We start from the raw sequence: 114,307 nt of genomic DNA, 5'->3' as shown, positions 1-114,307 counted from the left end.
CCAGATCGGCGCGGGATAGTCTTTGCGAAACGCCGCAAGGCGCGGCAGGTCGGCAGGGTCGGTAAACAACGGTTTTTCAACAAGAACTGGCAAGGGCCGTGTGGCCTTGACCTGCTCCAACTGGTCCAGATGGCAATCATTGGGGCTGACAATGACCAGCGCATCCAACCGCGCATCGGCCAAAAGTTCGCCCAAATGCTCATAGAAAACAGCGGTCGGCGCCAGCACTCGCGCTTGCGCCCGCATCTCAGGGTCCGGTTCAAAGATCGCGGCAACGGTTGCATCGTCCAGCAATGCGATGTTGCGGATATGTTCGCGCCCCATCATCCCACAGCCGATCAACCCATATCTAATGCGTTCCATGCGCTGTTTTCCCTTTATCCGCTTCGCGAGACATATCTCGCCCGGTCTGGATTGAACCATGTATGTGATACTTCTGCGCGGGTGCCGTTTTGGGCTAAGCTGACGCGCTCAACCAATCCGCACGCAGCACTTTCCGCCAAACCGATTGCCACCGCCCAATCGGGTACTTCACCAACGCCGATCCGGTCTTCGACGCCAACGATCCACAACCCAAGATGTTCGCGATAGTAAAGATAAAGCGACTCCGACAGATCCTCAGGTGCCAAGTGTTCTGCATAGTCGCCATCAAGCCAAATCTCTTCTGCGGCGACGATCACATCATCCAGAAGCCGCAGACGCCGAATGCGAATGGCCTCGTCATGCGCGCCAAATGTGGGCAGCCCGTGGGGTTTTTTCATCCGTTCAGCGGTCAACACCCGCGCACGGGGCAGCCCACCGCCATCAATCCTCTCCAATCTAAAAAATGAATATATTCCCAATAATTGCCCGCTGTTTTTGATGTAATTTCCAGACCCGTGATGCCGCGCGATAACGCCCTTTTCGGTCAAACTTGCCAGCGCTTTGCGCAATGTTCCCACGGCCACACCCAGATCATCCGCCATCGCACGCTCTGGCGGCAAACGATCACCAACACGAAGCCGTCCCGCCGCGATTTCGCGCAGCAGAAGTTCGGCCAGCTGTTGGTACTTCGGCAGCGCGCTGCGATCAGTGTTCATCGGGTCCAAGTAAAATTGATTTATTATTGATGCACCATCACGAAGCTGCTACGCAAACAAAAAGAGGAGCGCTAACATGACCGTTGTCCCCGTCACATCCGCCGATCTAGATGCCGTGGAAGTGTCGTGGTTTTCGGCGCTGTGTTCTGATGACTATCAGTTTCTCGGTGTCCCGGACGGCGCGCTGAGATCAAGCTGGGATCACTGCTCGGCGATCGTGCGCGAGGCTGAAGCGCAGGGGTTTCGCAACATTCTATGCCCCTCGTCGTATCAGGTGGGCCAAGACGTGCTGAGCTTCGTCGCCGGGAATGCCCCGATCACCGACAAGATCAACTTTCTGGCTGCCGTCCGCTGCGGCGAGATGCAGCCAATCATGCTTGCCCGCACGTTGGCCACCCTTGATCACATGCTTAAGGGACGGTTGACGGTCAACATCATTTCCAGCGATTTCCCTGGTGAAGTCGCCGACAGCGCATTCCGTTACCAACGGTCGCGTGAAGTTGTCGAAATCCTCAAACAAGCGTGGACGCGGGACGAAATCAATTATTCCGGTCAAATCTATGACTTTAAGGGCGTCACGACAGACCCTTCACGGCCGTACCAAACAGGTGGTCCACTTCTGTATTTTGGTGGTTATTCTCCGGCTGCGGTCGATCTTTGCGGGCAGCATTGCGATGTCTATTTGATGTGGCCAGAGCCGAAAGACCAGATAGCAGAACGCATGAAGGCCGCCTCACAAGCCGCTGAAAAATATGGTCGCACACTGGACTTCGGACTTCGCGTGCACATGATTGTGCGTGACACCGAAGCAGAGGCACGGGAGTATGCGGACTACCTTGCCAGCAAACTTGACGATGAATACGGAAAGCTGATCCGCGACCGTGCCCATGACAGCATTTCATTGGGTGTATCGCATCAAGCCCGTGCGCGCGAGTTGGCCGATAAATACGGGTATGTGGAACCGCATTTGTGGACAGGCATTGGGCGAGCACGCTCTGGGTGCGGCGCCGCACTGGTCGGATCGACAGACCAGATTATGTCCGAGATCGAAGCTTATAAGGAAATGGGCATTCGCGCGTTCATCTTCTCGGGGTATCCACATCTTGATGAATGCCGCCATTTTGGTCAGCGCGTGATGCCGCATCTGAACACATGCGCCCTGCCCGAAGTTTATGGGCGCGTACCTGCAACAACACCGCCCACACCGTTGGGCACCGGAGTCCGCCGCTAATGCAACGTGCCATTCTCGCCCCTGATTTGTCTTTGTCGCGCATCGTTTACGGGATGTGGCGATTGGGCGATGACGAAAACACCAGCCCAGAACATGTGCAGGCCAAGATTGAGCTTTGCCTTGAGCAGGGAATTACGAGTTTCGATCAGGCCGACATTTACGGCGGTTATACGGCCGAAGCGATACTGGGCGAGGCCGTGCGCGCCGCGCCGCATTTGCGCGACAAGATGGAAATTGTGACCAAATGCGGGATCGTGGCACCGGTGGGTCGCCATTCCGGGGCACGCGTGAAGCATTACGATACCAGCGCGGCCCATATCACCGCGTCGGTTGACCAGTCGCTGACAGATATGGCAATCGAGCGGATTGATCTGCTGCTCATCCACCGGCCTGACCCGTTGATGAACCACACTGAAACCGGCGCCGCGCTGGATGGGCTGATCGCATCCGGTAAGGTACGCCATGTCGGCGTGTCGAATTTCCGCCCGCATGATTTCACGTTGCTGCAAACTGCCATGCGGGCGCCGTTGGTCACCAATCAGATTGAAATAAGCCTGCTTGAGACAAGCGCCTTTACAAACGGGGATCTGGCATTCTTGCAAGAGAGGGCCGTGGTGCCAATGGCGTGGTCCCCTCTGGGCGGTGGCGCTTTGTTCAAGAAACGCAACAAAAAGCTGCTCAAGCTGATGACGCGCATCGGCGCGCAGTATGAGGTTGATGCCGCTGCGGTTGCTGTGGCGTGGCTTTTGGCACATCCTGCTTGGATCGCGCCCGTGATGGGCACCAATTCCCTGTCGCGGATCGCCACATTGTCAGATGCATGTAAAGTAACGCTGAGCCGCCAAGACTGGTTTGAGCTTTACACCGAAGCGACCGGCGCAGAGGTGCCATGACATGGACGGTGCAAAGGACTTTCAAATGACGAGTTTTCTGCCCGGTCCGGGATCGGAACGTTTACTGCGAGATGCGCTTGGCCTGTTTGGAACGGGTGTGACCGTTGTCACCGCACAGGGGCCAGACGGGCCGGTGGCAATTACGGCCAACAGCTTTTCGTCCGTGTCGCTCAGCCCGGCGTTGGTTCTTTGGTCGGTTGATTTGAATTCCGACCGCTGCCCGATCTTCCGCGAAGCGAAATTCACCGCGATCCACGTCATGAGTCACGATCAAGCGAATTTGGCCTTGCGCTTTGCCAAAAACGGGAACGACTTTGACGCGGTGGACTGGACCCGATCAGACACGGGCGTTCCGCTGCTGAATGGCTGCCTCAGCCGTTTCGAATGTGAAACTTTTGCGGATCATCCCGGCGGCGACCATCGCATACTTGTCAGTCAGGTTCTGCGCGTGACAAGGTCTGACATGGACCCGCTGCTATTTGCGAAAGGTCGTTTCGGGCGCTTCGTCAAGAACGACTGAACCACTGCCGGGTCCGAAAGGGCCCGGTTTGCGCAGGACCCGCCACAAGGACGGGCCTGCAGGCCCAACGCGGCCACTTGGGAGGAGACACCGCCATGGCGGTACTGCTTTGGCTGATTGCGCCGTTGCAGGCGTTCAATACGGCCGTCGGTCATCTGGGCCGTTGGGTGACGATCATCGCGATGGCGTTGATGGTTGCCGTCATCCTGTTGCAAGTGTTCTTTCGCTATATCTTGAACAATGCTCTTCCATGGCCAGACGAAGCCGCACGCTTTCTGATGCTGTGGATGACGGGCCTGATCGCACCTGTGGCGTATCGCCGGGGCGGGTTCGTTGCCATTGATCTGGTCTCGCGCGCCCTGCCCGTGCGGGTCGCTGCGCTTCTGTCGCTTGGCCTGTTGACGCTGGCGTTTCTGGTTCTTTTGAAAGGTGTGCCGCTGGGCCATGCACACACCATGTCAGGATGCCTGTTCAAATCCTCGTCGCTCTGGCTTCCTTTTACGCTGGAGTTCGCTCTGCCACTGCCGGGCATGGACATGTCACTGACCCTGTGCACTCGCGCCGATGCGGCGTTTTCGATCACTCCGGGCTGGGTGAAGATGCCCTTGGCCTTGATGTACGCGTCGCTCTTTGTCGGGTTGATGTTACTCACGCTCGTCAATGTCGAATTGCTGTTACGCAGTCTCGTTACCTTTCTGGGGAATGGGGCCGCCTTGCGCCCGATCCCTCAAGACATCGTGGAGGCAGAATAGGTGCTGATATGGTTCCTCCCCCTTTTCTTGCTGTTTCTGCTGATCGGGTTGCCCGTGTTCTTTGCCATGTTGGCGGCGCCGGGACTGATGCTGTTCATCAACGGTCAGGAACGTGACATCGCACTGCTTTACCGAAATGTTTATAATGGGATGGACAGTTTTCCGCTGATGGCGATCCCGTTTTTCATGCTGGCGGGCGAGTTGATGAATCGCGGTGGTATCACGGCGCGGCTCGTGGAGTTCGCGCAAGCCTTGATGGGTCATCTTCGCGGCGGGCTGGCCCATGTGAACGTGCTGTCATCGATGCTTTTTGCTGGGCTGTCAGGGTCAGCAGTTGCAGATACGTCGGCGCTTGGATCAATGTTGATCCCGGCGATGGAGCGGCAGGGGTACACCCGGCGCTTCGCCGCCGCGATCACGGCGGCCAGTTCGGTGATCGGACCGATCATTCCCCCATCAGGCATCATGATCATCTATGCCTATGTGATGGGCGAAAGCGTCGCTGCCTTGTTTCTTGCCGGGATCGTACCGGGTATTCTGGTTGGGCTTGGCCTGATGGCCATGATCAAAGTGATGACGGACCGGTATGACTTTCCAATTGCGTCACGGCGCACCACGTGGGGCGAAACTGGGCAGGCAAGCCTGAAAGCGTTTTTCCCGCTCATGACCCCTGTCATCATCCTTGGCGGGATTTTGGGTGGTGTCTTTACCCCGACCGAAGCCGCCGCCGTCGCGGTCGCTTATGCGCTTGTGATCGGGCTGTTCGTTCTGCGCAGCCTGAACCCGAAAGACCTGCCCGATGTGCTTGTTCGGGCGGGCACAACATCGGCTGTTGTGCTCTTGCTGGTTGGGTCTGCAATGGCGTTCAAAACAGTTGTGTCACTCAGCCATGCCCCCGAAACTCTGGCCGCGATCATTCTGGGGCTGTCCGAAAATCCGCTGATCCTGCTGTTTCTGATCAACATCTTGCTCTTTGTCGTCGGCATGTTCTTGGATGCGGGGCCAGCCATCATCATTCTTGGGCCGATCCTTGGACCCATTTTCACCGATCTTGGTGTCGACAGCGTGCATTTCGCCATCATCATGTCGGTCAACCTGACCGTTGGTTTGGCGACGCCGCCCATGGGCTTGGTGCTGTTTGTCGCCTCGAGCGTTTCGGGCGAACGCGTTGAAACAATCGCTCGGGCAATCCTTCCGTTTCTGGCGGTTGAAATCGCGGTGATTTTCCTGATCACCTTTGTGCCCGCAATTTCCATGACCGTGCCCCGCCTTGCAGGGTTCGTGAACTAACGCATCAAAAATAGGGAGAACCAAAATGCTCAGAAATCTGACGACGCCGCTTCTGGCTGCAACTCTGCTCGCGGCACCGCTGGCGGTCACCGCTCAGGAATATACCCTGCGCGCAACGGCCAATTCCAACGAGAATGACGAAGACTATGACGGCCTCGTGGTGTTCAAGAACTACGTGGAAGCTGCGTCCAATGGCGCCATCGAGGTTGAACTGTTCATTGGCACCCAACTGTGCAGCAACGGCGCAGAATGTTTGCAGGGCGTCGCTGATGGTTCGATCGATATCTTCATTTCGACGTCGGGTGGCGCAGCGGGCATTTTTCCATACGTGCAGGTCCTCGATCTTCCGTATCTGATGGCAGGTGATCGCGTTGCGGAAACGGTTCTGCAGGGCGATTTTGTACGGACCATGCGCGATATGGCGTTGGAAGACAGCGCCGGCACGATCCGCTTGATGACCATCGGGAACACGGGCGGCTGGCGCAACTTCGCCAACACGCAGCGTCGGGTACAGTCCCCCTCTGACCTTGAAGGACTGAAGATGCGCACCGTGGTGGCCGACCTTCCCCAGGAGTTGGTCAAGGCGCTTGGCGCGTCGCCCACCCCGATCCCGTGGCCTGAACTCTTTACCTCGTTGCAAACTGGCGTTGTCGAAGGCACCAAGAACGGCATCACCGACATCATGGGCATGAAATTCCCCGATGCCGGCCTGCAATACGTCACATTGGATGGCCACGCCTATATGGGGGCGCTGTGGTGGATGAGCAATGATCGTTTCATGTCCATGCCAGAAGACCTGCGCCGCGTCGTAAATGACGGGTTCTATCAGCTTCAGCAGGCCACCTTTGCCAGCCCCAAACGCAAATCTATCGCGGCATACGAAGCCTTCGTGGAAGGTGGCGGTGACTTGTACGTCCCGACTCCAGAAGAAAAAGAGATGTTCCGCGATGCGGCGGCACCGGTATACGACTGGTTCAAAGCCAATGTTGATGGCGGGGAAGCAATTTTCACGGCGTTGACAGATGCCGTGGCGAGTGCCGAAGAAGAGATCGCTGCAGGGAATGCGCGCGATCTTAACTGACCCGAAAGCAACTGAGTGAATAAAGGGGCGTCGCATGTGCGGCGCCCTTTGTTTTTGGCGTCATGCACCCAATGCATATCGAAATTGACGCTCACGTCACTCCAACTCAACCATGCTGCTACCTATATATGGCGTAGACAGGAGGGCAGGATATGAAACACTTCATCGGTATTATTTTCGCGGCACTTATGGCCACAAGTGCAAGCGCGGCCACCATGTCCAGCGACGAGTCGTTCGCAGACAAGGGTGACTTCGGCGGCACCCCGCAGAAAGCCTCGGTGTTTGGGAGTGACATCGTTTCGGTCACTGGTGCGCAGAACAAACAGAACGACGTTGATTTTCTGACGTTCAGTGGGTTCGCCGACGGTACGCTAAGCCTTGATTTCGTGTTCACCCACGAAGACGGCAAAAGCGGCAAGTTGGATTTCGTCCTTCAACGTGAGGAGTTCAAGAACAAGTATTCTTGGCCCGACAGTTATCACAATCCAGGCTTCTACACAGAATCCATTAGCGGCTTGGACGATGATAGCGCGCACAAAGTATCCTATGTTCTGGACGGGTACACGGGCCCGCTTTATGTCGCACTGCGGTTCTATGACAGCGACGCGTTTTACGGAAAGAACAAGCGCGATGTGGGCATCATGTATACCGCATCGTCGATCAGCGGGTTTCCCGGTGGGCCGTCGCTTGCTCCCGCGCCCGTTCCATTGCCGACTGCCCTTCCTTTGGCACTGGCGGGCCTTGGTGCCTTGGCCGCGCTTCGCGCCCGGCGCAAAGTCGCCTGATCCTTCGGATCGCGCCCCAAAAGCGACCACATCGTCAACGAGTTTCGCCGCCTCCGCCAGAGGCGGCGTTCTTCGTTTTGCGCGGTCGCACGACGCTTTGTCCCGACAGGTCTGGCCCTTGTCCGTGTGATCGGCGATACCACCTTATAGCAACGTGATAGTGACCCGGATTTTCCGTGTGAAAGGATGCACATGACTGACAGCGCGCCCCTCAACATCGACCTGCTCAAGAGCCTTTGTGAAACGCCCGGCGTTCCTGGCAACGAAGGTCGCGTACGTGACCTGATCCTGCGTGAAATAGACGGCTTGTTCGATGAGGTCGAAGAAGATGCCATGGGCTCGCTTCTGTGTCGCCGCGCAGGCACCGGTGAGAACCCGCTGAAAGTCATGCTCCTGTGCCACATGGATGAAATCGGGTTTATGGTCAGCCACATCACCGAACAGGGCTACATCTATGTTCAACCCGTCGGCGGCTTTGATCCACGCAATCTGTTCTCGCGGCGGGTGCGTGTGTGCACTGAAAACGGTGACCTGCTTGGGGTAATGAACCCCGGCGGGCGTCCCGTGCACATTGCCAGCCCCGAAGACCGCAAGAAGATCCCGGAAGTCAGCGAATTCGTGATTGATCTTGGCCTTGGTGAGGCGACAGCAGACAAGGTCGAAATTGGTGACATGGTCGTGATGGAAGAGCCTTTCATCGAAATCGGCGAAAAGGTCGTCTCAAAAGCACTCGACAACAGGATTGCGTGCTGGCTCGGCATTGAAGCTCTGCGCGCTTTGGGCGATCTGCGAACGGATGCGGATATTCACGTTGCCTTTACCTGCCAAGAAGAGGTCGGCTTGCGCGGCGCGCGAACAGCAGCGTTTGCTATCAAGCCCGATATCGGCATCGGTATCGATACGACGCTGGCCTGTGACACACCGGGCGTGCCGGAACAGGACCGAACAACCCAACAAGGCAAAGGGTTCGGGTTACACGTGCGTGACAGTTCGTTCATTGCCGACAAGGGTTTGGTGGACACGTTCGCCAATCTTGCCGAAGCGGAAGAAATTCCCTTCCAACGAACTATGCTGCGCGCTGGTGGCCAAGATGGCGCAGCCGCGCAACAGGCTGCCGCGGGGGCCCGCGCGGTGGGAATCGTCGTTGGTACCCGGTACATCCATACCGTCACCGAGATGGTCCACAAAACCGACTTGGCCGCGGCCCGTGACATTCTCACTGCATATTTGCGGACGATGTGAGGTTACGCGCAACTGCCCGGATGCTCGCATCCGGGCCACCCCCAACGGGAGGCGCCCGCGCGTCAGCGCGGGCAACGACGGGCGGGAGTTGACCCGCCCCGCAGGGACAAACTCCTGATTGACGGGCTCAGAACGCGATGTCGAATTCGATCGCGTCTATGCCTGCCTGCGCACATTCGTCGTCAAGCGACGGTCCCGGTGCGCCAGACACTCCAATACCGGCAACGATCGATCCGCCCCCTTCCATCACCAGCAAACCTCCGCCAAGCGGCAAAGCCTTTTCGATGAAACGGATCCCAAAGGACTCCTTTCCGGGCGACGTTTCCTCGTGCAACGCGGCAGTCGGTGTTCTGAAACTCACCGCCGTCCAAGCTTTGCGGAAGGACGTGTCCTGAACATGTGCACCGGCAAACCGATCTCGCAAATAGACTTGCGCTTGGCCAAATCGGTCCACGACCGTTACCCCAACCTGATACCCCTCATCCCGGCAGTGCTCCATTGCCGTTTGCGCCAGCTTCAAGGCAATTTCAGGTTTGAGCACTTGGAATGTCACCAAAGCCCCGTCGTCATCCTGCGCGCCTGCTGTGCCGCAGGACAAACCCAGCGCCAAAACCCCTGCTGTCAGCCATTTCATTGTGTTATTTCCTCCCTGAAATCGGTGTGCTCGTTCAGCAGTTTACTCAGCCCCCACCAAAACAGTTCTTCCCCACCATACCCTTCCATACGGGCCAATTCTTGCCCGTCCTCCACGAGGATAAATGTCGGGGTAAAGACCGCTCGTCCGTCCAGTTCAAGATCGTCCGGTGTCTTCTGATGCAGATCGATCCGGCGCAGTGGCGCAAAGCGGCCCTCGTTGGTTTTGGGGTAGATTGGCCCAATATCGGCATTCCATTGCGCGCACCAATGGCACCCACGCTGCTCGACCATGATCAATTCAGCTGCGTTCACTCCGGTTGCCGTCAAAGCGCACCAAATGGCCAGCGCAATCGCCCGAAAATTCATGCGCATGTTTGACGCACCTCCCTGTGCACCGCATCTCTTGCAAATATAATAGTTTGAGAATGTAATCTGCGCAAGCTTCGGGGAGGGGCGCAGATGTTCGAGGTATCCGCCGTAAGCGCATTACTTGGCGGGGTGATTGTTTTCTTTTCGCCCTGTATTTTGCCAATCGTTCCTTTTTACTTATCCTACATGGCCGGCGCCAGCATGTCGGAAATTCAAGGGGATGGCACCCTGCCCCCTGGATTGCGACGTCGGGCTGTACTGGCGTCCATTATGTTTTCGATCGGGATTATCACGGTTTTCGTGCTGCTCGGCGCGGCCGCCTTTAGCCTAAGTCAGAGCTTCAGAAGCTATCAGGCTGAATTTCGGATCGGCGCGGCATTGATCGTGTTGGTTCTAGGGCTTCACTTTCTGGGTGTAATCCGGGTCGGGTTTCTAAACCGCAGCTTTAGCATGGACAGCGGGCAGACCGGCAAAATGTCGGTGCCCGGTGCTTTCCTCGTTGGGCTGGCATTCGCCGCTGGCTGGACCCCATGTGTGGGCGGCGTGCTCACCGCAGTCATGTTTCAGGCAAGCCAAGAAGCAACAGCGCAACAGGGGCTTGCTTTGATGCTCGTTTTTGGTGTGGGCATGACCTTGCCCTTTGTGATTGCCGCCGCCTTCATCGGTCCGTTTCTGCGTTTCGCAGCGCGTTTTCGGCAACACCTTGGAAAGGTTGAGAAGGCGATGGGAGTTTTCCTGATCCTGTTCGCAATCCTGATTGCCACCGACAGTGTCAACTACATCGCCGCCTGGATGCTCGACGTATTCCCGGCGTTTCAGTCGATCTGATCAAGGGAGATTACGTATGAAAAGAATCCTAATTCTCTGCGGCACACTGCTTGCCCTCGCGATTCCCGCTGGGGCGGCCAATGTTGGTGATGACGGGCTGCACAAGACGTCTTGGATGCGCGAGACCTTTTTGGACCTGCGCGAAGATTTGGCCGAAGCAAATGCCGAGGGCAAGCGTATGGCGATCATCTTTGAGCAACGGGGCTGCATCTATTGCGAAAAAATGCACAAGGAAGTGTTCCCGCGTCCCGAGATCGAAAGTTACATCAACGACAACTATTTCGTTGTCCAGCTTAACCTTCACGGTGCGCTGGAGGTTACTGATTTTGATGGCGAAGTGCTTAGTGAACGGCAAGCCGCGCGCAAGTGGGGAATGCTCTTCACGCCCACAATGATCTTTCTTCCGCAAGAGGTTCCCGATGACGTCGCTGCAGCGCAAGCGTCTGTCGCAATGATGCCCGGCGCCTTTGGCGCACAGACCACCCTCGATATGCTCACATGGGTCGTTGAGAAGCGGTACGAAATCGAAGACGGCGAAGACTTTCAAAGGTATCATGCGCGCCGGATCTCGGAACGCGAATCTGAAAAAAAACAATGATTTGGATCAATGTTCCGCTCAAACTGACGCAGGTGGACTTCTTTCCTTGCGCAGCGGGACTATAGTCGCATACCTTTGAATATAAGAAACTGTGCGCTTCAACTACGGGAGGAGATATGAAGCCATTCTCGATACTCGCGGCTTGTGCAGGCTTTGCCTGCGTATCCGCAATTGCAGCTTCGGCCGCAGAAACCGCACCAGACAACGTGACCCATGACGATTACGGCTCTGTTGCAGAGTCGTTGACCGGTACAGCCGGGGACGCGGCAAGCGGCGCAACCATCATGACCGATCGGGGGCTCGGCAACTGCATCGCCTGCCACGAAGTGTCCGCGCTTAAGGATGCGCCATGGCATGGCGAAGTCGGGCCGACGCTTGACGGTGCGGGTGACCGTTGGACCGAAGCGGATCTGCGTGGGATCGTTGTGAATTCCAAGATGGTTTTCGATGGAACGATCATGCCTGCGTATTACAAAAACAGCGGCTTTGTCCGCGCTGGTGATCTTTACACCGGCAAGGCAGCCCCTGCCGATTTGCCACCCATCCTGACAGCACAACAGGTCGAGGACGTCGTTGCCTTCCTGATGACGCTTCAGGATTGACCAGATAAACGAGAGGAGTTTTCAATGATATTCACGCGACGCGAGACACTCGTTCTCAGCGCCGGCGCGGCCACGGCAGCATTCCTGCCCATGCAGGTCAATGCGGCGGCTGATGACGCGATCGCAGCATTCACAGGCGGCGCCGAAGTAACAGATGGTGGGGTCGACCTGGTCGCACCCGAAATCGCCGAGAACGGTAACACGGTTCCGATCGAAGTGAGCGCCGAAGGCGCGGCATCGATCATGCTGATCGCAAGCGGCAACCCGACCCCAGGCGTTGCCACCTTCAACTTTGGCAAGTTGGCGGGTGCACACACAGCATCAACCCGCATCCGTCTTGCCGGCACTCAAGATGTTGTTGCAATCGCCAAGATGGCAGATGGCAGCTTCAAGCGTGCATCGGCAAACGTAAAAGTCACCATCGGCGGCTGCGGCGGCTAAGGCGAGGAAAGAGAAAAACAATGGCAGACAACGTCAAACCCCGCGTCAAAGTCCCACGGTCCGCATCCGCTGGCGAAAGCGTTCTTCTCAAGACGCTCATCAGCCACCCGATGGAAAGCGGCCAGCGCAAGGACAGCGACGGCAACCCCATCCCGCGGTCGATTATCAACCGCTTCACCTGCGACTTCAACGGCGAGAACGTCATTGATGCGACGCTGGAACCAGCTGTCTCGACCAATCCCTTCATCGAATTTGAAGCCGTCGTCCCCGAAGCGGGCGAGTTCGTCTTCACTTGGTACGATGATGATGGGTCGGTTTACACCGACACCAAGGCGATAGCGGTCAGCTGACCATTCAGAATCTAGGGAGGAATTCTATGGCAAAGCTGAACATCACAACTGCGGTGGCAACGCTGGCCCTACTGGGTGGAACTCTGGGCGCAAGCGCAGATGAGAACGCCAAGCTGGTCATTAATGGTGACATCGAAATGGTCACGCGCACAAAGGCGCCGGATCACGTCCCGTTCGACGAAATTCGTTCGGGCTGGACCTTCCGGACCGAGGAAACGCAAGTGCTCCAGATGGATGACTTCGACAATCCAGGCATGATCTTCGTCGACCAGGCAATCGACAACTGGAATACCGTCGAAGGCAGCGAGGGCAAATCCTGCGCAAGCTGTCACCAAGACGCTGAAAGCTCCATGCAAGGCGTGCGCGCTGTGTACCCGAAGTGGAACGAAACAGCGGGCGAAGTACGTACACTCGCGATGCAGGTCAACGACTGCCGCGAAAATCAGATGGGGGCAAAACCCTACAAGTACGACGGTGGCGACATGGCTGCGATGGAAGCACTGATCTCGGTGCAATCGCGCGGCATGCCGGTCAACGTAGCAATCGACGGGCCCGTCTCAGAGACTTGGGAACAAGGCAAAGAGATTTACTACACCCGGTATGGTCAGCTTGAGCTGTCCTGCGCAAATTGCCACGAAGACAACTACGACAACATGATTCGGGCAGACCATCTCAGCCAGGGTCAGATCAACGGTTTCCCGACCTATCGCCTGAAGAACGCCAAGCTGAATACGGCTCATGCGCGTTTCAAAGGCTGCGTGCGTGATACGCGGGCCGAAACCTTCAGCGCGGGCAGCCCCGAATTCGTGGCGCTTGAGCTTTATGTCGCCTCGCGCGGCAACGGACTGTCGGTCGAAGGCCCTTCGGTCCGCAACTGATCGTTTGAAACCTAACAGACCTTAATAACCCCTTCCGCTGTGGCGGAAGGGGAACACAGCCCCTTACCCATTCGGAGTGACACGCGCATGATTTCCCGCCGCGACTTTCTTCAGACCACCATGGCGGCCTCTGCCCTTGTCGGGGCATCCGGTTTCGGAAACTGGGCCCGGCTTGCGGCCCAGCAGAGCCTGACGCAAGACCAGTTGCTGGACTTTGACACGTTTGGAAACGTGACCCTGATTCACATCACAGACCTTCATGCGCAACTCAAACCGATTTACTTCCGCGAGCCAGAGATCAATCTTGGCGTTGGTGAAGTCGCAGGCAAGGTGCCGCACATCACCGGCGCGGATTTCCGCAAGCTCTATGGGATCGAGGATGGCAGCCCAAGCCATTACGCCCTGACCTACAACGATTTTACAGCTCTGGCCAAGACATATGGGCGAGTTGGCGGGTTGGACCGTTGTGCGACCGTCATCAATTCGATCCGTGCCGCGCGCCCGGATGCCTTGCTTCTCGACGGCGGCGACACGTGGCATGGCTCGTACACCTGCTATCACACCGAAGGGCAGGACGTGGTGGATGCCATGAGCCTGCTCAAGCCTGATGCGATGACGTTCCACTGGGAATTCACGCTCGGGTCGGACCGCGTCCGCGAATTGGTGGATGGGCTTGGCTTCCCTGCCCTTGGACAGAACATCTTTGATGCAGAATGGGACGAGCCATCCGAAGACTTCGCGCCCTACCAGATGTTCGAACGGGGCGGCACCAAAATCGCCGTCATCGGTCAGGCCTTCCCCTACATGCCGATTGCCAATCCCGGCTGGATGTTCCCGGAATACAGCTTTGGCATCCGCGATCAGCGCATGCAGGAAATGGTGGACGAAGTGCGCGCGCAAGGTGCAGAACTTGTCGTGTGCCTGTCTCACAATGGCTTTGACGTGGACCGAAAGATGGCGTCCCGCGTGTCAGGCATTGACGTCATTCTCGCCGGTCACACGCATGACGCCTTGCCCGAACCCGTCCTTGTGGGCGAGACCATCATCGTCGCCTCCGGGTCCAACGGCAAATTCATCAGCCGTGTCGATCTGGATGTTCGCGATGGGCGCATGATGGGCTTCCGCCACAAGCTGATCCCCATTTTCGCAGACGTGATCGAACCCGATGCTGAGGTCGCCGCGAACATCGACGCGTCGCGTGCACCTTTTGAGGCAGAACTGACCGAGGTCATCGGCAAAACCGATAGCCTTTTGTACCGACGTGGCAATTTTAACGGCACATGGGATGATTTGATCTGTGACGCGCTGATTTCGGAAAGAGACGCAGACATTGCAATGTCGCCCGGCGTGCGCTGGGGCCCCTCTGTTTTGCCGGGCCAAGACATCACACGTGAAGACATCTTCAACGTCACATCCATGACCTATGGCAAGGCCTATCGCAGCGAAATGACCGGTGAATTCATTCACACGATCATGGAAGACGTCGGCGACAACCTGTTCAATACCGACCCTTATTATCAGCAGGGCGGCGATATGGTTCGCATCGGCGGCATGGGCTATCGCATTGATGTCAGCAAACCGATGGGCAGCCGCATCAGCGAAATGACTCTTCTAAAAACTGGCGAGTTGATTGACCCTTCCAAGACCTATGTCGTCGCGGGTTGGGCCAGCGTCAACGAAGGCACCGAAGGTCCGCAAATCTGGGATGTGGTCGAAAACCATGTCCGCCGTCAGGGCACAATCAGTCTGACCCCCAATACCAGCGTCAAGGTGACCGGCGCCTGAGCGCGCCGCACCGGCAAAGGAGGCAACTTCAATGAATGATATTTTCAAAGGCATGAAACCGACGCGGCGGTCGTTTCTGCGCGGTGCAGCGGCGGCAAGCGTCGGTGCTGCGGCGGGCGGTGCGGCACGTGCATCCAGCGATCCGGCCTTTGCCGAGATTCAGCCTTGGATGCAGGAACTGGGCGACCCGGTCGATGCCGCCCCCTATGGCATGCCGTCCGAGTTTGAAGCACATGTTCAGCGCAAGACGGTCTATTGGCTGACGGCTGATCCGATCAGTTCGATCAACTTTACACCGCTGCACGAGCTTGACGGGATCATAACGCCGAACGGTTTGTGCTTTGAACGGCACCATTCCGGCGCGGCCCATGTGGACCCTGCCCTGCACCGGCTGATGATCAACGGCCTTGTGGATCGTGAACTTGTCTTCACCATGGAAGACCTGATGCGCTTTCCGCGCGAAAATCACGTCTATTTCCTGGAATGCGCCGCAAACTCTGGCATGGAATGGCGCGGCTCACAGCTTAACGGCTGTCAGTTCACCCACGGCATGATCCACAACGTCATGTACACCGGGATTCCGCTTCGGCTTTTGCTGGCTGAAGCCGGGATTCAAACCGCAGGCAAGTGGCTGTTGGCGGAGGGTGCGGACGCGGCTGGCATGACGCGCTCTATCCCTATGGAAAAAGCTTTGGATGATTGCCTTGTCGCCTTCAAGATGAACGGCGAAGCATTGCGGGTCGAGCAAGGATACCCCCTGCGTCTGGTCGTTCCCGGTTGGGAAGGCAACATGTGGGTCAAATGGCTTCGGCGCCTCGAAGTCGGGGATGAGCCGTGGCACCACCGCGAAGAAACCAGCAAATACACTGATCTTCTGGCCGATGGAAAAGCGCGGCGTTTCACCTGGGAGATGGACGCAAAGTCGGTCATCACCAATCCAAGCCCGCAGGCACCGCTGACCCACGGCGCAGGCCCAACGGTTCTGTCAGGGCTTGCATGGTCCGGCCGCGGAACTATCCCGCGTGTTGATGTGACCCTTGATGGCGGCAAGAACTGGCATCAGGCCCGCATGTCCGGACCGTCGCTGAGCAAATCCATGCACCGGTTCTATTTTGAATTCGACTGGAACGGTCAGCCCTTGCTGTTGCAAAGTCGTGCCCATGACAGCACCGGATACGTCCAGCCGACCAAGAATGCGCTGCGTGAGCTTCGCGGCACCAATTCCATCTACCACAACAATGGCATCCAGACCTGGCATGTCAAAAAGACAGGAGAGGCCGAAAATGTCGAGGTTTCCTGACGTTCTAAAGGCTCTCGCGGCCGCCACATTGATTGCACCCGCCGCATTTGCACAAGACGCCGCCGAAGCGCCGGAAGGCGGTTTTGGTCTGGGCCGAGAGGCCACCACCGAAGAAGTCGCGATGTGGGACATCGACATCCGCCCCGACGGCAAAGGTCTGCCCGTTGGATCGGGCAGCGTCGAGTTGGGTGAAGAAATCTGGAGCTATAACTGCGCCCACTGTCACGGTGACTTTGCCGAAGGGATTGACCGCTGGCCAGTTCTTGCAGGCGGCGAAGGTACCCTGTCTGACGATCGGCCAGTTAAGACGATCGGGTCGTATTGGCCCTATCTCTCAACCGTTTATGACTATGTTTACCGGGCGATGCCGTTCGGGTATTCGCAATCGCTCAGCCCTGATGATGTTTACGCAATTACGGCTTACCTGCTGTATTCCAACTATATTGTCGAAGACGACTTTGTTCTGAGCAATGAAAACTTCTCTGAAATTGCCATGCCCAATGAAGAGAATTTCTTCATGGATGATCGTGCAGAAACGGAGTTGCCGCAGTTTACGGCCGAGCCGTGCATGACCGACTGCAAAGAGCAGGTTGAAATCACCGCACATGCAACCGTTTTGGACGTGACGCCCGAAGACGGCGGCGAAGGCGGCGGTGGCGGCATCGACTGAGAGATCCAGCGCGCGTTGCCCCCAATTGCGCGCTGGGTGTAGGCCGGGCAATCCTCCCGTTGCCCGGTCTGTGGAAACGCAACGTGGATCGAATTCATGACCGGGAAAACCTGTGAAACGCTCTCTAAAGATGGACTCACACGAACGGTGCGTCACTTCTTTGGAATGAACTTGGGCGCAGCTGCCTTGGTTGCCATTCTTGCTCAGATGGCTCCCTTGGCTGCGCAAGAGACTGACGATGCGCTTGCAGGCGGCGACGCAGATCGCGGCGCAGAATTATTTCAGGAATGTAGCGGGTGCCACCAGATTGGCCCCGGTGCAACCAACCGTATCGGTCCACACCTCAACGAAATTTTTGACCGGCAAGCGGGAAGCATTCCCGGCTTTGCCTATTCCAAATCGATGCAGCGCATGGGCGACGATGGCTTGGTCTGGGCCTATCGCAACCTCGACGCATATCTGGAAAACCCCCGCGCGCTCGTATCACGCACTCGGATGAGTTATCGCGGCATGGCAGATGCGACCGATCGTTCTGACGTGCTTGCCTTTTTGCGCGCCTATTCTGCCAAGCCGTCTGACATTCCCGAAAGTCCCCCAACGGCTTCGGATGCAGGTCATGATCTGGACCCGGCGATCCTCGCTCTTGATGGGGATCCAGAGTATGGTGAGTACCTATCTGGCGAATGTATCACCTGTCATAGCCCGCAAGGCGCAGACACGGGGATTCCGTCAATCACCCTGTGGCCAGAGGATGACTTCGTGATCGCCTTGCACGCCTACAAAGAACAACTGCGCCCGCACCCGGCCATGCAGATGGTTGCCGCGCGGCTCAGCAATGAAGAGATCGCGGCGCTTGCTGCGTATTTTGCATCCCTAACCCCGGATTAACCGGGTGCGGGTGTTTTTGGGAGGAAACACCATGACACTAACAAGACGCCATTTCATCGGCACAACTGCAGCAGTCGCTGGCACGCTTGCCGCCCCTATGCTGGGGGCTCAAACGCGGCCACGGGCTGTCGTGATCGGCGGCGGCGCCGGCGGCGCAACGGCGGCGCGGTACATTGCGAAAGACAGCGGCGGCGCGATTGACGTAACCCTGATCGAACCCAGCCGCAGCTACTACACCTGCTTCTTCTCCAACCTCTATCTTGGCGGGTTCCGCAGTATTGACTCGCTCGCCCACTCCTATGGCAAGCTTGCAGCGGATAATGACATCAACGTCGTACATGACTGGGCGACCGGCATCGACCGTGACGCACGCACGGTCGCGTTGGCGGGCGGCGGGTCCATTCCCTATGACCGCCTCATTATCGCACCCGGTATCGGCTTTATCGATGATGCGGTGCCTGGCTGGTCTGTCGCGGCGCAAAATGCGATGCCCCATGCCTATAAAGGTGGCTCGCAAACCGAAATTCTGAAAGCCCGCATTGCGGCCATGCCAGAGGGTGGCACTTTTGTGATGGTTGCTCCGCCCAACCCATACCGCTGCCCACCGGGGCCGTATGAACGCGTCTCTATGATCGCCCATTACCTGCGCGAGGCAAACCCGACGGCCAAGATCGTGGTCGCCGACCCGAAAGAGAAATTCTCGAAGATGGCGCTGTTCCAAGAAGGTTGGAACGACCTTTACCCGGGCATGGTGGATTGGATCGGGTCTGATTTTGGCGGTGGAAACGTCGAAGTGCGGCCGGACAGCATGGAAGTGTTGATCGACGGTGAAGTCGTAAAGGCTGATGCATGTAATGTGATCCCGGCCATGAAAGCCGGTCAAATCGCCCATGCCGCGGCGCTCACTGAAGGTAACTGGGCCCCTGTTGTTCCCGCGACGATGCAAAGCAGAATGGACGAGAACATCCATATCCTTGGGGACGCAGCAGCGCAGGGCGACATGCCCAAATCAGGCTTTGCCGCAAACAGTCAGGCAAAGGTCGCAGCAATGGCGGTGCGTGGCGCACTGACCGGATCACGCGTATTCCCGGCGAAATTCTCCAACACATGCTGGTCGTTGATCGACACGGACAACGGGGTAAAGGTTGGGGCAAGCTATATTGCAACTGACGAAAAGATCGCGTCGGTCGACAGCTTCATCAGCCAAACCGGCGAGGCTGGCGATTTGCGTGCGGCGACGTATCGTGAAAGCCTTGGCTGGTATGATGCCATAACCGCCGACATGTTCGGCTGATCCTGTGCACCGGCTGCTGTTTCGCGGTCGGTGCGCCAACCCCATCGAGGATTCCATGACCCGCATCGCTTCACGCCTGTTCGCAGCCTGCCTTGCCGCGACGCTCACCTTGCCAGCAACTGCACAAGAGGCATTTGTGACGACCCAGTTTGACGGCGATTTTGGCGACGCCACATTTGCAATAGAAACGGCCATCGTGGGGCGTGGACTTGTCGTCGATCATGTGAGCCATGTTGGTGAAATGCTGGCGCGCACCAAAGACGCGGTTGGCAGTGATGTCGATCTCTTCACAGAGGCCGACATGTACCTGTTCTGCTCTGCTGTCACCTCTAGAAAGGTCATGGAAGCAGACCGCATGAACATTGCGCACTGCCCTTACGGAATTTTCGTGGCTGAAATGCCAGAAGGCGACGTTGTGATTGGTCACAGGGTGTATCCCGACGGACCGATGCAAGAAGTGCAGAACCTGCTCGCCTCAATCGTGTCGGAAGCCACAGAATTCTAACACCGCGTGTCGGTGGTTTGATGCAAATCATTCAGGGCCGGTGCGACCAGGCTTACGTTGCGCCAACTGAAATTGGGGGCCGCCGTGCTTGACGTCATTCTCAATCGCTTCGGCGATGCCGAAACCCTTTTTGCTTTAGGGCTCGCCGTGGGCCTGCTTTTTGGGGCCGCCGCGCAACATTCACGCTTTTGCCTAAGAGCGGCGACTGCGGAACTGGGCTCAGGCCGCGCGGGCCCCAAACTTGGCATCTGGTTGATCGTCTTTGCCACGGCTCTTCTGTTGACCCAAGGGGCTGTCATCACCGGCCTGCTCGACCCGTCACAGACCCGGCAAATCAGCGGCGTCGGAAGCCTGTCCGGAGCGATTATTGGCGGATTGATGTTCGGGGCCGGAATGATCCTGGCGCGAGGCTGTGCCAGTCGCCTGCTCGTGCTCTCGGGCACCGGCAACATGCGCGCCCTTATTACGGGGCTCGTGCTGACCGTGGTGGCGCAAGCGTCCTATCGCGGGGTTCTGGCCCCGGCACGTGAGGCGATCTTTGGGATGTGGACCGTATCAGGCGGTGCGGCCCGCGATCTTGTGGCGGTGACCGGGCTTGGGCGCCCAGCCTTCTTTGCACTCGGCGTTGGGATGCTGATTGCAGGTCTTGTTGCAGCGCGTCGCGGTAACCTTGAAACGTCTCGCATCATTTCGGCGGCCCTTGTCGGGGTTGCGGTCACAATCGGTTGGGTTGGCACATTCGCGATTGCCCAAATGTCTTTTGAACCTGTAGCGGTTTCCTCTGTCACATTCACCGGCCCTGCCACAGACACGCTGATGGGCTTGATCAACGAACGCGCGCTCACGCTGTCTTTCAGTGTCGGCCTCGTGCCCGGCGTCTTTTTAGGATCAGGTTTGATGGCCGTAGTTACCAAAGAATTTCACCTGCAACGGTTCGATGCGGATACAGGAATGGAACGGTATCTTATGGGCGCGGTCCTGATGGGTTTCGGTGCCATGCTTGCGGGCGGGTGTGCCGTTGGCGCTGGCGTTTCAGGTGGCGCGGTGCTTGCATTGACAGCTTGGGTTGCTGTTGCCTCCATGTGGGTCGGCGCCCTTGTTACGGGCTGGATCATGGCCACACCCGCCTTTACGCGCGCCGCACCCACATCGCACGCACAGTAGAGTACTTGCCACCCTTGCGGCTGGGCCTCACATCCCTTACGTAGCCCCAAACCGTACAAAGGCCGCCGACCCATGGAAAACGTCGTTCTCATCGTCCACCTGATCCTTGCACTGTGCCTGATTGGCGTAGTCCTGCTTCAACGCTCCGAAGGTGGCGGTTTGGGTATGGGCGTCGGAGGCGGCGGTGGTGTCGCCAGCGGCCGCAGCGCAGCGACCGCTTTAGGTAAGCTCACATGGGCTTTTGCCATAGCGTTTATCGCGACCTCCATCACACTGACGATTGTCGCAGCTCGCAATTCTGCCGACAGTTCGGTGCTTGACCGGATCAGCGCCCCATCCGCACCAGCTTCTGATGATGCAGGCGGGCCAGCCTTGCCGACGTTGCCGTCCGGCGATGCTTTGTTGCCGCCAACAACCGGCGATGCGCCTGCCCTGCCTCCGCGCGCCGAGTAAATCACACCACCCGTTGAAAATGAACCCGTAGCACACCCAGTATGTTGCGGTTTCACCCCGAATCCTGTAACTAGAAACCCCGTGATGCTGCGTGTCCGGGCCGGATGATCGCGGCCCCATTTAGCACATCACGAGGGGGATCCCGCGCATGACACGTTATATCTTCATTACCGGCGGCGTTGTGTCGTCGCTTGGCAAGGGCTTGGCCTCCGCAGCGCTTGGCGCTTTGCTGCAGGCCCGCGGCTTCACGGTGCGCCTTCGCAAACTTGACCCCTACCTGAACGTGGATCCAGGCACGATGTCGCCTTTTGAACATGGCGAAGTCTTCGTGACAGACGATGGGGCCGAAACGGACCTCGATCTTGGCCATTACGAACGGTTTACCGGGGTGTCCGCCCGTGCGACTGACAGTGTGTCTTCGGGGCGAATTTATTCCAACGTCTTGGAAAAGGAACGACGCGGCGATTACCTTGGCAAAACGATCCAGGTTATCCCGCACGTCACCAACGAGATCAAAGATTTCATCGCGGTCGGCGATGGCGAAGTGGATTTCATGCTGTGCGAAATCGGCGGCACAGTCGGCGACATTGAGGGATTGCCCTTTTTCGAAGCGATCCGTCAGTTCGGGCAAGAGCGTCCACGCGGTAATTGCATCTTCATGCACCTGACGCTTCTGCCGTGGATTGCGGCGGCTGGCGAATTGAAGACGAAACCGACCCAACACTCGGTCAAGGAATTGCGCGCCATCGGCATCGCACCGGACATTCTTGTATGCCGAGCTGAAAACCCGATCCCGCAGAAAGAGCGCGAGAAACTTGCGCTGTTCTGCAACGTTCGGCCAGAGTCGGTCATTGCTGCGCTGGACCTCGACACGATCTACGATGCGCCGCTTGCATATCACCGTGAAGGCTTGGATCAGGCTGTTCTGGATGCGTTCCAGATTTCGCCTGCCCCACAACCGAACCTGTCGCGCTGGGACGATGTTCATGACCGGATCGTCACTGCCGAGGGCGAAGTCCGCATCGCCATCGTGGGGAAATACACCCAGCTAGGCGATGCCTATAAATCCATCGCCGAAGCACTAACCCACGCGGGCATGGCCAATCGCGTCACTGTGCGGTCGGAATGGATTGATGCAGAGATTTTCGACAGCGAAGATCCTGCGCCGCATCTCGAAGGCTTCCACGCGATCTTGGTCCCTGGCGGATTTGGCGAGCGCGGCACAGAGGGTAAGATCAGGGCAGCGGAATATGCGCGCACGCGTGACATCCCCTATTTCGGGATTTGTCTTGGGATGCAGATGGCCGTGGTTGAGGCCGCGCGCAATCTGGCCGGATTGAAGGATGCAGGGTCCGAAGAGTTTGGCCGCGAAGGTCGCAGCCTAACGCCGGTTGTGTATCACCTTAAAGAGTGGGTGAAGGGCAACCACACAGTCGCCCGCAGTAAAGATGATGACTTGGGCGGGACCATGCGCCTTGGCAGCTACAGTGCCCATTTGCGTGAGGGATCGCGCGTTGCAGGGATTTACGGCACCACCGTGATCGAAGAACGCCACCGCCACCGTTATGAAGTAGATATGCGCTATCGCGAGGCGCTGGAGGAAAAGGGCTTGTCGTTCTCTGGCATGTCTCCTGACGGGAAGTTGCCCGAAATCATCGAAGTGGCCGACCATCCTTGGTATGTCGGCGTTCAGTTCCACCCAGAGCTGAAAAGCAAACCCTTTGCCCCTCATCCGCTTTTTGCGGACTTCGTTCGGGCAGCGAAAGAGGTTTCTCGGCTGGTGTGACTCTGCTGTCATGCACAGGAAATCAGGTCCGACCGTAACTGATTAGAGATGGCTCAGCAGCCCATTGGTGCGCGAACAGTACCAATGGGCTGTCGATTTAGCGGCATCTGGCGTGTTGGGCAGCTCGACGACGCCGCGCAGGTCCGCGCGAAAAATACATTCATACAGCGCCCGCGTCTTGAAACCGTATGGGCCTTGTTGTGCTTGCTGAAACATCCACATCGTGACGGTACGGCGCAAAAAGCCAACAGTCTGCCCCGCTCAACCGCATCTCGCAACACGTTGCGAATTCATGCCTTAGGACGGGTGATTCAGTGTTAGCGCCGAACAGAAAAACGCCTAGTTGCAAGCTCTTGCTGAAACGATCACGCAGCGGCGATTTTGTCACACTGTGCGCTTCTGACCCAAAGTAACCGTTTTTTGTTCGCACAGCCTTGAAATGACCCAAGCCCATATTAACCAACAGTTGGAAATCCTTGACAAAAAACCAACCAAACCGAAGCTTTACACACCTTTTCTAATCTGAGAAAATTTTTTTACAGAAATCCGTTGAGTTTCTGCGGGCTTATTCAACGGTTTTCAGAAGGTGGTACAGTGCCATAGGGGGTTTGGATGTCTACTGCGGTCAGCACCGCACGACGGCACCGGCACACACAGAAGACAATTTGACGGGAGGACTTCGATGACGGGTCAAGGTCAAGAAGCGAACACATATGCACCTAGCGCAGAGTTCGCAAAAGACGCGAATATCGACGCTGCAAAATACGACGAGATGTACGCTGCATCTGTCGCAGATCCTGAAGCGTTCTGGGGCGAGCAGGGTAAAGCACTTGATTGGATCAAGCCATTTACCAAAGTCAAAAGCACCGACTTCTCGCTTGATAACCTTGGCATCAAGTGGTTCGAAGACGGCACATTGAATGTTTCTGCCAATTGCGTGGACCGCCATCTCGCGACACGCGGCGATCAGACAGCAATCATTTTCGAACCCGACAACCCAGACGAACCCGCCAAGCACATCACATACAAGATGCTGCACACAGAAGTTTGCAAGATGGCAAACATTCTTGAAGGATTGGGTGTTCGCAAGGGCGACCGGGTTATCTTGTATCTCCCGATGATCCCCGAAGCTGCTTATGCCATGCTGGCCTGTGCCCGCATCGGCGCCATCCATTCCATCGTTTTCGCAGGCTTCTCGCCCGACGCGCTGTCCGCCCGTATTAACGGCGCCGATGCGAAAGTTGTCATTACAGCCGACTACGCCCCTCGCGGCGGTCGCAACACGCCCCTCAAGTCTAACGCAGATGCTGCGCTGTTGCACTGCAAGGACACAGTCAAGCTTCTGGTGGTCAAGCGCACCGGCGGGCAGACAACATGGGTCGACGGTCGTGACTTCGACTATTCGGAACTTCACGCAGAAGCGGATGACACATGCCGCGCTGTCGAAGTGGGTGCCGAAGATCCGCTGTTCATCCTTTACACCTCCGGCTCGACCGGCCAACCAAAGGGTGTTGTGCACACATCGGGCGGTTACCTGCTGTACGCAGCAATGACCCACAAGTACGTTTTCGACTACAAGGACGGCGATATCTTCTGGTGCACAGCCGATGTCGGTTGGGTTACTGGACACAGCTACATTGTGTACGGCCCGCTGGCGAACGGCGCGACGACCATCATGTTCGAAGGTGTACCGACCTACCCCGACGCAAGCCGCTTTTGGCAGGTATGCGAAAAGCACAAGGTCAACCAATTCTACACAGCGCCGACCGCGATCCGCGCGCTGATGGGCAAGGGCGCAGAGTTCGTCGAAAAATGCGACCTCTCTTCTCTTCGTCTGCTGGGCACGGTCGGCGAGCCGATCAACCCCGAAGCCTGGAACTGGTACAATGATGTTGTAGGCAAAGGCACCTGCCCAATCGTTGACACTTGGTGGCAGACTGAAACCGGTGGTCACTTGCTGACACCCCTGCCCGGCGCACATGCAACCAAGCCCGGCGCGGCCATGAAGCCATTCTTTGGTGTTCAGCCTGTTGTTCTTGATCCGCAGTCTGGTGAGGAAATCCACGAAAGCCCCACGGAAGGCGTGCTGTGCCTTAAGGACAGCTGGCCGGGTCAGATGCGCACCATCTGGGGTGATCACGAACGGTTCGGAAAAACCTATTTCTCGGATTACAAAGGCTACTACTTCTCGGGTGACGGGTGCCGCCGCGACGCAGATGGCGATTATTGGATCACTGGCCGCGTCGATGACGTAATCAATGTCTCCGGTCACCGCATGGGCACCGCAGAAGTCGAAAGCGCCCTTGTGGCGCACGCCAAGGTCGCAGAAGCCGCTGTTGTTGGCTATCCGCACGAGATCAAGGGCCAAGGCATCTATTGCTACGTCACCTTGATGAATGGCGAAGAGCCGTCTGAAGAGTTGCGCAAAGAGCTGCGTAACTGGGTCCGGACCGAGATTGGCCCGATTGCCAGCCCCGATCTGATCCAGTGGTCGCCCGGCCTTCCAAAGACACGTTCCGGCAAGATCATGCGCCGCATCCTGCGCAAGATTGCGGAAAACGATTACGGCAGCCTTGGCGACACTTCGACGCTCGCAGAGCCGGCAGTGGTTGACGATCTTATCGAAAACCGAATGAACCGGGCCTGAGACAGTGGACGGAGTAAATAACGTGACAACAACACCAGCAGTGCTCATCCTTCTCGGCCCTCCGGGCGCCGGGAAAGGAACCCAGGCGCGGATGTTAGAAGAAAAGTTTGGCCTAGTGCAGCTTTCTACCGGGGACTTGCTGCGCGCAGCCGTTGCCGCAGAAACCGATGCAGGTAAAGCGGCCAAGGCCGTCATGGAAGCGGGCGAACTTGTCTCTGACGAAATCGTCCTTGCGATCCTGAAGGATCGTTTGGCCGAGGCAGACACTCAAGCGGGCGTGATCCTTGACGGTTTTCCCCGTACCACGGTGCAAGCAGAAGCGCTCGACGCTTTGCTTACAGCCAGCGGTCAAAAGATCAACGCCGCTGTCTCTCTCGACGTTGTGGACGAGGCGATGGTTGAGCGGGTTTCTGGCCGATTCACCTGCGCCAATTGCGGCGAGGGGTACCATGACTCGTTCAAGACCCCAGCGGTCGAAGGCGTGTGTGACAAGTGTGGCGGTACAGAAATGAAGCGCCGCGCAGACGACAATGCTGAAACCGTGCGGTCGCGGCTTGCCGCTTACCACGCGCAGACGGCACCATTGATCGACTATTACGATGGCAAAGGCGTCCTGAAACGTGTGGACGCCATGGGTGGAATCCAGAGCGTCGCAGGCGATCTGGGCGCAATCGTAGCAGGCGTTTCAAGCTAACCAGGTCGGCGGCCCCGAGGGAGGGGGCGCCGGCTTTTAAGTGCAACCGCAGGCGACGTGGCACGGGGGGCAATTCCCGTGGCTTGGAACCTGCATCCATACATAAGGGAGTGACCGCGATGGCGGATAATTCGTCGAACAATGAGTATTGGTCAGCCAATATTCGGATCATTCGGATCTGCTTGATTATTTGGGCAGTTTGCTCGTTCGGGTTCGGCATCTTGCTGCGCCCATTGCTTGCCGGGATTCCGGTTGGTGGCGCTGATCTTGGCTTCTGGTTTGCCCAGCAAGGCTCGATCCTTGTCTTTCTTGCGCTGATCTTCTTCTACGCGTGGCGCGTTAACAAACTCGACAAGCAATACGGCGTCGAAGAGTAAGGGAACCAGGGACAAATGGATCAGTTTACACTTAACTTGCTGTTTGTTGGCGCATCTTTCGCGCTTTACATCGGCATCGCGATTTGGGCCCGTGCCGGGTCGACTTCGGAATTCTATGCAGCTGGGCGCGGCGTGCACCCGGTCACAAACGGCATGGCAACGGCCGCTGACTGGATGTCGGCTGCGTCGTTCATCTCCATGGCCGGCCTCTTGGCGTTCGGCGGCTACAGCACATCGTCCTACCTGATGGGCTGGACCGGCGGCTACGTTCTGCTGGCTCTGCTACTTGCACCTTACCTGCGCAAGTTCGGCAAATTCACCGTTCCCGAATTCATCGGCGACCGCTTCTACAGCCCGACTGCCCGCCTTGTGGCCGTTATTTGTCTTGTTGTCGCATCCATCACATACGTGATTGGTCAGATGACAGGCGTTGGCGTTGCGTTCTCGCGCTTCCTTGAAGTCGGCAACACAACCGGCCTTCTGATTGGTGCGGCGATCGTGTTCTTCTATGCCGTTCTGGGTGGCATGAAGGGCGTGACCTACACACAGGTTGCTCAGTACTGCGTACTGATCACCGCCTACACCATTCCGGCGATCTTCATCTCGCTGCAACTGACAGGCAACCCGATCCCGGCGCTTGGTCTGTTTGGCGACCACTCGGCATCCGGCACGGCGCTTCTGTCGCGTCTTGACGCAGTGGTCACCGATCTTGGTTTCCGTGAGTACACGCTTCAGGATGGCACGCCTTCTTCCGTCATCAACATGGTGCTCTTCACGTTCTCCCTGATGATCGGTACGGCGGGTCTTCCGCACGTCATCATTCGCTTCTTCACTGTTCCCAAAGTGGCCGACGCACGCTGGTCCGCTGGTTGGGCACTGGTGTTCATCGCCCTGCTCTACCTGACGGCTCCTGCTGTTGGCGCAATGGCGCGTCTCAACCTGATCGACACTGTTTATCCGAACGGTGTTGCGGAAGAGCCCGTTGAATACAGTGCGCGTCCAGACTGGATGAAGAACTGGGAAGTAACCGGTCTTCTGAAGTTTGAAGACAAGAACGGTGACGGCCGCATCCAGTGGTACAACGACGGCAACGAAGCGTTCCAAGCATCGGTCGCTGACCGTGGTTGGACAGGTTCGGAACTTACGGTGAACCGTGACATCCTCGTTCTGGCGAACCCTGAAATTGCACAGCTTCCGGGCTGGGTGATCGGTCTCGTCGCTGCGGGTGGTTTGGCTGCGGCTCTGTCGACGGCTGCGGGTCTGCTGCTGGCGATCTCTTCTTCGGTTGCTCATGACCTTTTCAAAGGTCAGTTGACACCGAACATGAGCGAGAAGAACGAACTCCTGGTCGCGCGTGGCTCCATGGCTGTTGCCATCGGTGTTGCAACCTACCTCGGCCTCAACCCTCCGGGCTTCGCAGCTCAAACCGTGGCACTTGCCTTTGGTCTTGCCGCTGCTTCGATCTTCCCGGCACTGATGATGGGTATCTTCTTCAAGCGCATCAACAACCACGGTGCCGTTGCAGGGATGCTGACAGGTCTGGTCTTCACGCTGGTCTACATCTTCTTGCACAAAGGCTGGTTCTTCATTCCTGGCACAAACCAGTTCGAAGACACCATCAGCGGCTCGCTTCTGGGCATTCAGTCCACGGCCATCGGCTCCGTCGGTGCTGTCCTGAACTTCGTTGTTGCCTACTTCGTGTCCAACGCCACGGATGAGCCTCCGCAGGAGATCCAGGACCTGGTCGAAAGCATCCGCGTTCCCAAGGGCGCTGGCGCGGCGGTCGATCACTAATCGACACCGCCCATGCGAGCCCGCCACAGGGCTCGCACCACGACTTTGCCGGACGCAGGGATTTTCTCTGCGTCCGGTCCTTACTCAGGGAGACTGTTTCAATGGACCAAAACACCGATCCCGTTTGCCGTTTCCTTGTTTCCGTACACCCGTACGACACCTTGCCCACGGAAGAGCTTGCCCGTGTGGCCGCGAGTTTTCAGTCCGCCGACTTCAAGCGCGGTGCCGAAATTTACACGGTCGGCCAGAAGATGCCGGGCCTTTTCGTCGTGATGTCTGGATCTGTAGAAATCCGTGACCAGCGCAGTGCACAGATCTCACTCCTCGGACCGCGCAACAGCTTTGGCGAACGTGGTCTGATGCGCGATGGCGTTGCCGTGACCTCTGCATTTGCCGCCACTGACAGTACCTTGCTGGTGCTTCCTGTCGGCGAATTTCGTCGCCTTCTGGACAGCCACCCCAGTTTTGCAAGTTTCTTCGACCGCTCGTCACAAGACACCAAACAGCCGCCTTCGCTTGCGACGACCCAAGTTTCAAACCTGCTAACCAGCGCACCAATCAGCTGCACGCCCGACACATCGATCCGCGATGCTGCCCGGCAGATGCGGGCGCGCAACGTGTCGAGTTTGGCCGTCGTCGAAGATGACATGCTCCGCGGTATCGTGACAACGACAGACCTGTCACACCGCGTTGTTGCAGAAGCCATAGACAGTGCGCTTCCCGTGACAACAATCATGACCCCGAAGCCGATCACCCTGCCCCCTGATGCGTTGGCCAGTGACGTTCTGCACATCATGCATGAACGCCACATTGGGCACTTGCCTATCGCGGAAGACGGCAAGATCATCGGTATGGTCACACAAACGGACCTGACACGCCTTCAGGCTGTGACGTCGGCACAATTCGTCAGCGATATCGCCCATGCCCGCACCGCAGCAGGCATGGCCCGCACAACGGCACAAATCCCGCAGCTTTTGGTGCAGTTGGTCGGCAGCGGAAACCGGCACGAGGTCGTTACCCGGTTGATCACTGACATTGCCGATGCCGCGACCCGTCGCCTTTTGACCATCGCAGAAGACAAGCTAGGCCCGCCGCCCGTGCCCTATGCTTGGCTTGCCTGTGGAAGTCAGGGTCGCCGAGAGCAAACCGGGGTCAGCGATCAGGACAATTGCATCATCGTGGATGACCGCGCGACAGAACATGACATGGCGTACTTTGCGAAACTGGCCGACATTGTTTGTGACGGTCTGGACACCTGCGGATACGTCTATTGCCCCGGCGACATGATGGCCAGCAACCCGAAATGGTGCCAGCCGCTGCGCGTTTGGCGCGAGTATTTCCAGACCTGGATCGCAAAGCCCAGCCCGGAAGCACAAATGCTGGCATCGGTCATGTTTGATCTGCGGGTCATTGGCGGCGAAGCTGAATTGTTCAAAGACCTTCAAGCCGACACGCTTGGCAAAGCCGCGAGCAACAGCATTTTCGTGGCGCACATGGTTTCAAACTCGCTCAAGCATACACCGCCACTCGGTCTTTTGCGGGGCTTCGCCACCATTCGATCGGGTGAGCACAAAAACCAGATCGACCTGAAACACAATGGCGTTGTCCCCGTCACAGACCTTGCGCGCGTTTACGCCCTTCAGGGAAAACTGACGGCTGTGAACACGCGCGGCCGACTTGAAGCCGCCGCCAAAGCCAATCTGCTAAGCAAGTCCGGCGCGAGCGATCTGCTCGATGCCTATGACCTGATCGCGCAAACGCGCCTGGACCATCAGGCAGCTTTGGTGAGGCGCGGCAAGAAGCCGGATAATTATCTATCGCCGTCAAATATGTCGGACTTTGAGCGAAGTCATCTTCGGGATGCATTCGTCGTGATAAAGACGCTGCAATCGGCCATTGGCCACTCGCGGGGCATGCTCGGATAGCACGCCTCTCGGGCCGGAAAACAAGGGGGGAGCCATGTTTCTGGAACTGATCGCAACATTCGTCATGGGCATTGGTGGTGCCGGTGTCGTGATGCTTGCCAACAAGATATTACGCGGACGCTTGCCGCGCTGGTTGGTTCCAGCCGTGGCGGGGGGCGCGATGATCGGATTTGCAATTTGGTCGGAATATTCGTGGTACCCACGCACGTCGGGCGCATTGCCCGACGAGGTGGTCATCGCGTGGGCCAATGAAGATGCAAAACCATGGAAACCGTGGACCTATGCCTTCCCTCAGATAAACCGTTTTGTCGCGGTGGATACGGGCACAATTCGCACCAATGCCGCCCTGCCCGGTCAACGGATGGTCGATCTTTACCTGATGGGCAGGTGGGCCCCCGGCCGTCAAGTTCGCATCATGGTCGATTGTCAGGAAGGCCGCCGCGCCGACCTGATGGAAGGCGTCGAGTTGGATGAAAACGGCGCCGTTGATCCGGAAGCATGGGTGGATATGCCCAACGACGATCCGGTTCTGCAAACTGCGTGCAATGTGGAGGTTGGATAATGTCTTTGAAATCGGAAAACGGTACCCGGGCGACGCTTGGATCAAAAATCGCCCTGATCTGTGACACTCCCGCTGTTTCGCGCATGTTCGAAGCCGAAATCGCCGCTCTTGGCGGCGGCGCACGCCCGATGAGGTATGAACCGGCAACACTCGAGGCCCTGCGCGCTGATCCGCCGGATATGGTTGTGGCCGTGGTCATGGGGCGAAACCCTGCAATGCAGTGCCTGTGCCAGAACATCGGCCAGTCCGACACATTTGCACGGACCCGGCTCATGGTTGTCCAGGACAGCAACCGTGCCATTGATCAACGGCGAGCCGAGGCACTTGGGGCAGATGTGCAACTTAAACTCCCGCTCGACGCAGCGGCCTTCAGAAAGGCAGCGATGGAAGTTCTGGCGGAGTACGCGTAAGATGCTAACACGATTATCGCTGCGCCTTCGGGTCTTCCTGTTCTTTGCCGCTTTGGCGCTTGGCGCAGTGGTGGTCATTCTTGGCAGTCTTTGGTTTGCAGCATCGCGAGGCGCAGCGGACAATCCGGCCAGTGCGTTGATGACGGGCGGCATCATGGCCGCATTCTTGGTCACCGGGCTAATCATCACCGTCTGGTGGTTGTTCGACGAAAACGTCGCCAAAGCGATTGAACGGCTGTCTTCCGAACTGCGCGCACGCACCCATGCGACCGTCAACGCCCAGATGGACACAAACCCGGCCCGATACCTTGGCGATCTTGCCCCTGCTGCGGGCGCTGTGGTCGAAACATTGTCGGATGCGCGCGGTAAGATTGAACTTTCGATTGCCGAACAAACAAAGCGTTTGGAAGAGCAAACAGCGCAACTCGGTGCCCTGTTGTCCGACGTTCAAGCCGGGCTCGTGTTGTGCTCTGCCGCGCACCGATTGGTGTTTTACAACGGGCCGGCGGTGGAGCTGCTGCAAGGCACAGGGCGTCCACGGCTTGACCGGTCAGTGTTCGATCTGCTTCGCGAAGGTCCAATCCAGCGCACCTATAGGCGGCTGCTGGCAAGCGACGAGAACGACGCGGAACTGCTTGTTTCGACAACCGGCTGCAGTCGGGTCTTGGCCGCACATATGCGGCTTGTCTCGGGCGCCTTGGGCATAGGAAACGTTCCCGGCTATGTATTGACCTTGCGCGATGTGTCCTCGGATCTGCGGCTTCACACGGAACGCGAACGGCTGCTATCAGAGACAGTCAATTCACTTCGTGCGCCTGCCGCCAGCCTGCGGGCCCTGCTGGATATGGACGAAGCCCATCCTGAACTTGAAGAACGCCTCACGGCCGACATCCGCCGCGAAGCGATGGAGCTTACAGCGATCGTTCAGAGCGTCAGTATGCGTCACGATGCACGCCAAGACATGTGGTGGCCCATGCAAGATGTGCGGGCATCGCATTTGATTGACGCGCTTCGCGGACAATTGGGCGATGACGGTCCGTCCATTTCCGCGCCGACAGTTTTCTTGCAGCTTCATTGCGATGCTTTTGCGTTGGTCAACATCTTGGCGGCGTTGATTGAACGCGCCGTCGAGAGCGGGCTCGCAAAAGCCTTTACCATCGATGTGACAGACGACAGCCCCGGCGCGCTTCTGACCATCGGTTGGCAGGGCGGGCTGATGGCTATGGAAATGCTGCTTGCGGAACTGGACGAACCGGTCCGCGATAGTCCACTGGCCGTCACCGGGCGCGAGATTCTGGATTTCCACAACACCGATATCTGGCCTCAGCGGCTCAAGGACGGTCGCGCGGCGCTTGTACTTCCGCTGCATCATGCGCAGCGGACCACACCAATAGACTTGAATGCCAGCAAGATCGCTGAACGACCAACCGTGTTCGACTTTGATCTGCTGAACCGAGTGCCCGATGGAAGTAAATCGGGCAAACGACTGCGCGACCTGACCTATGTGGTGTTTGACACGGAAACCACAGGACTTGATCCCAAGGGCGGCGACGAAATCGTGCAACTCGCGGCCGTTCGATTGGTCAATGGAAAGCGGGTCGATGGCGAAACACTGAACCAGTTTGTCGATCCGGAACGCTCTATCCCTGCCGCGTCAACCAAGGTGCACGGGATTACCGACGAGATGGTGGCCGGTGCGCCAACGATTGATGTGGTGGGGGCGCGGTTCCACCGGATATGCGAACACGCGGTTCTGGTGGCTCACAACGCGCCTTTCGACATGGCGTTTTTTCACAAGCAAGCCGACCGGATCGGAGCGCGCTTTGATCATCCGGTGTTTGATACGGTCTTGCTGTCGGCCATCTTGTTCGGACAGGGCGAAACACACACGCTTGATGCGCTTGCAGATCGCTTTGGCGTGGTTATCCCGGAAGAGGACCGGCACACCGCCTTGGGGGACACGATCGCAACTGCCGAGGTGTTTCAGCGGATGATCCCGATGCTTGAGGCGCGCGGGCTTGATACGTTCGACGCGGTTCTGGAAGCGATGCAGAAGAACAGCCGCCTGCTTCGTGAAATGAAGGCGCGGATCGGCTAGTCTGATTGCGTCCTTCTTTGCCGAAGTTGCCGTAACTTGCCAACCACCCCGGTCGGAAAGAAATAGACGCTGAGCACAAAGAGCAAGCCAAGCCAAAGCAGCCACCGGTCGGGATCAAGAAGTTGCGGCAAGACGGGTAACTGCGCTGTTGCCTCTGCTGCACTGGACATCACGTCGCGCAAGAATGACTGTGCCAGCACCAAAAGCACCGCACCAATGACCGCGCCATAAATGGTGCCCATGCCCCCGATCACGACCATCAGCAAAATGTCGATCATCAACTCGAAACTCAGTGTCGTGTCCGGTCCGACATACCGCAGCCAGATGGCGAACAATGAGCCCGCGAGCGCGGCGATGACAGCGGACAACACGCTGATGGCAATCCGGTATCGCACGACGGAATATCCGATCGCCTCGGCCCGGTAATCGTTTTCGCGGATTGCTTGCAGCACCCGGCCGAAGGGGGAATTGACGATGCGCAGCATCAACAAAAGCAACGCAAGCGCCGCCCCGAACACGAGATAATAGTTGGCAATCTTGCCGGTGATCCGCTGGCCGCCCAAGACCCAGTCAGCAGTCAGCGCAAACTCTGGCACCTCGCCGTACCGGACGGCTGCTGTCAACTCACGCGGAATGCGATAGGTCAAACCATCTTCGCCGCCGGTGATATACGACAGTTGCGACACCAAAACAGCCACGGCTGATGCAACGGCAAGGGTGATCATGGCAAAAAAAATTGCCCGCACACGCAGGGAGAACAGCCCGATCACGAGTGCAAGAACCGCCGCCGCACCGGCACCCGCCGCCGTTCCGACTGCCAGTGCACCAAAGCCCCGCTCCAAGTTGAGGCATGCAAGCGCAACGCCGTATGCGCCTAGCCCAAAGAACATCGTATGAGCAAAGCTGACGATCCCGGCATAGCCAAGCAGCAAATCGAAACTGGCCGCCAGCACGATCAAGATGCAAATCCGCGCCGCAGTGTCGAGCGCGCGAGTGCCGTCGAACAAGAAGGGCGCAAAGGCCAACGCGATCAGAACGCCAAATAAGATCAGCGACAAGAACCGCGAACCCGGTTTATCTCCAGACAAAATGCGGATCATGATTGTCGCCCTCCGGACCGGGACATCATCCCGGTCGGCCGCCAGAGCAAAACAAGCACCAAGACTGTGATGGTCGATACCAAAGCAAGCTTCGGTTCCACAAATGCAGTATAATTTTGCACGAGGCCAATCATCATGGCCCCCAGAAAACAGCCGGTTACCGACCCAAGCCCGCCAATGATGACAACGACAAAAACAAGCACCATCAGATCAGCGCCCATATGCGCGGTGACAACTTCCTGATAAAGCGCCCACAGAACACCGCCGAGCCCCGCCAAAGCAGACCCTGCCACAAATACACCAATGAACACACGCCGCAGCCGGTATCCCATCGCCTCGACCATCTCGCCGTCCTGCACGCCGGCCCGCACGATCAAACCAATCCGCGTGTATTTCAGAACAAGACTCATAAGCGCGAAGATTACGACACCGATCGCTACTGCAAGTAAGCGATAGGTTTCCAGCGCGACACCTTTGAACACGATGGCGCCTTTCAGGCTTTCGGGGCGACTGAGGTAAATCTCGGCAGGGCCCCAGATCACGTGAATCAATTGCTCTGCGATAATGAGCCCGCCAACCGTGACCAGAATTTGCTTCAGATGCGCGCCGTAAACCGGCCGCACAATAACCCGTTCAAACACCAGTCCCGCGGCGCCGGTGACGGCCATTGCCGCCATGATCGCAAAGCCGATGGCCGCAAGGTTCAATGCAATCTCGGGGCTTGATGTCCAACCCGACAGACCCGCAAGGACGCTTACCCCAACAAACGCCCCGACAGACACGAATGCACCGTGGCCAAAATTGATCACGTCCATCAATCCAAAAACCAACGTCAGACCAGACGCCATCAGAAAGAACATCATGCCCATTGCGAGGCCCGCAAGGGTGAGCGTAAACCACGATGGCAAGATGGCCGCGACTGCCGGCAGCGTTCGCGCCCGCATCAGATCGGGCGATGACAGAACGCCCCACAGGGTTTCGCCGTCGTTTGGCAGAGCCTGAATCGCCATTGCGAGAAGACCAAAGCCCATGATGAGCGGGACCAAGAACCACGGCATGACTCCGCCAACACCGGCAAAACGGCCTGTATTCTGCACACGCGGCGCTGCCGCCACACCAACATCGCTCATGCGGCATCCCCCGTCAGACCCATCAACCGGGTTTGCAGCTCGGGATCGTCGGCAAGGTCACTCATCTGGCCACGCCACGTGACACGGCCATCATCCATGACAACGCATTGATCCCCAAGGGCGCGCGCCACCGCGAAATTCTGCTCGACCATCAGGATTGTGGCTCCTTGCAACTTCAAATCCCGAATTGCCGAGACCACTGTCGAGACCACAGATGGCGCAAGCCCCTTTGTCGGCTCATCAATAAGATAAAGCCGACGCTTTTCGACCAGCGCCCGGCTAAGGGCCAACATCTGTTTTTGCCCACCCGACAAATGGCCTGCCGGGACCCGCCAGAATGTCGCAAGTTGCGGAAAGAGGCTGAACAACCAGTCCAGCCGTTGCTGGGAAACCGGCCCGGATACAGCCCCAAGGGTCACATTTTCCGCAACGGTCAAATCGGAAAATATTGACATACTTTCAGGGACATATCCAATTCCAGCGCGCGCGATGCGATGCGGTGGCCAGTGCTCAATCTTTTCTCCCGCGAAACGGATTGACCCGGCTCGCGCGTGCCACAGCCCCATGATCGTTCGCAAGGTTGTCGTCTTTCCAACCCCATTGCGACCAAGCAGCATGGTGACCGCACCCGAGGGCACATCAAACCCAACATCACTTAGAATGTGATAGCGACCAATATTTGTTTGCACACCGTCCAGGGAGAGCAAAGCCGGGCCGACCGGTCGTTGCCATGTCGCCCCCCGGCCTTGATACGCTGCAGAAGGCTCAGGCACCGTTGGGGCGGCTGCCGCCAACATGACCTTTTCGAGTTCTACATCGGTCTTCGCATGAGCCGCGAAGTCAGGTTCTGGCTTTGCTTGCGCGGGCACCTTGTTTTCTTCTGTCAACAACAGAGGTTTCGACGCGTCGTTACCAACCGGCTGGGCAACCTCGGTCAGAACAAGCGTTTCAAATTGGCTCGCGGGGTCGCGGATGTCCCTAGGCGGATCCGCCGGATCAGGGGACACGATCCGCGCATCATCCGGCGCAGTCGCATCAGCGACCGGCCCACCCAGTTCGGGGTCTTCAAAGGGCGGTTGATCCCCGTCAAAATCGGTATCAGGCTTATGCGCAACGTCAGCGTCTTGTGGATCTTCCAAGATCGGACCGGGCCCTGCGGGCGCATCCTCGGTGAGCTGTTCTTCACTTAAGATCGGTTCCCATTCGCGCTTGGGGCCTGTATCAAGATCGGCAACCCGTTCTTCTGGCACAGGCGCGTCTGGTTCCACGGTCATATCATGGTCCGAAGCCTCGTTTGCACGATCAGCCCGTACTACGCCGTGTTCCGGAACATCGTAGGGTGCAGAAGGCGTGTCTTCGGGCTGGGCGGGGACTGTGGAGCCCCGGTCATCCGGCGATACTCTAACACGGGGTCCGGTTTGCTTCGCTGGCGGCGTCTCCCCCCTCGCCCGCGCGCGTGCTGCGTCCATGGCCGCAGCGAGCCTATCAACGCGCAAATTCAGTTTGTCGTCGCCGCTACCGTCAGACATTCACCAAATCCTGTCCCATATACGCGTCTTGAACGATTTTCAGGCCCATAACTTCGTCGGGCGCGCCCTGCGCAACAAGTTTCCCGTTGTGGAGCACGACAATCCTGTCAGCCAGCGACCGGATCACGTCAAGCTTGTGCTCAACCAACAAAATTGACTTTGACGCGTCCCGTCGCAAAGCGTCGATCAAGCCCAGCACCAACGGCGCCTCTTCTGCGGACATGCCCGCCGTCGGCTCATCAAACATGTAAACGCTGGGTTGCAGCGCCATCAAAAGAGCAACCTCGAGCATTCTTTGCTCGCCATGAGACAATTCGGCAGCCAACCGGCGGCCCATGCGTTCCAGCCGCACATCCGACAGAAGTGCGTCAGTTTCTCGGCCCATTTGCTTGTCTGATTGGGCAAGCCGTAACAGCCTGCCCCCTTTGCGTTGACGCGCTTGAACCGCCAAGCGCACATTCTCGGTCACAGTCAGCCCCGGAAACAAGTTGGTCTGCTGAAACCCGCGCCCAATGCCGCGCCGCGTGCGCGCCGCTGGGCTTAGCCGGGAAATATCGGCCCCTGACAGGGTGACCCGTCCAGAGGTCGGGAACACCTGCCCCGATACAAGGTTGAAAAAGGTAGTCTTCCCTGCGCCATTCGGACCAACGATCGCCGTCAATTCGCCCGTGTGAAACCGGCAGGACACGGCATCCACCGCCGTATGCCCGCCGAACCGCACTGTCAGATCATGGGTTTCCAGCATAAGCGCCCAATCAATTCCGCACGGGAACAGGCAAATCGTCGATGCCCAATTCACGCACAAGATCTGGGATCGCCCAATCTACATCTGGATCAACACGGACCTTGAAGTGATACATGGATTGCAGGGCTTGGTGATCTTCGGCGCGGAACCGCATGGTTCCCTTCGGCGTCTCCCATTCCATACCTTCCATTGCGTCGATCAGGGCGTCAGTTTCCGACGTACCCGCCGCACGAAGCGCTTCGACGACCGCAATGCCTGCGGCCATACCGCCGGCCGTGAAGAAATCAGGCGGCGTGCCAAACCGTGCCTGATGTTCCTGAACCAGCCAATCATTCACCGGGTTATCGGGGATGTCGTAGTAATAGTAAGTCGCGCCTTCCATACCGGGCAAATCCTTATAGGCCGCTAGCGCGGCAAGAATGTTCCCGCCCGTGGCAATCTCGATCCCGAAGCGTTCCGGTTCCATCGCATTGATTTTGCCCATGGGATTGCCGCCGCCCGCCCAGATAAGGAACAACCGTTTATCACCGTCCATATCTTTCATCGCGGTAAATATCCGTTCAGCGGCGGCGGTGAAGTCGGTGGTGTCGCTTGGCACATATTCTTCGTGAACCAAATCTGCCCCGGTTCCGGCCAGTGCTTCGCGAAACGCCGCAACACCGTCGCGCCCAAAGGCATAATCCTGCGCCAAGGTGGCGATTTTCACCCCCGGTGCGCCCAGAGCAATTGCATTGGCAACCGCATCTTGGCTGGAATTGCGGCCAGTCCTAAAAATATAGCGGTTCCAGTTGCTTCCGGTAATCGAATCCGCAACAGCAGGTTCCACAATCAGAATTTTCTCGTAATCTTCGGCGACGGGCAGCATCGCCAGCGCCACGCCTGAACTTACAGGCCCCACGGCAAGCGCCACCTCGTCGTCGCCATATGCTTCTTCAAGCAAGGCCCGACCGCGCGCGGGATCAAGCTGGGTGTCCTTTTCAATCACCACAATCGGCTCACCATTCACCATCATCGTGCCGTCGGTGGCAAATTCGAGGCCCATCATGAGCCCATTATGCGACTGCTCTGCATAGGCTTCGAAAGGCCCGGTTTTGCCATAGACATGGGCAATGCGAATTTCGGCGGCAGCGGCGACTGCGCTCAAGGCGAGCGCGCTTGAAAATAACAGAACTGGTCTGATGAAAGTCATTTGAATTTCCTATGCTCCTCCGGCCCTCTGAAACGCGAGACCCGACGCCACGTTAGGCACCCAAAGCGATGCATTCAACCGCTGTAACGGGACAACTTGGCATGCGCCGATCAATGCCCTACTGCTATGGGAAAATACCACCAAGGGGGGACTAACCGATGACCGCACAACCAATGGGTTTTGACACGCTGCAGATTCATGCAGGCGCTCGGCCTGATCCGGCGACAGGCGCACGCCAAACGCCAATCTACCAAACCACAGGGTATGTGTTTCGCGATGCAGATCACGCCGCCGCACTCTTCAACCTGCAAGAAGTCGGCTTCATCTACTCGCGCCTGACCAACCCGACCGTGGCCGTGCTGCAAGAACGCATTGCGACACTTGAGGGCGGCGCCGGGGCGATATGCTGCTCGTCCGGCCACGCGGCCCAGATCATGGCCCTGTTTCCGCTGATGCAACCGGGCTGCAATGTCGTTGTGTCCACACGTCTTTATGGCGGCACCGTCACCCAGTTCAGCCAGACGATCAAGCGCTTCGGTTGGTCCGCAACCTTCGTTGATTTTGACGATCTCGCGGCTGTCGAAGCAGCCATCGACGACAACACACGCGCGATCTTCTGCGAGTCGATCGCCAATCCGGGTGGATACATCACCGACCTGAAGGCCATTGCCGGAGTTGCGGACAAGGCAGGTCTGCCGCTCATCGTCGACAACACATCGGCCACCCCCTATCTGTGCCGCCCTATCGAACATGGCGCCACGCTGGTCGTGCATTCGACAACAAAGTACCTGACTGGCAACGGCACCGTAACCGGCGGCTGCATCGTCGACAGTGGCAAGTTCGATTGGTCCGCCTCAGACAAGTTCCCCTCGCTCAGCGCACCAGAGCCTGCTTATCACGGGCTCAAGTTCCACGAGACATTTGGCCCACTGGCGTACACGTTCCACGGCATCGCCATTGGCCTGCGCGATCTTGGCATGACAATGAATCCCCAGGCGGCCCACTATACGCTGATGGGGATCGAGACGCTCAGCTTGCGGATGCAGCGCCACGTCGAGAACGCCGTGACCGTGGCGAACTGGCTGGAAAAAGACCCTCGGGTTGATTTCGTGACGTATGCAGGGCTTCCGTCCTCGCCGTATTATGGACGCGTTGAAAGCGTGTGTCCCAAAGGCGCGGGCGCGCTGTTCACCTTTGCTGTCAAAGGCGGATACGACGCCTGCATCAAACTGGTGGATGCGCTAGAGATTTTCAGCCATGTCGCCAACCTTGGGGATACGCGCTCGCTGATAATTCACTCGGCTTCGACAACGCACCGTCAGTTGACGGAAGAACAGCAAAAGGCAGCAGGGGCAGCCCCTAACGTTGTGCGGCTGTCGATTGGCATTGAGGATTCTGCCGACCTGATCGCCGATCTGGATCAAGCACTGGCAAAAGCCACCGCCTGACGCGGTTTACTCGCCGATGGCCACCGTGACAAAGACCTGCGCCGACAAGTGCAGGCTGCCGGGGGCCATCGGAATGCCCGCATCTGCGGCCATCATCCGGGGCGCGGCTTCAAAGCCGCCCCCAGTCGCCACATCGCTGATTTCCAGGATTGCTCCAAGCGGTACGCCCGCAGCATCAGCGTAAAGCTGGGCTTTGGCCAACGCATCCTTCACCGCCAGTACGCGCGCTTCATTTAACGCTTTTTCAGTATCTTGCAGGCCAAAGTTAAACCCGTTTATCTGGTTCGCGCCCGCCGCCAGGATGTCATCGAACAGCGCGCCAATGCCAATTAAATCCCTGCTGGTCACCGTGACCTGCGTTTGTGCTTCGAAACCGATTATTCGCAACTGGCGGCCCTGCACCGCACCGTTCGGGTCGCGCACCGGGCGCAGATCAAGCATCGTAGTCTGCACATCCTGCGCTGGAATGCCGGCATCTTCGAGAGCCTCAAGCAGCAGTCTGGCATCATCGCTCATAAGTTGAATTGCGTCTTGTGCTGAACGCGCTTCCGCAACCACGCCCACGCGAAGCGTGATCTGATCTGGCGGCACGTGCACCTCACCCCGGCCGCTGACCGAAATGATGCTCGTAAGCTCATCTGCCGCAACCGCCATCGGCGTCACGAAAAGCACCAGGCAGAAAAGACCGCGTGTAAGAAACTGGGGCATGTGGCCTCCGTTAATGATGTTCGAATATAAAACATGCGTTTGCGTCTATCTAAACAATTTTTATTTGATACAGTACTCTCAACGAGCAAAGAGAATGATCGCGGCCACAGGCCCGGCAGGCACATGACACAGCTATTCGCGCTTGACCTTTCAGGGGACCGCGCCGCACTTCACCTTTGGACAGGTGCGGCTTGGGAGCCTCAAGGCACCGCCGCCGAAGGTATCGGCGAGGCGGACCTTCCGCATGCTTTGGCCGAGTTGCTGAGCCCTGCAAAAAGCGCACCGGTGGTCGTGGTTCTTCCCGAAGAACAAATTGTGCGGAAGGTTATTGATCGCACAACACCACCAGCCCCCCACCAAAGCGACACCAGATGTGACTGGCATGACGACACGCACGGTCGGCACATTGCCATGGTTGGCGCTCAGGTTCTGGACGAGGTCGAGGAATTTTTGGCAGCCTTGGGGACCCACCCCGTTGGATGCCTTGGGGCTGCCGAACATGGCAACATGGCCCACGCACCTTGGTTCGGCCTGCGCAGCAGCCCAACTGTTGACGGCCGCGCAAGTGACCGCCCGGCGGCTTTGGGTGGGCCCCCGCAGAAGCCCCAAGATGCTGATGTCATGGCCGCAGCGCGGGACAAAGCCATGGTCATCGCGCGTCGCGATCCGGCCTATCTGGCCCCTCTGCCAGATCATGAAGAAACCGATGCCCCCAAAAGCGCAAGGGGCAAGCGCCTGCCCGCCGTCGGGCGTAAAGCAGTTGCCGCCGGTGTCATGGTTTTGGCCCTTGCGGTTGGCGCTTTGTACTCGATGACGGGCACCGCCCGTGGACCGATCGCAATCGATGCGCCAATTTTGTCGGCGCAAAGCCCATCGGCAGACACGATCGTGACAACGCTTGCGCTTCCGTCCGCACCGAAGCGCCACGCCGTTCCGACCATGGCAGGCCGCGCGGCGGACCCAATGCAAACGGCTAGTTTGCGAGACACCTCGCCCGAACTGTCGTCGATGGATGCCCCGACCGGCATGAACGAAATCGCTACGTTCTTCACCCCGCCGCCGTTGTTGGCACAAGGCGCTGACGTATCCGATGACGATGAACTGATTTTGCCGGGCATTGACCTTTCCTTTCGTACCGATGCGCTGGCACTTGCGGATATCAGTACGCCGCCCGCGGCGGCCAATGCCGCTGGCAGCCTGACCCAACCCGGCCCACCCGAGCAGGTTTATGTCGTAGATGAAAATGGTCTGATCCGACCAAGCCCAGAAGGCCGCTTATCGCCGGACGGCTTTCTTGTTGTTGCCGGATCCCCCCCAGCACAGACGCGCCCCCGACCAGAGCGTGTAGAGCCCGAAACGGTCACCGTGCTGCGCCGGGCCGATCTGCCTGAAGATGATCCCCTGCGCCGGCTTGAACCGCGCTTGCGGCCAGAACGTCTGCTGGAACGGTTCGAACGCGACCGGCTAGGTGGCAAGACCGAAACCGAACTGGCCAGCCTGCCGCCGTCACAACGCCCGGCATCCGCACAAGAAGAAGACAGCGCCCAAATCGCTCAGGCCACGGCGTTTGCCGTTCCGGCGGGGCCGCGACCAACGGCCCGCAGCGCGCAAAAGCTCGCCGCTTTCAAAGCGGCCGCTGCTCGAACGCCGGTTCAAGCCATCGCTTCGACGGAAGTGACCACACCGCGCGCAGCCTCGCCAAAAGCCGCACGCGAGCGTGCGACGACCAACGGCAAACTGAACTTGGCCGAAGTCAACTTGCTGGGCACCTTCGGCACCTCACGCAACCCCCGTGCTCTGGTCAGGCTCCCGTCAGGACGGGTCATCAACGTGGAAGTTGGGGACCGTGTGGATGGGGGCCGGGTTGCAGGCATCACGGATGGGCGGCTTAGCTATGTGAAATCCGGTCGAACCTTAACCCTCAGCATGCCACGAGGCTAAAGCCGCGACTATCGAAAGCAAACCGCCTTTAAATCGGGCAATTGTCGTTGCATTTTTCGCCTGCGAAATCCGCCAGTGCCTGCGATATGGGCAAAGCCCGACCATCTATGGCTAGTCTGGCCCAACTTTATTGCACCCGGAGGCGCGACGCTTGGAAACCCTGCTGTTCCATACCTTGATCTATCTCTTGGCGGCGGTGATCGCTGTTCCGGTCGCGGCGCGGCTCGGTCTGGGGTCTGTTCTGGGCTATCTGTTGGCCGGGGTCCTGATCGGGCCGGTTTTTGGGCTTGTCGGAAGTGAGACGCAGGAACTGCAGCACGTTGCCGAATTCGGCGTTGTGATGATGCTGTTTCTGATTGGTTTGGAACTGGACCCTCGCGCGCTTTGGGCCATGCGTCACCGTCTGCTGGGCCTTGGTGGCTTGCAGATCACGCTGACCACGGCGGCGGTCATGGGCGCCAGCATGGCACTTGGGCAGCGATGGGAAGTCGCATTGGCAATTGGTCTGGCCTTTGCCTTGTCCTCTACGGCGATTGTTCTGCAAACCCTGAACGAGAAAGGGCTGATGCAAACCAAGGGCGGCCGATCTGCGTTTGCGGTTCTGCTGACCCAAGACATTGCCGTCATTCCGATGCTGGCGCTTTTCCCGCTTCTTGCCGTGGGCGCTGTGGCATCTGACAGCAGCGGTGGGCACGGCGTGGGCCAAGACGCGCACGGTGACACGCGCGTGAATGAATTCATTCACTTCGCGCACAGCTTTGTGGCTGATCTACCTGGCTGGGGTGCGGCACTACTGACGCTCGGGGTAATGGCCGGGATTGTGCTTGCCGGAATCTACCTGACGCGGCCGGTGTTCAGCTATATCCATGCCTCGCGCCTGCGCGAGATGTTCACGGCAATGGCTCTTTTGATCGTAATTAGTATCGCCTGCATCATGCTGATCCTTGGCTTGTCCCCTGCTCTGGGCACCTTCCTGGCGGGCGTCGTCTTGGCCAACTCTGAATTCCGCCATGAAATGGAAGCAGATTTGCAGCCATTCAAAGGCCTTCTTCTGGGGCTCTTTTTCATCACCGTTGGCGCGGGGATCAACTTTGCATTGCTCTTTGGTGACCCGATCCGACTTCTTGCGATCACCATGCTGCTGATGGTGTCCAAGGGGCTGGTGCTTTTGGTCCTTGGTTTCATCTTCAAATTGCGTGGGCGCGACCTTTGGCTGTTTACACTCAGTCTGGCGCAGGCTGGGGAATTCGGGTTCGTACTGGTCGGCTTTGGCGTGCAACGCGGGGTGTTTGACGTCGAGATTTCACAGCAATTATACCTGATCGTGGCCTTGTCGATGATGCTGACCCCGTTGTTCTTCATCCTTTACGATCAGGTGAGCCGACGCATGACCCAGGACCGCGGCAAAGGGCGCGACGCGGATGAAATCGAACAACAAGGGCCAATTATCATCGCAGGCGTGGGCCGCTTTGGTCAGGTCGTCAACCGAATGATCCATATGAGCGGTTTCAAAGCAACCGTTCTGGATCACGATCTGGCCACGATCAAGCTGATGCGCCAATTCGGATTCAAGGGATTCCTGGGCGACCCGACGCGGCCCGAGTTGCTGCACGCGGCTGGGATTACGCGTGCACGGATCCTCGTGGTGGCGATGGACGACAAGCACGCTTCCAGCACCATCGTACGCTATGCAAGAAAAGTCCGCCCTGATCTGCACATCGTGGCCCGCGCCCATGACCGAAGCCACGTTTACGAGCTCTATAATGCGGGGGCAAACGACATCGTGCGCGAGATGTTTGACAGCAGCCTGCGCGCGGCAAGATACGTTCTGGAAAATATGGGCCTCAGCGAATTTGAAGCCGCAGAATTGGAGAAACTCTATTTCCAGATGGACCGAAGCTCCATGCTGGATCTGGCGAAACTGTGGAAGCCCGGTGTTCAGACCGCGGACAATCCAGAATATATCAAGCGCGCCAAAGAGCTAAACGCCGAATTGGAGGCCGCGCTGATCTCTCAACTGGACGAAAATCGAGAGGCGTCGCCGCAGCTTTCCAACACAGGCCGCCCTCACAGCCCCGGTTGATTGGGGCAGGTCAGCTTCCTGACACGCCCGCCTCGGCAAAAGTGGCCATACCCGAGAGGCAGTTGACCGCCCCTTTCAGAACACCAATCGCCAATGTGCCACCAGACCCTTCGCCAAGCCGCATGTCCAGTGACAGAAGCGGAATTTTGCCAAGTTCGTCAAGCAACCGGCGATGCGCGGTTTCTGCCGATAGATGCCCCGCAACCGTGTGGTCCAAAGCGCCCGGCTGCGCCTTTTCCAAGGCAGAAGCAGCAGCGCAGCAAATGAAACCGTCAAGTATAACGGGAATGCGCAAATGACGCGCCCGCAAGATCGCACCCGCCATCGCCGCGACTTCCCGCCCCCCAAAGCAGCGCAGCGCCTCTAGGCCATCCCCGTTTGCTTGGGGGTGGCGTGCCAGCCCCTCATTCACAATTTCCGTCTTGGCGCGCAACGCGGCATCATCCACACCGGTGCCCCGGCCTGTCCACGCCTCTGCCCCGCCGCCAAACAGGGCAGCCGCAATCGCAGCTGCGGATGTCGTGTTGCCAATGCCCATCTCGCCAGTGACAAGCAAATCAGCGTCGGGATCGACCGCATCCCAGCCCGCCGACAGCGCCGCGCACAGGTCGGCTTCGGTCATTGCCGCGGTTTGAGTGAAATCGTCGGTCGGGCGTTCCAGTTCCAAGGCAACGACATCTAATTTGGCCCCAAAGGTGCGCGCCAGCTGGTTCACAGCCGCCCCACCAGCGTTGAAATTCGCGACCATTTGAACCGTCACTTCCGGTGGAAAGGCCGACACACCACGCGCCGCAACACCATGATTTCCCGCAAAGATAACGACCTGAGGGGCAGTAATTGTCGGCTGCGCCGTTCCGCGCCAGCCTGCATACCAGATCGCCAAACCCTCCAACTGGCCCAACGCCTGTGGCGGCTTGGTCAACTGCGCGTTGCGCTCTGCTGCCGCACCAAGGGCGACCGAATCAACACTTGGAAGGCTGGAAAGAGCCGTCCGCACGCTTGCGAGGTCGCCAAAATAAAGGTGCGACATGAAAACCCCTGTTCGAAACGTTGAAAAAGTTGCCGAGGCAAGCTATCGCGGTGCCACGTTATTGGAAACACAAAAATGAAACGCGATCAGTTATTCTCGCGGGTAGATATCCCCGCAGCGTTTGGGCTTTTGACCCGGCTTCCAATTCCTAACGACAGTCGATTGGCGATGAAACGCGGGGCTGCGGTTGTTTGGGCATTTCCCCTTGTAGGTGCCCTTATCGGTGCAATTGCCGGAACCACACACACGATTGCCACACTCGTCGGCTTGCCACACGCGTTGGCGGCCGACTTGGCGATTTGCGTTCTTGTCATGCTCACCGGCGCCTTGCACGAAGACGGGCTAGCGGACACTGCAGATGGTTTTTTCGGTGGCTGGACAAAGGAAGTCAGGCTGGAAATCATGAAGGACAGCCGTATCGGTGCGTTCGGCGTGTTGGCTTTGATTATGATCATGGGCCTCCGGTTTGGCGGCGCGGTATCCTTGCCAAGCCTGGAATTCGGTTGGGCGCTTGTGTCCGCGGCAATGATATCACGTGCCGCCATGGCTGCGCTTTGGGCCGCATTACCGGCAGTACGGCGCGGTGGGTTGACGGCGGTAACCGGCCGTCCAACCCGTGCCGCGGTTGTGATTGGTGCAGTGATCGCACTTGGCTTAAGCCTATGCATTCTTCCGGCAAAAGCCGTTCTGGTTGCGACGTTTTTCGGGGTTCTTGCCGTCTCAATTGTTGGTATCGTTGCGTTCAACAAAATCGGCGGTCAAACCGGTGATATTCTCGGGGCAGCACAGGTCTGTGCCGAATTAGCAATACTGTTGTCTTTTGTTTCTATCCTGACCTGACAACTGACGAGCTATCAGGCAGCAGGCACAGCATCTCGAACAGAAGATTTGCGGCGATCAACGCTGTATTTCCACTTGGACCATAGGGCGGCGAGACCTCGACCAGATCTGCCCCCACAACATTCAGCCCTGACATGCCCCGCACAATTTCAAGCGCCTGCCACGTTGTCAGGCCGCCCGGTTCCACCGTGCCTGTGCCGGGGGCAAAGGCCGGATCAAGACTGTCGATATCGAAGCTCAAATAGACTGGCGCGTCGCCGACCGTTTCGCGCACGCAGTCCATCAACGGCGCGAGGGACAGATGCCAACAGTCTTCTGCCTGAACGACCGTCCAGCCCTTGCTGCGCCCCCAATCGAAATCTTCGGGGGAATAGCCAGTCCCGCGCAAACCGATCTGAAACACTTTTTCGTTGATCAGACAGTCTTCTTCCCATGCTCGGCGGAATGGGCAGCCATGGGCGACGGGTTAAGCGGCGGCAATGGGTCATCCTGCCTTTCGCCACGTGCGGCGCGGCGCATGTCGGTCAAAGCGTGTGCGAGGTCCTGCCATGCTGTTCCATCGTCGCCTGGTGGCTGGCCGTATCGCGCGCGTCCCAACGCATTCAGTGCCGCCATGACATCCGGCGTTGGATTTGATTGACCGCCCGGCGCTGACACGCGCAGCCAGACATCCATCGCATGCCGTACGCCCGCGAGATCGCGCGCCTTGATTTTTCGCAAAAGCGTGCGCCATGCTGCGTGCTCAGACCTTTGCCATGCAAGCCGGGTTGCTTGCCACCACTGCCCGATCGGGCCGCGCGCGCGGCGAACCACCAACGCGAGCACGAGAAGTGCAAGCAGAACGGCTATCGCAGCCTGAGCGGTGCCGCGCCAATCGCGCGGCGCGTTTCCGTCTGCGGGGCGGGCGGGTGGCCCTTCCACCGACACATCGACTGCCGCAAGCTCCGCTGTTTCAACGGCCCCGCTTTTCAGATTGTACCATTTCAAAGTAACCGCAGAGAGCGCACCGCTGCCGCCGCCTTCCGCGAGATAAGTCACACTTTCCGTGCGCGACCCACTTACCACACCGCGATCCACGTTTTCCGCAGTCACCGGTTCATCCGGATAGCCGCGCAACCCGTCAACGGATTGCTGGGGCAGAAGCGGCGGCAGAAACATCGGTGACGCCCCGCGAATATTTGCCGTGACACTGCGGGTAAAAGACGCCCCCGGCGACATGCCCTCCGGCTCCCCCTCGATCGACTGGGTCAATTCCAATGTGTCTGCGGCGATGAACGGATCAAGCTCACTTGCCTCGTCGGGAACAACGCCTGTGATCGTGAGAGGTTCGGTTTCAAGATCGACCTGCAAAGGGGCATTGGTGTCTGGATCAGCCCAGGTCACGCTGGCTGTCAATGCTGGCAGCGTCACCTGACCCGGCACCATGGGTGTAATTAGATAGCGGCGGCTGACGCCTGACCATGTCTCTCCGTCGATGGTTTCACTGACCGGACCCGAAGAGGCCACCCGGATATGCAAGTTCGGCGCCTCAAAGCTGGGCCATTGCGGCGGATCGGGCATGTAGGTCGGCACAAGAACCGTCAGGCGCAGCGAAACGGATTGGCCCGGTATCACCTCGTTGCCATCAATTTCTGACGTCAACACCGGGTCTTGAGCGAAGGCCGGACCGGTAAGGCAAACAAGAACGAGACATAAAGCAGCGCACACTCGGATCATTCTGCAAGCTCCGGTGCTTGGCTTTGGCTGCTGTCTTCACGCGGTTCATCCCCGTCTGGGGCATCTGCCTCGGCGCTTGGGGCTGGTCGGTTCTGTTCCAGCGCGAACCGGCTTTTGAGAAAATCTCCCGTGCGCGTATCGACAGTGGTCATCCATTGATCCGCAGACAAAAGGGCGTCTGCTCCATCTTCGGGGACAGAGATAACAGTTTCCTCGCCCTTGCCGCTTTCATTGTCAAAAACAACGTCATCAGCCCCGATACCGCGATCCTCGCCCGTGTCGCTTTGCTCTTGGGCTTCTTCCACATACGCGACAATCGCACGCGCGGTTTCCAGATTTTCCGCCGCATTTGGGTAATCCGGGTCGCGCAATAAAGCTGTCTCAAAGGCGCGCACCCCATCGCGGTATGACCGCGAGCGCAGGTAGGCCATACCTTGGATAAACGCGGCCTGTGCTGTTTCAACACGGCTCAGTACCTCGGCTGCATCCGCGTATTGACCATCACGATACAGCGCATAGCCGCGCCAAAGCGGGTCAGAGAACGCTTCCGATGCAACACGAAAATCGCCGCGATCAAAGGCCAACCGCCCGCGTTGATCTGGTGTGAAAAACCAGTCAGCAATCCCATCGGCACGTGCCTGCGACGCTGGCTGCGTCAGCAAAAATGCCGCAACCATTAAAACCCAGCGCATGGTCCAACCCCGGCGAAACCACAACAGCATCAACAGCGCGGCAGGCAGAGCCAACCAAGGCCCCCTGTCCAGCCAAGGTTGCCGGTCATCATCCAACAAGGCTCGGGCTTGCGCCGCGTCGAGCAAACGGTCGATCTGTGCAACATCCGCGCCGTCCGCCGTAACGGCAATGACCGGCACGTCTGACACAGCCTCCAGCCCGCGATCGCCCTGCCCTTCGGGCAACAACGACAGGATGATCACGTTCGCCGCCGAGAGGGCCGGAACGTCATCAGGGTCAAGACCATCTGTTACGAACAACACCGCGCCCGGACCTGTTTCACGGCTCAATAACGCTTGGGCACTGTCCAGTGCCAATCCGGGGCGGTCGCCCTCTTCGGGCATGACCGCCGGGTCTAGACCAGCCAGATAGGGCAGCATGACGCCGGGATCTTCTGTCATCGGCACGGCGACATGCGCAGTTCCGGCATAAGCGATCAGCGCGGTTCGCGCCCCTGCGCGCAATTCCAGCAAGTCCCGGATCTTTTGCTTTCCTCGTTCAAGCCGCGACGGCGCAATGTCATCTGCGGTCATGGACGGGGTCACCTTGAGCGCCGCCACCAACGGTGCGGATTGCGCCACGAACGGGTCCGGCTGGCGCGACCAGGTGGGCCCCGACGCCCCAAAGGCCAACAGCGCCAATGCGACGCAAACCATGTCAATCGGCATCACCCGGCGCTGCCCATCCGAGCCGACGGTCAGAGCGTCACGCAAATGCGGGGCAAGCCCATCGCGCGGCGCCGCCCTGTGCGCACGTCGCGCCCGAACCATCCACCAAAGCGCCGCAATCGGAACAAGCGCGCCAAGCCAGAGCGGGCGCAGCACGTGAAACGCCTCAAGAGCCACGAGAACGGGGGTCATAAGTTTGGCCCTGACATGGTCTGCGCCCGGCGGCGAGACGCCGTATGGAGCATGCCAATGACCCCAAGCCCGATCAGCACCGCAAGCCCCATGGCCCAGTGCGACAGCGACCGGCGCGGCCGCCATGACAGCGTTTCGGTTTGCCGGGGGGCAAGCGCATCAATTCTGTCATAAACACTGCCAAGCGCGGCTTCGTCCGACGCATAGAAATAGGCACCACTGGTCCGCGACGCGATATCCCGCAGGGCGGTCAAGTCAACGCGCGCCTCCCCCGACGCGTCCGGATCGCCAACGCCAATGGTGAAAATCTCGACCCCGCGATCGGCAGCTATTTCTGCCGCATTGACCGGCGACATCGCCGACGCCGTGTCCGACCCGTCAGACAGCAAGATCAGCAACCGCTGGTCGATTTCGGACACGTCAAAGGTACGAATGGCCAGACCAATGGCATCCCCAAGCGCCGTGTGCGGCCCAGCCATGCCCACCTCGGTCGCCTCCAGCAGCGCAATGACAGTGTCCAGATCTTCGGTAAGCGGCGCCTGCACATAGGCTTTGGAGCCGAACACAATCAGCGCCATCCGATCACCTTCGCGGCCTTCGACAAACTGCGTGACCACGTCCTTGACCGCCGCAAGCCGCTGAACACGTGCGCCATCGGCATCTTCAAAGTCGCGCGTGTCCATGGACCCGGAAATATCGATGGCCAAAACGACATCGCGGGCGGCTTTGACTTGTTCGACCGGCGCGCCAACCCGTTGCGGTTGAGCTATGGCCAGCACGATCAACACCCAGATCGAAACAGCCGCAGCCATCTGCAATCGCGTGCGTGCCAAAACAACGGCCCCGGCTTTTGGGTCCACACCGGCCGCATCGGTGATGCGCCGGAAAAATGGAAACCGCAGGGCTTCGATCTGCTCGCGATGCGGCGGCATGAACCGCCATACAACCAAAGGTAATGGCAGCACGAAGAACGCCCAAGGAAACGCGAATTGGATCATGCGGGCCTCCGATGCGAACGAACCCAGCTCTCGGCGGCTGCATGCAAGGGCGCACTATCCACGCCGAGGGCATAGGGGCCGCGCAACAACGCAGGTGCAGCATCAGGATCAAATTCTCCTGTCGCTTGCAGGAAGGCTACCCATTGCGCGCCAGCAAGGCCCGCCACTTCGCTGCGGGGAAAAGCGGCCAACGCGGTTCGCCGCAAGACAGTAGCGATATAGGCCGGATCCTCACCCGCGCGGGCCAGATCCCCAAGGGCAGCACGTCGATATGCATTGCTTTGCCAATGGTGCCACCATCGCCATGCCGTATATGCAAGCCCGCAGGCAAGAAGCGCACCAAGCACCCACCAGCCTGCTGTCTGGGGCACCAACGAAATTTCTGTCGGGACTGAAGGCTCGATCAAGCGGTCCATCAGGTCGATCAGGTTTGCAGGCGCATCCTCCTCGGTCGTCATGTCGGACCCAACCCCATCAAGCGGCGCATTTGGGGCAATGTTTCTTCGCCTGCCGACAACGGCAAGACCGGAACGCCGTACCGCCGCTGCCAGCCCATCACATCGGCAAGCCTGCCGCGTGCCATGTCAGTCAAGGCGCGCCGTTGCCCGGCATCGCCCGTGTCGATCTGTGCCTGTAGCGTGCCGTCGGACACCACCAGTTGCAGCCCGTCTGGAACGTCTTGGGCTATCGGATCGCCCACATGGACCAATACAAGATCGTTGTGGCGTGCAAGGCCTGACACCAACTTGTCCGCCGCGTCGTCGATCCCGTCGAAATCGGACAAGACGATCACAAGGTGGTTTTTGGGAGCAATTCGGATCGCAGCGCGCAGAATGCTTGTCAAGGATTGCGGCTGAACATTCGGGGCATCCGCGCGCAGCAGGCCATTGGCATCGGCAAGCGCCGTCAGAAACCGGTTCAGGGCGCGGCGGCTGCGCTGCGGGCGCAACTCGGCAATCGTGGTATCCCCGAAAACGATCCCTCCAACGCGGTCGCCTTGGTCCAGAATCCGAAAAGCCGCAAGCGCCGCCGCTTCGGCCGCTGTCACCGATTTCATCGCGTGGCGCGAGCCAAAAAACATGGACATCCGCTGATCCACGACAATCAGAACGGGGCGGTCCCGCTCTTCCGTCATGACGCGGATATGCGGTTTGCCAGTTCGTGCCGTCACCTTCCAATCCATCGCCCGCACGTCATCGCCGGGCAGATAACCGCGCAACTCTTCAAAGTTAAGCCCCCGCCCCCGAAGCCGCGAGGCATGGCGCCCATTCAAGACTGAACGCGCCGGTTGGCGCGGAAGGAACGTCAACGCCCGCGCCCGCCCTTCCAGCGACAAAAGATGCGCGAGGGTCACGTGAACGCGCGGATCGGTCCCTGTCGCCGGGGTCGGCGGCAAGGTGCCTGTGCGGGTTCTGGCGGCCGTGTCGCGCATCAAGGAAGCGCCACCTGAGCGATCAGTTCGGCCACAACGTCATCGGCTGAGATGCCGCCGCCCTGAGCCTCATAGGTCAACGTCAGGCGGTGGCGCAGAACATCCGCCGCAATGGCCCGAACATCTTCGGGATCAACATAATCGCGGCCCCGCAGCCACGCATGGGTGCGCCCACACCGATCCAGCGCGAGCGAGGCCCGCGGTGACGCGCCAATCTCGATCCAGCGCTTCAGATCGTCGCCATACCCGTCCCGGTGACGCGTGGCGTCAACCAGATCGGCCATGTATCGTTCCATCGCGGGCGCCACATGCACGGCCCCAATTTCAGCGCGCGCCGCAAAAATCGCATCTTGGGAAATCGGCGCAGGCGGCTCTTCGGATGTGTCGGTTTGCTGCGCCGCGATTTCCTCGGCACGAACCATACGAATGACTTCCACTTCATCCTCTACCGGCGGATAGTCGATCAGGACATGCATCAAAAACCGGTCCATCTGCGCTTCGGGCAATGGGTAGGTTCCCTCTTGTTCCACCGGGTTCTGCGTTGCCATAACCATGAACAGTGGCGCCATTTTATGGGTCGTTCCCGCGACAGTGACCTGACGTTCTTCCATCGCTTCCAAAAGGGCCGATTGAACCTTGGCAGGTGCGCGGTTTATTTCGTCGGCCAGCACGATATTGGCAAAGATAGGCCCACGCTCGAAGCGAAACTCTGACCCTTCGGCAGATTGATAATAGACTTCGGTGCCCGTGATGTCAGAGGGAAGCAGATCGGGCGTAAACTGAATGCGAGAGAAATCGCAGGCAAGGTTCTTGGCCAACGCTTTGATCGCGCGGGTTTTGGCAAGACCGGGCAGACCTTCCACAAGCAAATTGCCATTGGCAAGCAACCCAATCAGCAGCCGTTCGATCACGTCCCGCTGACCGATGATCGACTCGCCCATGCGCGCGCGCAAAGTTTCAATGTGATCCCGGGGCGTCACGGCACCCGCAGAGCTGTCATTTGGCATAGTGAGTCACCTCAGTATCTCGACGAGGGGCACACCGATGGCGCCCGATGGCGGTTTTGTTCCGATATAGGCTGCAATCGTCGGGGCAACGTCAACCGTTTCCACGCGGCGCGCGATGCGCCCTCTGTTCACGCCAGGTCCGGCAATCAGGATCGGCACATGGGTGTCATAGGTCCATGGCGAGCCATGGGCAGAGGCGACATGCAACCCGTCAAAGTCCGCTACAAACCAATGCGGGTCAAAAACGATATAAATATCACCCGACCGGTCAGCATGGTAATTGGCCAAAACTGAATCCTGTATTTTCCCGCGCGGCACTGCCCCCGATGCAAGATCCGCGCTGGGAATAGCATAGGCGATTCCGGGCAGGTGTCGCAATTCCTGAGCGATTGCACGTTGAACTTCAGCCTCGTCCAGACCGCGCTCTGCGATCTGTGCGCCGTCGAGATAAAGGTACGGGTTGGAAAAGTTCAGGATGAACTCTCGTCCCTCTCCGAATTTCGCCTCAAGCCTGACAAACCCCGGTTCTGTATTGACGCGGGCAAAATCAAAGGTTCCGGCCTCGATCCCAAGTGTAGCAAGGTAGTCGGGGTTTTCCGGGGCCCCATGATCGGACGACAAGACGACAAGCGTATTTTCCAACCCGACCTGAGCATCCACATAAGCGAAGAAATCGGCCAACGTCCGGTCAAGGCGCAGCATGTTGTCTTCGGCCTCCAGGCTGGAGGGGCCAAAGATATGCCCGACGTAATCCGTGGACGAAAAGCTGACGGCGAGATAATCGGTGATATCGTCCTGCCCTACATCTTCCGCCTTGATCAGCGCCTTGGCGAAATCTGCCGTGATTTCATCGCCAGCAGGGCTAAGGGTCAAGCGGGTCGTATAGTACTTGTCATCTGCCGTGCCCCATTCATGCGGAAAGGTCCGCCCAAATCCGGGAAAATCCGTTTCCCATGGCTGGTCGTCAGACGCGCCGAACATGTAGGCGTCAGACTGTGACGACAGTTTCCACGCGGTGCCCGCGTAGCTGGCCACAACTCCGGTTTCATCCCAGGCCCCGACCCAGTCCGGATAGGCATCGCGATAGAACGTACTGGTCACAAAGCGCCCTTCAGCTTTGGAAAACCAATACGCAGTGCCCGCATGACCGGCCATAGAGATTGCCCCCCGGTCCTTGACGGAAACGCCAAACACTTTTGCCTCTGGCCCGAAATGCAGCGCAATCTCGTCGGAAATGGTAGAGGTTAAAATGTTCCGCGGCGACCGGCCATCTGTTGTCGCTGCGCGCTGGGTCGGATCAATTTCAGTCGCAGAATCCACGCCCTTAGCGCCAACCAAGGTGTGGTCTGGATCTTGCACGTTATAAAACTGGGTCCCGGCGGTTTTGTCGAACCACAGGTTCGCAACCATGCCGTGAATCGCAGGGTCAGTCCCTGTTGCCAGCGTGGTATGACCCACGATTGTTTCGGTATTCGCATGGCGATGATGGGCGTTGGTATAGAACGTGCCGCGCAGCATCAGGTCCTTGAATCCGCCTTCGCCCAAATGCACGCCGTAACGGTCAATGAGGGCGCCGCGCAATTGGTCAACCGTGATCTGCAATACGAGACGCGGCAGATCACGATCCGTTTGTTGCGCAATCACAGGCTGCACAACCCCAAATCCACTCGCAAGCACTGCGGCGCATAGGCTTGTAAATTGATATCGCACGGCGCGGTTCTCCTGGCTCAAGATGCATTGCCTTTGGGCTGCGCTGTGGGGCTGCGCACGGACGTGCAGCCGACAGCGATCTCTGTAGACTAAGCGCCCACCTTCGCTTGCGTCCAGACATCATGAAAACTGTGGGCCAATTTGGCATACTGCGACGATAGCGCGTCATGGCCATAGCTCGGGCACAGATGCGCCATCTCCCGGCGGGTCTGGGCAATTGCGCGGGCCGCATGCATACTGCCCGCATGACACGTACCCGCTTCGGCACAGCTTTTGCACGGTCAGATTTTGGCCGCCTGACAGCCGCTCTGGTTCTGGCGGTCGCCATCGGCGTGGTCAGTCTGCCTTGGCTGGAAAGGCACTTTCTTGCCAAGACCGGCGTGCAAGGCATGGACACATTGAATTTGTCGGTTGCGGGCCTTCGCTCCGCGCTTAATCGGTTTGAACCGCTTCCCGCGTTGATTGCCGAACGGCCTGAACTTGCAAGACTGTTGCGCAACCCGGCCAATCCTCTTTTGTTTGCGCAAGTCAACGCACGCCTGAAGGAAACGGCGGATCGTCTGGAAGCGTCGGATGTCTATTTGATGGACAAACGCGGCATGACCCTTGCCGCCAGTTCGTACCTCAAAGACCTGTCTTTCGTCGGCAAAAGCTTTGACTACCGCCCCTATTTCACCGAGTCGCTGGCAGGCCTGCCGTCCCGCTACTTTGCACTTGGCACGACGTCGGGCGAGCGGGGCTATTTCTATGCTGCGCCTGTGTGGGAAGACGCGCAAGTCGTGGGGGTTCTAGCGCTGAAGTTCACAGTGGACGGCTTTGAAGATGCGTGGCGCAGCGGCCCGTCGGAGCTGATGGTCACCGATGCCAACGGCGTCGTGTTCATGTCGAGCCGTCAGGATTGGCACTTTCGCACCCTTGCCCCGCTAAGCGCAGATGCGCTGGAGGGCATCCAACGAACCCGTCAATACCCCCCGGCCCGCCTGAAACCGCTGGCGATCAACTCTGAGCCCCTGAATGACCGATTAACACGCGTCACCGCCACTTCGGACACAAGGACAGAGCATTTCGTCGAGAGTCAGACGTTGCTGCCGGATGTCGGGTGGCGCGTGCATATTCTAAGCCCGGCTGGGCCCGCCCGTACGCAAGCTCTGGCAGTTTTTGGGGTCTATGTGATGTTGGTCCTTCTGATCGGGCTGGCACTGGCATTGGTATTATCCCGGCGGGCCCGCATTCTTGAACGGCTGGAAGTTCAGCGCGCGACACAGGATTTGTTGGAACGCCGCGTCCGGGAACGCACCGCCGATTTGAACGTCGCAAACGCGAGCCTGCGCACCGAGGTTGAGGAGCGTCGCAGCGCCGAGCATCGCCTGCGCATCACCCAAAAGGAATTGATACAGGCTGGAAAACTGGCAGCTTTGGGGCAACTGTCGGCGGCTATTTCGCATGAGATCAATCAACCCTTGGCGGCGGTCAAATCCTATGCCGACAATGCCGCATTGCTGATGGATCGCGAGCGTCTTCCCGAAGCGCGAGAGAACCTGACGCGCATCTCAAAACTGGCGGATCGGATTGCGGCGATTTCGGGGCATCTGCGCAACTTTGCCCGTCGGCCACAAGAAGGCATCGCCGCGGTGGATGCCGCGGCCGTTATTGATGATGCAATCGAACTGTTGGGGGCAAAAATCAAATCGCGCGGCGCCCAGATCAAGTTTGATCGCCCGGCCGCCCCTCTCTTTGCCATGGGCGGGCAACTCCGCTTGCAACAGGTCATGGTCAACCTGCTGGCCAACGCGCTGGATGCCACAGAGGACAAGGACCAGCCCCACATCGCGGTCGCCCTGTCGAATGAAAACGACATCATCAAAATTACTGTCACCGACAGTGGCCCCGGCCTTAGTGAGGCGGCATTGGCGCAAGTCTTTGACCCGTTCTTCACGACAAAGGAACCTGGCAAAGGGCTTGGTCTGGGGCTGTCCATTTCCTTCAATATCGTCGAAGATTTCGGGGGCCACCTACGCGCTCGGAATTTGGATCAGGGCGGGGCAGAGTTTTCCGTGGAGCTGCCCGCAGCCGCACCGCAGGGGATCGCTGCACAATGACCACTGAACACGTTCTTTTTGTGGATGACGAAGAACACTTGCGCCTGTCTGCTGAACAAACGCTCGGACTGGCCGATCTTGATGTGACCAGTCTGTCTGATGCCGAAGCCGCGCTTGGCCATGTCAGCCGTAATTTCGCGGGCGTTCTGGTCACGGACATCCGCATGGGCGGGATGGACGGGCTGACACTGATGCAGCGCTGCCTTGAAATTGACCCGGAATTCCCGGTGATCCTGGTCACGGGACACGGCGATGTGGAACTGGCCGTCCAAACAATGCGCGACGGGGCCTATGACTTCCTTGAAAAACCCTATGCGCCGATCCGCCTTGTAGAAACGGTCCGGCGTGCACTGGACAAACGGCGGCTGACGCTCGAAAACCGGGTTCTTCGGGCGCAGGTCGGCGGACGCGATCCAATCGAGGGGCGTCTGACCGGGCGAAGCGAGATGATGATCGCCCTGCGCCAACAGATCCGCGCCGTGGCGCAAACAGAAGCGGATGTTTTGATTGTTGGCGCGACCGGCACCGGCAAAGAGGTCGCTGCGCGCGCGCTGCATCGGGCCAGCATGCGCAGCGAAGCCCCTTTTGTGCATATCAACTGCGCCGCCCTGCCCGCCGACCTGATCGAAAGCGAGTTGTTTGGTCACGAGGCGGGTGCCTTTGCCGGGGCTACGCGGGCGCGGTTCGGCAAGTTCGAACATGCGCGGGGCGGCACCGTGTTTCTTGATGAAATCGACAGCCTGCCCGGGCCGTTGCAGGCCAAGCTTCTGCACGCGATCCAGAACCGCGTGATTTCACGACTGGGCTCGAACGAGCTGATTGATCTGGATGTCAGGTTCATCGCGGCCAGTAAGCGCGATCTTGAAGATGCGGCCGCCCGGGGCGATTTTCGCAGTGACCTGTTGTACCGGCTGAACGTGGTCACGATCAGAATGCCGGAACTTTCCGCGCGCCGTGAGGACATTCCAAAGTTGTTCCTGCATCTCGTTCAAGAGGCTGCCGCGCGATACAAACGTCCTGCACCGGAGGTGCCGGGCACGCTTTTGCGGACTATCGCTGCACGCAACTGGCCCGGCAACGTGCGCGAATTGCGCAACGCCGCAGAGCGGTTTGCCCTTGACCTTGATCTCGACATTACCCCCTCGGCGGCCAATACGAGCGACACCGCAAGTTTGGCCGAACAGGTTGCAGAATTTGAGAAATCCCTGATCGCCGGCAGTATTTCTGCCTATGGCGGCCGCCTGAAAGACACATACGAATCGCTCGGCATTTCGCGCAAGGGGCTGTACGAAAAGATGCAGAAGCATGGACTGTCGCGCCAAGATTTTACGGACGAAGACTGAGCTGACAAGAAATGGGTCGGATTGTGCGCAGGCACTCTGCGCCAATGTCCCCGATTCCGCCCATGCCCAACCGAAAGCCTGAATTTATTGCATATGTGGAACGCGTCACCCTTGCGTGACATGCATTCCAGACTAAACAAGTATGCATGCCTGAAACAGAATTGTTTGCAGGCACCTGCTTTGGGCATGAACCCAAAGCGCTAAAAGGCACAAACGCCGGGATATCCCGGCATGGGGAGGTTTGTATGACTACGACTGCTAAAACAATTTCGGCTGGCTTTGCGCTGGCGGGTGCACTTGCCATTTCCGGTGGCGCGGCCATCGCGCAAGAGGATCGCGCCGGTTGGCCGGACTCCTTCACCGTTGGCACCGCATCGCAAGGCGGCACCTATTTCGCGTATGGATCTGGCTGGGCCAACTTGGTCGCTGATGAGCTGGGTCTGTCAGGCGGCGGCGAAGTAACCGGCGGTCCTATGCAGAACATGGCGTTGGTTCACACGGGGGATGCAGCCTTCGGTATGACCACAATGGGCCCAGCAGCGGAAAGCATCGCCGGTACGAACCCAATCGCGCCCGGTCTCGCAATGGACAATGCGTGTGCAATGTTCCCGATGTACCAAACGCCGTTCAGCGTGACCGCGCTGACCAGCTCGGGCATCACGTCGATTTCGGAAATCCCGGACGGCGCGCGGATCGGCTTTGGCCCAGCGGGCTCCACATCGGACACGTATTTCCCGCGCATGATGGAAACGCTTGGCGTGAACTTCGAGCGTCGCAATGGCGGCTGGTCCGACCTTGGCGGCCAATTGCAGGACGGCCTTCTGGACGTGATCGCCTTTGCAGCCGGTGTGCCAGTACCCGCCGTGAGCCAGCTTGAAGTTCAGACCGACGTGAACATCATCGAATTCACCGAAGAAGACCAAGCCGCGATCATGGAAGCTTATCCGGTTTCAAGCTTCGAAATCGCCGCAGAGACCTATAGCACGCTCGAAGCCCCCGCACGGTCCGTGTCCATGTGGAACTTCGCCATCGCGAACTGCGACCTGCCCGCGAGCTTCGTGAAGGCTGTTGTGGATGTGGTCATGTCCGACAATGACCGTATGGTGGGTATCCACCGCGCAGCGCGGTCCACTGTTCCTGCCAACTGGGACAAGAACAAAGTCATGCCTTGGCACCCCGGTGCAGCGGAATGGTTCGCCGAAAATGCCGGCGCTGACATTCCCGCCGACATGATCCACGGCCAATAATCATGCCATTCGCAGGGCCGCCGCATCGCGCGGCCCTGCACCCCCTTTTCTTTTCCGGCCGACACCTGTTTCGCAGTCGCACCACCGCACTGCGATCCTTTAGCCGTGACGGAACATCACCTGGAGAACTCCAATGTCCTCACCGCCCCCTAGTTCAGCCAATGACGACCACCTGATCGCCGATGGTGTTGACGAAGAACCCATCGAAGGAAATCGTCGCCTGTTCGAAGGCCCGACACTTATTGTGATTGCGGGACTCGCGACACTCTATGCAATGTTCCATATGGCAGCACTGAACGGCGTATCGGTGTCGTCGATGACCGGCATCAACATTCCGTTGCTGCCACAGTTCCCGATGGAAACCTGGAACTTCCGGATTGCACACGTTGCTGGCGCATTGGTTCTTGGCTTCTTGATGTATTCGGCGGCAAGTTTTCCGGGCGATGACGACACCGCCCCCGGTGCCGCCATCCAGCGCAAGATCGCCTTGGCCCTTGCGTTACCTGCGCTTCTGGCCCTTGGCACGGCGATCTGGTTTGCCTTGCTGATCAATGACGGCGCCATGTGGAACGGCATGGATGCGACAATCAAATTCCGTGAAACATGGCTCTTTGGGGTTCCTCTCGTGCTTGCAACGGGCGGAGCGATTGTTCTCTCGTGGGTCCACAAAGCGCCGCGCGCGAAGCTCGCCACACCTGATATCGTGCTGAGCATCTGCGCCATCGCGGTCGCAACCTATCTGATCACCATCTACGGCACGCTGATGCGCAATTCGACCGGTACACCCTTTGCGCCGATCGGCATTTCGATTGCCGCCGTTGCTGGCACCGCCCTGATCATGGAAATGACGCGGCGTGTTGCGGGGCTTGCGCTTGTGATCATCGCTGGTGTCTTTCTGGGCTACGTCTTCTTTGGCCAGTATCTGCCAGGCTTCCTGAATTCTCCGGCAATCTCGTGGCAGCGGTTCTTTAGCCAAGTCTATACCGACGCCGGTATACTTGGGCCAACAACCGCGGTGTCTTCAACATATATCATTCTTTTCATCATCTTCGCCGCGTTTCTTCAGGCGTCAAAGGTGGGCGACTACTTCGTGAACTTCGCTTTCGCGGCCGCCGGCCGCACGCGCGGTGGCCCAGCGAAAGTGGCAATCTTTGCCTCAGGCCTCATGGGCATGATCAACGGAACATCGGCAGGCAACGTGGTTGCAACCGGGTCGCTGACGATCCCGCTGATGAAGAAAGTCGGCTACCACAAAAAGACCGCCGGCGCGGTTGAAGCTGCCGCCTCAACCGGCGGGCAAATCATGCCGCCGATCATGGGCGCAGGCGCGTTCATCATGGCGGAAATTACGGGCATTCCATACACCGACATCGCCATCGCGGCGATCATCCCTGCTGTCCTGTACTTCGTGTCGGTCTTCTTCATGGTCGACTTCGAAGCCGCCAAGCTGGGTATGCGCGGCATGAGCGCGGACGAAATCCCGAAACTGGCCAAGATGGTGCGTCAGGTCTATCTCTTCCTGCCGATCATCATCCTGATCTTTGCTCTGTTCATGGGGTATTCGGTTATCCGCGCCGGCACCTATGCCACAGTGGCCGCCGCTGTTGTCAGTTGGCTGACGCCCTATCGTATGGGCATCCGGTCTACGGTAAAAGCGTTCGAAATTGCGGGTATCATGTCGATTCAGATCATCGCGGTGTGCGCATGTGCCGGGATCATCGTGGGCGTTATCAGCCTGACCGGCGTTGGTGCACGCTTCTCGAACCTCCTGCTTGGTTTGGCCGGTGTGAGCCAGTTCCTCGCCCTGTTCTTTGCCATGTGCATTTCGATCCTTCTTGGAATGGGGATGCCAACAACTGCCGCCTATGCTGTTGCCGCATCCGTGGTTGCGCCGGGTCTGGTGGAATTGGGTATCCCGCAACTGACCGCACATTTCTTTGTGTTCTACTTCGCGGTTCTGTCAGCCATTACCCCGCCCGTTGCCTTGGCGAGTTATGCTGCCGCCGGGATATCAGGGGCCAACCCGATGGAAACGTCGGTGGCGTCGTTCAAAATCGGCATCGCGGCCTTCATCGTTCCGTTCATGTTCTTCTACAACGGTGCGCTTTTGATGGATGGCACATGGTTTGAAGTGATCCGTGCCGGGGCTACGGCCACATTCGGGGTCTTCTTGCTGTCATCAGGCGTGCAGGGCTGGTTCCTCGGCGGCCGGTCCGCATGGTTCCTTCGCGTAGGTTTGATCGCAGCGGCGCTCTTTATGATCGAAGGCGGTCTGATCACCGACTTGGTCGGCCTTGGTATTACCGCTCTGGCGGCCTTTACTCAAAAGGCTCTGCGGCCGGATCCTGACCAAGCCATTCAAGTCAAAGGGGCCGACTGACACTTCGGTTCTTCAGCAAAGGCCGATAAGGCAAGCAGAAGGCCCGCGCTATCACAGCGCGGGCCTTTTGAAATCTTCCTCAAAATGCAGGCGCTGTTACGCGGCCTGACGCTCTGTTAGTGCTTCCATAACCAGCTCAGCGGTTTTTCCTGCTGACATCGGGTTTTGACCTGTAATCAAGCCCCCGTCGCGGACAGCATAGACTGAAAAGTCTTCGCCTTTGCTGTAGTCAGCCCCCAAGTCTTTGAGACGCGTTTCCAGCAAGAACGGAACCGCCTCGTCCAAACCTACGGCTCGTTCTTCGCCGTCAGTAAAGCCCGTCACCTTTCGACCTTTGACAAGCGGCGTGCCATCGGAACTCAGCGCCGACACCAGACCGGCAGGTCCGTGGCAAACGGCGGCAACAATCCGGCCCGACTCAATCGTTTCAGTCACCATCTCTGCAAGGGCGTGACTGTTGGGATAGTCGAACATCGTGCCGTGCCCACCCGGTAGAAAGATCGCATCGTACCCGCTGGCTGGCAGACGGCTAAAGCAATGCGAAGTGCGAACCGCCTCCTGAAAGGCGGCGTCGTCTTCGTAGCGTTGCACCGACTCCGGCTTCTCCCCCTCTTCATTCAGAGACCGCGCATCAATCGGAATTTCCCCGCCTTTGATCGATGCGAGTGTCACATCCGCACCGGCGTCGATGAAAGCGTAATAAGGGGTTGTCAGTTCTTCGAGCCAAAGGCCCGTCTCGCCTTTGCCCTCTCCCATGTCATGCGCCGAGGTTGCGATGATGAGGATTTTCTTGGGATGGGTCATCTTGGCAGGCTCCTTACAAAAATTGTGGCACGGATAAACCCGTGTCTTGCAGTAACAACTATGAACCCCGCAGCATGTTCCAATCCCGATCACAAAACCTTGTGCGATTGACCGCAATCCCTTGCGTACCAAGACAATGCAACCGCGCGCCTCGCCATTGGCGCGCCGCCGTTCATTTTCAGTCTTGGCCAGCCCGCATGTCGGGCTTACATAAATGCAATGTTCCAAAAACTGCTTCAGGGCCTGATGGCCCCCGACCCCGCCCCGCTGCAAGAAACTGACGCGCGCCTCGCACTCGCGGCGTTGCTGGTGCGCATTGCACGGTCCGATGCTGACTATGCACAAATCGAGATCGATAGGATCAATCGAATTCTCGAAGCCCGCTATAGCCTCAGTCCGTTCGAAGCCTCTCAACTCAGGGTCGAAGCAGAAACCCTGGAGTCGCAAGCGCCGGACACAGTGCGCTTTACCCGCGCCATCAAGGACTCAGTTCCTTATGAAGAGCGGCTTGCCGTGATCTCAGCACTTTGGGATGTCGTCTTGTCCGATGGTCAGCGCGATGACGAAGAAGACAGCCTGATGCGGATGGTTGCGAACCTTCTTGGCATAGCTGACCGCGACAGCAACATTGCCCGCAAGGCCGTTCAGGACAACCACAGCGGTCACTGACAGCCAAAAACATGTGCAAGCGTCACTTTTTTCGCCACGTCACTTGCGTCGGCCATTGCAATTCTGTGCCGTTTCAACAGTAATTCCTGCACGATCCAGTACAGGAGGCCGCGTGCCCGCACCCGTTATCGAAATCCGCGATTTGTACAAATCTTATGGCGCCCTCGAAGTGCTCAAAGGCGTCTCAGTTACCGCGGACAAGGGGCATGTCGTCTCGCTGATCGGCTCGTCCGGGTCGGGCAAATCCACCTTGCTCAGGTGTTGCAACCTTCTCGAAGACAGCCAATCGGGCGAAATCCTGTTTGATGGCGATCCGATCCGCTGGCGCGGCGAAGGTCACAACCGGCGGCCAGGGGATGCCAAACAAGTGCTGCGCGTGCGCACCAACCTGTCGATGGTTTTTCAGCAATTCAATCTTTGGGCGCACATGACCATCCTTGAAAACGTGATGGAAGCGCCTGTCACCGTCCTGCGCCGCGACCGTGACACGGTCGAGGCTTTGGCCCGCAATCTGCTTGATAAGGTTGGGATCGGCGACAAATGTGAAGTCTATCCGGCACAACTGTCCGGCGGCCAACAACAGCGCGCCGCCATCGCGCGCGCGCTGTGTATGGAACCGCAAGCCTTGCTCTTCGACGAACCGACCTCAGCGCTTGATCCTGAACTGGAACAAGAGGTGGTACGCGTCATCAAGGATCTCGCCGCCGAAGGCCGCACCATGATGATCGTGACACACGACATGCGGATGGCTGCTGACATGTCCAGCCATGTTATCTTTCTGCATCAGGGACGCATTGAAGAAGAGGGTCCGCCGGACGCCCTGTTCGGGGCACCGAAGTCAGCCCGCCTGCAGCAATTTCTGTCACACTCAAACCCGGCCTGACCGGGACACTCGAAAAGCAACTAGGGGAAACACATGAAATCTTTGACACTGGCCAGTATCGTTCTTGTCCTTGGCACCGGCGCTGCTTTCGCGCAGGACGTCGTCCGCATGGGTACCGAGGGCGCATACCCTCCGTATAACTTCATCAACGACAACGGCGAAATCGACGGCTTTGAACGCGAGCTTGGCGACGAGCTTTGCGCCCGCGCCGAACTGACCTGCGAATGGGTCACAAACGATTGGGACAGCATTATTCCCAACCTTGTATCCGGCAACTACGACACGATCATCGCGGGTATGTCGATCACGCCAGAGCGCGACGAGGTGATTGATTTCACACAGCCTTACACCCAGCCTGACCCATCGGCGGTTGTCGGCATGATCGACGGTCTTGATCTGGCAGGCGCAGTCATCGCGGCACAAACCGGCACAATTCAGGCCGGCTATGTGGCGCAGATTGGTGCGACGCTGGTCGAATTTTCCAGCCCTGATGAAACCGTTGCAGCAGTTCGCAATGGCGAAGTCGATGCGGTGATTGCCGACAAGGAATTCCTCAAGCCAATCGTGGAAGAAGAAGCCGACATGATGTTTGTGGGCGAAGACATCCTGCTTGGCGGCGGCATCGGCATGGGTGTGCGCGAAAGCGACCCCGAACTGAAAGCCACCTTTGACGCAGCAATCCAGACCATGAAGGACGATGGCACGCTGAACGCGCTGATCTCAAAGTGGCTGCCTGCCAGCGCCCTGTTCTGATCCGATCTGCACCGGGCGCTCACGGGTGCCCGGTGACCCTTGCCCTTTCGCCATGATCGGACGCTTCTGACCCGTGTTCTCTTTTTGCAGTGACCCTTCAACGCTCGACCAGCTGCCATGGATGGCGTGCTACCTGACAACGGGCAAGCATATGGCGTTCTATACGTCGTTTGGCACCGTGCTGTTACTGTTGGCCATCACCGCCCCGGTTGCACTGCTCTTCGGGTTTGGCGGGGCCGTGGCGTCACGATCGCACATCGCGCCGCTGCGTTGGTTCGGCAAAGGCTACACGTCGATGGTGCGGGGCATTCCCGATATCGCCTTTTTCCTCTTTGTTCCTATCGCATTGGATCAGGGGTTAGAGCTGCTGCGCCATAAACTGCGTTGCCCTGACTGGGACATGCCCGTGCGCCAGGGCAATGATTTCGTGGTGTGCGATCTGGCCAAACTGCCCCTATCGAATGCGCCGCAATGGGTTCATGAAGGCTATGGGTTCACGACCGCCATCCTTGCCTTTGCGATCGTTTTCGGGGCCTTCGCCGCAAATGTCATCCAAGGTGCCATGACGGCGGTACCGCGTGCCCAGATGGAAACTGCCGAAGCTTATGGCATGTCGCGCCGCCAATCGTTCTGGCGCATTCTGGTGCCGCAAATGTGGGTTTACGCCCTGCCCGGCCTGTCCAACCTTTGGCAAATTCTGGTCAAAGCAACACCGCTTTTGTTTCTGCTTGGCGTCGAGGACATCGTGTATTGGGCCCGTGAACTTGGCGGGTCAAAGACCAGCGCCTTCACCTATCCCCACCCCGACTGGCGGCTCTATTACTTCCTGTTTCTTCTGGTGTTCTATCTGGCTCTGACGCAGGTCTCTGAAATGGCATTTGCGCGCCTCACACGAAAACTCTCGCGCGGTCAGGCCACAGCAGCAGGCGAAGCCTTGCGTAAGGCCTCTGCATGAGCTGCTGGCAAACCATCCAGGATTATGGCCTGCGGTCGCTTGGCATTGGCGAGCGGCTTTTGCCCCGCTCTGACATTACCCTGTGCGAGCAATTTACCCTGATCGGATCGGGCATGATCTGGAACGTGTATTTCGGTGTTCTGGCGCTGTCGGCCGGCTTCTTCTTTGCCGTCGCGCTTGCACTTGGCAAAGCGTCCGCACGGGTATGGGTGCGCAAACCATGCGAATGGTTCATTTTCGTTCTGCGCGGCTCGCCACTTTTTATCCAGTTCTTCCTTGCCTACGAGACCCTGACCCTTTTGCCCCGCGCCGGGCTTGAGCTTCCACTCGGGTTTTTCACACTGACGATCGAGACGTCATGGGTCACACGCGCATGGGCCGGAGCGCTGCTGGTGCTGTTCCTCAACACGTCTGCGTATTCGGCTGAAATTTTCCACGGCGCCCTAAAATCCATCCCCAAAGGCGAAACCGAAGCAGCCGATGCTTATGGCATGGCCGGGTGGACCAAGTTTCGGCGCATCACCTTCCCGACCATGTTGCGGCTGGGCTGGCCCGGTTACACGAACGAAGCCATCTTTTTGTTCCATGCAACGGCGCTTGTGTTTTTCTCCAGCTTCCCGGCATGGCGGCAACAAGGCGATGCGCTTTACTATGCAAGCTATTTCGCCGACCGGACTTTCAACCCGTTCATCCCCTATCCGATTTTCGCCGGGTATTTCATCCTGCTAACCCTGATCGTGATCCTGATTTTCGGGCACATCAACCGCCGTCTGAACCGGCATCTTGCGCCGACGGCCCGGTCAAAACTGACGTTTAAACCTCAAATGGTGCGCTGACAGATATGGACATCGAAACAGCCAGCCTTCGAACGGCCTGCGCGGATCTTAACGGCGTGATGCGCGGCAAACGGCTTCCTGCGTCGGATGCGGCGAAACTTGAATTTGTCGGTCAGCGCATGCCACTGTCAGCCCTATCGCTCGATATTTGGGGTAACGACGTCGAGGGTAGCCCATTGGTGCTGGCGTCGGGGGATGCGGATGGGCAGTTGCGCCTGACAGAGCGCGGTCCGGTTCCGATGCCATGGCTTGACCCGCAGGCCACACTGCTTCCCATGTGGATGTACACCGATAATGGTCGCCCGTTTGACGCCTGCCCGCGCCATGCACTTGCGCGGGTTTTGTCGCGATACGCCAAACTTGGCTGGAAGGTCACGGTCGCTACGGAACTGGAATTCACGCTGCTGGACATCAGCGCGCGCACCATCGCACAGGCCAAGGACCCCGTGACAGGGATGGCGCTCCACGCGGGGGACATCAACTCCGTCGACGCGCTGGACGACTTCGCAGCGTTCTTTGACGCGCTCTATGCCGGGGCAGAAGCGATGGGGATTTCCGTGCAGGCGGCGGTGTCCGAAGGCGGGATTGGCCAATTTGAAATCAACCTGAACCACGGCCCGGCGATGCGGATAGCCGATGATACATGGCTGGTAAAATCGCTCGTAAAGGGGCTCGCCAAAAAGCACGGCATGGCCGCCACGTTCATGGCCAAACCTTTCCCCGACGATCCCGGAAACGGATTGCATTTGCATGTGTCGGTGAAGGACTCGCACGGCCAGAACCTGTTTGACAACGGAGTCATGACCGGAAGCGCCCTGCTGCGCAGCGCAGCGGCCGGGTGTCTTGCGGGGATGCCAGGCGCGATGCTTGTCTTTGCCCCCCATGCAGGCAGCTACGCCCGGTTTGCGCCGGGCAGTCACGCTCCAACAGGGGCATCTTGGGGATATGAGAACCGGACGACCGCGATCCGCATTCCGGGTGGGGATCCGTCAGCACGCCGATTAGAGCACCGCATGCCGGGCGGCGACACCAACCCCTATCTGGTTATGGCAGCTGTTCTCGGGTCTGCGTTGATGGGCATCGACGATGGGTTGACCCCGCCCGAGCCGATCATCGGCAACGCCTATGGCAAGCCGATCCTGAAGGTTCCGACTGACTGGGATGAAGCCATTACACGGTTTGAAACCTCGCCCAAAATGGCGCGTATTTTTCCCAAGCTGTTGGTGGAAATGCTGGTACGGGTTAAGCGACAGGAACAGCAGGTTATGGGTGCCCGCGATCCAAATCTGGTTGCCCTGCAACTACACGACCGCGTATAGTAGACTTAGGATATCGCACCCTCACGCCACAGCGTGCCAAGGCGATTGATCCTCCCTTGAGTGAGGCCTTGATGCGCATCGGAATTCTGGAATGCGGGCCGACATTGCCCGACATAGCCGCCCGTCACGGCAGCTATAGCGATATTTTTGCAAAGTTATTGGCTGGACCGGATAGGGTGTTCCCTTCGTGGTCGGTCTATCAATGCGACTTGCCCGACAACCCGGATGCAGCCGATGCCTGGGTGCTGACAGGCTCACGCTACGGCGCCTATGAAGATCATGCCTTTATTGAACCTCTGGAAGAGTTCATTCGCGCGGCACGGACCGCCGGGCGCCCAATGGTCGGCATTTGCTTTGGGCATCAGATCATGGCGCAGGCTCTTGGCGGGCATGTCGAAAAGTTCGCCGGTGGTTGGGGCTTTGGACTACAGGACTATGCTGTGGAAGGGCTTGGAAAGGTTTCCCTAAGCGCGATCCATCAAGATCAGGTGATGCGCGCGCCAGATGGGGCGCACGTCATCGCGAGCAACCCGTTCTGCGCGATTGCCGGGCTGCAATACGGCGATTGGGGGCTGAGCCTGCAACCCCATCCAGAATTTGATCAGGGTCTGATGGCTGACTATTTGGATGCCCGTGAACGGGCCAATGACGGCGACCCCAAGTTAATCGCACAAGCGCGCGACGGGCTGACCCGCCCCCATGACAGCGCGCGGGTCGCCGATTGGCTGGGGACATTTCTGGAAGCGGCACCCGGCCACCTTATGCACCCAGCAAATCATCGCGATCACGATGCCGCCAGCGCCCCCCGTCAAGGACATACACAGAATGGCTGATTGGTTGACCCGCGTTCCCGACGCAGCGCACCGCTTTCTTGAAGGCCGCCGTCTGGATGAGGTGGAGTGCATCATCTCTGATCTGCCCGGCATCGCGCGGGGCAAAGCCGTTCCAGCAGGCAAATTCAGTCGGCAAAGCAAGTTCTATTTGCCCGAATCCATTTTCTTTCAAACCATCGCCGGCGGTTGGGGCGAGGCCGCTGGCCCTCAGGGGTTCACAGAACCAGACATGGTCCTGACACCAGACTATGAAACCGCAACCGCTGCGCCCTGGACCGGCGACTGGACTTTGCAGGTGATCCATGACGCACATCGCACCGATGGCACCGCTGTGCCGTTTGCACCGCGCAATGTTCTCAAACGGATTGTTGGGCTATATGAGGAACAGGGCCTGATCCCGGTCGTCGCGCCAGAGATGGAGTTCTATCTGGTTGCTCGCAACCTCGACCCCGCCCGTTCCATCGAACCGATGCTGGGTCGCTCCGGGCGGCCCGCCGCGGCGCGCCAAGCCTATTCATTGTCAGCCGTCGACGAATATGGCCCGGTTATCGACGACATTTACGATTTCGCCGAAGCGCAAGGGTTCGAGATCGACGGCATCACCCAAGAAGGCGGCGCCGGCCAATTGGAAATCAACCTGCGCCACGGCGATCCTGTCAAACTGGCTGACGAGGTTTTCTTCTTCAAACGCCTGATCCGCGAAGCCGCGCTGCGGCACGACTGTTTCGCAACCTTTATGGCCAAGCCCATTGCGGACGAGCCGGGATCGGCGATGCACATCCATCACTCCGTTCTCGACAAAACCACCAAGCGGAACATTTTTTCCACCGATGACGGGACAGAGACGCCCGCCTTTCACCACTTCATCGCCGGGTTGCAGACCCATCTCCCCAGCGCAATAGCGATCCTCGCCCCGTATGTTAACAGCTACCGGCGCTATGTTCGGGACCATTCCGCACCGATCAATCTGGAATGGGGTCGTGACAACCGCACCACCGGCATCCGGGTACCCATTTCCACCCCGGCGGCACGGCGGGTCGAAAACCGACTGGCGGGGATGGATTGCAACCCATATCTGGGCATCGCCGCGTCGCTTGCTTGCGGTCTGCTTGGCCTGCGCGAAGGCAAAAAGCCACGCCCGATGATGGCCGGTGATGCCTATGCCGGTGACAGCGACATTCCCTGGGATCTGTTTTCCGCCCTCGATATTTTCGAGACGGCAACAGATTTGCGCGACATGCTTGGTCCCGATTTCAGCCGCGTTTACGAAATTGTCAAACGCGAGGAATATAACGAGTTCCTTCAAGTCATCTCGCCTTGGGAGCGGGAGCATCTTCTGCTCAACGTGTAGGGGCGGCCGATGAACCTGTTGCACGCCAATGACAGGCCCGGCGCGTACCCGCCCAGCCTTTATGCCGCATGCACGCCGCGTCTTGCACCATGTCCACCGCTAGCCGGCACTGTCCGCGCGGATGTTTGTGTTATCGGCGGGGGCTTTACCGGTCTGTCTGCTGCGCTTGGCCTCGCGCAGCGCGGCTATTCCGTGCGCCTGCTCGAAGCGCAAAGGCTTGGCTTTGGGGCGTCCGGGCGCAATGGCGGGCAAGTCGGGTCGGGCCAACGGATGGACCAGCGCGAGCTTGAAAGCCGCGTCGGGTTGGACGATGCCCGCAAGCTTTGGGCCTTGGCTGAAGACGCAAAGGCCGAAGTCAAAACCCTGACTGCCACGCAGGGCATGGCCTGCGACTGGCACGACGGTGTGGCACATGTCGCACGCAGCCCGCAGGCCGCCTCGCATGAGGCGCAGCTCGCCGAGCATCTGGCGCAGCACTATGACTACACCGCCATCGAGGTGCTGGATCGAAGCGGCGCCACGCATGAAACCGGCGCAAGAGGCTTTGCAGGCGGGGTCATCGATTGGGGCGCGGGCCATCTCAATCCGCTCGCCTTTGCGTTGGGGTTAGCACGCGCCGCACAGGCCGCCGGAGCTGTCTTGCATGAGACCAGCGAAGTTACCGCGTTAGGCACCGGCCCGCGCCGGATCGTAAAAACGGCCACCGGCAATGTCGAAGCCGAGCACGTAATCTTGGCCTGTAATGGCTATCTTGGGAAACTTCACAGCCCGACCGCCGCGCGCGTCATGCCGATCAACAATTTCATCATCGCCACCGACCCGCTGGACGACTTCCCCGAGGTGCTGCCACGCGGCATTGCCGTTGCCGATGACAAGTTCGTGGTGAATTATTGGCGGCGCAGCGCGGATGGGCGGCTGATCTTTGGCGGCGGAGAAACCTATGGCTATCGCTTTCCCGCCGATATTGCGGCGATGGTGCGGCCTTTGATGCTGAAGCTTTATCCGCAACTCGCCCCGGTTCGCATAAGCCACGCGTGGGGCGGAACGTTGGCAATCACGCGATCCCGCTTGCCCCATTTTGCACGACCGGAACCCGGTCTTTACACGGCCTCAGGCTATTCAGGCCATGGGGTTGCGCTGGCCACCCTCGCTGGCAAGCTGATGGCCGAAGCGATTTCGGGCGATGCTGAACGGTTTGACGTGATGTCCCGCTTGCCAAGCCCGGCCTTCCCCGGCGGTGTTTCCTTGCGGCCTTCGCTTTTGGTGCTGGCCATGACGTGGTTCGCGTTGCGCGACCGGCTTGGGCTGTAAACCGCCCGCACAGGCCCGCTTTCCTAGGACATGAGAACAGAGTCATAGAACTGTCACGGCTGTTGGTGTACAGGTTTACGAAACAACAGTTTCAGGAAATCGAAAATGATGCCCAGTTCGACGGCCCCGAACGTTTATGATGCCGAGCCAATTCCGCAAGCCGCGCGCGCTGAAATCGACCGCCTACTCGCTTCTGGCGACTTGTTTCGCTATACCAGTGACGGCGCGCCCGTGACGCTGCTGGAACAGGAATTCGCAGAGGTATTGGGCAGCAAATACGCACTTGCTGTTGCCTCGTGCTCCGCCGCTTTGTTCTTGTCACTCAAGGCACTTGGCCTACCGCGCGGGGCAAAAGTGCTCATCCCGGCCTTCACTTTTGGGGCGGTCCCGTCCGCTGTTGTCCATGCAGACTGCGTGCCGGTTCTGGTTGAAGTCGGCGAGAATTATCGCATCAATTTGACCGACTTCGAAGCGAAACTGGACGGCGCGGATGCCATTCTGATCAGCCATATGCGCGGTCACACATCCGATATGGACGCGATCCTGCGCCTTGCCGACCAACACGGACTGCCGCTGATCGAAGACGCTGCACATTCGCTTGGCACCACATGGCATGGGCGCAATATCGGCACGCTAGGGAAGATTGGCTGCTTTTCTTTTCAGTCCTACAAACTGTTGAACGCAGGCGAAGGCGGCATCTTGGTCACCGATGATGATGAGATTTTGGCGCGCGCTGTGATCATGTCCGGTGCCTATGAACATAACTGGCGCAAACACACATCGATCAACGCGTTTTTCGACAAGTGGCAAAACAAGCTGCCGCTGTACAACACGCGACTGAACAATCTGTCAGCGGCGATCATTCGCCCGCAACTGGCCGAACTGCCTCGCCGGGTGCGCGACGGGCTGTCCGGGCACAACCATGTCGCCGCTCAACTGAACACCTCGCCCTATATGGATGTGCCGCCCCCCCTGCCGCCAGAACAACGCGCCCCGGATTCCATTCAGTTCAATCTGGTCAACTTGACCGATACGGATGTCACCGCCTTTGTGGACGCAGCCGCAAGCCATGGTGTGAAGGTGCAGGTCTTTGGCATGAGCAAAGACAACGCGCGCGCCTTTTGGAATTGGCAATTCTTGGGCGATCAGCCTGACCTGCCCGCAACGCGTGCCATGCTCATGCGCGCCTGTGACGTGCGCCTGCCTGCGCGGCTGACACGGGATGAACTGGACTATATTGCAGGCGCACTTTTGATGGCTGTGGACACCGTCATGACAGAACCAGCCTACGGAACCTGACAGACACAAATCTTAGTCAATCGCCTTGCCATCGGCCCCCAACACAACAAGCCCCTCGCCCAGCCACGGCATACGCTGCAAGGCTGGGCCAACGATCAGATCTGTCAGGATCGGCCGCAATCTGGCCGCTGTCTGCGCCGGCATATCGCCAAGCCCGCCGCGCAGCGCCCAAAGCGACATGGCCCGCGCGAACGGCGCGATGGGTAACGGGATCACGCCCACCCGAGCTTCGAACCGGTGGGCACGCAGCAACCCCAGCGGCGTAAGGATCGACCAACCGGCCCCTTCGGCCACCATCGACAGAATCGCGTGATAACTGTCCATTTCGAACCGAGGCGACAGAACAAAGTCCTGACGTGCCAGATGCGCCGCAATCTGACGCCCCATGTGATGACGCTGGGTGTATTGAATGAACGGCACCTCGCGCAGCGCCTGTGCGCTTGTCGCAACCGGTTTTCCAGCCACAAGCGGGACCACTGCGATGAACGGTTCTGATAACAGCGGATGAATCTCAAGCCCCTCGATCGGCGCCGCGCTGTCGGCGGCCACGACCATGTCCAGCGATCGCTCCGCAAGCCCGGTCAACAATCGGTGGCTTGGTCCTGTTTCCAGAAGGAACTGACAGGCGCGCAATTCGCAAGACATATCGGTCAGCAGTCGCGGCGTCACATCTGCATCGAAGTCTTCGATCATGCCCAGCCGGACACGGGTCAAATGCGACAGATCCCGCCCCAGCAATTCCGACCGGGCCAAGGCGGCTTCGTCCAGGATCACTTGCGCCCGGCGCAAGAAAATCTCGCCCTGGGGCGTCAATCGCAGGGGCCGCGCGGCACGATCAACAAGGATCACGCCAACCCCGTCTTCGAGTTTACTGAGTTGTTGGCTCACTGCCGAGGGACTTGCCCCCACGCGCTTCGCCGCACCGGAAATCGCGCGCGTCTCGGCGATAGCGGCGAAAATCTCGATCATCCAAAGCGTGAGGCGGCCCTGCGCACCACTCATGACAGGCCGCCCCCTTACTCGCGAAAGATCACAAAGGCGATCACTCGCCCAGTTTCGACATCTTGTCTTTCAGCTCGGCCAGCTGCGCCCGAATATCATCAAGCTCCTGCTTCTCATCTGGGCTCAGCTCAGCCTTTACAGGTTGCTCAGGCTCGCTGGTTGCGCCTTGGTCATCCTTCCATCCCGGAACCAGCGTCGCAAGAAATGCCTTTTGCTGACGTTTCATCGCCTCGATGCCCGACATGGGATTCATCGGGTTCATCGGTGTTGGCAAGGTGGTGAAGTTTTCCATCATCTTGGACTGACTGTCGCGCAGCATATCGAAGGACATTGCCAAAAACTGTGGAACAACCGATTGCGCCTGCGTTGTGTAGCTGCGGACAAGATCGGTCAGCACGGAGATCGGCAAAACGCTTTCGCCCTTGCTTTCGTGCTCGGCCACGATTTGCAACAAGTATTGGCGTGTCAGGTCATCGCCAGATTTCAAATCGACGATTTTAAGTTCCCGCCCTGCCCGAATGAACTTCGCGATATCTTCAAGAGTGACGTAATCGCTGGTTTCAGTGTTGTAGAGGCGCCGACTGGCATAGCGCTTTATCAACAATGGTTTTTCTGTATCTGACACCGGTGATCCTCCGCTCGGGTCGCTGCACCGCAGAGTAAGGCAGGCTGCCACAAAAGAAAAGAGCGGGCATAAAGCCCGCTCTTTCCCGTTCTCAACGCCAGGGAGGGTGGCGCGAGAACGAGCAATTCAGCTGATGCGCCGTAAAGCGCGAGCCGATTACTTCGCTGCTACCGTGGTGGCTTTCTTAGCAGCTGCAGTCATATCGGTCGTCGCTTTCTTGACAGCGGCGGTCGCGTCTTCGCTGATGTCTTTGCCAGCGGCGAGCATCAGTTCAACGGTTTCCATCTGAACTTTTTTCGCAACTTCAGCGAAAGAAGCCATTGCTTCCGACGTCATTTCAGCTTGTGCCGAAGCGAAGTCGGTCATTGCTTTGCCATAATCTGCTGGCTCGTCCTTGACGGTCGCGATTGCGGAAAGCTTCGCGAGGGTCTCTTTTGTCCACTTGGACGAGATTTCGCTGGATTTTTCAGCAGCTTCCAGAGCCACTTTGGACATTTTTTCGCTCAGGGTCGCGGAGGTTTTGAACGCGTCCTGCATTGCTTTGGTGTCGACGGGAAACGCACCCATCATTTCCTGCATCATTTTGGTCATGTCGTTTGTTTTGGTCGCAGCCATTGGGGTCTCTCCTTAGCATGTAGGCGGAAATCCGTTTTGACCGCCTTTGTTTGTGCTGAGGAATATATGCCTGCTGCAGTGCAGCATTTCAAGCCTTTTTTCTGCACTGCAGCATTTTTTTTAACCCAAGGTCATGCAGCGGCCCCGCCGGTCACGACATACGTGCCCGGCGCATCAACAAGAGCAGGATGCCCAGCATCCCCCGGCTGACGAGCAGGCACTTGTTTTCCTGACTTTTTTGAAAGCCATTCCTGCCAACGCCCCCACCATGTCCCTTCATTGAACGTCGCTCCATCAAGCCATTCTTCGGGGCTCAGCTTCAGATTGGGATTGGTGTAATGGCCGTACTTTTTCTTGCTGGGCGGGTTCACGATACCCGCGATGTGACCCGACTCAGACAAAATGAACGTCTTTGACCGACTGCCGAATTTCTGGATTCCGCGATAGCTCGGCTTCCAGGGCGCGATGTGGTCCGTCTCGCAGGCTATGGCGCACAACGTGGTCTTCACATCCGCAGACGTCACGCTTTCTCCGCAGATCGTGAAGCCCGTGGTGGCGAAGCGGTCCGACTGACACAAGCCGCGCAAATACTCGATGGCCATGCGCGCCGGCAGGTTGGTGCCGTCACCATTCCAATGCAGCAGGTCAAACGCGGGCGGCGTTTCCCCCATCATGTAGCTTTTGACAGCCGGTCCATAGATCAGGTCATTCGACCGCAGGAACGAGAACGTCCGCGACATGAAGAATGAATCCAGAATGCCAGACTGCATACATTCTCGCTCGATCCCGTCCACAAAACTGTCGTCAAGGAAGACCCCAACTTCGCCGGGATCTGAAAAGTCGGTGAGTGTCGTAAAGAACGTGGCCGACTTGACCGACGTGTCGCCCCGCTTGGCCATCAGCGCCAAAGTCAGGCTGAGCGTCGTCCCTGCGATACAATACCCGACTGCATTCACCTGCTTCTCACCAGTGATCTGCTTCACCTGCTCCATCGCTGTGAGATAGCCGTCCTGCACATAGTCATCCATGCCGACATCGGCATAGGATGCGTCGGGGTTCACCCACGACACCACGAACAACGTGAAGCCCTGGTCGACAATCCACTTGATCAGGCTGTTTTTCTCTTTGAGGTCGAGAATATAGAACTTGTTGATCCATGGCGGGAAGATCAGCAACGGCGTCTGATGAACCGTCTCTGTGGTCGGTGTATACTGGATCAATTCGAACAGACGGTTGCGAAACACCACTTTGCCCGGTGTGGTCGCCAGGTTTTCGCCAACGTGAAACGCCTTGGGATCAGACAGCGTGACCATCAATTCGCCATCGTGGCTTTCGATGTCTCGCACCAGGTTTTCCAAGCCGTCAACCAGCGACTGGCCTTGCGTCGCCACGGCACGTTCCAAAGCGTCGGGGTTGGTCGCAAGGAAATTGGTCGGCGCAAACATGTCCATGATCTGCTGGGTGAAATAACCCACCTTCTGACGATCCCTTTCGTCAAGATCCTCCAACGCGTCCACGGCGTCATCAATGGCCTGCGCGGTGCGCATGTAGTTCTGCTTGATGAAGTTGAAGTACGGATGCGTTGTCCACAGCGGGTTGGCAAAGCGCTTGTCACCCGGCGTGTCATCCGGCGGCGCAGCAAGCTTTCCGCTGCTCAAGGTCCGCTGCGCATCCACATAATGCTGGAGCATTCCGCCCCAGTATCCGGCCTGATGTTCAATGATCTTGGCAGGGTTATTCATCCATTCCTGCCAATATGCCGTCGCTGCCTTCATAAAGACATCATGGCTAGGCCCCTGCAAGGACGGGTCCACTTTCCGCTTGTTTGCCATAGCCGCAACCAGCCGTTGCGACAGCTCCTCCATGCGCGAAATGTTTTGGTTCAGGCGCTCCAATTCTGCACCTGCATCATTTTGGTCAGTTGTCATGGCCCGATTTCCCCCGTAGGTTCATGCCAGATACTTGTAACGTCGTAGCGGAGGGGGGCCAAAGCGACGAATTGTTACGGGGCAGGATATCCCCATCCGAGGAGACGAAAATGCGCTACATGGCGACCTATGACCTGATGGAAACCGCGCGAAACACCAACCAATGGCTTGGTGCAACTGCCCGCGCTTTCGGCTCATACCCTGCGACCGGGTTGGCGCCCACCCCTGCTTTCAAAATGATGGCAGCCTGGGGCGAAGTTATGGAACGCAGCTTTGCACGCATGGTCGCAAAGCCGGACTGGAACATCACCTGCGTCGTCGGCGAAGATGGCCGCGATCACACCGTCTCCACCGTTCCTGTCGTCACCCGTGCCTTTGGCGATCTTCTGAAGTTTGACGTGCATGGCCGCAACCCAATGCCCCGCAAGGTGCTCCTCGTGGCACCAATGTCGGGTCACTATGCGACGCTACTCAGATCCACAGTTATCAGCCTGCTTCCGGATTGTGACGTTTACATTACGGATTGGCACAATGCCCGCGACATTCCCGTCAGCGAAGGCAAGTTCGACGTTGAAGACTACACCCTCTACCTCGCCGACTTCATGGAAGAGCTAGGCAGCGACCTGAACGTGATCGCCGTTTGCCAGCCTGCGCCACTGACACTCGCCGCCGCGGCTTTGCTGGCCGAAAAGAACCCCGAAGCACAGCCCGCAACCATGACACTCATCGGCGGCCCGATCGACCCCGACGCGGCGGCGACGGACGTCACCGATTTCGGCCGCCGGATTACCATGGGTCAGCTTGAAAAGGTCGCCGTACAGCGCGTGGGCTTCAACCATGTGGGCGCAGGCAGGTTGGTCTATCCCGGCCTGCTGCAACTGTCGTCCTTCATGTCGATGAACGCAGACCGCCACGGCGAAGCCTTCTTCAACCAGATCGTGCGCGTCGCCAAGGGCGAGGCATCGGATCACGACTTCCATAACAAGTTCTACGACGAATACCTTGCCGTCATGGACATGACCGCAGAATTCTATCTGTCGACCGTCGAGCGCATCTTCAAGAACCTTGAAATCGCGCAGAACCGCTTTGTGGTCGATGGTCACATGGTCGATATCGGCAAGATCACCGACATCGCTGTGAAAATCGTCGAAGGTGAAAAGGATGACATCAGCGCACCCGGCCAATGCCTAGCCGCGCTTGATCTGCTGACCGGTCTGCCCGACAGTAAGAAAGCAGCGCATCTTGAGCCCGGCGCAGGTCACTACGGCATTTTCGCGGGCAAGAGCTGGCGCAACAACATCCGCCCCCTCGTTCTGGAATTCATCGACGCGAACACACGGCCCGCGCCCGAAACAGCGCAAGGCCTGCGCAGCGTCTGATCGGTTACGCCCGGCGCTGCGACAGCAGAACGCTCCGGCCGCGACAGTTCGGATCTTCGGGTTCGAACGCAATCACATCACAGCGCGCCGCCCCAAATCGGGCGGCGTACTCATTTTGGGCAAGGCTGGCGTGATACACCGCCTCACCGCCCACCGACCCGATGCCTTCACTCGCCGCAGGCCCCACTGTCAGCAAAAGCCTTCCGCCCGGCCGCAACGCCGCTGCCAGCCGGGGTATCAGCGCCACTTGTTCCGATGCGGACAGATGAAAGAAACTGTCCCACCCAATGATGGCGCCCTGCCCGCTTGGCAGTTCCGCCTCCCGCATATCGCCCAGAACTGTGTGCAGATCGGGCAATCGATCACGCGCAATTGCAAGCATCTCGGGCGACGCATCCAATCCGGTCACGGAAAACCCGCGCTGCAGCAAATAAATTGCGATCGGGTCGCCCCCGCCGCACCCCAGATCCAAAACCGGTGCGCCCGGTTCAAGACCATCCACAATACGGTCAAGCCATTTCTGTTCGTACAGATCGCCCATTCGGCCTGCATTCCACACGGCAGCTTGCCGCCGGTACACGCCCGGCGTGCCCGCATGCACCTGCGCCAGATGATCTGGCGCAGACACAGGTGTCACAACCCGCGCGCCCAGCCAAAAATCCGTTCGACCAACCGGTCGGTGGTTGCCGGGCTCAAGATATCACCAGCCAGAACATGCCCCGCAGGATCGTCACCCACGCTCAAGGTCACTGGTACCAATTCAGACGGCGCCCCCCAATCAGCAGCCGCACGCACCGTTGCACGCCCGTCAACAACTTCATCCGTAGACGAGATGGCAAAAAGTGCGGGCACGGTGATCATAGCCTTGTTCAGCCCGCGAACAGCGTGCGTCAGTGCGCCCAACTGGGCCAGAACACCTGTGGAATAGGTCGTCGTCCAATGCTGCCCATGAAGCTCATTGCGTGGCTCGAAAGAACGCTCTGCGCCGATCACCATGGGCCCCCATGTCTCCGCGCCCGGCCACTCGATCAGTCGCCCGCCCCAGCCCGAAACTTGCAGGTTCGGCGAAATCAACGCGACACCGGCCAAGTTTTGGGACAGGTCCGGATCCGATGCCGCCAAAATGGCAAGCGCCCCGCCAGTGGAACTGCCAACCAGCAAGACTTTTTCCCCCAAGGCACGCCCGACCGCCATTGCTTCGGTCACGTCATCCACCCAATCGGCAACGGTGATCTCTCCCATGGCGGCCCCGTCACGGCCATGGCCGGCCAGTCGCGTCAGAAACAGATTGGCCTCCAGCTTGGCGGCCAGATCATCCGGCAAGGGACGAAGCTCTTCGCGGGTGGCCGAGAATCCGTGCAAGTTGACCACGACCCAATCCGTCCGCGTGCCCGGTTCGCCTGCCCAAACAATCTGTTTGGCCGCGTCATCGCGTAGGTTCGGAACGCTGCTTTCCTGCTCAACCAACCACCCATCCAACTCGGCGGCCTGCGGAACCTCCACCGGGCGCACCGACAAATCCGCCGGAACGGTCGGCCCGATCCAATCCAAGGCCTGAGTCGCCAGCCACAACACGACACCGATCCCAATGACCCAGCGCAATACACTCATCGCAGACTCTATCATTCCGTCACCTCTGTGATCGCCGCCTCAACCAATGCCAGACACTCAGGCGTTGAAAACCTGTGATCTGCGCCTTTGACCAAAGTCAGCCGCATATTCCCACCTTCCGCATGATCCAAAAGCTGGCGCGCCAGATCAACGCTGACTTCAACATCTGCTGTTCCCTGCAAGAACCGCACCGGAAACGGCAGCCGCAAAGGCGAGTTCAGCACCAGATTTTGCCGCCCTTCATCAATCATTTTCATCGTGATGGGCAGCGGCGCGCCATAATCAGACGGCAGACTCACCTGCCCCGCTTCGCGGACCTTAGCCTGCTGTGCATCGCTGAACTCGGACCACATGCTTTCGGTAAAATCTGGCGCAGCGGCAATCGTCACAAGACCGGCGATCTTTTCGGGAATCAAGCGCGCGATCAACAGGCTGATCCACCCCCCCATGCTGGACCCGACCAGGATTTGCGGCCCTTCAGTCAGCGACATGATTGCAGCGCGCGCATCAGATGCCCAATCCCCAATGCAACCGTCCGCAAATGCGCCTGAAGACGCCCCGTGCCCGCTGTAATCGAACCGCAGGAACGCGCGCCCATGTGCTGTTGCCCATGCCTCCAGATGCAGGGCCTTGGTGCCGGTCATGTCAGACGCAAAGCCGCCCAGAAACACGACGCCCGGTCCGGCACCTTCACGGCGCACATAGGCGATCCGGCGCCCTGATTGCGTCTGTAGAAACGTGGGGTCCGCCCCTGCGTGCTGCGTGTCCATGACGGTCCTTTCCTGTGTTGCCCCACAAAACCCGTCCGCGCGCCCGGTGACAACCCCGCGAAAGCCGTCTTTCTATCCGACAAGTGTCCTGCGCGAGTGGGGCGCAAGTCATACACACTAATGCACCGACGCACGCGGCTTGACACCCGCCGCGACGGCGCGCACAAGACGGCCCGAACCCAACCCGCAACCGGGCGTTTTGTAGGCGCCAAACCGACGAGGAGGCCAGATCATGGCAGACGTCACCCTCACCCTTCCCGATGGCTCACAGCGCGTTTTTCCGCAAGGAACAACGCCCGCAGACGTAGCCGCTGATATCTCCAACTCATTGGCAAAAAAGGCGATTTCCGCGACAGTGAATGGTGCGCATTGGGATCTTCAATGGCCCATCGACACCGATGCTGACATCGCGATCCATACACTCAAGGACGATGATCAGGCGCTTGAACTGATCCGTCACGACCTGGCGCACATCATGGCGCGCGCCGTGCAAGAGCTGTGGGACGATGTAAAAGTCACCATCGGCCCGGTTATCAAGAACGGCTGGTACTACGACTTCGACCGCGCCGATCCTTTCTCGCCCGAAGACCTTGGTCTTATTGAGAAAAAGATGAAAGAGATCATCGCGGCCCGCGATCCAGTCCGCACCGAATTGTGGGACCGCGACCGTGCCATCGCCCATTACGAAGCCTTGGGCGAGCCCTATAAAGTCGAGCTGGTTGGCATGATCCCCGAAGATCAACCGATCCGCATGTACTGGCACGGTGACTGGCAAGACCTGTGCCGCGGCCCGCATTTGCAACACACCGGCCAAGTGCCCGCCGACGCCTTTAAACTCATGTCGGTGGCTGGGGCATACTGGCGCGGTGACAGCAACCGCCCGATGCTTCAGCGGATCTATGGTGTTGGCTTTCAGAACCGCGATGGGCTGAAGAAGCATCTGAATTTCCTCGAAGAAGCCGAAAAGCGCGACCACCGCCGCCTTGGTCGCGAGATGGGCCTGTTTCACTTTCAGGACGAAGCACCGGGCATGGTTTTCTGGCATCCGGATGGCTGGACCATCTATCGCGAGCTTGAAGACTACATGCGCCGCCAGCTCACCCGCGATGGCTATCGCGAGATCAGAACGCCACAAGTGGTGGATCGCAAGCTGTGGGAAGCCTCGGGGCACTGGGATAAATACCGTGAAAACATGTACATCACGGAAATCGATGAAGAGCACGCAAATGAAAAACGCGTCAACGCTCTGAAGCCGATGAACTGCCCCTGTCACGTTCAGGTGTTCAATCAGGGCATCAAATCCTATCGGGATCTACCGCTTCGACTGGCAGAATTTGGCTCGTGTCACCGCTATGAGGCGCACGGCGCGCTTCACGGTTTGATGCGCGTGCGGAATTTTACCCAAGATGATGCGCATATCTTCTGCACCGAAGACCAGATCGAAGCAGAAACCGCAAAGTTCATCGATCTGCTGTCTCGTGTGTATCACGACACCGGGTTCGGCTCGTTCGACATCAAATTGTCCACACGTCCCGACGTCCGCGTTGGCAGCGACGAAATCTGGGACAAAGCCGAAGCCGCCTTGGAAAAAGCCATTCTAAGTGTGCGGAACGATTACGAAATCGACCCTGGCGAAGGCGCTTTCTACGGACCCAAACTGGACTTCAAGTTGACCGACGCAATCGGCCGCGAATGGCAATGCGGCACGTTCCAGGCCGATTTCAACCTGCCAGAGCGCCTCAACGCCAGCTACATCGGTTCTGACGGTGACAAGCATCGCCCCGTGATGTTGCACCGCGCCGTTCTGGGCAGCTTTGAGCGGTTCATCGGAATCCTGATCGAGAACTATTCGGGCAAGATGCCGTTCTGGATTGCACCGCGTCAGGTGGTCGTTGCATCGATCACGTCAGAGGCCGATGATTATGTGCGCGAAGTGGTCAACGCCCTGCAAGCGGCGGGCATCCGGGCCGAAGCGGACGTGCGTAACGAGAAAATCAATTTCAAGGTCAGGGAACATTCCCTTGGAAAGGTTCCCATAATTCTCGCATGCGGGGCGCGAGAAGTCGAAAATCGCACCGTTACGGTGCGCCGGTTGGGTCAAAAGGCGACCAGCACCGAAACACTGGATTCGATGCTGAATGAACTGGGGACAGCCGCACGTGCCCCCGACATGGTGTGACTGTTTGGCCGGGCAGTTCGCTGCCCGGCAACTACAGGCTCAATTCCGCCTGCACTGTCTTGCTCCACCCCAAATGAAGCGCGTCCCCCGTGTCGATGACCGGCCGTTTCATGACCGTCGGGTGCTGTAAAAGCAGGTCGCTTTCCGGCATGGTCCGCACCGCGTCATCCAAACCCCGCCATGTGGTCGATCGACGATTCACCAAATCTGATCCAAATTGATCCAACCAGCTTTCCAGACCTTCTTTGGTGATAGGATCTGCGCGCACGTCATGCAGCGTCACGTCGTGCCCCGCCGCTTGAAGGGCCTTAACCGCTTTGCGGCATGTATCGCAGGTCTTAATTCCATAGACAGTGATAATTGCCATCGCAGTTTTCCCGTTTTCCTTGGCCCAACACGCATTTTTTGCGCCTCAGACTTGCTTTTACGGCCAGTGGCCCTTGTTTTAAAGATAGCCCGAGCGAATGCCCGTTGGGGTTTGATTAAGAACACGCCCTCGGGGCGTCACGAAAAGGGAGATACGCGATGCCCACTGGCACCGTGAAGTGGTTCAACACAACCAAAGGCTTCGGCTTCATTGCACCAGATACAGGTGGAAAGGACATTTTTGTTCATATTTCGGCGGTTGAGCGTGCCGGTTTGACAGGCCTTGCCGACAATCAAAAAGTGTCTTTTGAGATGCGCGAAGGCCGCGACGGGCGAGAATCTGCAGACGAATTGCAATTACTCGACTGAACTTCACCGCTCATGGCATGGGCTTGAGCGCTTCCGTCCCGGGTGGTGTCTGCTGTCAAGACACCGCCCCTATAAGTGTGACACAGCCGCTCGGGGGGGTTGTTTACCCCTTGCGCAAGTACTCGTGCACCTCGGCGCGAGGGCCTGTTTCACGCAACAGCAAAGTGCCCGAAAGCCGCCAGTCATCTGCTGAAAACCGGGGAAAGAACGCGTCCGCATCCTCAACCTCTGTATCCACCTCGGTGACAAGAAGTCGATCTGCGATCGCAAGCGCTTCGCGGTATATTCCCTCGCCCCCGATGGCGTAGACACGCCTGTAACCTTGGCTCTCGGCCTCGCCGATGGCATTTTCGAGCGATGCGACGACATTTTCGCCCCCAGACATGCGCGAAGACACCACCAGGTTCAGCCTGTTCTTCAATGGCTTGAACGGGAGGCTGTCCCACGTATTGCGCCCCATGATGATGGCGCCGCCGTGCGTTTCGCGTTGAAAAAAGGCCAGATCTTCAGGAACTTTCCACGGGATAGTGTTGCCCTTGCCGATAGCCCCGTTGCGGGCGCGCGCTGCAATTGCGGTCAACATCGATTTACACCGCAACCGGCGCGCGGATCGCCGGGTCGGGATCGTATCCGATCACTTTGAAATCGTCGAACTGGAAGTCAAAGATAGACGAAACATCGCGTGTGATCCTTAGTTGAGGCAACGGCTTTGGGGTACGGGCTAATTGCGTTTGAACCTGCTCAAAATGGTTGGAGTAGATATGCGCATCACCGATGCTGTGCACGAAATCGCCCACCTCGTACCCGGTCACATGGGCCAGCATATGGGCCAGCAACGCATAGGACGCGATGTTGAAAGGAACCCCCAGAAACATGTCGGCGGATCGCTGGTATAGCTGCAAATGCAGTTTACCACCCAGGATTCGAACCTGCCAAAGCGTATGACAAGGCGGCAGGGCCATTTCCGGCACATCGCCTGGGTTCCACGCCGAAACGATCAAGCGGCGACTATCGGGCGAGGTCCGGATCATCTCGACCAAATCCGAAATCTGATCAATCTCGCGCGCCCTGAACAGAGCGATGTCGCCATCCGTCTGATCTGTTGGCTCAAGTGCGGGGAAGCGGCGCCACTGCTTGCCATAGACCGGGCCAAGATCGCCAGCCTCATCTGCCCATTCGTCCCAGATCGAAACGCCGTTCTCTTTCAAATACCGGATGTTCGTGTCTCCCGACAGGAACCACAGCAACTCATGGATGATCGACCGAAGATGGAGCTTTTTCGTTGTGACAAGCGGGAATCCCTCTGCCAGCGGATAACGGCACTGCATTCCGAAAAAGGCGATGGTGCCAGTTCCTGTCCGGTCCGTTGTTTGAACCCCGTCCGACAACACTTGTTTTAGTGCCTCATGATATTGCTTCACGAACTTCCGCCCCATCCTTGTCGCGCCGCTTTGGCACTTTTCCATCCATGTGTTACGCAACACCGCTGCTCAGTTCCAGTGCCTGCTACCCCGATGGGGCAGGTTTGTTCTTGTCCGGCATCCTTGACGGTCCGGGCGCAGTTTTGGTGGCACGCGCCTGCGCCCCTTGTTCACTGCGGCAAGGATGTTATGTGCAGAGAACAACAGGAGAAATACAATGAAAATCGAATTTCTGCACACGATGGTTCGCGTCAAGAACCTTGAGGAATCATTGGCCTTTTACAAGCTCTTGGGGTTGATCGAACGTCGTCGCACTGACCATGAAGCCGGTCGCTTCACTTTGGTTTTCTTGTGCCCTCCGGGCCAGGAAGACGGGCGCGCGGATGTCGAGTTGACCTACAACTGGGATGGTGACGATGCTCTGCCATCTGACAGCCGTCACTTCGGGCACCTCGCCTATCGGGTCGAGAATATCTATGAAAAATGTGCTGAACTGCAAGCTGCTGGCGTGACGATCAACCGCCCACCCCGCGATGGGCACATGGCGTTCGTCCGGTCACCGGATAATGTATCAATCGAGCTTTTGCAGATGGGGGATGCGCTTCCGAAACAGGAACCGTGGGCAAGCATGGAAAACGTTGGCCACTGGTAGGTCGGAAGAAAGGGGACCATTCTGGTCCATTCGGTACGGGCGTTCGCGCCCGGCCGCTTAGTAAATATAGCGAATTTGGTCGGTCCAGTAACGTTCGACCCGCCGCAAAGACGTTGTGATCTGTGTCATGCCTTCTGGACCAAGCACACCACGTTCTTCCAGCCCGGTAGCGTGGCGCGCGAACAGATCTTCCATGATCCGCCGGATATCACGTCCGCGTTCCGTCAATTTCACGCGCACCGACCGGCGATCAATCTGACAGCGCTGGTGATCCATAAACCCCATTTCGACCAACTTCTTGAGGTTGTAGGACACATTTGACCCTTGGTAATAACCGCGGGTCTTCAGTTCACCGGCTGTGACTTCGTTGTCGCCGATATTGAACAAAAGCAACGCTTGAACGGCGTTGATTTCAAGGATGCCAACGCGTTCAAATTCGTCTTTGACCACATCCAGCAAGAGCCGGTGAAGGCGTTCGACCAAGGCGAGCGATTCAAGATAGCCGCCCATCAGGTCGGTTTCGTCGGTCCCATCCGACAGGTTCGGGTGTATACTCATCGACATTCTCCACGATTAAACGTGCTATCGAATGTCGCGGGCTTTCCCAAAAATTGGGTTAAGTTCGCAAAGGAAGTTTGTTCAATTTCGAACGACGTGCGCTTGATGGGCCGAAATCCGCGTTATCAATGACAGATAGCGTTCCGGCGTGGGTTGCTGGCCACTGACCCACTGGTACAAATCATGGTCATTCTCCTCCAGCATCTCGTCATACTGATCCAGTTCCGTCGCGGACATTTGCGCCAGCGTGTCATCCGCAAAGCTGGACAGAATCAGATCCATTTCTTTGATCCCACGCCGCATCGAACGCATCTTCATTCGTTTCAGGCGGGCTTCAGGCGTTTCGGTGGTCATGTCACTGGGTCCTTGAGCAATCGGCGCAGGCGCTTTTCAAGCACCCCCACGCGTTCAGCCTCTCTGATAAGGTCGCTGCGCACTTGGCGCAACTCGGTCAACACATCACGAAGATCATCAGACAAAGGCTCTTCATGGCCAGAGCCGTCCAAGCCCTCGCCTTGCGCGGTCAAGAGCCAGGTCAACGACACGCCAAGCAAGCCGGACATCATTTGAAGACGGTTCGCGCGTGGTTCGGCGAGATCCTCTTCCCATTTGTCGATAGTAGAGCTTTTTAGCCCCATACGCCGGGCAAGTTGTTCACGGGTCATCCCCGCCGCTTCGCGTGCACCGGCCAGCCTGTCGCCAAATGTGCTGTTTTCTGCCGTATACCAGTCGCCGTCGTGTTCTGTGTCCGTGTTTTCCGTCGGAATATCTTGATCCATCATGCTGCGCACCATAAGCCACCCTCAGTAACCATGACAACCGGAGAGACCGATGACATTCCTGTCTGCGACCCTTGCCCGCGTGAAACCGTCCCCCACGATCGCGGTCACCACCAAGGCCAACGAATTGAAAGCCGCTGGCAAGGACGTGATCGGCCTCGGCGCGGGTGAGCCCGATTTTGATACGCCGCAAAACATCAAAGATGCGGCCGTTGCCGCCATTGCCAGCGGCAAAACAAAATACACCGCCGTCGATGGCATTCCCGAGTTGAAAAACGCGATCTGTGCCAAGTTCAAACGCGACAACGGGCTGGATTACACCCCGGACCAAGTCACTGTTGGTACGGGCGGCAAACAGGTGCTTTACAATGCCTTGATCGCAACCCTGAATCCGGGAGATGAAGTCGTGATCCCGGCCCCCTACTGGGTGAGCTATCCTGATATGGTCCTGCTTGCGGGCGGCACCCCTGTGGCCGCCGAAGCGTCCAGCCAGACCGGGTACAAACTGACGCCAGAGCAGCTTGAGGCCGCGATCACCCCCAACACCAAGTGGATGATCTTCAACTCGCCCTCGAACCCGACCGGCGCGGGCTATTCATGGGACGAGTTGAAGGGATTGACCGACGTTCTTATGCGCCACCCCCATGTGTGGGTGATGAGCGACGACATGTATGAACACCTTGTCTATGACGATTTCAAATTCTGCACCCCGGCCGAGGTCGAACCGGGCCTTTATGACCGCACACTCACGGTCAATGGGGTTTCCAAAGCCTATGCCATGACGGGGTGGCGTATCGGGTATGCTGCCGGTCCCAAGGCGTTGATTGGTGCCATCCGGAAAGTGCAGTCGCAGTCCACATCGAACCCCTGCTCGATCAGCCAATGGGCTGCTCTTGAGGCGCTCAATGGCACGCAGGATTTTATCCCGGTCAATAACGAAACGTTCAAACGCCGCCGTGATCTTGTCGTCAGCATGTTGAACGCCTGCGAAGGGGTGAACTGCCCGACGCCAGAGGGTGCGTTTTATGTTTATCCGATGATAGGCGGGTGCATTGGCAAAACCAGCGCAGCGGGTACCGAGATCAAGGACGACGAAGCCTTCGCCACCGCCCTGTTGGAAGAAAAGGGCGTGGCCGTGGTGTTTGGGGCTGCCTTTGGCCTGTCGCCATGTTTCCGGGTAAGCTACGCCACATCGGATGAGGCGTTGAAAACCGCCTGTACCCGCATTCAGGAATTCTGCGCAGAACTCAAGTAATGCTCAGGAGCGTGCCGTCTTCTCGGCACGCTCCAACTGCGGCAGGATACGCCACCAGAACCTGTGCATCATTGGAACTGCGGCCATGGTCAAACCGATCCCAAGGCCCAGCCAAATGCCGACACCGCCCAAACCAACCCAAAATCCAAGAAGCAGTGCCGCAGGCGCACCGACCAGCCAATAGCTGATGGCGGCGATCACCATCGGCACTTTGGTGTCCTGAACACCGCGCAGCAGTGACAGCGCCATAACCTGCACACTGTCGGCTAATTGGAACACCGCGGCGGCTGCCAAGAACGTCACACCAACTTGTAAGATAGCGGGCAATTCTGGCTCTGCGGGGTCAAGGAACAAACGGATCAGGGGTTCCGGGACAGTCAAGAACGCCACAAGCGTCAACAGAGCAACGATCAAAGACAGGCTCGACGACGATACGCCAACCCGCCTGAGATGCGCGGAATCCTTGCGCCCAAATGCGCGCCCTGCCCGAACAATTGCAGCTTGGCTCAACCCGATGTGGATCATGAAAACACCTGTGGCAAGCTGAAGCGCGATGCCATGTGCGGCCAATTCAGTGGTTCCGATCCAGCCCATCATCACCGACGAGCCGGAAAACAACGCAACTTCGGCCAGCGTGGTCAACGATATCGGCAACCCAATCCGAACGACCTGTGAAAGTGCGGACCAATCCGGCTTCCAAAGGCGCACAAAAAGCTCGTGCTGAGGTTCACTAACCCGCGCATAAATCGCCAACCCAACGGCCGCCACGATGTTGGTCCCGATCGACGCAATGGCCGCACCACGCACCCCAAGTTCCGGCATGCCCAGATTGCCAAAGATCAAGACCCAATTCATTCCGGCATTCACGACCGCCGACCCAAGCGTTACCCATAACACAACGTGCGTCCGCTCCAGTGCTGAAAGGTAACTCCGCAGCAGCATGATCGTCAGGGCCGGGATCAATCCCCACGCGGCAATCGAAAAATACTGATCGGCAAGCAGCGCGACATTCGCCGCCTGGCCCAACTTCCCGAACAGGTCAGGCGTCAAGAGCAACGGCACAAGGACGAGGATTGCGAACCCCATAGAGGCCCAAAATCCCATACGCGTCACACGCCGAACCGACACATCGTCACCCGCTTCGGCCGCGGCGGCAGCCAAGGGCATAACCCCCCAAGCAAAGCCCGACCCGAACAACAAAAGCAGCATGACAACGGAGTTGGCAACAACCAGTGCTGCAAGGTCGGCCACACCGTACCAGCCAACCATCACAGTATCGGTTACCTGAATCAGGAACTGACCAAGCTGCCCGCCGATCAGAGGCAAGCCAAGCGTAAGTGTCGCCCGAAAATGGGCAGGGTAAGACATTTGGGGCATGCTTGCCCCTATCTCGCCATCAGGCCGGCATCAAGTCGCCTTTACCGTTTTGAATTGCTTATTGCGCCTGCATGTATCGTTGCATGATCCGGCCCAGCCCGCTTTGCCGCTGACTCTTCAACGATGATGTTCCAGGCACGAAGCGAATTCCCCCGGCGAATTCATCATAGCTTGCAATGCCGCGATACTCGTCAAGCGCTTCGCTGTATTCCATGAAGAAACTCATGCCCCAACCGGCCGGGCGGTACTCGACGCCCGCGCCATACGCTTCGCCGTCATTGTCACCCAAAATACCGGCCGACACCGCCAACGCATCGGATGGATAAAACGTTGCTTCGGCTTGGGCAAAGAACCCAGAGGCATCGCGCCCAGGCACCTTCGTCTCGTCCGCGATAAGTTGCATACCAACCAACCCGCGCAGATCCAGCGAAGAGCCGATGCGTTCAATCGAATAGGCAAACTCAGTTGATGTACTCAGATTGTCGAGCGTTATGACACGCGCGCCAAGGCCATAGCGTTGCTTGCCGACTTTACGCGAAAAGACGAACTCACCGCCGTAATTCGCCGGATAGCTCCCGTTCCAGTCGTTGTCATTGCCAAAGCCAATGTCTACGGCGGCGCGCATGCGGCCATCCCCCGCCCCCCACGTCAAACCAGCAGTCAGACGCGCCAAATCGTTGTCGATTTCTTCGGTCGCACCGGGCAACAGAATCTCGTCCCGCGCTGTGTAGCTGAAGGTCGCGTCAAAGTCTGGACCCTCCGCCGATACTGACAAGGGGTACCCAATCAGCGACCCGAGAATGATGAAAGCTGCCCTGCGCATTTTGTTTGCCCTTGATACGTTGCCCCATCATATAGTGGCATGACATAGGGTTAAGATCAACCTTCGGCTGCCCTGTACGCGGTCTTTGATTGCCAGTTCCGGGTGGCCCGCGCTACACTACCGGGCAAACGCAAGAAAAGAGCAGAATAATGGCCAACGACCTTCTCAGCGGCGCATCGCAGCCCGATGCCTATGACGCGTCCTCCATCGAGGTGCTTGAAGGGCTGGAACCCGTGCGCAAGCGCCCCGGCATGTATATCGGCGGCACCGATGAACGCGCGTTGCATCACCTTGTGGCGGAAGTTCTCGACAACTCCATGGACGAAGCGGTGGCCGGCCATGCCAATCGCATCGAGATTGATCTGCACGCCGACGGGTCGATCACCATCCGCGACAACGGGCGCGGCATTCCGATTGACCCGCATCCGAAGTTTCCCGGTAAATCCGCGCTTGAGGTGATTTTGTGCACCCTGCACGCAGGCGGAAAATTCTCGGGCGATTCCTATGAAACATCGGGCGGCCTGCACGGTGTCGGGATCTCGGTCGTGAACGCCCTGTCCGATCACCTGCGTGTCGAAGTGGCCCGTAACAAAGTGCTCTTTGCCCAGGAATTCGCACGGGGCATACCCCAAGGTTCGGTAACCGAGGTCGGACAGGCCCCCAACCGCCGCGGAACCTCGGTCACCTTCCACCCAGATGCGGACATATTTGGAAAATTAAGGTTAAAGCCAGCGCGCCTTTTAAAAATGGTGCGCTCAAAGGCCTATCTTTTTTCCGGCGTGGAAATCCGGTGGAAGTCGGAAATCGACGATGGCGAAACCCCGATGGAGGCGCGCTTTCACTTCCCCGGAGGGCTGGCCGACTACCTGACCGAAACACTGGGAAGCGCGGCGACATATTCCGCCCACCCCTTTTCCGGCAAGGTCTCGTTCAAGGAACGGTTCAACGCTGTTGGTTCCGTGGAATGGGCGGTCAACTGGACCCCCTCGCGCGACGGGTTCATCCAGTCTTATTGCAATACGGTCCCGACACCCGAAGGCGGCACGCACGAAGCAGGTTTCTGGGCGGCGATCCTGAAGGGCATCCGTGCTTACGGCGAGCTTGCCAACAACCGCAAGGCAGCCAGCATCACCCGCGAAGACCTGATCACCGGCGGGTGCGCCTTGGTGTCCTGCTTCATCCGAGAGCCAGAGTTCGTTGGCCAGACCAAAGACCGGCTTGCCACGTCCGACGCGGCACGGCTGGTCGAAGGTGCGGTACGGGATCATTTCGACAATTGGCTTGCCGCCGACACGAAATCCGCCGGGGCGATCCTTGATTTTCTGGTACTGCGCGCCGAAGAGCGGCTCAAGCGGCGACAGGAAAAGGAAACCGCACGCAAGTCAGCCACCAAGAAATTGCGGCTGCCCGGCAAGCTTGTGGATTGCACGCTGTCCGCCCGCGACGGAACCGAATTGTTCATCGTCGAAGGCGACAGCGCGGGCGGCTCTGCCAAAATGGCCCGCGACCGCAAGACACAGGCCCTGTTGCCCCTGCGCGGTAAAATCCTGAACGTGCTTGGCGCGGCGTCGTCGAAAATGTCCCAGAATGCGGAAATAAGCGATCTGTGTCAGGCGCTTGGTGTTGGGATGGGCAGCAAGTTCATGCTGGATGATCTGCGCTATGACAAGATCATCATCATGACCGATGCGGATGTGGACGGGGCGCATATCGCGTCGCTGCTGATGACATTCTTCTTTTCGCAAATGCGCCCGATGATCGATGCCGGGCACCTTTATCTGGCTTGCCCGCCGCTGTACCGCCTGACGCAAGGCGCGCACCGGGTCTATTGCCTTGACGAGGCAGAGCGCGACGAATGGTTGGCCAAGGGCGTGGGCGGCAGGGGCAAGATTGATGTCAGCCGGTTCAAGGGTCTGGGCGAGATGGACGCAAAAGACCTGAAAGACACCACCATGAACCCCGCAACCCGGAAATTGATCCGGGTGAGCATTGACGATGACGAACCCGGCGAAACCGACGATCTGGTGGACCGGTTGATGGGCAAGCGACCCGAAAAACGGTTCGAATACATCACCGACAATGCGAGGTTTGTGGAGGAGTTGGATGTTTGAGCGGTTGGGATTAGCCACGAAATGACTCTGTTGTATATCTCTGAGCACACAGACCTTCAAAAGACCCGGAAAACCCTTTACATTTTCAGCACCCTCACATTGGTGGTTGCGAACCTTGATATAAAAAATAGCGAGTTAGATATTTTCGGCCTAACAGCCTATATAGACAAATCAGATCTTGTTGCTGCTGGTAGACTTTCAACTGCTTTTATTTTCACCATTTTCCTTTTACATTCGCTTTGCTTTCTTGGTTTTCGACGACCCTGGGAGCTATCCACCAGACGGCTGAAGATAAACTAAAAAAGGAAATAGCCGAGATTGAAGAGGGGATGTCTAATCCGCACAATGGCCCCCCCATGGAATTTGAGGATCTTGATCCATGGCATGAGCAATACTATACAATCAGGGATAGCAATAAAAAATATCAGAGCCTTGCAAATTTCGCCTCTCATGCCCAGAAACGCTCTACAGATTTTCTAGTTTCGTTTTTTCTTCCCCTGGCGACCTCAGCGCTCGCCATCTTAAAACCAGAAGCATTGAGTTGGCTACTGAGCGTTTTTCGGATTGCATCAGAATAGAAAGACGTAGTGGCCGACTAAAGCTCGTAGATGTTGTTGCGTGACCTACCTATTAAGCGACGGTGCCCGGCGGCACGCCCCGCCCGCACCCTCGGGTCGGAAGCGGCCCTTGTAACTCACCAGCCAAGGGATCACGCAATACAACAAAGCTCTGACGCTCCGGTCACGTATCGAAACTCGCCATCACATCGACCCCATGCGCCGCCACATAGGCCTGCATGTCGTGCGGATCATCATCTTCGGAAAAGAAGCATCGCCCGGTTTGATAGACCACATCATCCCCCGTGCACATCACACCCCACCACGGGTCCACGACAATTGATCCACCATCCCACTTGTCACCGATCAGAACAAAGCAGTGGTCATTCGGCTCCTTGCAGCTGATATACTGCACCTTACCGATCCCCGCGCCTTGCGCCTTCTCGAACAGATACGCATAGACCACCGCGGCGTTTTCACCGCAGTTGCCCGCCCGATGGGTTTTCGCCCTCTCCGCCAGTTCCAGATAAAAGTCGTGATTGCTTGTGGCCGTGCTGGGGCGTTGGATCTTGCCAGTGGGGTATTCCAGTTTCCAAGTGCCCCGCTTTTTGACCCACTTTACCCCGTCATGCTCCCAACCAGTGTTGTGCTTGACCCACCGCTCGCCGGTATAGCGCGACCGATCCACCGCGACCCCAGCCCAGCCGCCAGTCTTTTTCATGTTGTCTGCTTGATTGTTCGCCCCAATGACAAGCGTGTACTTCGCATGGGAATAGGCCGCCCTTCCCAGTTCATAAGCTGACATCTTCAATCCTATAAATTGACATAAATTTGCAGCAGTCTAGGAGGCTCACCGCCCCTTTGCACAGTCTGGAAAATACGACCTATACGTGTCAATACCACCGACGCGTCACACCGTATGAACGCGGTACCCGCGATGTCTGCGGCTTAAATCTTCGGCGTGCACCGAACCTTTTATGCACTGCCGCGCCAAACCAACTGTCTCGCGCTTTTTGCCCGTAGCCGACCCCACATTGATGCGCCGTGCTGCCGCCTTTTCAACTCGGTGCGGCGTTTCAGGGCTTTTCCCGCAAGAACGCGTCAGGAAACCCGCGTCCGCGCAAATCGATGCGGGCGTCGCTCGCGGTTTGCGCGTCGGGGAACGGCCCCGCGAACAGCACAAAGAGACGCGGAAAATCTTGCCGCAGCAGGCTGTACCCCAACCCGGTCAAATCCGTTGTGATGCGGTCTGCCCGTCGCGTGCCCGTGAATGCGCCAAGCTGAACATAGAACCCGGAAACCGGGAAATCAGGGATGGCGCCGGCGCGGCTGGGCGGAATGCGCGGCAAAGCTTCCGATGCAGACTGCGGGACCGTCGGTTCCAACCCGCAGCGCGGCGCACCTGCCCCATCCAGCCATTGCGCCCAGACCGTTTTCCCGTCCAGCTCTGCGCGTTGAAACGCACAACCGGCACTGTCGACATAGCTGGCCCCGTCAAATTCGGCTGGCGGCGTTTCAGCGGGCTGCGCCATCGCACTGCCCGCCGCCATGGTGACGCAAAGCGCGCGCAAGATCATTTTGTGCCGAACATCCGGTCGCCGGCATCTCCAAGACCGGGATAGATATACCCTTTGTCGGTCAGCCCCGTGTCAAGCGCGGCGGTCACAATCGGCACATCGGGGTGCGCTTCCTTCATGCGTGCCACCCCTTCTGGCGCGGCCAGAAGGCACAGGAAGCGGATGTTCGTGGCCCCAGCGCCCTTAAGCAAGTCGATCGCTGCCGCCGAAGAATTGCCAGTTGCCAGCATCGGGTCCACGGCAATCACCAACCTGTCGCCAAGCCCATCGGGCACCTTGAAATAGTATTGAACCGGCTGAAGCGTTTCTTCATCGCGGTAAAGGCCAACAAATCCGACCCGTGCCGATGGCACCAGTTCGAGCACACCGTCGAGCAACCCGTTACCCGCACGCAAAATGGAAATCAGCGCCATCTTCTTGCCGTCAATGATCGGAGCCTCCATTTCCATCAAAGGCGTGTCGATGGTTTTTGATGTCAGGTCCATGTTGCGGGTGATCTCATAGGCCAGCAGTTGGCTGATCTCTCGCAAAAGTTGGCGGAACTTGCCCGTCGAGGTGTTCACATCGCGCATATGGGTCAGCTTGTGCTGCACAAGAGGGTGTTCCACGACCGTCAGGTGCGGCACTTGGGGGGCGTCAGTCATCGGCGGGCTCCAGTCGTTTTATCAGGTCGGCTTTGGTCTGAGCGTCACAAAAAGCCGCATCGACCGCGGTGCGGTTGATAGCGGCAAACGTGTCTGCATCCCAGCCGAAAGCGTCGCTCAATAGGTCATATTCTCTGCTAAGGCTGGTGTGAAAGAAGGGCGGATCATCGGTAGAAATTGTCACGGGAACACCTGCTTCGCGCAGCCGGTCCACAGGGTGTGCGTGCCAGCTCGGGTAGACACCAAGCGCGACGTTTGAGCCGGGGCAAACCTCAAGAACGATGCCATCGCGCGCCAGCCTTTCAACCAGGGCCGGATCTTCGACGGCGCGCACACCGTGCCCAACCCGCGAGACACGCAGATCATCAACCGTGTCCCGGACAGAAGACGGGCCGCCCCATTCGCCGGCATGTGCGGTCAGGCCAAGCTCCGCTTCGCGCGCCAAGTCGAAGGCCCAGGCAAAATCGCGCGGCCGTCCGGCCCCTTCGTCGCCTGCAAGACCAAAGCCGGTCACAAACTCGCCCGCCGTTTCCGCCGCACACAGCGCCGCGCGCTTGGCCGCGTCAGGGCCAAAGTGCCGGACCGCCGTGGCAATAATCCGCAAGGAAACCCCAAAGCGCGACTCGGCCAATGCCGCCGCATCCTGGGCCGCCGCCACGTAATCGCGCCAGGCCGCCACATCGCCGCCACCGCAAAATTGCGGGCACAGGAACACCTCACTGTAAATCGCGCCCTCTTCGGCTTGTGTTTCGAGCACCGCAAGCGTCAATGCATGGTAATCTTCCGGGCTACGCAGGACCGTGCAGGCCGCTTCATAGACCTTTAGGAATTGACCGAAATCGCGAAACGCGTACATGCCATTGTTGTCAAAGATCCCGGACAGGTTCACATGACGTTTCTTGGCCAAGTCACGGATCAAGGTCGGCGGCGCCGCGCCTTCGAGGTGGAGGTGCAATTCGATCTTCGGCGTCGTCATGGCAGAAAGCTCCGTCCCGGTCCCTGAGCCGGAACACCCAAATGGGCGGCCACGCTCACCCCCACGTCGGCGAAGGAGCAAATTCCAATGTCCCCCCCCCGCGCGCCCGGGCGCAGGCCAAGCACCGGCACACGTTCGCGCGTGTGATCCGTTCCGGCCCATGTCGGGTCATTGCCATGATCCGCCGTCACGATCATCATATCGTCCTTGCGCAGCAATGCCGCCACACGGCCAAGCCCCGCATCTGCCCATTCCAGCGCCCGCGCATAGCCGGCCACATCGCGGCGGTGTCCGTACAGGCTGTCGAATTCCACGAAATTGGCAAAGGTCAGGCTATGATCCGGCGCGTTTTGCACCGCGCGCTCCAGATGGGTCATCAACTCGTGATCTGGCCCTTTGACGACGCTGTCGATGCCGCGTCCGGAAAAGATGTCTTTGATTTTCCCGATCGCGTCGACACGCCCGCCGCTTTCCTGCACCCAGTCACATAAAGTCGGCGCGGGCGGCGCGATGGCATAGTCCCGGCGGTTTTGCGTGCGGGTGAACCCCTGTTCTGCGGTGCCGACAAAGGGCCTGGCGATCACCCGGCCGATCTTTTTTGCGTGCAAGTGCGGCGCCAGTTCGGCGCAACATTGCAAAAGACGGTCCAACCCAAATGCCTCTTCATGAGCGGCAATCTGGAACACACTGTCTGAAGACGTATAGCAAATCGGCCAGCCGCTGCGCAGATGCTCATCACCAAGCCGCGCGATGATCTCTGTGCCAGAGGCAAGGCAATTGCCCAAGATCCCGTCTGTTCCCGCCAATTGCGCGACATGGGCACACAGGTCTGCGTCAAAGGCGGGGCCAGATTTTGGAAAGTAGCCCCAATCCCATGGCACCGGCACACCGGCCAATTCCCAATGGCCAGACGGTGTATCCTTGCCTTTCGACACTTCTTGCGCTGCGCCCCAAATTGCATCCGGGCGAACCCCCGCCAGTGACACGCTGCGCCCAGTGGCAAGTGCCATCGCTGCGCGCAGGCCCAAACTGTCAAGCACCGGGGTCAAAAGCGGCCCGCGACGCCCTTCATCCGCAGCGCCTGCCGCACAGGCTGCTGCGATATGGCCCAGCGTATCTGCGCCTTGATCCCCAAAATCCCCGGCATCAAGCGCACCGCCACATCCGACGCTATCCAAGACGACAAGAAATGCGCGCGGCATCAGTTCACCCTTCCATGCACTAAAGGCGGCGAGACGGCGTCGGTGCCGATCTGTATGGCGGCCTGCACCAACCCTTCTGCTGCGTCGGCATCGGCGTCAGTGGCGGCGTGGATCAAGGCCATCGCATCGCCCCGTGACACTGTATCGCCAAGGCTCAGGACACCGGTCACGCCAACACGCGGGTCGATCACATCATCGGACCGAAGGCGCCCGCCGCCAAGACGCACCACCACCTGCCCCAGCCCGACACCGTCAATGGCCGCAACCCGCCCATCCGTTCGGGCCTTCACGGCACGGATCACAGGCGCCTTTGGCAAGTACTTCGTGGGGTCGTCCAGCAATCGCGCCGGGCCGCCAAGCGCATGAACCATCGCACCAAATTTTTCCGCCGCCGCGCCCGATTGTAACGCTTCCAACGCCGCACGAGCGCCTGATTGCGGATCGCTGCACCGACCGGCAAGGGCAAGCACCTCGCCCGCCAACGCCAGCGACAACGCGCACAGGCGGCTGTCCGGACGCGGCGCACGCAAAACGATCAGAACTTCGGCCAACTCGACCGCATTACCTAGGCTTGGGCCCAACGGTTGGTTCATATCGGTAATCAACGCCCGCGTGGCACATCCGGCAGCCTTTGCCGCCGAAACCAGCGCGCGGGCAAGCTCTTCGGCCTCGGCGCGGGTTTTCATAAACGCACCGCTGCCGCCCTTCACATCCAAAATCAACGCATCCGCACCCGCGGCCAGTTTCTTCGACAGGATGGAGGCCGTAATCAACGCTGCACTGTCCACCGTGCTTGTCTCGTCGCGGATGCTGTACAGCCGCCGGTCTGCCGGGGCGATCCGGTCCGTGGCCCCAACAATCGCACAGCCAACATCGCCTACAATCGCGCGCAAACGCTCTTCACTGACAGAGGTTTTCAGCCCGTCCAACGCTTCGAGCTTGTCAAGCGTACCACCGGTATGGCCCAGCCCCCTGCCTGATAGAAACGGGGCGTAACACCCCAGCGCGGCCAGCACAGGCGCCACGATCAGCGATGTCGCATCCCCCAAACCACCGGTCGAGTGTTTGTCCAGAACCGGACCCGGCAGATCCCATTCCAAAACCCGGCCACTGTCGCGCATGGCACGGGTCAGGGCCGCCGTCTCTTCGTCATTCAACCCGGATTTGCACACAGCCATCGCAAAGGCGCCGGCCTGCGCATCGCTGACCACGCCGCTGGCAAGGCCGCGCGCAAACCATTGCAGTGCCTCGTCATCCAATGTGCGCCCAGCGCGCAGCCGGGCCAGAACGGTCGGTGCATCCATGCGTCAGTCAGCCGGCATGTCGTCTTGACGAAAGGCACCCGGCAGCAAGGCGCCGACCGTCGTCTCAAACCGCGCACCGCCCAGCGTTGCCAGCGTGACGGGCGTATCGGGCCCTGCAAACTCCGCCAACTTCTGACGGCACCCACCGCAAGGCGGCACAGGGCGTGGGCTGTCGGCAATCACCGCGACAGCCGCGATGCGCGTCTCGCCCGATGCGATCATGGCCGCAATCGCCCCCGCCTCGGCGCAGGTCCCTTCGGGATAGGCCGCATTTTCGACATTGCAGCCGACATGCACTTCGCCCCCCGCCCCCAGCACCGCAGCACCAACCTGAAACCGGGAATAAGGCGCATAGGCACGGGCGCGAACATCGGTTGCGGCGCTGACAAGATCCATCCAAACCTCCAAGGGGTGACTGGCCCAAGATTGCGGCGACTGCAAAGGCTTTGCAAGGGGCCGCAACACACACAAGACCGGCAGGCATGCGACTTGGGGCATAGCCTTGACCTGTCGTATGGGATACCACAAAGACAAAACCACGGGGAGACGACAATGAGCACGGATGGCGGCGATAGCCTGCGCAACGAAGCCCTTTATTATCACGAATTTCCACGCCCGGGTAAGCTTGAGATACGAGCCACCAAACCCCTTGCGAACGGGCGCGACCTTGCCAGAGCTTATTCACCAGGTGTTGCCGAAGCGTGCACAGAAATCGCCAAAGACCCGCTGACCGCCCGCCGCTACACCTCGCGCGGCAACCTTGTGGCCGTGGTCACCAATGGCTCGGCAGTTCTTGGCCTTGGCAATATTGGCCCGCTGGCGTCCAAACCGGTGATGGAAGGCAAAGCGGTCCTGTTCAAGAAATTTGCGAATATCGACTGTTTCGACATTGAACTGAACGCGGATGACCCCGAACGCCTGGCCGATATCGTGTGCTCCTTGGAACCAACCTTTGGCGCGATCAACCTAGAGGACATCAAAGCGCCTGATTGCTTCATTGTCGAAGAAATTTGCCGCAAGCGCATGAATATCCCCGTGTTCCACGATGACCAGCACGGCACCGCCATCGTCGTCGGCGCAGCGGCAACCAATGCCCTGCGCGTCGCGAAAAAGGACTTTTCCGAGATCAAAGTCGTGTCGACTGGCGGCGGCGCCGCCGGGATTGCCTGCCTGAACATGCTGCTGAAACTTGGCGTTAAACGCGAAAATGTCTGGCTGTGCGACATTCATGGGCTGGTGCACGAAGGGCGCGAGCAGGACATGAACCCGCAAAAGGCCGCTTTCGCCCAAGCGTCGGATCTGCGCACGCTGGATGACGTTATCGATGGCGCCGATCTGTTCCTTGGGTTGTCCGGTCCACGTGTGCTCACCCCGGACATGGTCGGGAAAATGGGCAAGCGCCCGATCATCTTCGCCTTGGCCAATCCAACGCCGGAAATCATGCCCGACGCGGCGCGGGCCGTTGCGCCGGATGCCATCATCGCAACGGGCCGGTCAGATTTCCCCAATCAGGTAAACAACGTTCTGTGCTTCCCGTTCATCTTTCGCGGGGCACTGGATGTTGGCGCATCCGAAATCAACGATGAGATGCAAATCGCCTGCGTCGAAGGTATCGCCGCACTGGCCCGCGCCACAACAAGCGCAGAAGCCGCCGCAGCGTATCAGGGTGAACAACTGTCCTTTGGCGCAGATTACCTGATCCCCAAACCGTTCGATCCACGCCTGATGGGCGTGGTCGCCACTGCCGTGGCAGGTGCAGCCATGAAATCGGGCGTTGCAGAACGTCCGCTTGAAAACCTCGCCCAATACAAGGCGGACCTGGACGGGTCGGTGTTCAAATCAGCTATGATCATGCGCCCTGTCTTCCAAGCTGCATCCAAGGCCAGCCGCCGCATTGTCTTTGCAGAAGGCGAAGATGAACGCGTGTTGCGCGCCGCCCATGCGGTCATCGAGGAAACCACCGAAACGCCGATCCTCATCGGCCGCCCCGATGTCATCGCCACCCGGTGCGAACGCGCCGGGCTGACCATTCGCCCCGATGTCGATTTCGCCGTGGTGAACCCGGAAAACGATCCGCGCTATCGCGATTACTGGGAAACCTATCTGTCCTTGATGGAACGCAGCGGGGTCACACCGGACCTTGCCCGCGCCATCATGCGCACGAACAGCACGGCCATCGGCGCGATCATGGTGCACCGCGAAGAAGCCGACAGCATGATCTGCGGCACCTTTGGTCAGTATCTGTGGCACTTGAACTATGTCACGCAAATCCTTGGAACAAAGTCACTTCAACCCAAGGGCGCCCTGTCCTTGGTGATCGGCGAAGGCGGCCCCCTGTTCATTGCAGACACCCATGTGAACCCGGAACCCACCCCCGAGCAATTGGCCGAAAGCGTGATCGGTTGCGCGCGCCACATGCGCCGCTTCGGCGTGGAACCCGCCATCGCGCTGTGTTCGTCCAGTGAATTTGGCAACCTGAACAACCGATCAGGGCAAACCATGCGCGCCGCGCTTGCCATTCTCGACAGCACGCCGCGTGACTTTGCCTATGAAGGCGAAATGAATGTGGACACTGCCTTGACCCCGGCCCTGCGCGACAGAGTGTTCTCACACTCGCGCTTCACGGGGCCGGCCAATGCGCTTGTCTTTGCCAACTCCGACGCGGCATCCGCTGTGCGCAACACGCTCAAGGCCCGCGCGGGCGGGCTCGAAGTCGGGCCGATCCTGATGGGCATGGGCAACCGCGTCCACATCGCGACGCCAGGCGTCACCGTGCGCGGCCTTCTCAACATGGCTGCAATCGCAGGCACACCGGTCGCCGAATACGGCTGACGGACAACGACATGGGGCGCGGCAAGTTGCGCTGGAACCGACGCCGCGCCCCTATGCCACAACGAACAAACGGGGCCTTGCATGGTCGTTAGCGCCAACCGTGACGTCGAAGCGCAGCACGTTCCACTTGCCTAAATGCAAGCACGTCCCTTAGGTCATGGCAGCGGCGCAGGAGGAATACCGTGGCATACAGTGACATTTACAACGCATGGAAAGCGGATCCGGAAACGTTCTGGATGGAGCAAGCCGGGAAAATCGATTGGGACACTGCGCCAAGCCGCGCCCTGTCTGACGAGAATGCGCCGCTCTACGAATGGTACACCGATGGCATGGTCAACACCTGCTGGAACGCGGTTGACCGTCACGTCGAAGCAGGAAACGGCGATCGCATCGCGATCATCCATGACAGCCCGATCACCCATTCCAAGCACGAAATAACCTATACCGAACTGCGCGACCGTGTGGCGTCTCTGGCCGGTGCGTTGCGGGCAAAGGGCGTCGGCAAGGGCGACCGGGTCATCATCTACATGCCGATGGTTCCCGAAGCATTGGAAGCCATGCTCGCCTGCGGGCGGATCGGCGCAATCCACTCGGTGGTGTTCGGCGGCTTCGCGGCCAACGAACTGGCGGTGCGGATCGACGATGCGCAACCCAAATGCATCATCGCCGCCTCCTGCGGGTTGGAGCCGGGCCGCGTGGTCCATTACAAGCCGCTGCTTGACGGCGCGATTGAAGCGGCCACCCACAAGCCAGAATTCTGCGTTATTTTCCAGCGCGAGCAGGAAGTTGCCAAGCTCGAAGAGGGCCGCGACGTTGACTGGCACGGCTTCCAGTTCGGCGTCGCCCCTGCGGACTGTCTGCCCGTCGAAGGCAACCATCCCGCCTATATCCTCTACACGTCCGGCACCACCGGCGCGCCAAAGGGAGTCATTCGCGCAACCGGCGGGCACCTCGTCGCGCTGGAATGGACAATGACCAACGTCTACGGCGTCAACCCAGGCGAGGTCTTCTGGGCAGCCTCTGACGTGGGCTGGGTCGTTGGCCACAGCTATATCTGCTACGCGCCGCTGGTGCATGGCTGCACAACGATTGTCTTCGAAGGCAAGCCCGTCGGCACCCCTGATGCCGGCACGTTCTGGCGCGTCATACAGGAACATAACGTGTCGGTCTTCTTCACCGCCCCCACGGCCTTCCGCGCGATCAAACGTGAAGACCCCAAAGGCGAATACCTGGCGAAGTACGACCTGTCCTGCCTGCGCGCCCTGTTTCTTGCCGGCGAACGGGCCGACCCCGATACAATCCACTGGGCGCAAGACATGCTGGGCGTGCCGGTCATCGACCACTGGTGGCAAACCGAAACCGGCTATGCCATCGCCGCCAACCCCATCGGGATCGAAGAGCTTCCGGTCAAGATCGGCAGCCCGTCCGTGGCAATGCCCGGCTATGACGTGCAGATCCTTGATGAAGGCGGTCACCAGATGAAACCGGGCGAGCTGGGCGCAATCGCGATCAAACTGCCCCTGCCCCCCGGAACGCTCCCCACCCTGTGGAATGCCGAGGCGCGCTTCCGCAAAAGCTATCTCGAACATTTCCCCGGCTACTATGAAACCGGCGATGCGGGCATGATCGACGAAGACGGCTACCTGTACATCATGGCGCGCACCGATGACGTGATCAACGTGGCCGGGCACCGCCTGTCCACCGGCGGCATGGAAGAGGTGCTCGCCTCTCATCCCGATGTGGCTGAATGTGCGGTGATCGGGGTCGCTGACCAACTCAAAGGGCAACTGCCCATGGGCTTTGTTTGCCTGACCAAAGGGGTCGACCGGCCCGAGGCGGATATCGTCAAGGAATGTGTCACGCTGGTGCGTCAGAAAATTGGCCCCGTCGCCGCGTTCAAACTCTGCGCGGTGGTGGATCGCCTGCCCAAAACACGGTCTGGCAAAATCCTGCGCGGGACGATGGTAAAGCTGGCCGATGGCGAACCGTTCAAACTGCCTGCCACCATCGATGATCCGGCAATCCTGGACGAAATCAAGACAAGCCTTGAGGCCCTCGGGTACGCCAAGGCGCCAGAATCGGCGAACTGATCACACTGCGCCGGGCGGGTCCCTGCCCGGCGCGCTACTCGAACTGTTCGCGCAACAGTCGTTCTTCCAGGCCATGACCGGGATCGAACATCAGCCTGTGCTGTATCTTTGGCTCGCTGCGCACTTCCACCCACAATACATCCCGCACCGACCGGCTGTCTGCATCGGCCATGACGGGGCGCTTTTCGGGATCCAGGACATCAAACCGTACATGGGCGGCTTTCGGCAACAACGCCCCCCGCCACCGACGCGGGCGGAAGGCCGCCATGGCAGTCAACGCCAAAACCTCTGCCCCGATCGGCAAGATCGGACCATGGGCGGAATAGTTATACGCCGTCGACCCGGCAGGCGTGCTGACCAGCGCCCCATCACAAACCAACTCTGGCATCCGTTCACGCCCATCAATGCTGATCTTCAACCGGGCCGCTTGCGGACCAGCCCGCAACAACGACACTTCGTTGATCGCCAAAGCATGATGCACACCGCCGCCCGCCGTCCCGGCGCGCATGGTCAACGGATTGATCACCGTCTCTTCGGCGGCCACCAAACGGTCGTGCAACCCGACGATGGAATACTCGTTCATCAAAAAGCCGATGGTACCGCGGTTCATGCCATAGACCGGCACGGTCAAATGCTCGGTTCCGTGCAAGGTCGAGAGCATGAACCCATCCCCGCCAAGCGCGACAATTACATCTGCGGCTTCCGGGGCGACATGACCATAGATCGCCGACAATTCGCGCCGGGCGCTTTGTGCAACAGGCGACTCGCCAGCCAGAAATGATATCTTTTTCATGCTGTCCAAGCGCCCAGTCCTGCCTTTTGCGACTCTTGACCGGCGCTTGCGACAAAAACAACCCCCTGAAACCGCGCACCAATTCGCAAATGGGACGAAAAGCGTCTTGGAGAGGCCTTTTTTTGCCCACGACAGTGGACTAAACAGCGCCCAAGGCCATTTGCCAGCAAACCCCCACAAGGAAGGTTGACCAGGATGAACGCACCCCATCGTGATACCGGCTTTTTCACCGAAAGCCTGACCAGCCGCGACCCAGAACTCTTCGGCGCGATCACCAGCGAACTTGGTCGCCAGCGCGACGAGATTGAACTGATCGCATCCGAAAACATCGTCAGCCGCGCGGTCATGGAAGCGCAGGGTTCGGTGATGACCAACAAATACGCCGAAGGCTACCCCGGTCGGCGCTACTATGGTGGATGCCAATACGTGGACATCGCCGAAAATCTCGCTATCGAGCGCGCCTGCAAGCTCTTCAACTGCGGCTTCGCAAACGTGCAGCCAAACTCGGGCAGCCAAGCGAACCAAGGTGTGTTCACCGCTCTGCTGCAACCCGGCGACACCATTCTGGGCATGAGCCTTGATGCCGGCGGCCACCTGACCCACGGTGCGCGCCCCAACCAGTCAGGCAAATGGTTCAACGCCGTGCAATACGGCGTACGCAAAGACGATCTTCTGCCAGATTACGATCAGATCGAACGACTGGCGAAAGAGCATCAGCCACAGATGATCATCGCAGGCGGGTCGGCGATCCCTCGCGTTCTTGACCTCAAGCGCTTCCGCGAAATCGCGGACATGGTGGGTGCCTACCTCTTGGTGGACATGGCGCATTTCGCAGGTCTCGTGGCAACGGGGGCCTACCCATCGCCCTTCCCACACGCCCATGTGGCGACCACAACCACACACAAGACCCTGCGCGGCCCGCGTGGCGGCATGATCCTCACCAATGACGAGGCGCTTGCGAAGAAATTCAACTCCGCCATCTTCCCCGGCATTCAGGGCGGACCGCTGATGCACGTGATCGCCGCCAAGGCTGTGGCATTCGGCGAAGCGCTGCGTCCCGAATTCACGACTTACATGGAACAGGTCGTGAAGAACGCCCAGGCCATGTCGGATCAGTTGATCAAAGGTGGGCTTGGCACCGTTACAGGCGGCACAGACACCCACCTGCTGTTGGTGGACCTGCGGCCCAAGGGCGTGAAAGGCAACGCGACTGAAACCGCACTCGGCCGCGCACATATCACCTGCAACAAGAACGGCATCCCCTTCGATACCGAAAAGCCGATGATCACCTCGGGCATCCGGCTTGGCAGCCCGGCGGGCACCACACGCGGCTTTGCCGAAGATGAATTCCGCCAGATCGCGGATTGGATCGTTCAGGTTGTTGACGGGTTGGCCGCCTCAGACGGCGAAGGCAACCCAGACGTGGAAGCCAAGGTAAAGTCCGAAGTGCTGGAACTGTGCGGGCGCTTCCCGATCTACCCGACGCTCTGATCTTCGGATCGTTTGAAACTTTTGCGCGGCGCGGTCCTTCTGGGCTGCGCCGTTTGCGTTTGTGCTTGGCTCAGGTGCCCGGCCCGATCATCCCGCGCCACGCCAGAAACCAGATCAGCACCGCAAAGAACACGACCAGACCAAACGCGATGCCCGCCAGCGTCCCGAGCATCCGATCCTTGCGTTCCTGTTTCGGATCACGCCCCCGCACGGCCCCGCGCAGCGCCCGGTCCGCCCGTTTCATCCGGGCCTTGTCGACCATATGGTAAAGCTTGGGATGCTGCGCCATGGTTTCGGCTTCGACCAGATACCGCGCCTCGCCGCGCAGGCGCCTCGGGATCTCGCGCCCGGCCCGGCGCAGAACGGTATCCAGGGTGTCACCGGGGACATCCAGCTTCTCGCCAAGGTGACGCGCGAGTGCATTGTTGCGCCCGCTGATGCTTTGATCTGTCATCTACAATGTCCCCCGCTCAGGCCCGCGCAACCCTTGGATGCGACTCCTACAGGACTCCTACAATACTCCTACAGAACTCTTACAGTCGAAAATGCGCGGCTTGGGCGCTTGACAGTTTGACAGCCACAGCCGGATAACCCCCTTACCCAGCCGACGGAGACCCCATGCTCGCCACCTATCACCACACCGACGCCGCCGCAGACAGCAGCGCGCGCCCCCTGCTCATCGTGCATGGTCTTTACGGGTCCGGTCGCAACTGGGGCGTTATCGCACGCAACCTGTCCAAGACGCGGCCAGTGGTGACCGTAGACATGCGAAACCATGGCGCAAGCCCTTGGACACAAAGCCATTCTTATCCAGATATGGCAGGCGACCTTACACAGGTCATTCTGGAAAACGGCGGCGAGATGGATGTTCTGGGCCATTCCATGGGCGGCAAGGCAGCCATGTGGCTGGCCCTGACACAACCTGATCTGGTGGCCCGGTTGATCGTCGCCGACATCGCTCCGGTCGCCTATGAGCACAGCCAGCTTCAATACATCAAGGCCATGCGCGCCGTAGACCTTGGCGCGGTCAAGACGCGCTCCGACGCCGACCGGCAACTGCGGCCCGCCATACCAGAACTCGCCATCCGCGCCTTTCTGGTGCAATCCCTTGATGTCGCTGAAAAATGCTGGCGCCTCAATCTCGACACCTTGGAACGCGACATGCCGTTGATCATGACCTTTCCGGAGGCAGACAGCAAAAGCTATACAAAACCAACGCTTTTTCTTGCAGGCGGCGCATCAGACTACGTCCGCCCCGAACACCGCCCAACGATGAAAACGCTGTTCCCAAAGGGACAGTTGGTCAAGATTCCGGGCGCCGCACACTGGCTTCACGCCGAAAAGCCGCGCGACTTCGAAGCCGCCGTCACGACATGGCTGGATAGGTAAATCTATCGGGCGTACAGCTTTTGCGCGATGACATACGACACGGGTAACGCAAGCAATGCCCCAACCGCAGCAGCGACCACAATCCCCTGCAGTCCGTCAAAACCCGCGACAAGGGCGACCACGATCGCACTACCCGCAAGTGTTGTGCCGATCAGTGAGTAAAGAAGCGAAGCAAGGCGTAGCATTGGAAGCACTCCATCAAAATCAAAAAGCCTGCATCTTTCATATGCATTTTTTGGAATTAAACATTGATCCAAGTCAGATTGCCCCGCCTGAGCGGAAAAAAACCTGTCAAAGGGTCAATTCGGCCTTTAGCAGCCTGCGCCGTGCGCATATGAAAAGCGCAGGCGTTTGGCCCCGTAGCTCAACTGGATAGAGCAGCCGACTTCTAATCGGCAGGTTGAGGGTTCGATTCCTTCCGGGGTCGCCATCGCATAATAGGTTGCCTGTCGCTCGGCGCGCAAACGCCGACTTTTTTGCAAAAGTCGGGAATTTGATCGAGGGAAGCTATCCAAGGCTGACCTTTATCTTGAGGTCAGGTCATTGCATGACCGCCGCGACATCCGCCCTCAAATAAACCGCGCCAAAATCCTGTCCATCGGGCGCGAACGGGGAAATCCAGCGGGCGGCAAGAAGGCCTCTCAGGGTATTGCGATGCTGACCCGTCTCGGCGGACAGAGTCGTCAGGGTCACGAAGCGGCGGTGAAACGTCGCCATATCCTCCGGTGCCATCCGGTATTGCGGCCGCCCCGTCCGGGGGTTCACGACCTGATGGGCGGGGACATGCCCAGCGTCGATCATCGCCTGAAACACCCCACCATCACGAAGGCCGACGGAGCGCCCGAATTCCGCCGCGGCCATGCTCCCCGGGATTGCCTCGAGAACCATGTCCCGAACAGCACGGGACGGCGCGGCGATCACTTCCACCTCGGATTTCGGTACGACGATCCCATGGAAGCCGTTCACACCTGCGCGCTGTCCGACGGTAAGACGCTGGTCGCCAATGGCCCGTACGAACTCCGACAAGGGTACGCCGCTGCGCCGACATCCGAGAAGCAGGGTCTCCCATTCCGTGTCATCCTCAGTGACATGGCAGGCTCCGGCGGGTAGCGCCGCCACAAAAGCGACCCCGTCCGAGATGCGCCACGGGTTCTTCACCTTCTCAACCCGGGTCCGGGGGATCAGCAGCCCCTCCTCGGCCAAGGCCATCAGTTCCATCCGCGTAGCCCCCATCGCTGTCCGCATGGCGATCGGCCCGACTAGGGTGGGGATTTCCGCCAGAAGTCCGGCATAGGCCCGGGCATCGAATAGTTTTCGGTTTGGGGGTCGCGGATCATCCGCCGCGATGGCCCCGGCCTCCGCCAGAAAATGCTCCAGAACTTTCGTGCCGATCCCTGTGTCTTTCGACGCCGTCGTGACGGAATGTAAGCGCCTCTCGGGAACCAACTGCCCCAGAACCAACTCGCCGGGCCCTAAGGGCCAGTTTTCGAGAATGCAGTCGCGCAGAATGTCCCGGAACGTGTCAAATCCTGGATCAGTCAAATAGTCGCGGTTCAATGTCTTGTAGAGATGGCTGAAGACTATTGCCGGTTCATCCGAAGCTCCCTTTGCACGACCCGCCATTTGATCAAGGGTGGTCCGGATCGCGGCCTCCCCGGCCACCGCCAAATTGAACCCGGTCGCATGCATCAGGTCTGTCGCCTGACCATCGTCGGTGATAGCCTCTTTCAATAGGGCTTGCCCCAGCAGACGACACATGGTGGTCGCAACGTAGACTGAATGATTTGACAGCCATGTGTCATCCGTTCCTTGTTCCAGCCGCCGATCAAGCCAGAGGTCGTAGGCGGACGGATCCCGTAGCGGCCGGTCTAACGCCCCGGACAGGATATCGGCCTCAATTTCGCGCAGACGAGCGCCAACGTCGAAGCGATCCCGGGGGGCGGTGGCCTGCCAGAGAGGTACCAGCGGGTGGCCGTGACGCACGCAGAGCGTCGCCTCGCGCAATTGCCAATCCCCCCGCATGATCATCGCAGCATGGGCCGCGTCCGTCGCATCGACGGTGTCCTCGCGCAGGCAGAAGGGGCATCCTCGCATGATCGGGTTCCGAAGCGCTCTTGAAACATAGAGCTCGCCTCGGAATTGCATCCGGAAATTCCCCGCCCTGACCCCGGTCCAAGACAACAGCTCAGTCATAACATCTGGGGACAGTTTCGCCCAATCGGCAACCGCTTCGAGCGCCTCCCTATCCTGGTCCAAAAGCCGCTTGAACGGGGCACCCATGTCATAGGCGAGCTCAGGGGCACCCGTGCGCCAGACTGCCGCGAGCCGCGCCAGATAGGAATAGAGTGTCTCCCGCGAGACAGGGGTGGGGCTTGAAATAGGCAGGTTCATCATTGGTGTTTTTTTTGGGGGGGGGTGTGTTGAGCTACTCCCCGATCTTTGGACAGCTTTCCGCGTAGACTAAGCTACTCTCTGCTCCTGCTGTCCGGGTTTGGTTTCATTTTTTCTCCGCCAATTGACCACGGCTGGAGGTTTGCCGCCAAGAGCTGAATGGGGGCGTTTGCGGTTGTAGAACTCGATCCATTTTCCGACGCCGGCCTTTGCCTCTGATCCGGTCTCCAAGGCGTGCAGATAAACGCATTCGTATTTCAGGCTTTGCCAGAGGTGCTCCACCAAGATGTTGTCGAAGAACCGGCCTTTGCCGTCCATCGAGATGCGCACACCGGTTTTGCCCAACCGATCGGTCCACGCAAAAGATGTGAACCGACTGCACTGGACGCCCTTCTAAGAGTCAAGCGGCGATCTGGGACCGATTGATCTGCTTCTGGCGCCGCATGATGATGCCGAAGATATTGCCCGTGATGTACCGTTTGAGGCTGCGAATTGCTGTAACCGCGCCATTGAGACCGCAGCTTATGCGGCTTGACTATCGGTTGTGGATGCCAGCGGCGCCCAATTCCACGGTAATAATTCATCGAGCCTGTTGATTTTGTGATCGTGGATGCGGTCGAGGATGTCGGCGAGATAGGCCTGCGGGTCGAGACCGTTGAGCTTGGCGGTTTCGATGATGGTCATAGCGCGAGCGAGGGTTTCCGCACCGGTATCGGCCCCTGCAAATAGCCAATTTTTCCTTCCAATGCCAATTGGACGCAAGGCGCGCTCGGCGGGATTGTTGTCGATAGCGACGCGGCCATCGGTCAGGAACAGGCTGAAGGCCTCCTGTCGACTGAGGCCATAGCGGAATGCCTTGGCCAGATCGCTTTTGCCCGGAATGCGCAGGAGTTGTTGCTCTGACCAAGCAAAGAAGGCCGTGACCTTTGGTTGGCTCAACTGTTGACGTGCGGCATGGCGGACACCAGCGGGTTGACCGTTAATGTCGCGCTCGATGTCGTAAAGCTTGCCGATCCGGTCGAGCGCCTCGCGGGCAATCTCGGATTTTGTCGAGGTCCAAAAATCATGGAAGTCACGCCGCAGATGGGCCCAACAGGCTGCCTCTCGCAAACGCCGCCCACTATTGGGTTCAGGCTCGTAAAGCTTGGCATAGCCCTTGTAGCCGTCCGCCTGCAGGATGCCGCGGGCATTGGCCAGATGGCTGAGGATGTGCTCTTCCTTCCAGTTCGGTGCGAACCGATAGACCGCACCGGGTGGCGCGGCACCCGCCCATGGGCGCTGATCGCGCACATAGGCCCAGATCCGGCCTTGCTTCACACCTTTGCCAAGCCCTTTGTCTTTCTTGGAGCGGTCCAACACCCGGATCGGCGTATCATCTGCGTGCAGCAAATCGCTGCCCATGATGTCAGCCTCAATGCGCTCGATCAGCGGCGACAGGGCCTTCATGGCGCGGCCACACCAGCCGACCAGCGTGCTTTCGGGGATGTCCGCCCCCATGCGGGCGAAGATCTCGTGCTGGCGATATAACGGAAGGTGGTCGTCGAACTTCGAGACCAGCACATGCGCCAGCAGGTTCGGGCCTGCCATACTGCCCGGGATCGGACGGCTTGGCGCGGGTTCCTGCACGATCCGCTCGCAGCGGCGGCAGGACTTCTTGATCCGGGCGATCTGGATCACCTTCATCTGCGCGGCGATCATGTCGAGGAGTTCGCTGACATCCTCGCCCACCACGCGAAGATCGCCGCCACAGTCAGGGCAGCAGGTGCCGGGGTCCAGTTCACGCCGCTCGCGTGGGGTCGTATCCGAGACCCGTGGTCGGCGGCGCAAAGCGGGTGCATCGGCAGCTTCCGGTGACGGTTCATCCTGCCCTTCGTCGATGGGCGCGTCATCGTTTTCCGCTACGGCGACCAACAGGTCTTCGAGCGCCAGTTCCAGCTGCTCGATTTCGCGCTCGACCTTTTCCGAGGACTTGCCAAAGGCCAGTTTCTGCAACTTGGCGATCCGCAGGCGCAACGCTTGAACCAGTTGATCATGGACACGCAATGTCGCCGACATCTTGGCGTTCTCTGCCTCGATCCGAGCATTTTCTACCTGCAAAGCCGCGATCATCGCCCTCAATTCAGCGGGATCATCAGGCAAATTTTCATCAGGTTTCGACATGCGCCTGACTACCAAAAATCAGGCTATAGCACCATATAAATAAAGCAAATCAGGTCGCAAAATCACCCGACCCGCGCAGGCGGAGCGCCCCAATCGGGACGCCGCCAGTCGATGCCTTCCCAGAGCATCGCGAGCTGTGCAGAGGTCAGCCGCACCGCCCCATCCTTGGCGCTCGGCCAAGGGAAACGCCCCCGCTCAAGCACCTTGTAATAGAGGCAAAACCCCTGACCGTCCCAGTAGAGCAGCTTCAGCCGGTCACCACGCCGTCCCCGGAACGCAAACACCGCCCCACTGGCGGGTTTCTGACGCAGCACATCTTGGGCAAGTGCCGCCAGCCCGGCGATCCCCTTTCGCATATCCGTCACACCGCAGGCCAGATACACGCGAACGCCGGTGCCAGGGCCGATCATGCGGCTTCCACGGCACGGATCAAGGACGTCAGCGCGGCCGGGTCTATCGTGCTATCAAAATGAAGGCGATGGCCGCACCGTAAGCGCAATTCGACTGCAACTGGTGGCGACGTATCAGCTGCCGTAGGCTGCCCCGCCGACACTGGCATATCCAAAGGGTAGAAAAGCGCCCCGGCATTGGGCGTCCACAGGCCCTTCTTCTTGAGATCATGCCGCCAGGCGTAAATCTGTTGCCGCGTAACCTCATGGCGTTGCGCCACCTGCGTCACCGTCGCCCCGTCTATCCCAACCGACATGACAATCTCGAGCTTGTCCTCGTCACGCCAGAAACGCCGTCGCTCGACCCCAAGAATTTCACCACGCATCGATGACCCCGCATAAGACACGTCGTTAACGACGTCGTTAAACACGTATCTTAGATCATCGCCCCAGCGTCAGGCAGGCGGTGCCAATGGTGCGGTTAC

Annotated in this window: 108 protein-coding genes, 1 tRNA gene and 2 pseudogenes (1 of these 111 cut by a window edge); 61 read left to right on the top strand and 50 right to left on the bottom strand. The window is 58.7% G+C overall.

Translation table 11 applies throughout. The annotated features are described in order from the left end of the window. Both E2L05_RS04375 and E2L05_RS04370 read right to left on the bottom strand, forming a co-directional pair. A protein-coding gene (locus tag E2L05_RS04375) for a Gfo/Idh/MocA family protein (RefSeq protein WP_133341666.1) crosses the window boundary here: on the bottom strand, positions 1 to 363 show its start. It extends 765 nt beyond the left edge of the window; only the first 363 of its 1,128 coding nucleotides appear in the window; its start codon is at positions 361 to 363; the stop codon falls past the left edge of the window. Between the two features lie 14 nt (positions 364 to 377). Then, entirely contained in the window at positions 378 to 1,079 is a 702-nt protein-coding gene (locus E2L05_RS04370; protein ID WP_133341665.1) for a GntR family transcriptional regulator, read from the bottom strand. Between the two features lie 76 nt (positions 1,080 to 1,155). Here E2L05_RS04370 and E2L05_RS04365 point away from each other — a divergent pair, with 76 nt between their 5' ends. From E2L05_RS04365 to E2L05_RS04330, 8 genes are all read left to right on the top strand, one after another. Then, a complete protein-coding gene (locus E2L05_RS04365) occupies positions 1,156 to 2,310 on the top strand; it encodes an LLM class flavin-dependent oxidoreductase (RefSeq protein WP_133341664.1) in 1,155 nt (384 codons plus the stop codon). Then, entirely contained in the window at positions 2,310 to 3,203 is an 894-nt protein-coding gene (locus tag E2L05_RS04360; RefSeq protein ID WP_133341663.1) for an aldo/keto reductase, read from the top strand. Before E2L05_RS04365 ends, E2L05_RS04360 begins: the two co-directional genes overlap by 1 nt. Positions 3,204 to 3,228: 25 nt before the next feature. Further along, positions 3,229 to 3,723: a flavin reductase family protein gene (locus E2L05_RS04355; RefSeq protein ID WP_243721859.1), complete on the top strand. Its 495-nt coding sequence runs from the start codon at positions 3,229 to 3,231 to the stop codon at positions 3,721 to 3,723. A gap of 95 nt (positions 3,724 to 3,818) precedes the next feature. Further along, the gene (locus E2L05_RS04350; RefSeq protein WP_133341661.1) at positions 3,819 to 4,475 is read left to right on the top strand and encodes a TRAP transporter small permease; all 657 of its coding nucleotides are present in this window, start codon (positions 3,819 to 3,821) and stop codon (positions 4,473 to 4,475) included. Then, the gene (locus E2L05_RS04345; protein ID WP_133341660.1) at positions 4,476 to 5,765 is read left to right on the top strand and encodes a TRAP transporter large permease; all 1,290 of its coding nucleotides are present in this window, start codon (positions 4,476 to 4,478) and stop codon (positions 5,763 to 5,765) included. A gap of 25 nt (positions 5,766 to 5,790) precedes the next feature. After that, on the top strand, positions 5,791 to 6,846 hold the full coding sequence (locus E2L05_RS04340; RefSeq protein ID WP_133341659.1) for a TRAP transporter substrate-binding protein: 1,056 nt from the start codon (positions 5,791 to 5,793) through the stop codon (positions 6,844 to 6,846). A gap of 152 nt (positions 6,847 to 6,998) precedes the next feature. Beyond that, positions 6,999 to 7,631, top strand: coding sequence for a PEP-CTERM sorting domain-containing protein (locus E2L05_RS04335; protein WP_133341658.1), 633 nt, complete (start codon positions 6,999 to 7,001; stop codon positions 7,629 to 7,631). Positions 7,632 to 7,823: 192 nt separating this feature from the next. Continuing rightward, a complete protein-coding gene (locus E2L05_RS04330; RefSeq protein WP_133341657.1) occupies positions 7,824 to 8,873 on the top strand; it encodes a M42 family metallopeptidase in 1,050 nt (349 codons plus the stop codon). Between the two features lie 127 nt (positions 8,874 to 9,000). Here E2L05_RS04330 and E2L05_RS04325 read toward each other — a convergent pair whose 3' ends face one another. Both E2L05_RS04325 and E2L05_RS04320 read right to left on the bottom strand, forming a co-directional pair. Beyond that, on the bottom strand, positions 9,001 to 9,507 hold the full coding sequence (locus tag E2L05_RS04325) for a GlcG/HbpS family heme-binding protein (RefSeq protein ID WP_133341656.1): 507 nt from the start codon (positions 9,505 to 9,507) through the stop codon (positions 9,001 to 9,003). Continuing rightward, on the bottom strand, positions 9,504 to 9,881 hold the full coding sequence (locus E2L05_RS04320; RefSeq protein ID WP_133341655.1) for a hypothetical protein: 378 nt from the start codon (positions 9,879 to 9,881) through the stop codon (positions 9,504 to 9,506). The genes E2L05_RS04325 and E2L05_RS04320 overlap by 4 nt, the downstream gene beginning before the upstream one ends. An 87-nt stretch (positions 9,882 to 9,968) precedes the next feature. On the opposite strand from E2L05_RS04320, the gene E2L05_RS04315 reads away from it, so the two are divergent. The 23 genes from E2L05_RS04315 (at position 9,969) to E2L05_RS04210 (ending at position 33,927) form a co-directional block, all read left to right on the top strand. Beyond that, positions 9,969 to 10,706, top strand: coding sequence for a cytochrome c biogenesis CcdA family protein (locus E2L05_RS04315; RefSeq protein ID WP_133341654.1), 738 nt, complete (start codon positions 9,969 to 9,971; stop codon positions 10,704 to 10,706). A gap of 16 nt (positions 10,707 to 10,722) precedes the next feature. After that, positions 10,723 to 11,304 (top strand): thioredoxin family protein, encoded by a 582-nt coding sequence (locus E2L05_RS04310; RefSeq protein ID WP_133341653.1) that lies wholly within the window; start codon positions 10,723 to 10,725, stop codon positions 11,302 to 11,304. Between the two features lie 116 nt (positions 11,305 to 11,420). Beyond that, on the top strand, positions 11,421 to 11,906 hold the full coding sequence (soxX, locus tag E2L05_RS04305) for a sulfur oxidation c-type cytochrome SoxX (protein WP_133341652.1): 486 nt from the start codon (positions 11,421 to 11,423) through the stop codon (positions 11,904 to 11,906). A 24-nt stretch (positions 11,907 to 11,930) separates the two neighbouring features. Next, positions 11,931 to 12,347: a thiosulfate oxidation carrier protein SoxY gene (soxY, locus tag E2L05_RS04300; protein WP_133341651.1), complete on the top strand. Its 417-nt coding sequence runs from the start codon at positions 11,931 to 11,933 to the stop codon at positions 12,345 to 12,347. A 20-nt stretch (positions 12,348 to 12,367) separates the two neighbouring features. Beyond that, positions 12,368 to 12,697 (top strand): thiosulfate oxidation carrier complex protein SoxZ, encoded by a 330-nt coding sequence (gene soxZ, locus E2L05_RS04295; protein ID WP_133341650.1) that lies wholly within the window; start codon positions 12,368 to 12,370, stop codon positions 12,695 to 12,697. A 26-nt stretch (positions 12,698 to 12,723) separates the two neighbouring features. After that, on the top strand, positions 12,724 to 13,575 hold the full coding sequence (gene soxA, locus E2L05_RS04290; RefSeq protein WP_133341649.1) for a sulfur oxidation c-type cytochrome SoxA: 852 nt from the start codon (positions 12,724 to 12,726) through the stop codon (positions 13,573 to 13,575). A gap of 87 nt (positions 13,576 to 13,662) precedes the next feature. Continuing rightward, a complete protein-coding gene (gene soxB, locus E2L05_RS04285) occupies positions 13,663 to 15,360 on the top strand; it encodes a thiosulfohydrolase SoxB (protein WP_133341648.1) in 1,698 nt (565 codons plus the stop codon). A gap of 31 nt (positions 15,361 to 15,391) precedes the next feature. Next, on the top strand, positions 15,392 to 16,660 hold the full coding sequence (gene soxC, locus E2L05_RS04280; RefSeq protein WP_208016224.1) for a sulfite dehydrogenase: 1,269 nt from the start codon (positions 15,392 to 15,394) through the stop codon (positions 16,658 to 16,660). After that, the gene (locus E2L05_RS04275) at positions 16,644 to 17,330 is read left to right on the top strand and encodes a c-type cytochrome (protein WP_133341647.1); all 687 of its coding nucleotides are present in this window, start codon (positions 16,644 to 16,646) and stop codon (positions 17,328 to 17,330) included. Before soxC ends, E2L05_RS04275 begins: the two co-directional genes overlap by 17 nt. A gap of 207 nt (positions 17,331 to 17,537) precedes the next feature. Next, on the top strand, positions 17,538 to 18,218 hold the full coding sequence (locus E2L05_RS04270) for a c-type cytochrome (protein ID WP_133341688.1): 681 nt from the start codon (positions 17,538 to 17,540) through the stop codon (positions 18,216 to 18,218). A 31-nt stretch (positions 18,219 to 18,249) separates the two neighbouring features. After that, positions 18,250 to 19,512 (top strand): NAD(P)/FAD-dependent oxidoreductase, encoded by a 1,263-nt coding sequence (locus tag E2L05_RS04265; RefSeq protein WP_133341646.1) that lies wholly within the window; start codon positions 18,250 to 18,252, stop codon positions 19,510 to 19,512. A 55-nt stretch (positions 19,513 to 19,567) separates the two neighbouring features. After that, positions 19,568 to 20,017, top strand: coding sequence for a DUF302 domain-containing protein (locus E2L05_RS04260; RefSeq protein ID WP_243721858.1), 450 nt, complete (start codon positions 19,568 to 19,570; stop codon positions 20,015 to 20,017). 84 nt (positions 20,018 to 20,101) lie between these two features. Next, positions 20,102 to 21,181, top strand: coding sequence for a YeeE/YedE family protein (locus tag E2L05_RS04255; protein WP_133341645.1), 1,080 nt, complete (start codon positions 20,102 to 20,104; stop codon positions 21,179 to 21,181). A 72-nt stretch (positions 21,182 to 21,253) separates the two neighbouring features. After that, positions 21,254 to 21,634 carry a preprotein translocase subunit SecG gene (secG, locus tag E2L05_RS04250; RefSeq protein ID WP_133341644.1) on the top strand — a complete coding sequence of 127 codons (381 nt, stop codon included), beginning with the start codon at positions 21,254 to 21,256 and terminating at the stop codon, positions 21,632 to 21,634. Between the two features lie 148 nt (positions 21,635 to 21,782). Next, positions 21,783 to 23,420, top strand: coding sequence for a CTP synthase (locus tag E2L05_RS04245; RefSeq protein WP_133341643.1), 1,638 nt, complete (start codon positions 21,783 to 21,785; stop codon positions 23,418 to 23,420). Positions 23,421 to 24,102: 682 nt separating this feature from the next. After that, positions 24,103 to 26,067: an acetate--CoA ligase gene (acs, locus tag E2L05_RS04240; RefSeq protein ID WP_133341642.1), complete on the top strand. Its 1,965-nt coding sequence runs from the start codon at positions 24,103 to 24,105 to the stop codon at positions 26,065 to 26,067. Between the two features lie 4 nt (positions 26,068 to 26,071). Then, complete coding sequence (locus tag E2L05_RS04235) at positions 26,072 to 26,761, top strand: adenylate kinase (protein ID WP_133341641.1); 690 nt, start codon at positions 26,072 to 26,074, stop codon at positions 26,759 to 26,761. A 119-nt stretch (positions 26,762 to 26,880) separates the two neighbouring features. Next, positions 26,881 to 27,138 (top strand): DUF4212 domain-containing protein, encoded by a 258-nt coding sequence (locus E2L05_RS04230; RefSeq protein ID WP_133341640.1) that lies wholly within the window; start codon positions 26,881 to 26,883, stop codon positions 27,136 to 27,138. A gap of 15 nt (positions 27,139 to 27,153) precedes the next feature. Continuing rightward, on the top strand, positions 27,154 to 28,932 hold the full coding sequence (locus tag E2L05_RS04225) for a sodium:solute symporter family protein (protein WP_133341639.1): 1,779 nt from the start codon (positions 27,154 to 27,156) through the stop codon (positions 28,930 to 28,932). Positions 28,933 to 29,033: 101 nt separating this feature from the next. Continuing rightward, a complete protein-coding gene (locus E2L05_RS04220) occupies positions 29,034 to 30,857 on the top strand; it encodes a DUF294 nucleotidyltransferase-like domain-containing protein (protein ID WP_133341638.1) in 1,824 nt (607 codons plus the stop codon). A gap of 34 nt (positions 30,858 to 30,891) precedes the next feature. Then, entirely contained in the window at positions 30,892 to 31,419 is a 528-nt protein-coding gene (locus tag E2L05_RS04215) for a hypothetical protein (RefSeq protein ID WP_133341637.1), read from the top strand. Next, on the top strand, positions 31,419 to 31,829 hold the full coding sequence (locus E2L05_RS20695) for a hypothetical protein (protein ID WP_165971687.1): 411 nt from the start codon (positions 31,419 to 31,421) through the stop codon (positions 31,827 to 31,829). Before E2L05_RS04215 ends, E2L05_RS20695 begins: the two co-directional genes overlap by 1 nt. 1 nt (position 31,830) lies before the next feature. Continuing rightward, entirely contained in the window at positions 31,831 to 33,927 is a 2,097-nt protein-coding gene (locus E2L05_RS04210) for a 3'-5' exonuclease (protein ID WP_165971686.1), read from the top strand. On the opposite strand, the gene E2L05_RS04205 is transcribed toward E2L05_RS04210, so the two are convergent. The 5 genes from E2L05_RS04205 to E2L05_RS04185 form a co-directional block, all read right to left on the bottom strand. Beyond that, positions 33,924 to 35,027, bottom strand: coding sequence for a branched-chain amino acid ABC transporter permease (locus E2L05_RS04205; protein ID WP_133341635.1), 1,104 nt, complete (start codon positions 35,025 to 35,027; stop codon positions 33,924 to 33,926). The two genes, E2L05_RS04210 and E2L05_RS04205, sit on opposite strands and share 4 nt — an antisense overlap. After that, on the bottom strand, positions 35,024 to 35,971 hold the full coding sequence (locus tag E2L05_RS04200) for a branched-chain amino acid ABC transporter permease (protein ID WP_243721863.1): 948 nt from the start codon (positions 35,969 to 35,971) through the stop codon (positions 35,024 to 35,026). Before E2L05_RS04200 ends, E2L05_RS04205 begins: the two co-directional genes overlap by 4 nt. A 182-nt stretch (positions 35,972 to 36,153) precedes the next feature. Next, positions 36,154 to 37,686, bottom strand: a complete 1,533-nt coding sequence (locus E2L05_RS21290; RefSeq protein ID WP_341776724.1) for an ABC transporter ATP-binding protein — start codon at positions 37,684 to 37,686, stop codon at positions 36,154 to 36,156. Beyond that, positions 37,679 to 38,431 carry an ABC transporter ATP-binding protein gene (locus E2L05_RS04190; RefSeq protein WP_133341684.1) on the bottom strand — a complete coding sequence of 251 codons (753 nt, stop codon included), beginning with the start codon at positions 38,429 to 38,431 and terminating at the stop codon, positions 37,679 to 37,681. The genes E2L05_RS21290 and E2L05_RS04190 overlap by 8 nt, the downstream gene beginning before the upstream one ends. A gap of 10 nt (positions 38,432 to 38,441) precedes the next feature. Continuing rightward, positions 38,442 to 39,620 carry a substrate-binding domain-containing protein gene (locus tag E2L05_RS04185; protein ID WP_133341634.1) on the bottom strand — a complete coding sequence of 393 codons (1,179 nt, stop codon included), beginning with the start codon at positions 39,618 to 39,620 and terminating at the stop codon, positions 38,442 to 38,444. Positions 39,621 to 39,778: 158 nt separating this feature from the next. On the opposite strand from E2L05_RS04185, the gene E2L05_RS04180 reads away from it, so the two are divergent. Next, positions 39,779 to 41,068 (top strand): O-acetylhomoserine aminocarboxypropyltransferase/cysteine synthase family protein, encoded by a 1,290-nt coding sequence (locus E2L05_RS04180; protein ID WP_133341633.1) that lies wholly within the window; start codon positions 39,779 to 39,781, stop codon positions 41,066 to 41,068. Between the two features lie 6 nt (positions 41,069 to 41,074). Here the strand turns inward: E2L05_RS04180 and E2L05_RS04175 are convergent, their stop codons facing one another. After that, a complete protein-coding gene (locus E2L05_RS04175) occupies positions 41,075 to 41,776 on the bottom strand; it encodes an SIMPL domain-containing protein (protein WP_133341632.1) in 702 nt (233 codons plus the stop codon). A 123-nt stretch (positions 41,777 to 41,899) separates the two neighbouring features. Here E2L05_RS04175 and E2L05_RS04170 point away from each other — a divergent pair, with 123 nt between their 5' ends. Continuing rightward, positions 41,900 to 43,717 (top strand): hypothetical protein, encoded by a 1,818-nt coding sequence (locus tag E2L05_RS04170; RefSeq protein WP_133341631.1) that lies wholly within the window; start codon positions 41,900 to 41,902, stop codon positions 43,715 to 43,717. 151 nt (positions 43,718 to 43,868) lie between these two features. Continuing rightward, positions 43,869 to 45,800, top strand: a complete 1,932-nt coding sequence (locus E2L05_RS04165; protein WP_133341630.1) for a monovalent cation:proton antiporter-2 (CPA2) family protein — start codon at positions 43,869 to 43,871, stop codon at positions 45,798 to 45,800. A gap of 10 nt (positions 45,801 to 45,810) precedes the next feature. Here E2L05_RS04165 and cobT read toward each other — a convergent pair whose 3' ends face one another. Then, the gene (gene cobT / locus E2L05_RS04160; RefSeq protein WP_133341629.1) at positions 45,811 to 46,830 is read right to left on the bottom strand and encodes a nicotinate-nucleotide--dimethylbenzimidazole phosphoribosyltransferase; all 1,020 of its coding nucleotides are present in this window, start codon (positions 46,828 to 46,830) and stop codon (positions 45,811 to 45,813) included. Between the two features lie 75 nt (positions 46,831 to 46,905). On the opposite strand from cobT, the gene cobS reads away from it, so the two are divergent. Then, complete coding sequence (gene cobS, locus E2L05_RS04155) at positions 46,906 to 47,670, top strand: adenosylcobinamide-GDP ribazoletransferase (RefSeq protein ID WP_133341628.1); 765 nt, start codon at positions 46,906 to 46,908, stop codon at positions 47,668 to 47,670. On the opposite strand, the pseudogene E2L05_RS04150 reads toward cobS, so the two are convergent. The 8 genes and pseudogenes from E2L05_RS04150 to E2L05_RS04115 all read right to left on the bottom strand — a co-directional run. Continuing rightward, positions 47,657 to 48,127, bottom strand: a pseudogene (locus E2L05_RS04150) (arginase family protein); the annotation flags it as partial. The gene cobS and the pseudogene E2L05_RS04150 sit on opposite strands and share 14 nt — an antisense overlap. Then, a complete protein-coding gene (locus tag E2L05_RS04145) occupies positions 48,085 to 49,386 on the bottom strand; it encodes a BatD family protein (protein ID WP_133341627.1) in 1,302 nt (433 codons plus the stop codon). The pseudogene E2L05_RS04150 and the gene E2L05_RS04145, both read right to left, overlap by 43 nt. Next, positions 49,383 to 50,978 (bottom strand): VWA domain-containing protein, encoded by a 1,596-nt coding sequence (locus E2L05_RS04140; RefSeq protein WP_133341626.1) that lies wholly within the window; start codon positions 50,976 to 50,978, stop codon positions 49,383 to 49,385. Before E2L05_RS04140 ends, E2L05_RS04145 begins: the two co-directional genes overlap by 4 nt. Beyond that, positions 50,975 to 51,976 (bottom strand): VWA domain-containing protein, encoded by a 1,002-nt coding sequence (locus tag E2L05_RS04135; RefSeq protein WP_133341625.1) that lies wholly within the window; start codon positions 51,974 to 51,976, stop codon positions 50,975 to 50,977. The genes E2L05_RS04140 and E2L05_RS04135 overlap by 4 nt, the downstream gene beginning before the upstream one ends. Further along, complete coding sequence (locus E2L05_RS04130) at positions 51,973 to 52,434, bottom strand: DUF4381 domain-containing protein (RefSeq protein WP_208016223.1); 462 nt, start codon at positions 52,432 to 52,434, stop codon at positions 51,973 to 51,975. The genes E2L05_RS04135 and E2L05_RS04130 overlap by 4 nt, the downstream gene beginning before the upstream one ends. Next, positions 52,431 to 53,408 (bottom strand): DUF58 domain-containing protein, encoded by a 978-nt coding sequence (locus E2L05_RS04125; RefSeq protein ID WP_133341624.1) that lies wholly within the window; start codon positions 53,406 to 53,408, stop codon positions 52,431 to 52,433. The genes E2L05_RS04130 and E2L05_RS04125 overlap by 4 nt, the downstream gene beginning before the upstream one ends. Then, positions 53,408 to 54,415 (bottom strand): AAA family ATPase, encoded by a 1,008-nt coding sequence (locus E2L05_RS04120; protein ID WP_133341623.1) that lies wholly within the window; start codon positions 54,413 to 54,415, stop codon positions 53,408 to 53,410. Before E2L05_RS04120 ends, E2L05_RS04125 begins: the two co-directional genes overlap by 1 nt. Before the next feature lie 6 nt (positions 54,416 to 54,421). Beyond that, entirely contained in the window at positions 54,422 to 56,125 is a 1,704-nt protein-coding gene (locus E2L05_RS04115) for an alkaline phosphatase family protein (RefSeq protein ID WP_243721857.1), read from the bottom strand. A gap of 245 nt (positions 56,126 to 56,370) precedes the next feature. Between E2L05_RS04115 and E2L05_RS04105 the strand changes: the two genes are divergently transcribed. The 4 genes from E2L05_RS04105 to E2L05_RS04090 all read left to right on the top strand — a co-directional run bounded on the left by E2L05_RS04105 (position 56,371) and on the right by E2L05_RS04090 (position 63,194). Further along, positions 56,371 to 58,224 (top strand): sensor histidine kinase, encoded by a 1,854-nt coding sequence (locus E2L05_RS04105; protein WP_243721856.1) that lies wholly within the window; start codon positions 56,371 to 56,373, stop codon positions 58,222 to 58,224. Beyond that, positions 58,221 to 59,567, top strand: coding sequence for a sigma-54-dependent transcriptional regulator (locus E2L05_RS04100; protein WP_133341620.1), 1,347 nt, complete (start codon positions 58,221 to 58,223; stop codon positions 59,565 to 59,567). Before E2L05_RS04105 ends, E2L05_RS04100 begins: the two co-directional genes overlap by 4 nt. Before the next feature lie 245 nt (positions 59,568 to 59,812). Next, positions 59,813 to 60,814, top strand: a complete 1,002-nt coding sequence (locus E2L05_RS04095; protein ID WP_133341619.1) for a TAXI family TRAP transporter solute-binding subunit — start codon at positions 59,813 to 59,815, stop codon at positions 60,812 to 60,814. A gap of 133 nt (positions 60,815 to 60,947) precedes the next feature. Then, positions 60,948 to 63,194 carry a TRAP transporter permease gene (locus E2L05_RS04090; protein WP_133341618.1) on the top strand — a complete coding sequence of 749 codons (2,247 nt, stop codon included), beginning with the start codon at positions 60,948 to 60,950 and terminating at the stop codon, positions 63,192 to 63,194. A gap of 96 nt (positions 63,195 to 63,290) precedes the next feature. On the opposite strand, the gene E2L05_RS04085 is transcribed toward E2L05_RS04090, so the two are convergent. After that, positions 63,291 to 63,998 carry a type 1 glutamine amidotransferase domain-containing protein gene (locus E2L05_RS04085; RefSeq protein ID WP_133341617.1) on the bottom strand — a complete coding sequence of 236 codons (708 nt, stop codon included), beginning with the start codon at positions 63,996 to 63,998 and terminating at the stop codon, positions 63,291 to 63,293. A gap of 219 nt (positions 63,999 to 64,217) precedes the next feature. Between E2L05_RS04085 and E2L05_RS04080 the strand changes: the two genes are divergently transcribed. From E2L05_RS04080 to E2L05_RS04035, 10 genes are all read left to right on the top strand, one after another. After that, entirely contained in the window at positions 64,218 to 64,667 is a 450-nt protein-coding gene (locus E2L05_RS04080; RefSeq protein ID WP_133341616.1) for a tellurite resistance TerB family protein, read from the top strand. A gap of 112 nt (positions 64,668 to 64,779) precedes the next feature. Next, positions 64,780 to 65,550, top strand: a complete 771-nt coding sequence (locus tag E2L05_RS04075) for an ABC transporter ATP-binding protein (protein ID WP_133341615.1) — start codon at positions 64,780 to 64,782, stop codon at positions 65,548 to 65,550. A 33-nt stretch (positions 65,551 to 65,583) separates the two neighbouring features. Then, entirely contained in the window at positions 65,584 to 66,303 is a 720-nt protein-coding gene (locus E2L05_RS04070; RefSeq protein WP_133341614.1) for a transporter substrate-binding domain-containing protein, read from the top strand. A gap of 73 nt (positions 66,304 to 66,376) precedes the next feature. Next, positions 66,377 to 67,258 carry an ABC transporter permease gene (locus E2L05_RS04065; protein WP_133341613.1) on the top strand — a complete coding sequence of 294 codons (882 nt, stop codon included), beginning with the start codon at positions 66,377 to 66,379 and terminating at the stop codon, positions 67,256 to 67,258. After that, positions 67,255 to 68,094 (top strand): ABC transporter permease, encoded by an 840-nt coding sequence (locus E2L05_RS04060; RefSeq protein WP_133341612.1) that lies wholly within the window; start codon positions 67,255 to 67,257, stop codon positions 68,092 to 68,094. Before E2L05_RS04065 ends, E2L05_RS04060 begins: the two co-directional genes overlap by 4 nt. 5 nt (positions 68,095 to 68,099) lie before the next feature. Next, the gene (locus E2L05_RS04055) at positions 68,100 to 69,413 is read left to right on the top strand and encodes a glutamine synthetase family protein (protein ID WP_133341611.1); all 1,314 of its coding nucleotides are present in this window, start codon (positions 68,100 to 68,102) and stop codon (positions 69,411 to 69,413) included. 71 nt (positions 69,414 to 69,484) lie between these two features. Continuing rightward, entirely contained in the window at positions 69,485 to 70,246 is a 762-nt protein-coding gene (locus tag E2L05_RS04050; RefSeq protein WP_133341610.1) for a type 1 glutamine amidotransferase, read from the top strand. Next, complete coding sequence (locus E2L05_RS04045; RefSeq protein WP_133341609.1) at positions 70,239 to 71,597, top strand: glutamine synthetase family protein; 1,359 nt, start codon at positions 70,239 to 70,241, stop codon at positions 71,595 to 71,597. Before E2L05_RS04050 ends, E2L05_RS04045 begins: the two co-directional genes overlap by 8 nt. Before the next feature lie 9 nt (positions 71,598 to 71,606). After that, positions 71,607 to 72,908, top strand: coding sequence for an NAD(P)/FAD-dependent oxidoreductase (locus E2L05_RS04040; RefSeq protein WP_133341608.1), 1,302 nt, complete (start codon positions 71,607 to 71,609; stop codon positions 72,906 to 72,908). 105 nt (positions 72,909 to 73,013) lie between these two features. After that, complete coding sequence (locus E2L05_RS04035; RefSeq protein WP_133341607.1) at positions 73,014 to 74,207, top strand: DegT/DnrJ/EryC1/StrS family aminotransferase; 1,194 nt, start codon at positions 73,014 to 73,016, stop codon at positions 74,205 to 74,207. Positions 74,208 to 74,219: 12 nt separating this feature from the next. Here the strand turns inward: E2L05_RS04035 and E2L05_RS04030 are convergent, their stop codons facing one another. The 4 genes from E2L05_RS04030 to phaC all read right to left on the bottom strand — a co-directional run bounded on the left by E2L05_RS04030 (position 74,220) and on the right by phaC (position 78,377). Continuing rightward, entirely contained in the window at positions 74,220 to 75,209 is a 990-nt protein-coding gene (locus E2L05_RS04030; RefSeq protein WP_133341606.1) for a LysR family transcriptional regulator, read from the bottom strand. A gap of 40 nt (positions 75,210 to 75,249) precedes the next feature. Further along, positions 75,250 to 75,834 carry a polyhydroxyalkanoate synthesis repressor PhaR gene (gene phaR / locus E2L05_RS04025; protein WP_133341605.1) on the bottom strand — a complete coding sequence of 195 codons (585 nt, stop codon included), beginning with the start codon at positions 75,832 to 75,834 and terminating at the stop codon, positions 75,250 to 75,252. Between the two features lie 156 nt (positions 75,835 to 75,990). Continuing rightward, on the bottom strand, positions 75,991 to 76,449 hold the full coding sequence (locus E2L05_RS04020; RefSeq protein ID WP_243721855.1) for a phasin family protein: 459 nt from the start codon (positions 76,447 to 76,449) through the stop codon (positions 75,991 to 75,993). A gap of 131 nt (positions 76,450 to 76,580) precedes the next feature. Beyond that, positions 76,581 to 78,377 carry a class I poly(R)-hydroxyalkanoic acid synthase gene (phaC, locus tag E2L05_RS04015; RefSeq protein WP_133341604.1) on the bottom strand — a complete coding sequence of 599 codons (1,797 nt, stop codon included), beginning with the start codon at positions 78,375 to 78,377 and terminating at the stop codon, positions 76,581 to 76,583. Between the two features lie 110 nt (positions 78,378 to 78,487). On the opposite strand from phaC, the gene phaZ reads away from it, so the two are divergent. Continuing rightward, entirely contained in the window at positions 78,488 to 79,756 is a 1,269-nt protein-coding gene (gene phaZ / locus E2L05_RS04010; protein WP_133341603.1) for a polyhydroxyalkanoate depolymerase, read from the top strand. 4 nt (positions 79,757 to 79,760) lie between these two features. Here phaZ and E2L05_RS04005 read toward each other — a convergent pair whose 3' ends face one another. From E2L05_RS04005 to E2L05_RS03995, 3 genes are read right to left on the bottom strand one after another with little or no spacing between them, the layout of a single operon-like run. Next, entirely contained in the window at positions 79,761 to 80,393 is a 633-nt protein-coding gene (locus E2L05_RS04005; protein WP_133341602.1) for a class I SAM-dependent methyltransferase, read from the bottom strand. Continuing rightward, positions 80,390 to 81,367 carry an alpha/beta hydrolase gene (locus tag E2L05_RS04000; RefSeq protein ID WP_165971684.1) on the bottom strand — a complete coding sequence of 326 codons (978 nt, stop codon included), beginning with the start codon at positions 81,365 to 81,367 and terminating at the stop codon, positions 80,390 to 80,392. The genes E2L05_RS04005 and E2L05_RS04000 overlap by 4 nt, the downstream gene beginning before the upstream one ends. Positions 81,368 to 81,378: 11 nt before the next feature. Beyond that, positions 81,379 to 82,137, bottom strand: a complete 759-nt coding sequence (locus E2L05_RS03995; RefSeq protein WP_133341600.1) for an alpha/beta hydrolase — start codon at positions 82,135 to 82,137, stop codon at positions 81,379 to 81,381. A 232-nt stretch (positions 82,138 to 82,369) separates the two neighbouring features. On the opposite strand from E2L05_RS03995, the gene thrS reads away from it, so the two are divergent. After that, the gene (gene thrS / locus E2L05_RS03990) at positions 82,370 to 84,316 is read left to right on the top strand and encodes a threonine--tRNA ligase (protein ID WP_133341599.1); all 1,947 of its coding nucleotides are present in this window, start codon (positions 82,370 to 82,372) and stop codon (positions 84,314 to 84,316) included. Between the two features lie 31 nt (positions 84,317 to 84,347). On the opposite strand, the gene E2L05_RS03985 is transcribed toward thrS, so the two are convergent. Further along, entirely contained in the window at positions 84,348 to 84,683 is a 336-nt protein-coding gene (locus E2L05_RS03985) for an arsenate reductase family protein (RefSeq protein ID WP_394346534.1), read from the bottom strand. Positions 84,684 to 84,841: 158 nt separating this feature from the next. Between E2L05_RS03985 and E2L05_RS03980 the strand changes: the two genes are divergently transcribed. Beyond that, positions 84,842 to 85,051, top strand: a complete 210-nt coding sequence (locus tag E2L05_RS03980) for a cold-shock protein (protein ID WP_133341598.1) — start codon at positions 84,842 to 84,844, stop codon at positions 85,049 to 85,051. 103 nt (positions 85,052 to 85,154) lie between these two features. Here the strand turns inward: E2L05_RS03980 and E2L05_RS03975 are convergent, their stop codons facing one another. Then, positions 85,155 to 85,634 carry a dihydrofolate reductase gene (locus E2L05_RS03975; protein ID WP_133341597.1) on the bottom strand — a complete coding sequence of 160 codons (480 nt, stop codon included), beginning with the start codon at positions 85,632 to 85,634 and terminating at the stop codon, positions 85,155 to 85,157. A gap of 4 nt (positions 85,635 to 85,638) precedes the next feature. Next, on the bottom strand, positions 85,639 to 86,472 hold the full coding sequence (locus E2L05_RS03970) for a thymidylate synthase (protein ID WP_133341596.1): 834 nt from the start codon (positions 86,470 to 86,472) through the stop codon (positions 85,639 to 85,641). Between the two features lie 217 nt (positions 86,473 to 86,689). Here E2L05_RS03970 and E2L05_RS03965 point away from each other — a divergent pair, with 217 nt between their 5' ends. Continuing rightward, complete coding sequence (locus tag E2L05_RS03965; protein WP_133341595.1) at positions 86,690 to 87,124, top strand: VOC family protein; 435 nt, start codon at positions 86,690 to 86,692, stop codon at positions 87,122 to 87,124. Between the two features lie 57 nt (positions 87,125 to 87,181). Here the strand turns inward: E2L05_RS03965 and E2L05_RS03960 are convergent, their stop codons facing one another. From E2L05_RS03960 to E2L05_RS03950, 3 genes are all read right to left on the bottom strand, one after another. Further along, the gene (locus E2L05_RS03960; protein WP_133341594.1) at positions 87,182 to 87,682 is read right to left on the bottom strand and encodes a MarR family winged helix-turn-helix transcriptional regulator; all 501 of its coding nucleotides are present in this window, start codon (positions 87,680 to 87,682) and stop codon (positions 87,182 to 87,184) included. An 81-nt stretch (positions 87,683 to 87,763) separates the two neighbouring features. After that, on the bottom strand, positions 87,764 to 88,036 hold the full coding sequence (locus E2L05_RS03955; protein WP_133341593.1) for a succinate dehydrogenase assembly factor 2: 273 nt from the start codon (positions 88,034 to 88,036) through the stop codon (positions 87,764 to 87,766). Continuing rightward, positions 88,033 to 88,464: a helix-turn-helix domain-containing protein gene (locus E2L05_RS03950; RefSeq protein WP_243721854.1), complete on the bottom strand. Its 432-nt coding sequence runs from the start codon at positions 88,462 to 88,464 to the stop codon at positions 88,033 to 88,035. The genes E2L05_RS03955 and E2L05_RS03950 overlap by 4 nt, the downstream gene beginning before the upstream one ends. A gap of 49 nt (positions 88,465 to 88,513) precedes the next feature. On the opposite strand from E2L05_RS03950, the gene E2L05_RS03945 reads away from it, so the two are divergent. After that, complete coding sequence (locus tag E2L05_RS03945; protein ID WP_133341592.1) at positions 88,514 to 89,716, top strand: pyridoxal phosphate-dependent aminotransferase; 1,203 nt, start codon at positions 88,514 to 88,516, stop codon at positions 89,714 to 89,716. 3 nt (positions 89,717 to 89,719) lie between these two features. Here the strand turns inward: E2L05_RS03945 and E2L05_RS03940 are convergent, their stop codons facing one another. Continuing rightward, complete coding sequence (locus E2L05_RS03940; RefSeq protein WP_133341591.1) at positions 89,720 to 91,093, bottom strand: MATE family efflux transporter; 1,374 nt, start codon at positions 91,091 to 91,093, stop codon at positions 89,720 to 89,722. Positions 91,094 to 91,151: 58 nt separating this feature from the next. Continuing rightward, positions 91,152 to 91,916, bottom strand: coding sequence for a hypothetical protein (locus E2L05_RS03935; protein ID WP_133341590.1), 765 nt, complete (start codon positions 91,914 to 91,916; stop codon positions 91,152 to 91,154). Between the two features lie 149 nt (positions 91,917 to 92,065). On the opposite strand from E2L05_RS03935, the gene parE reads away from it, so the two are divergent. Further along, entirely contained in the window at positions 92,066 to 94,027 is a 1,962-nt protein-coding gene (gene parE, locus E2L05_RS03930; RefSeq protein ID WP_133341589.1) for a DNA topoisomerase IV subunit B, read from the top strand. A gap of 356 nt (positions 94,028 to 94,383) precedes the next feature. Beyond that, the gene (locus tag E2L05_RS03925) at positions 94,384 to 94,605 is read left to right on the top strand and encodes a hypothetical protein (protein WP_133341588.1); all 222 of its coding nucleotides are present in this window, start codon (positions 94,384 to 94,386) and stop codon (positions 94,603 to 94,605) included. Between the two features lie 163 nt (positions 94,606 to 94,768). On the opposite strand, the gene E2L05_RS03920 is transcribed toward E2L05_RS03925, so the two are convergent. The 7 genes from E2L05_RS03920 to E2L05_RS03890 all read right to left on the bottom strand — a co-directional run bounded on the left by E2L05_RS03920 (position 94,769) and on the right by E2L05_RS03890 (position 100,683). Beyond that, positions 94,769 to 95,389, bottom strand: coding sequence for a hypothetical protein (locus tag E2L05_RS03920; protein WP_133341587.1), 621 nt, complete (start codon positions 95,387 to 95,389; stop codon positions 94,769 to 94,771). Positions 95,390 to 95,660: 271 nt separating this feature from the next. Next, positions 95,661 to 96,161 carry an SPOR domain-containing protein gene (locus tag E2L05_RS03915; protein ID WP_133341586.1) on the bottom strand — a complete coding sequence of 167 codons (501 nt, stop codon included), beginning with the start codon at positions 96,159 to 96,161 and terminating at the stop codon, positions 95,661 to 95,663. After that, positions 96,158 to 96,805, bottom strand: a complete 648-nt coding sequence (gene upp, locus E2L05_RS03910; RefSeq protein WP_133341585.1) for a uracil phosphoribosyltransferase — start codon at positions 96,803 to 96,805, stop codon at positions 96,158 to 96,160. Before upp ends, E2L05_RS03915 begins: the two co-directional genes overlap by 4 nt. After that, entirely contained in the window at positions 96,798 to 97,781 is a 984-nt protein-coding gene (locus E2L05_RS03905; RefSeq protein WP_133341584.1) for an adenosine deaminase, read from the bottom strand. The genes upp and E2L05_RS03905 overlap by 8 nt, the downstream gene beginning before the upstream one ends. Continuing rightward, positions 97,778 to 98,983, bottom strand: a complete 1,206-nt coding sequence (locus tag E2L05_RS03900; protein WP_133341583.1) for a phosphopentomutase — start codon at positions 98,981 to 98,983, stop codon at positions 97,778 to 97,780. The genes E2L05_RS03905 and E2L05_RS03900 overlap by 4 nt, the downstream gene beginning before the upstream one ends. Further along, positions 98,983 to 100,287 (bottom strand): thymidine phosphorylase, encoded by a 1,305-nt coding sequence (locus E2L05_RS03895; protein ID WP_133341582.1) that lies wholly within the window; start codon positions 100,285 to 100,287, stop codon positions 98,983 to 98,985. The genes E2L05_RS03900 and E2L05_RS03895 overlap by 1 nt, the downstream gene beginning before the upstream one ends. A gap of 3 nt (positions 100,288 to 100,290) precedes the next feature. Continuing rightward, positions 100,291 to 100,683 carry a cytidine deaminase gene (locus tag E2L05_RS03890; RefSeq protein WP_133341581.1) on the bottom strand — a complete coding sequence of 131 codons (393 nt, stop codon included), beginning with the start codon at positions 100,681 to 100,683 and terminating at the stop codon, positions 100,291 to 100,293. 156 nt (positions 100,684 to 100,839) lie between these two features. Between E2L05_RS03890 and E2L05_RS03885 the strand changes: the two genes are divergently transcribed. Both E2L05_RS03885 and prpE read left to right on the top strand, forming a co-directional pair. Then, entirely contained in the window at positions 100,840 to 103,119 is a 2,280-nt protein-coding gene (locus E2L05_RS03885; protein ID WP_133341580.1) for an NADP-dependent malic enzyme, read from the top strand. 182 nt (positions 103,120 to 103,301) lie between these two features. Continuing rightward, on the top strand, positions 103,302 to 105,209 hold the full coding sequence (gene prpE, locus E2L05_RS03880; RefSeq protein WP_133341579.1) for a propionate-CoA ligase PrpE: 1,908 nt from the start codon (positions 103,302 to 103,304) through the stop codon (positions 105,207 to 105,209). A 34-nt stretch (positions 105,210 to 105,243) separates the two neighbouring features. Here prpE and E2L05_RS03875 read toward each other — a convergent pair whose 3' ends face one another. Continuing rightward, on the bottom strand, positions 105,244 to 106,002 hold the full coding sequence (locus E2L05_RS03875) for an NAD kinase (RefSeq protein WP_133341578.1): 759 nt from the start codon (positions 106,000 to 106,002) through the stop codon (positions 105,244 to 105,246). A gap of 195 nt (positions 106,003 to 106,197) precedes the next feature. Between E2L05_RS03875 and glyA the strand changes: the two genes are divergently transcribed. Continuing rightward, positions 106,198 to 107,493 carry a serine hydroxymethyltransferase gene (gene glyA / locus E2L05_RS03870; RefSeq protein ID WP_133341577.1) on the top strand — a complete coding sequence of 432 codons (1,296 nt, stop codon included), beginning with the start codon at positions 106,198 to 106,200 and terminating at the stop codon, positions 107,491 to 107,493. A gap of 70 nt (positions 107,494 to 107,563) precedes the next feature. Here glyA and E2L05_RS03865 read toward each other — a convergent pair whose 3' ends face one another. Continuing rightward, positions 107,564 to 107,947, bottom strand: a complete 384-nt coding sequence (locus E2L05_RS03865) for a hypothetical protein (RefSeq protein WP_133341576.1) — start codon at positions 107,945 to 107,947, stop codon at positions 107,564 to 107,566. A gap of 164 nt (positions 107,948 to 108,111) precedes the next feature. Between E2L05_RS03865 and E2L05_RS03860 the strand changes: the two genes are divergently transcribed. Continuing rightward, positions 108,112 to 108,882 carry an alpha/beta fold hydrolase gene (locus E2L05_RS03860; protein ID WP_133341575.1) on the top strand — a complete coding sequence of 257 codons (771 nt, stop codon included), beginning with the start codon at positions 108,112 to 108,114 and terminating at the stop codon, positions 108,880 to 108,882. A 2-nt stretch (positions 108,883 to 108,884) separates the two neighbouring features. Here E2L05_RS03860 and E2L05_RS03855 read toward each other — a convergent pair whose 3' ends face one another. After that, a complete protein-coding gene (locus tag E2L05_RS03855; RefSeq protein WP_133341574.1) occupies positions 108,885 to 109,067 on the bottom strand; it encodes a hypothetical protein in 183 nt (60 codons plus the stop codon). Positions 109,068 to 109,235: 168 nt separating this feature from the next. On the opposite strand from E2L05_RS03855, the gene E2L05_RS03850 reads away from it, so the two are divergent. Beyond that, positions 109,236 to 109,312: transfer RNA gene (locus E2L05_RS03850), tRNA-Arg, on the top strand. A 110-nt stretch (positions 109,313 to 109,422) separates the two neighbouring features. Here the strand turns inward: E2L05_RS03850 and E2L05_RS03845 are convergent. From E2L05_RS03845 to tnpA, 5 genes and pseudogenes are all read right to left on the bottom strand, one after another. Further along, entirely contained in the window at positions 109,423 to 111,276 is a 1,854-nt protein-coding gene (locus tag E2L05_RS03845; protein WP_133341573.1) for a TniQ family protein, read from the bottom strand. 66 nt (positions 111,277 to 111,342) lie between these two features. Next, positions 111,343 to 111,657: pseudogene (locus tag E2L05_RS03840) on the bottom strand (integrase core domain-containing protein); the annotation flags it as partial. Between the two features lie 138 nt (positions 111,658 to 111,795). Further along, positions 111,796 to 113,433, bottom strand: a complete 1,638-nt coding sequence (gene tnpC / locus E2L05_RS03835; protein WP_133341571.1) for an IS66 family transposase — start codon at positions 113,431 to 113,433, stop codon at positions 111,796 to 111,798. 62 nt (positions 113,434 to 113,495) lie between these two features. After that, positions 113,496 to 113,843, bottom strand: a complete 348-nt coding sequence (tnpB, locus tag E2L05_RS03830) for an IS66 family insertion sequence element accessory protein TnpB (protein ID WP_099828201.1) — start codon at positions 113,841 to 113,843, stop codon at positions 113,496 to 113,498. After that, entirely contained in the window at positions 113,840 to 114,208 is a 369-nt protein-coding gene (gene tnpA / locus E2L05_RS03825) for an IS66-like element accessory protein TnpA (protein ID WP_133340995.1), read from the bottom strand. The genes tnpB and tnpA overlap by 4 nt, the downstream gene beginning before the upstream one ends. Between the last annotated feature and the right edge of the window lie 99 nt (positions 114,209 to 114,307).

The organism is Meridianimarinicoccus aquatilis, from assembly GCF_004358675.1.
Classification (GTDB): Bacteria; Pseudomonadota; Alphaproteobacteria; order Rhodobacterales; family Rhodobacteraceae; genus Meridianimarinicoccus; species Meridianimarinicoccus aquatilis.
Note: the sequence above shows the minus strand (reverse complement) of the source record. Positions and strands in the feature narration are given on the sequence as shown.

Bases quoted from the DNA above. Each gene is read 5' to 3' on its own strand.
- E2L05_RS04370 (WP_133341665.1), bottom strand. From the start codon at position 1,079: ATGAACACTGATCGCAGCGCGCTGCCGAAGTACCAACAGCTGGCCGAA.
- E2L05_RS04365 (WP_133341664.1), top strand. From the start codon at position 1,156: ATGACCGTTGTCCCCGTCACATCCGCCGATCTAGATGCCGTGGAAGTG.
- E2L05_RS04360 (WP_133341663.1), top strand. From the start codon at position 2,310: ATGCAACGTGCCATTCTCGCCCCTGATTTGTCTTTGTCGCGCATCGTT.
- E2L05_RS04355 (WP_243721859.1), top strand. From the start codon at position 3,229: ATGACGAGTTTTCTGCCCGGTCCGGGATCGGAACGTTTACTGCGAGAT.
- E2L05_RS04350 (WP_133341661.1), top strand. From the start codon at position 3,819: ATGGCGGTACTGCTTTGGCTGATTGCGCCGTTGCAGGCGTTCAATACG.
- E2L05_RS04340 (WP_133341659.1), top strand. From the start codon at position 5,791: ATGCTCAGAAATCTGACGACGCCGCTTCTGGCTGCAACTCTGCTCGCG.
- E2L05_RS04335 (WP_133341658.1), top strand. From the start codon at position 6,999: ATGAAACACTTCATCGGTATTATTTTCGCGGCACTTATGGCCACAAGT.
- E2L05_RS04330 (WP_133341657.1), top strand. From the start codon at position 7,824: ATGACTGACAGCGCGCCCCTCAACATCGACCTGCTCAAGAGCCTTTGT.
- E2L05_RS04325 (WP_133341656.1), bottom strand. From the start codon at position 9,507: ATGAAATGGCTGACAGCAGGGGTTTTGGCGCTGGGTTTGTCCTGCGGC.
- E2L05_RS04320 (WP_133341655.1), bottom strand. From the start codon at position 9,881: ATGCGCATGAATTTTCGGGCGATTGCGCTGGCCATTTGGTGCGCTTTG.
- E2L05_RS04315 (WP_133341654.1), top strand. From the start codon at position 9,969: ATGTTCGAGGTATCCGCCGTAAGCGCATTACTTGGCGGGGTGATTGTT.
- E2L05_RS04310 (WP_133341653.1), top strand. From the start codon at position 10,723: ATGAAAAGAATCCTAATTCTCTGCGGCACACTGCTTGCCCTCGCGATT.
- soxX (WP_133341652.1), top strand. From the start codon at position 11,421: ATGAAGCCATTCTCGATACTCGCGGCTTGTGCAGGCTTTGCCTGCGTA.
- soxY (WP_133341651.1), top strand. From the start codon at position 11,931: ATGATATTCACGCGACGCGAGACACTCGTTCTCAGCGCCGGCGCGGCC.
- soxZ (WP_133341650.1), top strand. From the start codon at position 12,368: ATGGCAGACAACGTCAAACCCCGCGTCAAAGTCCCACGGTCCGCATCC.
- soxA (WP_133341649.1), top strand. From the start codon at position 12,724: ATGGCAAAGCTGAACATCACAACTGCGGTGGCAACGCTGGCCCTACTG.
- soxB (WP_133341648.1), top strand. From the start codon at position 13,663: ATGATTTCCCGCCGCGACTTTCTTCAGACCACCATGGCGGCCTCTGCC.
- soxC (WP_208016224.1), top strand. From the start codon at position 15,392: ATGAATGATATTTTCAAAGGCATGAAACCGACGCGGCGGTCGTTTCTG.
- E2L05_RS04275 (WP_133341647.1), top strand. From the start codon at position 16,644: ATGTCGAGGTTTCCTGACGTTCTAAAGGCTCTCGCGGCCGCCACATTG.
- E2L05_RS04270 (WP_133341688.1), top strand. From the start codon at position 17,538: ATGGCTCCCTTGGCTGCGCAAGAGACTGACGATGCGCTTGCAGGCGGC.
- E2L05_RS04265 (WP_133341646.1), top strand. From the start codon at position 18,250: ATGACACTAACAAGACGCCATTTCATCGGCACAACTGCAGCAGTCGCT.
- E2L05_RS04260 (WP_243721858.1), top strand. From the start codon at position 19,568: ATGACCCGCATCGCTTCACGCCTGTTCGCAGCCTGCCTTGCCGCGACG.
- secG (WP_133341644.1), top strand. From the start codon at position 21,254: ATGGAAAACGTCGTTCTCATCGTCCACCTGATCCTTGCACTGTGCCTG.
- E2L05_RS04245 (WP_133341643.1), top strand. From the start codon at position 21,783: ATGACACGTTATATCTTCATTACCGGCGGCGTTGTGTCGTCGCTTGGC.
- acs (WP_133341642.1), top strand. From the start codon at position 24,103: ATGACGGGTCAAGGTCAAGAAGCGAACACATATGCACCTAGCGCAGAG.
- E2L05_RS04230 (WP_133341640.1), top strand. From the start codon at position 26,881: ATGGCGGATAATTCGTCGAACAATGAGTATTGGTCAGCCAATATTCGG.
- E2L05_RS04225 (WP_133341639.1), top strand. From the start codon at position 27,154: ATGGATCAGTTTACACTTAACTTGCTGTTTGTTGGCGCATCTTTCGCG.
- E2L05_RS04220 (WP_133341638.1), top strand. From the start codon at position 29,034: ATGGACCAAAACACCGATCCCGTTTGCCGTTTCCTTGTTTCCGTACAC.
- E2L05_RS04215 (WP_133341637.1), top strand. From the start codon at position 30,892: ATGTTTCTGGAACTGATCGCAACATTCGTCATGGGCATTGGTGGTGCC.
- E2L05_RS20695 (WP_165971687.1), top strand. From the start codon at position 31,419: ATGTCTTTGAAATCGGAAAACGGTACCCGGGCGACGCTTGGATCAAAA.
- E2L05_RS04210 (WP_165971686.1), top strand. From the start codon at position 31,831: ATGCTAACACGATTATCGCTGCGCCTTCGGGTCTTCCTGTTCTTTGCC.
- E2L05_RS04205 (WP_133341635.1), bottom strand. From the start codon at position 35,027: ATGATCCGCATTTTGTCTGGAGATAAACCGGGTTCGCGGTTCTTGTCG.
- E2L05_RS04200 (WP_243721863.1), bottom strand. From the start codon at position 35,971: ATGCGGGCGCGAACGCTGCCGGCAGTCGCGGCCATCTTGCCATCGTGG.
- E2L05_RS21290 (WP_341776724.1), bottom strand. From the start codon at position 37,686: ATGTCTGACGGTAGCGGCGACGACAAACTGAATTTGCGCGTTGATAGG.
- E2L05_RS04190 (WP_133341684.1), bottom strand. From the start codon at position 38,431: ATGCTGGAAACCCATGATCTGACAGTGCGGTTCGGCGGGCATACGGCG.
- E2L05_RS04185 (WP_133341634.1), bottom strand. From the start codon at position 39,620: ATGACTTTCATCAGACCAGTTCTGTTATTTTCAAGCGCGCTCGCCTTG.
- E2L05_RS04180 (WP_133341633.1), top strand. From the start codon at position 39,779: ATGACCGCACAACCAATGGGTTTTGACACGCTGCAGATTCATGCAGGC.
- E2L05_RS04175 (WP_133341632.1), bottom strand. From the start codon at position 41,776: ATGCCCCAGTTTCTTACACGCGGTCTTTTCTGCCTGGTGCTTTTCGTG.
- E2L05_RS04170 (WP_133341631.1), top strand. From the start codon at position 41,900: ATGACACAGCTATTCGCGCTTGACCTTTCAGGGGACCGCGCCGCACTT.
- cobT (WP_133341629.1), bottom strand. From the start codon at position 46,830: ATGTCGCACCTTTATTTTGGCGACCTCGCAAGCGTGCGGACGGCTCTT.
- cobS (WP_133341628.1), top strand. From the start codon at position 46,906: ATGAAACGCGATCAGTTATTCTCGCGGGTAGATATCCCCGCAGCGTTT.
- E2L05_RS04145 (WP_133341627.1), bottom strand. From the start codon at position 49,386: ATGATCCGAGTGTGCGCTGCTTTATGTCTCGTTCTTGTTTGCCTTACC.
- E2L05_RS04140 (WP_133341626.1), bottom strand. From the start codon at position 50,978: ATGACCCCCGTTCTCGTGGCTCTTGAGGCGTTTCACGTGCTGCGCCCG.
- E2L05_RS04135 (WP_133341625.1), bottom strand. From the start codon at position 51,976: ATGATCCAATTCGCGTTTCCTTGGGCGTTCTTCGTGCTGCCATTACCT.
- E2L05_RS04130 (WP_208016223.1), bottom strand. From the start codon at position 52,434: ATGACGACCGAGGAGGATGCGCCTGCAAACCTGATCGACCTGATGGAC.
- E2L05_RS04125 (WP_133341624.1), bottom strand. From the start codon at position 53,408: ATGCGCGACACGGCCGCCAGAACCCGCACAGGCACCTTGCCGCCGACC.
- E2L05_RS04120 (WP_133341623.1), bottom strand. From the start codon at position 54,415: ATGCCAAATGACAGCTCTGCGGGTGCCGTGACGCCCCGGGATCACATT.
- E2L05_RS04105 (WP_243721856.1), top strand. From the start codon at position 56,371: ATGACACGTACCCGCTTCGGCACAGCTTTTGCACGGTCAGATTTTGGC.
- E2L05_RS04100 (WP_133341620.1), top strand. From the start codon at position 58,221: ATGACCACTGAACACGTTCTTTTTGTGGATGACGAAGAACACTTGCGC.
- E2L05_RS04095 (WP_133341619.1), top strand. From the start codon at position 59,813: ATGACTACGACTGCTAAAACAATTTCGGCTGGCTTTGCGCTGGCGGGT.
- E2L05_RS04090 (WP_133341618.1), top strand. From the start codon at position 60,948: ATGTCCTCACCGCCCCCTAGTTCAGCCAATGACGACCACCTGATCGCC.
- E2L05_RS04085 (WP_133341617.1), bottom strand. From the start codon at position 63,998: ATGACCCATCCCAAGAAAATCCTCATCATCGCAACCTCGGCGCATGAC.
- E2L05_RS04080 (WP_133341616.1), top strand. From the start codon at position 64,218: ATGTTCCAAAAACTGCTTCAGGGCCTGATGGCCCCCGACCCCGCCCCG.
- E2L05_RS04070 (WP_133341614.1), top strand. From the start codon at position 65,584: ATGAAATCTTTGACACTGGCCAGTATCGTTCTTGTCCTTGGCACCGGC.
- E2L05_RS04060 (WP_133341612.1), top strand. From the start codon at position 67,255: ATGAGCTGCTGGCAAACCATCCAGGATTATGGCCTGCGGTCGCTTGGC.
- E2L05_RS04055 (WP_133341611.1), top strand. From the start codon at position 68,100: ATGGACATCGAAACAGCCAGCCTTCGAACGGCCTGCGCGGATCTTAAC.
- E2L05_RS04050 (WP_133341610.1), top strand. From the start codon at position 69,485: ATGCGCATCGGAATTCTGGAATGCGGGCCGACATTGCCCGACATAGCC.
- E2L05_RS04045 (WP_133341609.1), top strand. From the start codon at position 70,239: ATGGCTGATTGGTTGACCCGCGTTCCCGACGCAGCGCACCGCTTTCTT.
- E2L05_RS04040 (WP_133341608.1), top strand. From the start codon at position 71,607: ATGAACCTGTTGCACGCCAATGACAGGCCCGGCGCGTACCCGCCCAGC.
- E2L05_RS04035 (WP_133341607.1), top strand. From the start codon at position 73,014: ATGATGCCCAGTTCGACGGCCCCGAACGTTTATGATGCCGAGCCAATT.
- E2L05_RS04030 (WP_133341606.1), bottom strand. From the start codon at position 75,209: ATGAGTGGTGCGCAGGGCCGCCTCACGCTTTGGATGATCGAGATTTTC.
- E2L05_RS04020 (WP_243721855.1), bottom strand. From the start codon at position 76,449: ATGGCTGCGACCAAAACAAACGACATGACCAAAATGATGCAGGAAATG.
- phaC (WP_133341604.1), bottom strand. From the start codon at position 78,377: ATGACAACTGACCAAAATGATGCAGGTGCAGAATTGGAGCGCCTGAAC.
- phaZ (WP_133341603.1), top strand. From the start codon at position 78,488: ATGCGCTACATGGCGACCTATGACCTGATGGAAACCGCGCGAAACACC.
- E2L05_RS04000 (WP_165971684.1), bottom strand. From the start codon at position 81,367: ATGAGTGTATTGCGCTGGGTCATTGGGATCGGTGTCGTGTTGTGGCTG.
- E2L05_RS03995 (WP_133341600.1), bottom strand. From the start codon at position 82,137: ATGGACACGCAGCACGCAGGGGCGGACCCCACGTTTCTACAGACGCAA.
- thrS (WP_133341599.1), top strand. From the start codon at position 82,370: ATGGCAGACGTCACCCTCACCCTTCCCGATGGCTCACAGCGCGTTTTT.
- E2L05_RS03985 (WP_394346534.1), bottom strand. From the start codon at position 84,683: ATGGCAATTATCACTGTCTATGGAATTAAGACCTGCGATACATGCCGC.
- E2L05_RS03980 (WP_133341598.1), top strand. From the start codon at position 84,842: ATGCCCACTGGCACCGTGAAGTGGTTCAACACAACCAAAGGCTTCGGC.
- E2L05_RS03975 (WP_133341597.1), bottom strand. From the start codon at position 85,634: ATGTTGACCGCAATTGCAGCGCGCGCCCGCAACGGGGCTATCGGCAAG.
- E2L05_RS03965 (WP_133341595.1), top strand. From the start codon at position 86,690: ATGAAAATCGAATTTCTGCACACGATGGTTCGCGTCAAGAACCTTGAG.
- E2L05_RS03960 (WP_133341594.1), bottom strand. From the start codon at position 87,682: ATGAGTATACACCCGAACCTGTCGGATGGGACCGACGAAACCGACCTG.
- E2L05_RS03955 (WP_133341593.1), bottom strand. From the start codon at position 88,036: ATGACCACCGAAACGCCTGAAGCCCGCCTGAAACGAATGAAGATGCGT.
- E2L05_RS03950 (WP_243721854.1), bottom strand. From the start codon at position 88,464: ATGATGGATCAAGATATTCCGACGGAAAACACGGACACAGAACACGAC.
- E2L05_RS03945 (WP_133341592.1), top strand. From the start codon at position 88,514: ATGACATTCCTGTCTGCGACCCTTGCCCGCGTGAAACCGTCCCCCACG.
- E2L05_RS03940 (WP_133341591.1), bottom strand. From the start codon at position 91,093: ATGCCCCAAATGTCTTACCCTGCCCATTTTCGGGCGACACTTACGCTT.
- E2L05_RS03935 (WP_133341590.1), bottom strand. From the start codon at position 91,916: ATGCGCAGGGCAGCTTTCATCATTCTCGGGTCGCTGATTGGGTACCCC.
- parE (WP_133341589.1), top strand. From the start codon at position 92,066: ATGGCCAACGACCTTCTCAGCGGCGCATCGCAGCCCGATGCCTATGAC.
- E2L05_RS03925 (WP_133341588.1), top strand. From the start codon at position 94,384: ATGGAATTTGAGGATCTTGATCCATGGCATGAGCAATACTATACAATC.
- E2L05_RS03920 (WP_133341587.1), bottom strand. From the start codon at position 95,389: ATGTCAGCTTATGAACTGGGAAGGGCGGCCTATTCCCATGCGAAGTAC.
- E2L05_RS03915 (WP_133341586.1), bottom strand. From the start codon at position 96,161: ATGATCTTGCGCGCGCTTTGCGTCACCATGGCGGCGGGCAGTGCGATG.
- upp (WP_133341585.1), bottom strand. From the start codon at position 96,805: ATGACTGACGCCCCCCAAGTGCCGCACCTGACGGTCGTGGAACACCCT.
- E2L05_RS03905 (WP_133341584.1), bottom strand. From the start codon at position 97,781: ATGACGACGCCGAAGATCGAATTGCACCTCCACCTCGAAGGCGCGGCG.
- E2L05_RS03900 (WP_133341583.1), bottom strand. From the start codon at position 98,983: ATGCCGCGCGCATTTCTTGTCGTCTTGGATAGCGTCGGATGTGGCGGT.
- E2L05_RS03895 (WP_133341582.1), bottom strand. From the start codon at position 100,287: ATGGATGCACCGACCGTTCTGGCCCGGCTGCGCGCTGGGCGCACATTG.
- E2L05_RS03890 (WP_133341581.1), bottom strand. From the start codon at position 100,683: ATGGATCTTGTCAGCGCCGCAACCGATGTTCGCGCCCGTGCCTATGCG.
- E2L05_RS03885 (WP_133341580.1), top strand. From the start codon at position 100,840: ATGAGCACGGATGGCGGCGATAGCCTGCGCAACGAAGCCCTTTATTAT.
- E2L05_RS03875 (WP_133341578.1), bottom strand. From the start codon at position 106,002: ATGAAAAAGATATCATTTCTGGCTGGCGAGTCGCCTGTTGCACAAAGC.
- glyA (WP_133341577.1), top strand. From the start codon at position 106,198: ATGAACGCACCCCATCGTGATACCGGCTTTTTCACCGAAAGCCTGACC.
- E2L05_RS03865 (WP_133341576.1), bottom strand. From the start codon at position 107,947: ATGACAGATCAAAGCATCAGCGGGCGCAACAATGCACTCGCGCGTCAC.
- E2L05_RS03860 (WP_133341575.1), top strand. From the start codon at position 108,112: ATGCTCGCCACCTATCACCACACCGACGCCGCCGCAGACAGCAGCGCG.
- E2L05_RS03855 (WP_133341574.1), bottom strand. From the start codon at position 109,067: ATGCTACGCCTTGCTTCGCTTCTTTACTCACTGATCGGCACAACACTT.
- E2L05_RS03845 (WP_133341573.1), bottom strand. From the start codon at position 111,276: ATGATGAACCTGCCTATTTCAAGCCCCACCCCTGTCTCGCGGGAGACA.
- tnpC (WP_133341571.1), bottom strand. From the start codon at position 113,433: ATGTCGAAACCTGATGAAAATTTGCCTGATGATCCCGCTGAATTGAGG.
- tnpB (WP_099828201.1), bottom strand. From the start codon at position 113,843: ATGATCGGCCCTGGCACCGGCGTTCGCGTGTATCTGGCCTGCGGTGTG.
- tnpA (WP_133340995.1), bottom strand. From the start codon at position 114,208: ATGCGTGGTGAAATTCTTGGGGTCGAGCGACGGCGTTTCTGGCGTGAC.